Here is a 115,343-nt window from a genome sequence, read left to right on the forward strand (position 1 = left end):
TTTTGTTGCTGGCGGGCGGGTTTGGCATTCTGTTGCGTGGCGGCGGCGACTTGCGGATGTTCGGCAATGCCGCAGCGCTGATCGGGGCCGGGATGCTATGTGGCGGCGGCACAGTCGAGCTGGTGTCGAACCATCCGCAGATCGCGGGTCAGGTGCTGAGTGTTCTGGGCGGGCTGATCATGGCCGGGGCGACACTTGCCTTTGTCCGTGATTTGGTGCGCGCGCCGTTCGTCACCGGGGCGGTGGCACTGATGGGGCTGGCGATGCATGTCGGCGGGCTAGGGTATCTGATTGCCGACAACGGGGTGTCGGGCCTGCCGGTGAGCCTGTTCTATCTCTATACGGCGGGTTTGCTGGTGGCGGGCGGATGGCTGCTGGACGTGCGGCTGATCACGGCGCTGGCCATAGTTCCCTTTGCCCAGATGCTGGATACCGGCACCTTTTACTTCCACGCGGCCTATGTGTTCTATTCGCCGGAATCGACGCTTTCGATCCTGCAAATGGCGGTGTTGTTGGCGGCCTGTCTCTGGGTGGCAGGGCGATACAGTGAGCGCAGCGCGCGGCACGCGCGCATCCTGGCGGTGCTGGGCTTTGTCGTGGCCAACCTCTGTGCGCTGGTTGGCTCGCTCTGGGGCGATGTGGTGGGCGAGACGGTATGGGGTCCGGCAGAGCCGCAGGTCTGGACCGAAGGCGCCTGGGATGCCTATTCCAAGGCCCGCGATGCCTATCGCGAAACCGCCGTGGTCATTTCCGACGGCGTCTATTCGGTGCTCTGGGCGGCGGCGCTGGTGACGCTGCTGTTCTGGTCAGCGCATCGCGGCAACCGGGGGCTGTTCAACGCCTCGCTCGTGTTCGGGGTGATCCACGCCTATACTCAGATGTTCGAAAGTTTTGGTGACGAGCCGCTGGCCTATGTCATCGGCGGGCTGGCCCTGATCCCGATCGCCTGGGGCATGTGGCGGTTTGATCGCTGGATCAAGGCCCAGGCCGTCGGCCCGACCGCCTAGACCAGCAACACCCGGTCGGCAGGCCGGTCAATTGAACCGAAAAGTGTGCAACAGCTGGCGTCAAATCGCCCTGCGCCCGAAGCTCGGACAAAACCGGGCTTTCCTGCGTTCAGCGCTTACCTAGGCTGAAAGGGCCAGACTGGCGCGGCGGCCAAGGTCGCGCCAGCCGGTATTAAGGCCTATTTCGCTTCAACGCTGTGCCTCGGCCCGCAGCTTGTCCATCAGCGTCTGCAAAGTCTGGACATAGAGCGCGCCGGTCAGTTGCCCGTTCTCGTCGAACTGGTTGGAACTGTCGGCCAGATGCACCTCGGGGCCTGTCACAAGGCGCGGCTGGAACGGCACCATGAAGCCGCGCAAAACGGCCTGCGCGCGCTCGCCCCCGGCCCGGCCACCTGCCGCTGACATCACAGCAACCGGCTTGTCAGCCCAAGGCTTGCCGCTGGTCCGACTAACCCAGTCGAGCGCATTCTTCAGCGCGCCGGACGGCCCCTTGTTGTATTCCGGCGTCGAGATGATCACCGCATCCGCAGCAGCGATCTGATCGGCGAGGCGCTGCACAACCTCGGGAATGCCGTCGGCGGCTTCGTTGTCGCCATCGTAGAGAGGCAGGTTCAGATCGGCCTCGGTATAGGTCGCGGGTCCGAACAGACGCGCCGCTTCGCGCAGCAGCTTGCGGTTGGTAGAGGCGGCGCGCAAGGCGCCACTGAGGCCCAGCAGGGTGAGGTCGGTCATCGGGTTCTCCTGTTTCTGCGTCCCCTTTTACCTAGAGGGCAATCCCGCCGATCCAAACCCCTGACCCCGCGCAAGCGTTGTTCAAATATGCAGGGGTCCGTGGGCGCGATCGGCCTTGGCTCAGCCGACGATGATCACCTGCCCGGTCAATGCACCCTCGACGCTTTTGGCAAAGGCCCGACCCATCCGACCGGCGGCCGCCGGTTCATGGCCGGGAAACCACGAGCCATAGCGCGGGACAAAGACGCGACTCCAGATCAGGTGGCTTCTGCGGACTGGTGAAATCACCGGTGCAAACGCAAAACCCCGCGCCATGCAGGGCGCGGGGTCTGCCTACTCGGGCTGTTGCCCCGATCAGTTGCGCGGGATCACCACGATTTCGACGCGTCGGTTCTGGGCCTTGCCCTCGGGCGTCAGGTTCGAAGCGATCGGGCTGTTCTCGCCCATGCCCAGGGTCGAGATCCGGTCATAGGTCACACCGCCCGCCTGCAGGATGTCGGCCACAGCACCCGCGCGCCGCTCCGACAGGCCCTGGTTATAGGCGGCCTCGCCGTCGCTATCGGTATGGCCGATGACCTGCACCGTCGATTTCGGATAGCGGACCAGATGCGCCGCGACCTTTTGCAGATCCGACCGCAGAGCCGGACGCACTGTGGCGCTGTCGGTGTCAAAGGTAATGTCGTTCGGCACGCTCACAACCAAACGGTCGCCTGTATTGGTGATGGTGATGCCGTCATTGGCCAGTTCCTGCCGCAGTTCGGCGGCCTGCTTGTCCAGCTGGTTGCCGATCAGACCGCCGCCCGCGGCCCCGATGGCCGCACCGGCCAGTGCACCCAGGCCCGGATTGGAATCGTTGGCGATGGCACCGACGCCGGCCCCGAGAATGCCGCCGATCAACGCGCCTTGCTTGGCCTGCCGATTAGGGTCGGTATTGGTGCTGAGCGAGGCCGGGTCTGTGCAGGCGCCCAGCGCCAGAACGGCCACCAGTCCGGTGGCGAGTGTAAGCTTTGTCTTGGTCATGGGTTCACTTTCTGCTCCTGGTCCCGCTTTCCGCGAGATTTGTTGCTTTTGTCCAAGTATATCACTGGGCGGGGCACTACAAACAAGCAACAAAGCGGTGAAATCTGCGGTTCCTTGCGCATCGCCCTACCGCACGCTGGCCGTGGCGGCCTCGTCCCAGCCACTGTGTTCCTGCCAAAGCTGGCGCAGGGCCGTCGCCTGCGGGGCAAAGCTGTCGGGCAGAAGGTCGCAGGCCCAGATCCGGTCAGTACGGAAATGGCGAAACCCCTGCCGCAATTCGCACCAGCCTGCCACCATAGTGCAATCGAGGTGATAGATCAGCCCGACCGGGCGCAGCACACGCAGCGTCTGGGCACCCTCGCCGCTGCGATATTCGATCCTGATCTTGCGCGCCTCGCGCACCGCGCTGCGCAACAGCGCGATGGGGGTGCATCCCTGCCCGGGATCGTCGGCGGGCGCCCCCCAGGGCGCCACCCGCAACCAGTCAGCCGGATCGTGCAGCGCGTCGATCTTGGCGCAGACCCGCTGGGCGGCCTGTTGCAGGGCGCTGTCGCCGGTGCGCGCCAGCATCGACAGACCGACGCGCAGCGCCTCGACCTCTTCCTGATCGAAGTTGAGCGGTGGCAGGTCATAGCCACCGCGCATGACATAGCCCAGACCCGCCGCGCCCTCGATCGGGGTGCGCATGGCCTGAAGTGCGGCGATGTCGCGATAGACGGTGCGTGCCGAGACCTCGAGCCGCGCGGCCAGATTCTCGGCTGTGATGGGCACGGTGGCGGCCCGCAGGATCTGAATGATTTCGAACAAACGGGTGGAACGGCGCATGAGACCCTCTGACTTGCTGCTGACAGCCTAGCACATCCCCCTGACAACGGGGTGTCAGCAGGCTTCGCGTTCAATGATCTCCACACCGGCAGTTACAGGAGACCGACCATGCCAAGCCGCGACAACCACGTGCTGATGGCCCTTCGACCGGAGCGTTGGAGCAAGCCCAAAACGCTGCGCAATTGGGAGATCGAGAGAGAACTTGCCGCCCGCCGCGAGGCACCGCCAAGGCGGCTGCACCAGTTGCGCTGGATGGCGGCGCGCTGGCGCTAGGCCTCGCTGCGGGCCGCTTCCCAGGCCAGCATGGCGCGTTTCACCGGCAGGCCCCAGTGATAGCCGCCCAGGCCGCCGGATTTGCGCAGGGCGCGGTGGCAGGGGATCAGCCAACTGACCGGGTTGCGCCCCACCGCCGTGCCCACCGCGCGTACCGCGCGCGGTTGGCCGATGGACTGGGCCAGTTCGCCATAGGTGGTGACCTGCCCCGAGGGGATGCGCAAGAGGGCTTCCCAGACCTTGATCTGCAAGGGCGCGCCGATCAGGTAGAGCGGCACCGGCTCCAGCCGGTCGCTGGCGGCGCCAAAGGCGCTGAGTGCCCAGGGGCGCAGGCGCATCGGGTCTTCGACGAAGGTGGCCTGTGGCCAGCGCGACAACAGGTCCGCCATCGTGGCCTTGGCCCCCGCCTCGGCGGCAAAGCCGATGCCGCAGATGCCGCGCTCGGTTCCCATGACCAGTGCGGGGCCAAAGGGGCTTTCGAACCAGCCCCAGTAGATGGTCAGGTCCGCGCCCTTGCGGGCATAATCGCCGGGGCTCATCGCCTCCCACCGGACGAAGAGGTCGTGCAGCCGCCCGGTGCCCGAAAGCCCGACATTCTGGGCCGCCTCCAACAGGGTGAAACGTTCCTCGAGCAGCGCCTTGGCATGGCCCAGCGTCAGGTATTGCTGGTACTTCTTAGGCGAGACCCCGACCCAGCGGGAAAAGATGCGCTGGAAATGCGCGGGGCTCATGTTCATCCGGGCTGCAAGATCGTCCAGCGACATGGTCTCGCCGCCTGCGTCGATCAGCTCGATCGCGCGACGGATAACGCCATAGTGATAACCCTCGTCTGCGGTCTGAACGTTCATGTCGCACCTCTTTGTCTGATCGGAGAGTAGCGCGCGGGCGCCGTTGCCGCGACCCGGAACCTGCGCAAACATTTTTCAACTGAGTTGGCGACTTGCTGTATCTGGTCCGATGCTGTTGGCATGACACATGAACCCGATCAGCTTTTTCAGGCGGTACAGGCCACGCGGCCCCTGCTTCGCAACATCACGGCAGCAGTGGAGCGGGGGAGCTTGCGCGAGGGTCTAACGGCGGGGCAGCGTGCCATCCTCGATGGACTGTCGCCGGCCCCCAGCGACACGGCGCCACAACTGGGCACGGCGTTACAGATGAAGCGGCAATATATCTCGCGCATCCTGCAAGAGGTACAGCGCTTGGGCCTGATCGAACGGCGCGCAAATACTGACCACGCACGGTCCCCTCGCTATTGGCTGACACCGAGGGGTGACACCATCATCACCGCGACCCGGGCTGACGAGATGGCCCGGCTGGCCCGGCTTTCGCAAGACTTCTCCCCCGCCGAACTTGCCACCTATCACAAGGTGCAGCTTGCCCTGACACGGTTCTTTGCAGACTTGGCCAAGAAGGTCTGACATGCCCGTTCTCTGGACTATCGCTGTTGGGCTATCTCGATCGCAAGAACCACATCATCGTCGACGCCGGGGCGGAACTGAGCCTGCGAATCCAGGGAAAGCTCTGACGCGCCTTTCGAACCGGCCGCCGTCACCCTTTCGAGGAAGAGGGCGGTGGTTCGGTCATTGACGGTTTGAAGCGGGGAGAGAGGCTTTCTGCTCCGTCGGAGATATGCCCATGTTCGACCTTCCTTTCCAAACTCAGTCGGCAACGCAGACAACAGGTTTGCCGCCAAGCTTCCTGACCGTTTTCTGCAGATCAAGACTTGCCGTTTGCGCTCAAGACGGCTTGCAATGCGCCCGCGGCTCTCATGTCCGGGCAGGCACACCCCAAGGTACTGGCGCGGTTTTCCACGCTGGCCGAGGCCATGCAGGGGGCAATCGTTCACACCGAAGATATCACCCCTCATGACGCGCCGCGCATCCTGGCGATCCTCAATCGGGAGGGCCACCTCGTTCTGGCCGGAGCAACAAGTGATGGCGGGAGACCGAGCGGCGCATCGTGGCTTACTTCCGGAAACGTCGCATCGGCCGAAATCGGATCAACACCCGATACCGCCGTCGCGACGTCGGGCGTGCGTCTCTGCTCGCGTGTGCCGCCAGCGCCCCGTGTCCGGCGCATGCCCAGTACCGCGCCCCCCTAGGGGCGGCACTCTGGGAGCCGAGCCTGTCGGACAAGATCGGTTCCTGGCAACAGTGCTCGCGCATTGTTTGTATTGGAAATCTCGGCGCTGCTTTCCTGTCCCGGGCCTTCGTGACGTAGCTCTCAGGTTCTTCACGATCATCGTCGCTTCTCGCCATAGGTAATGGCGTTCGCCATAGAACCTCTACGTTCCACGCCTAGGCGGAAACCTGATGTGCACCAACGCCGCCATGCGGACGATTTCGGAGCTGTCCTTGTCGTTGCCAACTGCGGATGGTTTGATCGTGGCCCAGCGCCAAGAAATCGCCTTGCCCGCCCCAACCAAGTTTCCACTCACAGCGCCTACTCTGGCGATCCGGTAAAAGCGAGGTTCTCTGCCATCTGTTCGTCTAGTTCCAATAGATGACGGCGGGCGTTGGCGTGGGTGTGTTCGGCACGGCGCTGTGCGTCGGACAGCGCCGACAGTACGGCGCGCCCGCCGAAATGGGTTATGAAACGGCTGTAGCGCCCCCCGAATTCGGACAGCAACGAATCCTCGGCGGACAAGATCGCCTCGGTGCTGCCCGGGTCGCCCTGCCTGCCTGCGCGGCCCGAGAGCTGGCGGTCGATCCGACGGGAACTATGCTTCTCGGTCATGATGACATGCAGCCCGCCCGCCTTGCGCGCCTCGGCATCCAGAATGATGTCGGTACCGCGCCCGGCCATGTTGGTGGCGACGGTCACCGCGCCGGCCCGGCCCGCCTCGGCGACGATGGCCGCCTCGTCTGCGTCCTGCGCAGCGCTGAGGACCCTGTGCTCTACCCCGAGCGCGTGCAGCGCGGCACTTGCAGCCTCAGAGGCGGCGACGGTTCGGGTGCCGATCAGCACCGGGCGGCCTCGGGCCGATAGCTCTTTGGCGCGCTTGGCGACGCGTGCCCACTTGGTCGCGGCACGAGCCGAAACCAGGGTTTTCCAAGTCCGGCGGCGTGAACGCTTGTTCGTGGGGATCCGCACCACTGGCAGGTCATAAACCGACCAGAATTCGTCGGCCGCCTCGGTCGCGGTACCGGTCATGCCGCCAAGGTGGATGTAGCGGCGAAAGAAGCGCTGGAACGTGATCTGAGCGAGCGTGACGCGACGCGTGGTGATTTCCACGCCCTCCTTGGCCTCGACCGCCTGGTGCAGCCCCGCCGACCATGAGCGATCGGGCATGATGCGCCCGGTATATTCATCGACGATCTCGACCTTGCCGTCGCGCAGGATGTAATGTTCGTCACGCCTTCGCAGGTGAATGGCGCTGAGCGCGGTGCGCACCGCGTCCTCGCGGATCGGCGCTGGTTGCCATGCGGAGGGCATCCGACTGGCTTGATCCGCTAACCTGTCGCACCCCTTTCGGCCCAGTTCGACCGTATGGCGCAGCCGGTCGATGCGATAATCGCGCCCCTCTTTCATCTCGGCGGCAATGGCGTGGGCGGCACGGGCCGCTTCGGCCTCGGTCTCTGCATCCGCCGGGGGGACAGACAGGATCAGCGGCGTGCGCGCCTCATCGATCATCACGCTGTCGACCTCGTCCACGATGGCGAATTGCAAGCCGGGCAACAGCAGGCCGGTCCCCTCGAAATACGCGCGTGTGCGCAGGCCGATATCCCCTGACCGCCCGCCCATCGCGACACGGTCGCGCAGAAAGGTGAAAGCAACCTCCTTGCCTGAGGCATAAACGATGTCGGCGGCAAAGGCCGTGCGACGGTCATCTGGCGTACAGCCTGGCTCGATCGCAGCGCAGGTCAGGCCCAATCGGGTATAGAGGCGCTGCATGGTCTCGGCATCGCGACCCGCGAGGTAGTCGTTTGCGGTAATGACATGCACGCGCCGACCGGCCAATGCGGCAGCTCCCGCAGCAAGGGTGATCGCAAGTGTCTTGCCTTCACCGGTCTGCATCTCCGCCACGGCGCCGTTCAACACCGCGCGTGCGCCAAGGATCTGGGTCACATAGTGGCGCTGACCAAGTTCGCGCCCCGCACATTCGCGGATCAGCGCGAAACTTCGGGCCAACAGCGCCTCGCCCGGATGGGCGCGCGCCGCGCGCAGGTCGTGAGCCGCCCGGCGCACTTCGTCGTGGAGCTCACCATCGGACAATTCTGCAAACCTCTTACCGCGGCGCAGGACGCGCCAGGCGAAAAACCTTGTCGGCCGGGCGCGTCGGCGACGCCGTGGAAGGAGGGTGTATTTCTCGATCCAACGGTCGAGCTTGGACTTCGCCGGTTCGACGGGCGCGCGGGGATAAAAAGCGCCTGCTGCCTGTCCGGGGAAAGTATCAGACATTGAGGTCTCGCAAGAAAATCTGCCGCACCGCTCGCAGCATTTGTGCCCCCAAGGGCGCAGAACCATGGTCGAAGCGCACCGAAACCCGTTCACCGAGCGCTGTCAGCGGGCGCCCGTCCATTGGCTCGACGTCCATGACAAAGATGGTTCCGACAGGGGTCAAGGGCTTGTCAGCCGTCGGATCGACGGGGATCGGACCACCTGCCTCGGTCGCCAAAGCTGCACTTGGCAGGACCGGGACAGCAGCGGGGGTGCCGCGGGTCAGTACCGCTGGCACCGGGTCCATGGGCGCGCTGGTCAGGCGCATCTGCACCGCCTCGATGCTGCGACGCACCAGATCGATCTTGGCCTCGGGTATGACCACCCTGACAACACCCGTCTGAGATCCGATAACCCAAGCCAGTTCTTCGCCCTTGCGGACATAGCGCCCCACAAGATCGTCGCCCGCCGGCAGCAGCAGCGTACCGGCCACTGACGCGGTCACGATCTGCTCGCCCCGCCGCTCGACCGCCAGCGCATGCTCTTCTTCGGCAAGCGCCAGTTCCTGTGCAACCATGTCGGCCCGCACCCTGTCGCTGGCCAGCGCATTGAAACGGCGCAACCTCAGTTCCTCGATCCGGGCCTCCATCTGCCGCACGCGAGCGTCCAGCAGAGGGTCGCTCACGCGCAGGATCGGATCCCCTGTCTCTACCGGATCACCGGGGCGCGCCAACAGTTCCTCGACAAATCCTTCCGCGCCGCTCAATGCCCGCGCGGCCTCTGGCGCGCGGATCACGCCGCTGACGATAGTGGCTGAGGGCACGGGCTGAACAAAGAGCGCCCAGACCACCGCCAGCGCCAGCGCCGACGTGACCATTAGTGCGCGGAACCGGTGCCCCTGTAACCGCTGGCTGCCAAGGACAAAGCGGATACCCCGCACCGCGGGGACAATCAGCAGCAGGACACCCGCCCAGAATGCCAGAAGCAGCCCGATCTCGAAGAACATGCCCGCAACCAGCAGCATGATCGTCAGCATGATCATGTACCGATAGACCAGCGAAAGAATTCCGTAGACAGTGAACCAGGTCGCCTCTCCGCGCGCCATAGCGGGCGAAACGGCGTTCTTCATTCCGAAGAGATAGCGCTGTGTCAGGTATTGCAGATGTTGGGTCGAACGGGTGCCGAGGTTCGGGATCTCGATCAGGTCGGCAAGGACATAGTAGCCATCGAAACGCAGCAGCGGGTTGCCGTTGAAGAACACGGTTGAGAGCCCGGCCAACAGCATCACGTTCATCATGGCCGCCCGCAGCAGACCCGGCTCCATCTGCACCCAAAGCAGCGCCGCGCCGCCAGCCAGAAACAGCTCGACCAGGATCCCCGCCGCAGCGACTCCCGCACGCTGCCATTTCGACCGGAACGCCGAGGAGGCCGAGGCGTCCACGTAAGGCACCGGCATGAAGACCAGGAACATGACACCGATCTCGTGCACTTCGCCGCCCCAATGGCGGACTGCATAGGCGTGGCCCAACTCGTGCACCGCCTTGACCAGCGGATAGACCGCGAGGATCAGCAGCAGATTGCCTGCTGTCAGTGCCCGATCGGCAATGTTGGACTGCAGCGCGTCGAGGTTCTGGAGCCCGGCGAACAGGCCCCCACCGACCACCGCCAGCCATACAACCACGCCGAACCAGGAAAAGAACGGCCGCACCAGCCATCCCGTCGCGCGAACGAAATTGTCAGGGTCCAGCACCGGCACCCGGATGGCGAGCGGGTTGCGAAGACTGGCGAGGCGCTTCTTGCGGGTATCGGACCGGCCACGTTGAACGACCTGCTCCATGTCGGGAGGGATCGCGGCGTGCAGCACGTCGGATCGGTGCAGCCGGATCAATAGCTGGATCACCTCGTCCTGTGTTGGCAGGTCGTCACCCAGTGCCTCGGCGGCGGCACGCCAGATCTCTTCCATCGTGCGCCGACCGTTCATCAAGCCGACAAGGCGCCAGGCAGCTTCGGACAGGCGTAGATAGGCGCCGCTGGCGTGATCCTCGACGACGTACCAGACCTCGCCCCGGAACACGGCGCGATGTACCTCGGCATGGGTACGAAGGCGCGGCGTCAGGTCGGCGACGCGATACCAGATCTGGCTGTGTAGCGATCTGCTCATGGCAGCCAGCGCCAGACCGCCATCCGCGCCCAGTTCCGCAGACCATGCGTCCAGATCAAAAGCAGCGAGCGTTCATCCACTGTAACCTTGGCGATTCCCTCCATGCCGGGACGCAGCAGGTCTGTCTGTTCGGACAGTTGCGCATCGACCCGGAACACGTTTCGGCCATCCTCGACCCCGGCGACAGATGTGACACGACCGGTTTCCATTCCGAACGTCTGCCCCGGCAACGCGGTCAGAATAACCTCACCGGCCAGCCCCTGTCCCACCAACGCAAGGTCGCGCTCGTCGACCGACAATACGATACGATAAGCGTCCAGCGGCGCGATCTCGTAGAGCACCTGCCCGCGCGATACCGGCGCGCCAACGGACTGATCCAAATCGCCCGACAGAACCACCCCATCGAACGGAGCGCGCAGTTCGGTTCGGGCAAGACGTTCCTCGAGCAGAGCAATTTCGGCCTCGGCCTGGCTGATCTGGGTGGCGGCAATACCGATGGCGGCACGGTCGCGCTCTGCCAGCGCGGTCTCGTACTCGCGCTGACGCTGGGCACGGACGGTATTCCAGCGCGCGATTTCCAGCCTCAGGTCGCGGTCGTCCAGCGTCGCGAGGATGTCGCCCTCGGCCACGATGTCGCCGGGGATCGCAGCGGCAGACGCGATGTATCCCTCCAGCGGAGACGCGACTACGCGGCGGATCTCGCCCTCGACCCGCGCGCCCGCAGTGATGTGAAAGGGCGCTGCAGTTGTCCAGGCGAACCACAATGCAACGCCCGACAGCAGGATCACCGCCTTCAGCCCCAGCTTGCGGGGGCCGAGGACGGCGGCGCCAATGCGGCCAATCTCTGCCAGCACCTTGACCGGCAGGGCACGATCGTTCAGCCGCTTTTCCTCTAGCACCGGGCCAAGGATACCGGCCACCGCTTCGACAAGGTCGACTTCTTCGTCTCGAAACGGGTTGTTGCCGCCGCGTTCCAACACCATCGCCCCTGTCACTCGGCCATCGCGGCGCAGCAAAACGGTGAGCACAGCGCGGGGAACGCCGGACCGGATCAGCTCCTGATGTGCGGCTGTCAAGGTCAACGTGTCCTCGCCATCCTGCGGCATCCGGATCGCATCACCCTGGTCGATGGCCTCGTCCATCGAGTCGGCGATCCGCTGGACAAGTTCCGAGGACCGCTGGAAACCGCCGCTGTGAGACAACGAGACAACCTTGGACCGTCGGCGGCGACGGCGGCCAAGCGCCACACGGTCGCAGGCGAGCCGATCGCAGAAATCCGTGACTGCCGTGGCGGCAGCGACGGACCAGCGCGGCTCGTCCAGGGTACCCGCCAACAACTCGACGGCGGCGCGTGCCCTGGCCTGGCTCAACGCGCCTTCGTTCAGGTCACGGACCACGAGACGAAGCTCGATGGCCGGAAGCGCCCATTTCACCTCGTCCACCACGCGGCGCAGGTCCAGATCGGCGCGGACGGCAAGCTGGATCGCGACCACGCCGAAGAGCGCGCCGTCGCGCAGCACCGGAACGCCCACCGCACAACAGGTCGCGCCACGTTCCTGAAAACCGCTTTTCACAATCGGCTTGCGTTGCGCGATGGCGAGGTCCACGGCAGAAGCCAGCCCTTCGCCCGGTTCTGCGTCCCTCGGTGCGCGGGCCGCCAGCCGGAATGGCCCTGTGTCGCGCGGGCCAAGCGCCAGTACAACAATGTCGGCGCTCAGGCGCTTGCACAACTGGTCGGTCCAGGCGACCAAGGCCGTCTGCTCATCCGTCTGGGTCGGGGATACCTGCGCAGACTCTTCGGCGCCTTCCACCGGACCAGCCGTCATTTCCAGGTTAGATCGCGTTTCCAAGGCTGTCTCCTTCAGGAACGATCCCGATGTTATGACGCAAAGTCAACGTTTTATAGTCCTTTGTTATGGCTACCTGGGCCGTTAGCAGGAGACCTGCAAAAAGACATCGGGAAGGCGCAAGCCGATACGGATGAGAGGTAGTGCCCCATAGGGCTCCGCGGTGCGAAAGGCCCCCCGCAGCTAGCGGAGGGCCATTCGCAAGGCGGGTGGCAAATCCTGCAATCGCACTCAGAGCGCGAAGTGCTGCGCCCCACCTGATGGGGGCGCGACGAACGCACCGGTTTCATCGTCATAGACCAGATAGTCGGTCACATCCGGCGTGGAGCGGTCGTCGAGCAGCCACGGAACGTAGATTCCGGACTGTGCGACAATATCCAGGTAGCTCTGGCTGCGGCCATGCTGATCCAGATCGCCTCCCAACTCGTTCCAGCCGACGAATACGTTCTTCTGGCTGTTCAGCGTGGTCATGCTCCCGCTCAAGAGAGCCTCGTTTGTCCAGGCGATGACCTGCGGTGCAGAGGCCGGATAGCCGACCTGGGCACTGGTGGCGTTCAGCAATGCAGCGACGGCGTGGCGCATCAGGGCGTTCTCGCCCCCTCCGTTCAGGTCAAGCGCATCGACCAGCGTCACATCTGCCAGGTGAGCATAGCTGACTGGAATGTCGAACACCGTACCCAGTGTCTGCTGCGGATCGTAGATCAGCATGCCATCCGAGGTAGCGGGCCACGCAGAAGCGCCGTTCTGGGTGGCGTTGTTCTTCCAGAAACCTGGTGTCAAACCAGCGGCCTGCCCCTGCTGCACGCCATGATGATGGGCCAGGTCGGTGTCGGTGATTGACCGATCCTCGCCCGCGAAAACAGCGGCAGCATTTCCGTATGCACCGATCGAGGCCGATGCATTGACAGCACCGTCCGAGGTGAACAGCCATGTCTCCCCGACATCCAGCATCCCGTCATTGTCGGTATCCCCATCAACATATATGGCGGCAAAGTCGTCGCTGGTATCGTCCGGTGTACCCGCGTCGTCGATCACGCCGGTGAGTTTGTCGAGAACAATCTCGCCGGCCCCTTCGTTGGTGACAAGGTAGGTCCAGATCAGCGGCGTACCTTCGACGAACAACGGTCCGGGCGCATCGTTTGCGTCCTCGAGTTCCGTCGGGGCATAGACATTGACTGCATTGACCGCTTTGACCAGCTTCACCCGGTCCTCAACGCCGGTGAGACGCGCGTTGTCGGTCGCCGACACCTGCTCGTTCTGATCAGTTGCCGCAACGGCGATAGCGATGTTCTCGTAGTCGCCTTCCGGCGCAACGCCGACCGCAACGTAGAGCCAGGTCTCGCCGGGATCGAGCAGACCGTTGCCATCATCGCCTGACACGTAGGACGGCAAGAAGTCGTCGGAACCATCACCCGGCGTGCCCGCATCGTCGATCAGGTTAATGACGGCCAAGGTCTCTTCACCCGTGTTGGACAGAAGATAGGTCCAGGTGACGTCCTGACCGGCGCGGACCTTGACTGGGATCGTGTCGGCATCCTCTGCCTCGGTCGGGTTCAGCGGATCGACAGCATTCACCGCTTTTTCCAGGGTGATTTCCGCGGTGTCCGGCGGCGTAGAGCCTTGATAGCGGGCAAGATCACTGTCGGTGACCTGCCTGCCTTCGGCATCGGTCGCGGTGACGGTCGCCACATTGACATAGTCGCCCGGTGTCACGATGCCGACAGCGCGATAGAGCCATGTCTCGCCAAAGTCGAGCAACCCGTTGTTGTTGGCGTCACCCGCAACATAGTTCGGCGCGAAATCGTCGGAACTGTCGCCAGGCGTGCCCGCATCGTCGATCAGACTTCCGACGGCAAGCGCGCCACCGCCCGCATTGCCGACAAGGTAAGTCCAGACGACCGCGTCGCCCGAGTTAAGGTCCGGGCCGCTCAAAGTGTTGGCGTCTTCGGCAACCGTCGGGTTCCACGGATTGACCGCGTTGACCGCCTTGACAAGCGTGACTGCCGAGCCGCCAGGAATCATGGTGCCCGTGTGATGGTTCACGTCTGTATCTGTCGCTTTGCGGCCGTAGGCGTCGCTGACCGTCACCCTGACCTCGTTGACATAATCACCGTCGGCGGCGACTCCGTCCAAAGACGCCAGCCAGGTCTCTCCCGGGTCCAGAATGCCGTTGCCGTCGTCGCCGGAGACATAGACCGGCGCGCGGTCATCCGACCTGTTGTCCGGCGTACCGGCGTCATCCACGATGCTGTCCAGCGAGACCGAAACGGTGCCGTCATTGGTGATCAGGTAAGTCCACAATACGGCAGACCCCGTCTCCAGCACCGGACCCGGACCGGCATCGGCATCTTCGGCAGCCGTGGGATTGAGGGGATCCAAGGCATTGATCGCCTTTTCGATCGTCACGGACGGCGGTGGGTCGGTCACAAAGATGCCCACGTGATGGTTGGCGTCCGAAGCCGTCGGAGCCGCACCCCGCGATCCGCGCGCCGTTACGGTGGCAACATTTGAATAGGCCCCCGCCACGACGGTATGATCCCCAACGCCTTCGGAAGTGTACAGCCAAACCTCGCCCGGATCGAGACGCCGGTTACCGTTGGAATCGCCCGAGACGTAGGTCGGAGTGAACCGGTCGCCATCCGAATCTGTATCGCTGACCGACAGCCGATGAAGCGACTCGTCCCCGGTGTTCGACACGAGATAGGTCCAGATCACATCGGTCCCGATCGCGAGCTCGACGGCTTCGGCCGCAGTGTCCGCATCCTCGGCATCGGTGGGGAACCACGGATCTACGGCGTTGATCGCCTTTTCGATCTGGATACCCACCTCGATAGTGCCGGGCTCGGCCGGCCCGGAGGGGGTGGAACCGGCGGCCGTTTGCAGTGGCGCGCGAACGGTGTCGTTCTCGGGTCCGCCGGCGCTGTCAAAAGCGCCCCGGCCGTTTCCGGGCTGCGGATCACGCGGCGCACCGTGCTGGTCACCCCATTCGGGGTCCTGCGGCGTGACCATGGCAATCACGTCATAGGCCTCGGCCCGGCTGGTCGCGGCACCCGTGGCCTCGGCCAGATCCAAAAGGAACTCGACAGCGTGCGGCGATGGCAACCGGTTCACCGTGGGCGCGCCGAAACGCGAGAACGGAACGATGAAACTGTTGTATTCGCCGGTCCAGTCGAACATCCGGTCGGTGCCGGTGTTGGCGATCAGGACATCGCGACCGCCGCCGCCAAAGGCAAAGTCCGCCGCGCCACCGGTGGTTTGCGGGGTAACCGCACTGTCCGAAGTGTCGTTCCGGCCGCCGTTTGTACCCAAGTTATCGTCGAGCTGGAGATAATCATCTCCCCACCCGCCAAACATCCGGTCATGTCCCGTGCCGCCAAACACAACGTCGTTGCCGTCGCCGCCAAAGATCGCGTCCTTGCCGTCCTCGATCAGGTTGCCGTCGTCATCGAAGGTCCGGAAGTTCAGGAAGTAATTCTCGATGATCGGGCGCGGATCGTACGGGTCATAGAAGGTCTGGTAGCTGCCGGTCGTACGATCATAGAACTCTGACAGGATCCCGCTATCTGGTTCGTACAACATCGGCGTATTGGCGATGGGCCGGGTGTCGTTGTGGAAGATCGGCAGCGCCTCGGCGCCCGAAGCTGCATCATCCCCGGCTCCGGCATGGATGAAATCGTCACCCAGACCACCGTAGATGATGTCATTGCCACCCTCTTTGGGCAGGATCGCGTCGACGGTGATCTTCAGGTAACCTTCCAGATCCACCTCTGCGCCGATCCAGGGCCCGGGGATCGAAAGGGTCTGCTGCGACTCTGCCCCGATGCCGTTCAGAGGCTCGGCCAGACCATTGCGGCTGACCCGGATCACGCCATCGTCGCCAAGCAGACCGTCTTCGCCTGTCCCGCCAAAGATACGGTCGTCACCGGTGCCGCCGATGATCTGGTCGTCGTGGCCGTTGCCATAGCCCACGTCGTTACCCGTCATCAGGTAGATGATGTCATCGCCATCCTCGCCATAGACAAGGTCGCTGGCGCCGAGGCTGCCGACATCCGTGCCTGGCGTGTAGTCCAGCAGAACCACGGCACGCGGGATCAGGCGGATATCGCCGCGCAGGTGCGCTTGCGAGGGATCGGCCGTGTTGTTGCCGATGTCCGGGGTCCTGTCGTAGTTGTAGGCCAGCCAGACGTTGGGAGCATCGAGAAGGTCGAAGATGTTGCCATTGTCGCCGACGATCACATCTGCGTCACGACCATGTTCCGATCGCGCGCCCAGCGTACTGTCCGCATCAGTACCAAGGATATTGATGGCAATCTGCGTCCCGGCCCCGCCAAAGATAATGTCAGAGCCATCCGGGCGCTGCTCGGGTGTTACGAGCGTATACAACGAAGAACTACCACCGATCAGATCGTCCTGACCCAGGTTGCCAAAGATCAGGTCGTTGCCGCCGCCACCTTCGACATAGTCGTCGCCATCGGTTTCGGCCTCGAACGAGGGCACGTGCACAAGCATGCCGTCCGTGTCGCGTGTGGCCGACACCGGGAGGTCGAGGATCGCACCGTCGCCCTGGACGGAATCATCCCCGAGTTGCGCAAAGATCTTGTCGTGCGAGGCACCACCCGCGATGTCGTCATTGCCGAACTGACCATCATTGCGCGCCTGATAGGCAACGTCGTGATAGAGCTCGGTAATCTCGAAGGCGGTCCAAGGTGAGCCCGAGTGGCGCGGGTCGACGAACAGCGTTACGTTGTCCACATTTGCCGAGCCATCGCGGTTGTAGATGGTGGATCCGGTCAGGCGCACGATACGTGCATCCTGATCCTGGTGCGGTCCCTCCGCGCGCTGTACCAGCGTGACATTGTCGCCAAAGATCAGGTCCTGGTCGGTGCCACCGTCGATCCGGTCGCCGTTCGGCACACCCTGCACGACCCGGTTCGCGCCACCGATCAGGATATCGCGCCCGGCATCGCCAAAGATCAGGTCGTCACCGCCGTTGTCGATCTCTGAACTCGCGATCTCTACAATGTACTCATAGGCCGTGGTCCGAATCCGCAGCGGCGGTTCGGTCACGTCGATGCGGCCGTGGTCACCAAAGACGACGTCGTCGCCGATGCCGCCAAAGACGGAATCGTCCCCCACGATCATGGCATCGCCCGCCTCGGAGATCAGCGCGCCCGCAACCGGGATGGTCAGGACCGGCCCGGCCAGCTCGCGCTTTTCAGCGATGGTCAGCGTGTCGTCGTTATAGACCATCAAATCGCCGAACATGTCGACGTTAAAGCCGCTGTCGCCCCAAATCTGGTCCAGTCCCTGCTGGCCGAAGATTGCGTCGTTGCCGCCGCCGCCGGCCAGATGGTCGCCTTCGCGGCTGCCCATGATCAGGTCATCGTTGCCGCCGCCATAGGCGGTCACCTTGCCCGCGCCGCCGCCTGCGGTGACCCGCGCCTGACGTAGGCCGTCTGGCAGAACCGCGCCATCTTCCAACGTCAGGGTCAGGCCGTCTGTCGAGATCTCGGCGATGCGGTAGCTGGCAGTCAAGCCATTGGCCAGTTCGACCTCGACCGCGCGCCCTTGGCGGAAGCCCGCATCCAGCCAGCTCGAGGTCGCCTGGATGGTCAGGGCAGTGGCGTCGAAAGTCATCTCGCCGGCCAGTTCTGCAAAGACGAGGATCTGATCCTTGCCCGCGATCAGGAAAGGATCAGCCAGTGGCATCAAGAAGCTGGACCGGAGGTCGGCCAGCGCCTCGGTGGTAAACGGCGGGAAGGGTCGTTCGCCGAAGTTGTGGCCCTCGCTGTCGCTGCCAGAACCGGAATAGAACAGGCCGTCCTGCGAGGTGTCACCGTAGATCACCAAGAGCGATTCCGATCCGCCGCCACCGTCGACCATGATCAGGTCGCCGCCGTCCTCGGTCCGGTTGCCGCCGCCGTGGATCATCGTCAGGCCGCCATGGATCGCGGTCTCTCCGCCCTGCCCGGCTGTGGTCGGTTGGAGCGTGCCGTCAATCCGCAGGGCGTCGTCGCCCTTGCCCATCATGATGTTCAGCACCTCGATGCTGGACAGGAGAGAATCTGTGGTAAAGTTGCCGTTCACGTCGAGCACCTGGGTGCCCCAAGAGATGCCTCCGGGCACCGTGGTGGGCTCACCGAAATCTGTTTCCTCGAAGCTGAGTTCCGTGGCCATGCCGAAGCCGGTCAGCCCAGTGGGCGTCAACACGCCGGACTTATCCTCCTGCGAGGCGTCGTCAAAAATGTTAAGGACGTCGATTTGCGCAAACTCGTCGGGCTGCGGGCCTATGCCGACGGCCTCGCCCGGTGTCTCGCCCGGCAGGATGATTGCCGGGATCAAAGTGCGGTCGGCACCAGTCACTCCGCCCTCTACCGACAACGGACCCTGGATGTTGGTCAGGCGGTGCACGGAAGAGAACGACATCTTGTTCTGCAGGTAGACCGGCAGGGTATAATCATCGTTGGCCTCGACCGTGATCCGGACCTCGGTTGCCCAGTTGCTGTCGTCGAACTGAATTGCATCGGCAACGCGGACGACGCGGATATCGCCGGTGCCCGCGGTAAGATCGGCAGACGGTGTCAGGCGCAAGAACTCGCGATCCTGATTGTCGATTTCCAGCAGCGCGATCTGGTACAGTCCCGCATTCGGCCCGCTGCCGATGCGGATCTCGTGCCCCGGAAGGAAGCCGTCGGCGTACCAGCTGCCGCCGTCGGTACGCGTGATGGTGTCACCATCGACGGTGACGCCGTTTTCTGTGATGGTCTCGTTTCCGAAGATCACCTGCCCGTTGAACAGCATCGCGATAGACACTTCGCCCAGCGAGACGGTCGCATCGACCCCACCGGTGAAATTGGCGCCGGCAAGGGTGATCGTGGTGTCGGTGACAGCGGTGACCTCGTAATATTCCTCGGTACCGGTATCGTTCGCCGTGCTGCCGGAAATTGCAATGCGGGCGCCGACATATAGGTTGGCATCCAGGAAAGAGCCCAGGTCGGTGCGCGTTATCGTGTCCCCCGAGAAGCTGACAGGGCCATCGAAGAACTCGGCAACCTCGAATGTGCCTACATCGACATGCTCGATCAGACGGTCGCTGTTGTCGGACGTGTCGATGGCGCTGACGATGGACGCTTGCCCGTCCGTCAGAAGCGGGATCGTCACCACCTCGCCTGCGTTGGGCGCCGAGGTCAGCCGGATGGTGTAATCGTCGTCGGAAAGGGGCGTGACCAGAGTGTCACCGGCGCTTTCGGTGATGACCACACCGGGGGTGTCGTTATCCAGAACCTTGACGCCCAGGACCTGGTTGGCAGCATCATCAAAGGCGCCGCCGGTCGAGGTGACCGTCGCCTGGATCTGCAGACCACGCGGGTCTTCGGGGATGTCATCGTCTATGGCGGTCAGTGTGACATACTTGACGGTATCCCAATCCGAGGCGTCGAATGTGATCGTAGGCATGTCGAAGGCCAGTTGCGCCTCGGTTCCCGGCGCGAACAGTTCGGCCAGCGAGACGGTGACGGTCTCGCCCGGGTCAGGCGCCCGGGTAAGCGAGATGCCAACCCGGTCGGTAAAGCCATCGGGGCCTTCCAGAACACGCGTGTCAGTGCCCTCGTGCGTGAGGATCACGTCGGCCTGATCGTTGTCCAGAATCGTGACCTCGACGTTGCGCACGGCAAGGCCGTCGTACAGATCGACGGCGTCTTGATCGGCGCCGTTTTCATTGATCGCCTGAACGCTATGGCTGATGACGATCTTGCGCTCGCCCTCTTCCAGACTGTCATCCGAGGCGGCAATCCAGACGGTCTGCGCGTCGGACCAATTGGTCGAGTCGAAAACCAGAACGACATCGCGGGTCGGAACCTGTTCGTCGGTCCCGTTGACCGAAACCGTGTCGAAGTAATCGCCCTCGGAGGCGCCGATCAGGACCGAGTCGCCCTCGTCCGGCAGGCCATCGTTGTTGCGATCCAGCAGAATGCGAGGCGCCTCGGTCGGGTCCCAGGCATCCTCGTCGTCTGACGAGCGCGCTGCCGAAACGGTGATATAGACCCTGGTGCCGACTGCAATGGCCTCGTTGAGCGAAATCTCATAACGGTCGCCGAAATCGCCTTCGCGAACAACGGAATAACCGTCTTCGTCGCCGTTCTCGTCGACCTCGCGAATGCTGACAGGACCGCTGCCGTCACCCGCCACGGTCATCTCGACGCCTTCGATGGACAGGCCTTCGTAGCGGCCGTCGCTGAGGACATCGTGGTTGATGACAGAGCTCTGCCCTTCCAGTCCGGCGCTGCTGATCTGCTCGGTCACATCACCAGCGACATTGATCACATCGCTGCCGAGGTTGCCGATGATGCGCACGGCAACGCCGATGGGGGTGGAGAGGACGAAGAAGTCGTCGTCGCCCTCCAGGCCATCGACCTCAAGCACTTCAATGTTCTCGAAGTTGACGTTCAGGCCGCCGCCAAAGATGCCATCTTCGCGGATGACAAAAGCGTCCCCGAACTCGGTCCCAAGGACAATAACCTTATCATAGCCCGTGCCGCCGTCGATCGAGACCGGGGCGTTGAGATTGTAGGTCACCTGGTCTTCACCGGTACCGGTGTTGATGATGTTGCGGCCTTCGACCGAGTACCGGTCAATGATCGGGTCGAAATTCTCATCGGCCAGCGCAAAGGCGCGAACCACGAATATGTCGTTGCCCGCGTCGCCTTCCAGCCGGATCTCCGCCTTGTTGGAATAGACGATGAAGGTATCGCCACCATCGCCCCCCTTGGCCAACAGCGGCTGGGACGGACCCGCGGTGATGTAACCGCGGGTGGTGCGGATGACCTCTGTCGGCTCGTCGCCGGGCACCGCGTTCAGGTGGAATGCTGCCCCTTCGGGGTTTTCAGCATCCAGAACACCGTGGAACTGGCCAATCTGGAAGCGATCGGCCCCTGCCCCTGCATCCAGCGTGGTGATCGTGCTGTTGCCGTCGACGGCAAACATGTCGTCGCCCCCAAGGCCAAAGACGGTCAGCCGACCATTGACCGCGCGGTCGTAGTTGACCCTCTGTACGCTAGCTGGCCGCTCGGTGGAGGTCTGAGCCTGGTCGATGGCATTATCCAGCGAAGTGTCGGTGCCATTCGGATCCGCGTGCAGCAACGCGACGAAGCCAGGCCGGTCGGTGACGCGGTTCTCGATTGCGGTGATCTCGCGCAGCAGGAACAAGTCGGCGCCGTCCGAGCCAGTGATCGCCAGCGTATCGGCGCCATCGTCGGGTGCGCCGGTATCGAGAACGTTGATCACATAGTCGCGCTCGTCGCCGTAGGTGCCAGTCGTGTTGATGACGTAGACGTCTGTGTCTTCGGCCCCGTCAAGGTCAAGCGTGTCGCGGTTGCCGTTGTTGCGATACGTGTCCATCGTCATCAGCGCGTTGACGGTAATCTCGTCCTCGTCGCCTGCGGTGCGGATAAAGCCTTGGGTAATCAGCGTCAGCGAGTTGACGGTGATGATGTCCACGTCGTCGCCGGATTGAAGCACGAACTGATCACTGTTCTGGTCGCCGCGGGTCTGAATGGTTCCGGTCAGCTCGGCAGTGCTTCCATATCCGCTATCGGCGTCGGTGGTCGAACGCGACGAGCCGGTACGGGTGGTGTCGAGCTGCATCGTTACCGTCTGGCCGGCGATCACCAGGCTGTTGGCCTCCATCGAGAGATTGTCGCCGACCCAGAGGTCCACTGTGTTGAAGGCATCCACACGGGCGCTATCAAAGCTTTGCACCGCGTTCTGCACCACAAGGCGAGTGCCGTTTTCAAGCAGATACAGGTCCTCGGCCGGGGATGACACATCACGCGGCAGGATGCGCGGCACTTCGGCGTGGCTGTAAGGCGAGGTCGGCAGGGTCGGCGTGGCAGGCGTGTCCGGGATGGTCAGCCGCACCGCGCCGCCCGTGGACAGGGCGTAGAGCAGGTTCAACTCGTTCGCTGTCTCGGTCAGGTAGACGCCAGTGTCGCCATCGGCAGTCACCACACCGGACCAGTCGCCCAGAATGCCGGAATCGATATCAAAATCGTCCGAGGACAGACCGATGGAGCCGCCGTCGGCCAGCAGGTCAACATTCCGACCAGTGACGTTGTCGTCTTCATCCGCGCCAGAGTTGGAGTCGAGAATCGACCCTGCCCGGGTCGTCAGCGTGACGTCGCCCAACTCGGAATCCACCGTGTTAACGCGCATGTTGCCCGCTGTCTCGGTGATCCGGATGGTGCGTTCGGCGTCCGCAGTCAGGACACCGGTCTGCGATACGCTCAGGACGCTGTCGACCAGATTGGTTTCCAGGAAATCCGCGTCGGTGCCGATACCGCCGGTACGGGCGGTCATGGTGATGTTGACGCCGCCGACGTCCCAAGGATCGGGTGTGCCGTCGGTTGGATCGGAATCGAGAATGTCGCGCGGTGCTTCAAGAGTCACGTCACCAGCGGAGGAGTCGATCCGGCCGACACGCAGATCGTCGAGGTCGTCGCTCAGGACGGCGTCGATCTCGGTCAGGAAGATGTCGCCATTGGTGGCAGCGTCGATGTAATGCGCGCCAGTTCCGTCGGAGTCACCCTGCCGGATATTTGTATTCGCGACGATGCGGACGGTGTTGTCGCCCGGCGCACGTACGGTTGAACCATCAGGATCGGTTCCATCGACCGTGACCCGGCTGCCCGCCTCGATCAGGTCGAAGTCCCAAGTGGTGACAGTCAGTTCGGTCGGCGTGGCGGAATAACCCGCGCCGGGTCCGAGATCACGGTTCACGGTATCCGGATCATCATAGAAGAACTGATAGTAGGTGCCATTGTCTCCGGTATCGTTGGAGAGGGGTGGGCCGGGATCGCCAGTGACAAGGACACCCTGGCTCTGACCATCCACATCCTCGCGAACGGCAGACCGCAGGGCAAGTGACGCCTCGGTCGCGGCCGCCACGATGCCGACCGCCACGGTGGCTGTGGTCTGTGTGGTGTCGCCGGTACGGATGCGCAGGCCAAGGTCCATCCAGATGTTGTCGCCCGACGCTGCATACAAAGCTTCGTTCTCGCTGGCGACGCGGGTCAGATCCACCTTGATCGCCGTATTATCGGAGCCGATATCTCCCTTGGTCGCTTCTATCCCGTGGAACAGCGACACGATGCGCGTCGCGGTTCCGGCCGTAATTGAAGAGGCCCGGGTCAGTGTCAGCTTATCGCCATCGACATCGGCCACCTGGTGAACCTCGTCGCCGACGCGGATCAGGCCACGTTCCGCGATCGCCATGTCGGCCCAATCACCGCCATCGGTGCGCACCAACTCGACCGCGCCCGAAGCCCCGGTTTGTGCGGTGACTTCTAGTTCGGCCACCGCATAGGACATGAACTCTGTATCGCGGTAGCTGCGCGCCAGGTCGGCATCGCCCATCGTGTTGGTGCGGATGACCGCGCCCCCGGTCAGGATGTCACCACCGGTGTTCAGAATGCGGGTCTCGCCCAACGGGTTCTCAAGCGAGGCGCCGTTGACGTTGCTCCCGGCAAGAACGATGTTCCCTGTCCCAAGATTGCGGATATCGATCAGGGCGTTGCCGTAGCTTTCCTTGATCGAGAACTGCATTGCGCTTTCGAGAATATCCAGGTCGACCAGCAGCACGCGGGCCTGACCGGCCTCGGCGATCATGTCGATCCGGTTCACCACCAGATCGTAATTGGACAGGTTGGTCAGCCGCACTTCGCCAAACCCGCGCAACACGCGCAGTTCGGTCCAGTGTTTGCCATCGAAATTTCCGTTCTCCTGGCTGATGCTGCCAATCGGCGCATTGAATACAACCGACCCAAGGTTCGCGGCGATGATGTCATCGACTTCGATCTGGTCGCTACCATTGAAGTCGTTGAACGCATCCGAGCCGACCTCGGGCAATATGAATACGCCGCTGTCGTTCATCAGTTTGACGTTGTAGGCCCGTACAACATCACCGCTTGAATCAACCACCAGTTCCGGTGACGGGCCTGCGCTGATTTCGATATCGGAATCCCATTCGATCAGGTCACCGTTGACGCTCACGTAGACTGCAAGGTCATCGTAACCGGGATAGGTGTTCAGAGCGCTTGGCGGGACATCGTTGGCATGGACATTTACTCCGCCAATCAAACGCGGGGCAGCAAAGATGGTCGCACCGGCATCGCCATCGACAACCAGACGCGTGCTTGCCGAGCCATAGGTATCCCCGGTGCCAGCGCCAATCCCCCAGAACACCGCCCGATAGTCACTCGCGTAGGTATAGCTCGCCCGATTGACTTCAAAATCTACACCACGACGCCCCTGAATCAGGGTTCCATCGGTCAATTGGTCCTTGCCGACAGCCAGGCTACCTTCGATCAACACCGCGGAATCATAGTCGAAGTTACTGTCAGACTCGGCACGTGTGCCGCCGAACAGGCCCCCGGCCTCGGCACGGGCATAACTGTCTATGGTCAGATCGCCAGATAGCGAACTGGAGGTCGGGCTGGCGAGGATGCCCATGTTGGCACTGACATCAACGGTTTCGGCATCGATTGCGGCACCATCACCAATGACCGAATTCGAACGGGCAGTCAGATCATTTTCAACATAGGCACCAGCGCCGGCGATCAGCCCGCCGCCGTCTGCGATGACTTCGGCCGTATGGTTGAAATCAAGCTGTGAGTACTGGCGGAAATTGCCTGCGGCCTCGATCGTGACATCTTGCGCCTGTACTTCGGTCAGTTCTGTGATCGCGCTGTCGCTGCTCAGGATCGTGGCTGAAGTCCCACCCGTTGTGACCCCTGTGATGCTGGTCAGTTTGCCCACTGCGGTGGTCGAATAGCTGCTGGCAATCTGATCGCCATCCGAATCCTGAACGCTGAGAAGACCACCCGCGATGTTGCTGACCACAAGGTCGAGGTTGGTATCGGTCAGCGAGTAAAGGGTCACATCACCGCCCGCACGGACGAGGTCAGCGTTGATGTAGGCCTGCGCCATCACATCCGCGCCGGAATCGGCAGTGGGGAAGGTGAACGCGCCGAAACCACCGCCGCCACCGCGCGCCTCGGCCTTGGTCTGACCGTCGAACGCGACGAAAACAGCTTCGCGGATGTCGCGACCCTCGGGTGTTTCCAGGCCCATGCCCGTGGCATCCGTCGGATCGTCGGGAAGCGCATTCAGGTTGACACGGAACTCGTGCCGGCCTTCGACAGGCGCGCCCAGATTCACCTCGACCCGTTCCAGCCGGTTGGCGTTGGACAGGGCCTGAACAACCACGGAGCCGTTTGCCAGAATGACGTTCACGGTGCCCGCAAAGGACATCGTGTTGCCCGACCCGTCGCGCAGGACAAAGCCGTCGGCCAACGCGCCGCCATTGCTGGCCACGGTGTAGGTTGTCCCCTCATCCAGCCCGATGATAGGCAGGTCAGCAGCCTTGGTCAGCGACTGCACCGCCTCGTTGCTGGGCAAGCGTGCCAGCTCAACCGGAGTAATCTCGATGTTGTTGGAGGAGTCGTTGGGGTCGGTGTAACCTACCGCTTCATAATAGGTTTCCGCCAGTTGAATACGATAGGCGTCGACAACTATGACATAGTATCCACGGCCCGAGGTCAGCCCGCCGACGGGCGTTCCGCCATCCTCGACCTCGTACAAGACCAAGTCACCGTTGGCAAAACCGTGCCCCTCGTACACACCGTCGCGGTTGGCATCGGTGCCCAGGTAGATCGTGTTGTTGTCCGTGGTGAGAAGCTCGCCGCCGCTATTCGTGTCAGGCGTTTGGCCGCTGCCCTGGAGGTCGATGAACGACGCCTCGAAGCTCTTTGTCGACCCGGTGTTCGAGTAGGTCACCAGATCATTTGCCGCAAAGGGCATTGAGACCGGATCGATGACGCCGGACGAGATGTTTCCGCCCGAGAAAGTCAGCCGGTCGGTGCTGGCGTTGAAATCCGAGGTGGCCAGGCGAATGGTGAATTCGTCCACCACGCGCACCTGATAGGTCGCGTCTGCGATCAGCCCACTGATCGGCGCGCCGCTGGGCTTATAGACGACCTCCATGTCGTCTTCGAAGTTATGCGCATAGGCGAACCGGATGGTATCGCTGAGAGCATCCACCTGCGCCGCGCCCTCGGGCGCCGCCTGGTAAATCAGATGGGTACCGGTCGACGCGGTCAGGTTCACCGGCGTACCTGTGCCGTTCTCGGCATCGGACTGGTTCGTGTAAAGCTCGATCGCGTTCAGGTTCGCATCGACCACACGAACATAATACAGCTGCCCGGCGGGCGCCACGGCAGCTGCGCCGCCCGGATCGTAACCGACAAGCTGACCGGTATAGAGATCGGACGAAGCCCCGAGATAGATACGGTCAGCGGTGGCATCGACGCCCACCGGAGCCTCGACATCGAGAAGGCCGTTCTGCGACGAAGTGTCGATGGCCTGCGCCTCGGTCTCGTAAAGCTCGATCACGAAGTCATTGATCGCACGCACATAAGCCGTGCCGCCGGTGGCCGCATCGCTGGGCACGGTATCCCCGGTCGCAAGGCCGTGGGGCGAAGTGAAGGTGATCTGGTCGGTACCTGTGTCGATCCCGGAAATCGTGGCCGACACACCGATCACCGGCAGCTCGGCTGCCGTGGCGAGGAAGCTTTCAGAGGCATCGACCGTAAGCGCCGCACCGAAACGGAAATTGTCGGTCGGATCAGGCGAATTTCCGGCAATCTCCATCACCGTGTAGGTGCCGTTCGCCGCTCCAGCCCCGGTCAGGACGATGGAGTCACCCTCCTGCAACCCGTGCCGTTCAAAGTTGATGGTATCTTCGGTGCCGTCCATCGTCAGAGTGTTCGACGGAGGGGACGCATTTCCATCCTCGACCACCGCTCCAACGGTGACGTCATCCGCGATGACCACGCCATTGTCGCCCAGGAAAGCCTCGACGTCATTCCGCGCGTAGGCATCCGAAACAGAAGCCCCGACGAGGATCACGCCACCGCCATAGGCGCTGGCCTTGCCCTTGGCTTCGCCAACGATGTTCGACGCGGTAACGATAAGGTCACCGGTCAAATCCAGCGAGGCGCCATCGCCTGTGTAGGCGGCCGTGCGGGTGTAAGTGTGGGCGTTGGTTTGCGCGCCGCCCCCGGCAAGCAAGGCTCCGGTACCGACGAGCACATCAGAGAACGTGCCTGCCTGGCTGGTGGCCTCGACCGTGACATTGCGGCCGGTCACTTCGACGTTGTCGCCTATCCAGGCGAACGAGCCACTGCTCAGGTCGGAATCCGACAACAGGACCGAAATGGCCAGCCCGCCGCCCGATCCCACGTCGCCATCGACAGCGGCATAGTCGAACGAGGTGATGCTTTTCACCGTCAGGTCACCGGTCAGGTCAATGACCGCCCCGTCGCCGATCCAGGCATCGGCATTCGAGTATACCGAGTTGTCAGCAGACCCCACATAAGCGGTACCGGTGCTGCCAGCACCGCCGGCGATGCTGACGGCCACGACCAGAAGATCGACGGACGCCTTCCTTTGCTCTGCATTGGCAGTGACCGTCAGATTGTCGGCCCCGATATCGGTACCCGCGCCGACATAGGCTTCCATTGTCGTGGTGACATAGGCGGTGGGAATGAGTGCGGCGATGGCAATCGCCCCCCCCGATCCGCCATGGGTGTAGGCATAGCTGTCGCTGTTCTCGATCGCGGTGATCGTGACGTCGCCGCCATTGATCATCGTTGTGGCGGCGGCGTTACTTCCAGGCGTGGTGCCATCCCCGGGGCCGAAGCTGGCCGAGGTTTCCCCCATGATGGCACTGTCGGCCGAACCGCCGCTGCCGGTGATCGCGGCGACGCCCGCAGCAAGCACTTCGCTGTCGGCATCGCGGGAAGCGTCGGCGGTGACGGTCAAGGCGCCGCCGGTGATCTGGGTGCTTTGGCCAACATTGGCAATGACGTCGGTATCTATGGTCGTGCTGGCCAGCAGCGCTGTGATCGACAAGCCGCCGCCCGAACCGCCATCCGACAGGGTCTCGGCGATGGCTTCGGACTCGGCCCGCACATTGGTACCGCCGGCCCCGATTGTCAGAGCGGTGGGGACAGTCGACGACGCCCGGTCGCGATCGGCCCCCACGGTGGCGCGGGTGGTGCCGGTGATCGTCGCCACGGCATTCGAACCAGCGCCGGCCAGCAGGCCGACGGCGGCACCGGTGATCTCGGCATAGGCGTCCAGATAGCTGTCGGCATCGACGATCAGGGCACGGGCGTTGATGATCGCTCCCTCGTCCACGATGGCCAGGACATCGCCGGAAATGTCGACCCCAGACAGAGAAGCGCTGATCGCGCCGCCGCCAACGGTTACGGCCGTTGCATCTACGTTGGCGTAATGCGTGGCATCGGCATCGACCTCGACTTCACCCGAGCCTTCCTCGGTGCCGTTCGCGGTGACTGTCTGGCGCGCGCTCCCCTCGGGGAGACCGATCAGCGCCTCGACGCTGCGGCTGACCATCACGTTGCCACTCGCGCCCTCTTCCGCATCTGGCGCGGCGCCGATCCCGGCGCCGGTGAGCAGGCCGACACCCACGGATATCAGACTGCCGTCCGCGGTGGCGGTGCTTGTCGAATTCACGCGAACATTGCGGCCGGTGACAATGGATGTCCCGGTGATTCCGCCCCGCACAAGTCCGGTGACCTCTGCGCTTGCAAGCATGACAGAAATCGACACCGCGCCAAATGCACCACCCTGCGCTGTGGCATAAGCCAGCGAGTCGATCTGCGCGTCGACGACAACATCGCCTGCGGTCGCCGTGACGGTGGAGCCGTCGATCAACGCGGTAACGTCGCTGTATACCAGCGCCTCGGCGGAAACGCCCGCGCCCGAAATGGAGATCGGAACCACAGCGATGGATGCGGCGGTACCCGTGGATTTCAGCACGTTTTGCACAGCATCTGCATCGACCGTGACGTCATCGGCGGCGGTGACGGTGCTGGACTGTACAATCTGGGCGGTCACATCGCGGTCGATCTTGTTCTCGATCGCGACGCCTGCCCCGGCAAGGCCTGCGAGGCTGATCGAAACGGTCACGCCCACGGCCTCGCTATCGAGCGTTGTGGAATCCGAGGCGTCGACCGTCACATCCCCGGTGGCATTGACAGTACTGCCGTCGATCGATGCGGTGACAGACCCGAGCGCGTGGTTCTGCACGATAACCACTGCGGCGCTCACCGTGATAGAGATAAGCGAGATCGCCCCCGAAACCGAGACGGCGACGGTGGTGTCATCGAAGGTGACGTTGGAATCCGCCTGAACCCGGACATCCCCGGAAAGGTTATCGGTGATTTCGGTATCCTCGTCGGTGCCCGTTGCAGACACGGTCGAGTTGGTGATGTTGGCGTCCAGCGTCGAGTTGAGCGTGTTGTACACCCCTGCCCCGGCGCCCGAGACGGATACGGAAACGCCATCCTTCAGGTTCAGCGCGACGCTGAACGCGAGAGAGGCAGCGACCCCGATGCCATCCATGGTCGAGACATCCTCGGCATAGACGTCGACGGCGCCGCCAGAGACGCGCGGCACGCCGGTGCTGTCGGTGGAATCGACGATCTCGGCCGTGATCGTGTTGCCGATGGTATTGGCGACATAACCGCCCGCGCCGCTGATTGCGATGGCGGTTTGTTGGCCGATTGAAATCGAGGCGGCAGCGCCCACTGAAATCGACTCGATGGACGCCGTGCTCCTGGCGTGCACGCTGATCGTGTCGCGCGCCTGAACCGTGGAATCCGAGATCCGCGCGGTCACCACATTGTCGATATCGTTGACCGACACGAAGGCGGCCAGAGCGATCGAGATCGCCGGATCGCCGAAGGACAGGCTGATCGCGCCGCCGTCGGCGCTGGCAAAGATATTGGCCTGATCATAGGCCAGAACATCGACTTTGCCGACCTTGTCGCCGTCGTTCACCCCTGCAACGGTGCTGTCTGCGGTGATCTCGGCGACGATCGTGTTGTCGATGTCATTGAAGGCGAAACCGCCAGCAAGGCTCGCCGAGATCGAGGCGTCGCCAGGGCTGATGGCGACCGCGCCCGCCACACCGATGGCGATGGCGTTGATCGTTGCGTCCTCGGTCGCGTCATAATCAAACTCGGCAATTCCAGCGAGCTGATCCTGGGCGTTCTGCGAAGTGGTCGGCACCGTGCTGGCACTGACCGTCACGTCGCCGCTGGTCAGAATGTCCGAGTCTGAGACACTGGCCAAGATGCCGTTCTCTATCTCGTTGACCGAAACCGAAGCGGCGATACTTGCCGCAACCGCAGTGCCGCCGCCAGCCAGGGCCAGTGTGAAAGACCCGGCCAATGCGAAGGTATCGATGGTCGAGCCGTCCTGGGCCAGGATCGTCGCGTTGCCACCATCATTGCTGGTAAAGGAGGAATCCGTGAAAGATGCCTCGGTATCGTAACCGACCCGGCTGATGGCAATGCTGCCCGCTCCGGAAAAGCCGATGGCATTGCTGTCGGTGATACCGATATCGGCGGACACCGAGACACCCAGAACGAACGTATCGATATCGGCGCCCGAAATCGCGCCGATGGACAGAGCACCGTCATCCGTCTCCAATGTGGAACCGTTGACCGTCGCTCCAACGTCTGGGGTAGCGACGTCCTCGAGTCCCTCGATGTCGTTGACTGCCACGGCGATGCCGAGCGAGACCGAGGCCGTCGAGCTCAGACCCAGCGCGATCCCGACACCGCCTGCATCGGCCTTGATCTTCGAGTTTTCACCAAGACCGCCCTCGATACGTATGCCCTTGTCGCCGCCGGTGATCGTGGCACCGTCGACATCGGCCAGCGCGCGCAGCCGAATGCGGTTGCCCGACCCGGTCCCGGCCAAGGCAATCGCGGCATCCCCCTGCGAGGCGGTGCCCGCACCGGCGATTGTCAATGCGGTGATCTCTGTCGTCAGGTCGGCCTGAATGACAACGTCGTCGTCACCGGTATTGGACACGGTGCCCGCAGTAATTCTTGCTCCGTCCACGATGGCCATCGTGTCCGTGCTGAGGTTGTTGATCGCAATCGACAGGCCCAACCCACCTGCAAAGCCACCGCCGCCGCTGCCGGCCAGCGCCAGTGCCAGACCAAAACCGCCCGCGTCGGCGTCGATCGTGGCATTCTCCTTTGCAATGACCGACACCGCCCCTTTGGTCGCGGTCAGCTCTGTCTCGTCATTGTCCTCGGTCACTTCGGCATAGACGACCGTATGCAGGTTGTTGACGGATACGGACCCCACGCCGCTGAACGCATAGGAACTGCCACCAGAGCTATTCGAGATCGCCAGCGCTACACCATAGGTGTAATTCTCGATCTCAGACAGGTTGTCGGCCTTCACGGTGATGTCGCCTTCCGCGACGTCGATCTTGGAATCGTGCACTCGAGCAATGACCTCGAACGGGTCGTCCTCGGTGCCGATTTCGTTCACGCTGATCGCGATGCCGACTGCCGCAGCGGTGCTGCTGCCGCTGACGCCACCGGAATAAGAGAATGCCAGCGCGCCGGAAATCGACATGATGTCGGGCGCGGCAGTGGCCAGAATCTCGGACGAGCCCTTGTAGACGGTAGCGTCGGAATCCGAGACATAGGACCGCACTTTGCCAGACAGCAGGTTGACGCCGACCGAAATGGCGACGCCAGCCGAGATCGTGCTGTTGCTTTGCGATGTGGTAACCGCACCGCCCAGGCTGCCGGCAAGCGAGAAGATGTCGCCAACGCGGTAAGCGTCGACGATCATGCCGCCTGCGCCGGTTGCCTCAATGCTGCTGTCGTTGGGGTCCGGGTCCTCAGTGATCGAGAAATCGGTGCCCAGCACCAGCGCCTCTGTATTGCCTTCCACTGTGTTGACGCTGACCGCACCAGCAACGCCGACACCGGTCTGGGTGCCCGAATTGCCGGTCTGCCCACGTGAAACGGCGATGGCAAAAGAACCAGAGACCGAAACCACCTGCGTTTCGTTGTTCGACGTGACCTCCAAAGAGCCCGCGTTCACAGTGCCGGCGTCGGTGATCGCGGCGCGCGTGGTGTCGTCGACGAAGTTTAGCGCGACAGAGCCAGAAATCCCGACCCCGGTGGTGACCGGGTTCTCCACCGGGGTGTCGCCGAACAAAATGCCCAGTGAGACACCATCGAGCGGATCGTCAGATCTGTCGGGATGTTGTTCATTGGACTGAATGGCGCCCGCAATCGAGAAGCCCCAGATCGCACCGTCGTTGATCGCCCGGACCGACAGCTGGCCGTCGAGATCAAGGTAATTGGTACTACCCGCCGTGTAAGAGGCTTCGGCGTCCGGGGCCTCGGGCCCGATCACGGCGCGGGTGTTGCGGGTCACGTCGTTGACCGCGACCGACACGCCGACGCCGACGGATTCGCCCAGGAAAAGGCCGCCGGTGATACCGATATGAGTGTCCAGTGACCCCGCATAAAGGCGCGCGTCCTCGCCTGAAACATGGGCGCGATTACCCAGTTGCACCAACGTGTCACTGTCCTGCTTGATGACCGCGATGGTGCCGCCGACCGCAAATCCCGAATCCGAGGCCGCGCCGGACTGGGCGAAGCCCAGGTTGAACAGCGCCTCTTCGGCCTTCATGTTGAAGCCACCCGATCGGCCAGTGAAGATCCGCGCGTTGTCCTCGACGATGGCGTGGGTCGTGTTGTCCACGAGCTTGACATACAGCGTGGCACCAATGCCGCCCTTGCCGCCGCTGTTGCCGGCAACGCTGGGCGAGTTTGTGTCGAAGGGTGTGCCGCCGTCGAATGAAGCGCCACCGCTGGACACGTAGAGATCGTTCAGGCCCAGCGAGCCGAGCGACCAGCCAAAGATCCCGGCCATGTCGATCTGCTGCATGTAGGATGTTGCCTCGACCGAGACGACCTCCTGCCCGAAATACGGATCGGTTTCGTCCGCGTTGAACGAGGCGTCCTGATTGATCAGCGCGCCGTCCTTCACGGTCGCGATTGCCGTCGTGTCCTGGACCTGGAAATTGATAGAACCGGCAACGGAAACATTGTCGCCCTTGGAGGTCGAAGACGACCAGGTGTTCAGGAAGCTCGACAGACCGAAGGTATCATCGACATATTGCGTGATGGCGCCGTAGCCCTCGGTCTTGAACAGGTCGACCACCTCTCCGGCCGTGGTCGGCAGGAACTGATCGAGCGTCTGGGCGAAAGGATAGGTCACACCGGCAATCACGCGGGTGGCCCGTTTGGCGTTCATCTCGGCGCCGCTGTGAATCGTCGACTGGGCGTCGTTGTCGGTGATCGTCAGAATGACCGCGGCGCTCACGGTGTTCGGGGCGCTCTGCTCTCCTGTCGAGTTTTGTTCCTGCGGCTCGGTGCTCGATGACGCAAAGCCTTTGTTCAGGTGTTCGATCTCGGCCTTGACCTCCAGATCTTCACCCGAGGTTATCCGCGCCGTCGGGTGCACATTGGCCGACACATCGTGATCGTTGTAGGCAAAGGCCAGCGCGACCGCCGCGCTCAAGCTGTTGGGGCTGGCACCGGCGCTGTTCATGGCCGAGTTGGAGGAAGACTCGGTCGAGATGCGCCCCATCAGGCTGGAAAAGATGTTGCCCAGCAACGAATCGCTGAGATTGTAGCCATCGGGGGAATTCGATCCGTTGGAGGACGCCGAACTGAGGCCTGCGCCGGCCTCTGTAGTGGTCTCGACCTCGAGGTTGGCGCCGATACCGACGCCGGTGGCAAAGCCCGGGTCCAGAATATGCGCGGCCCGAAGCGTGAAATCGTCGCCGGTCACGTTTCCAAGCTCGATCGCGACGCCCGCGTAAGCCTCATTCTCGGTCTCGGCAAGCTGGATGGTCTGGCCGTCGGCCCCAACGAAAGAGCGGGCCCCGCCGTCCAGGTTGAACTGGTTGGTGCCGGTGATGACATAGTAGGTATTGCCGCTGACAAGACCCTCGATTTCGGAGCCCGCTGCCGCCTCGTAAATCACCGCCTGTCCCAGCGGGTAAGTCTGGTCGACAGTGGTGAAATCCGTCCCGGTCCCGGTAAAGGCGCCGTTCGGCAGACTGATCTCACCCGTCTCGGAATTAACATCGGCGCCAGTGAACGACTTGTTGTTGGTCGCCGGATATAGCGGGCTGCTGGCCGTGCCGTTGAATTCGACCAGGTCGATGGCGTCGCCACGAAAGACGCTGTCCTCGAACTTGGCAAGCTGGATATAGTTGGGATCGGCCGAATCCTTGAGCACGTAATAGGTGGCGCCATCAATCAGGCCGCCGATGTTCTGCCCGCGGCTGGAGGTATAGACCACCGTATCCTCGGTCGCCAGCGCGTTCGGGCCGACAAAAATCTTGTCGTTGACCAGATCGACATATCCGCGTTGGCCCGGCGCCGCTAGCGGGTCGAACTCCAGCTTGACCACTGCGCCCGGTTCGTTGCGGCTGATAACCGTGCCATAGATGTTTGTGTGAACATCGGCATTCGACAATTCGATCGACAGTGCCGCACCGGCCGCACCGGAAGAGAACAGGCCCGATGAGGCCGAGGCCTGGGAATCGACCTCTCCGCCGGCCAGCAGATTGGCCGTCAGACCCGCCTCGATCCTCGCCCCATCGGCTACCGTAAGCGTAGAAGACAGCGTTGACCGCGCCACCGCCAGCGACAGCGAGACCTGACTGCTGGACGACGTCGGAACCGTGCCAAGGCTCGTATTCGTCTCAGCCGACATGTTGGCGGTCGAAGAGGCGTCGGACGTGACGACGACGAAACCGTCGGAATAGATGTTGGCGTCGCCGATATCGACAGTGGCGTTGGCGGTTGAATCCGCCCAGCCGAGGCTGGCGATCGAGAACCCCGCAGAACCCGAGGCATTGGTGACCGAGTTGGCATAAATACCCACCGCGGAATGGCCGGTAATATTGGCGCCGTCCGCAACTGTTACCTGTGCGTCGGTCTTTTTGACCAGGATCTGGAAAGGCAATTGCAGGACCGAAGTGACCTGATCAAGCAGCGGGCCGACAAGATTAGTGTCCAACTCTTGCGAGATTTCCAGCTGTTCGGCATAGCCGCGTTCCTCGGCCTGGGCGATCAGGTAGACGCCGCCCGCCTCGATGCTGGCGTTCTCTCCAATATCGACGGAAGCGTATTTGGGGATACCCGGAAAGATCGGCGACAGGTTTTCCAACTCGGCCGTGCCCAGACGGCGGCTGCGGAATTCGATAAAGCCATCTTCGGAGGTATCACCGGTGATCGAGACGTTGTCGTTCACCGTGATCGTCTCGGCAATGACCTGCATCGACCCGCTACTGCCAAGGTCGATGCTGCCCGAGAAGGTCACGTCATCTTCGCCGCTGTCGCCCAGAAAGGTCTCTGCCCCCTCGTATTCGCCGTAGATGTACAGCGATGCGTCCCAGTTGGCCGAAAGACTCTCGACTGTCAGTGTATCTGACCCGGATTTCAGGTTGATGGTCAGCGAATTGGTCGGGTTGACGAAGGTGATGTTCTCGAATGTCGGGATGAGACCGCCGGTTGTGCCGATGTACATAGTGCCCGCATTGAAGGCGTTCAGCACTGCATCATCGTCAAAGTCCGTCAGGTCGATCACCAGATCGTCCGCAGCATTATTCTGTGTGATCGGCTCCAGCCCCTGGTAGACCAGCGCAGTGCCGTCCAGCAGGATCTGACCATCGTTGGCCGTCGCAGCCTGATAGGACACACTGGAATAGCTGCCATCCAGAACGAGGCTGTCAAAGTCGCCATCACCGCCATCGATGGTGATGCCTTTGCGCATCTCGCTGGCCGCGAGATAGAATGTGTCGTCGCCCTGGGTGCCCGATAGCACCTCGATGCCGTTGAACGCGATATCGAACGTCGCAACTTCTACGTCATTGCCGTTGCGCAGCGTGACCGACGCAACACCCGCAGCGCCCTCTTCGGTGACATCGTCGATGTGCCAGTCGGTATAGGTGCGCAATCCGTTCTCCAGATCGCCCCCGACGACTCGCAAAGTGTCGGCACCTTCTCCGCCCTCGACTTCAAAGAGCGGTAAATTCGATGATTGTTTCGAGATTTCGAACAATGAAAGGGCGTCTATCTCGATCCGGTCGTCTTTTTCCGTCGAAATAACCCGGATCTGAGAGGTGAGCGGAACCGCATCAGCCCCGCCAAACGCCTGCGCGATCTGCGCTCCGCTGGAATTGAGTGCCCTCAGGGCGGCGCCTGATTCTGACTGGAATCCTTCAAGTCTGAGCTCTGCCGTATCGGCCTGCATCGCGTCGGCCATCGAGACCGCGAAATCAGCTGCCAGCAACAGTCTAGGCTCGAGTTGCTCAACATGAACTTTCCGACCGCTAGTGCCTGATTTGCGAGCATAAAGCGACCTACTGTCGCTGCGCGAACGTGGAATCTTCAGGCCCCGAATGAATGGGAATGACATGGACAAAATCCCCCGGCGGCGACACTCTAAAAATGCAGACTCTTGGCGAAGCATCGTGCGGCAAAACGCTTACCAATGCTAAAAAGCTTAGACAAAACGGGGGCTTTTGGCTACAAATTAGTTTAGGGGCCCAATAGTTTCAGAAGAGAAAACAATGACATCTGAAGGGATAGATTGACCATGCCCGTGCAACAACTTTTCTACAAAACGGCCGTTCCGGTCAGCGCCAAGCGGCATGGCGACCTTTCCATCAGCAGTGGAAAAACCTACGCCTTCGCGCGTCATACGAATTCAATTCCGCTCACCGCGCTTGAATTCGGTCCCGCCGCCGGCACTCATCCGATCGTATTCGCTGGAAATGGCGATGACGTGGTGCCCGCCATCATCGTCGGCACCCGCGACGACGAAAACCTGGCCGTGGATGCCGACGGCAACTGGGTCGGCAGCTACATCCCGGCCTTCGCCCGGCGTTATCCATTCGTCTTCTCGCTAGACAAGGAAAAAAATCAGTTCACCCTTTTGGTGGACGAAGAGTTCGAGGGGGCAAACCGCGACGGTCGCGGCGAGCGGTTGTTCGATTCGGACGGCGAACAGACCGGCTATCTGAAATCGGTACTGAAATTCCTGCAGGACTATCAGGCCGGCTTTGCCCGCACTCAGGCCTTTTGCAAGCGGCTTAAAGAACTCGATCTTCTGGTTCCGATGCAGGCCGAGTTCTCACTGGGCGCTGGCCAGAAGCGGACGTTGGGCGGTTTTCAGGTCGTCGACCGCGAAAAACTGAAGGCGCTATCCGGCGATGTTCTGGCCGATCTCTGCCGCAAGGATGAACTGGAATGCATCTACTTGCACCTTTCGTCGATGCGCCATTTCCATCGTATGCTGGAGCGCGCCAATACCGGATCCACCGAGGCAGAGCAGCCGACTGACACGGATGACGCGCCCGAACCGATGGCAGAGGCCTGACGCTGTCGATGCGCGCGGCAATTGTTTTCGCTGCGGCTCTGGCGGCAACGCCCTGTGGTGCCGAGGTCTACGACTGCGTGATCGATCCCTCCGAGACTGTTGACGTCGCCGGCTCCTCCGGCGGCGTCGTGACGCGGGTTCATGTCGAACCGGGAGAACAGGTCGAAAAGGGGCAACTCCTCGCCGAACTCGACTCGACGATTCAGCGTGCCACGGTCGAGATGCTGCGCCTGCGTGCCGACGACACGTCGGAAATCGAAGCGCAGAAGTCCCAGCTTGCATTTCTTGAAGCGAGGCTTGCGCGGACACAGGAACTTTCGACGCGGGGCGTCGTAAGCCGCGAGGTTCTGGAGGAGATCCAGACGGCTGTTGAATCCGCCCGATCGGTTCTGGTCCGCGCGGAACTCGCCCGCCGCCTCGCGATGGAAGAACTGAAGCGCGCCGAGGCGGTGTTGTCTCTGCTTGAAATCCACAGCCCGATCGACGGGATCGTGCTGGAACGATACTTCGACGACGGCGAATACCTGCCTCAGGAAGGGCGCTTTGCGACAATCGTCGGACTTGACCCGCTGGATGTGATCACCTTCCTGCCAGTCGCAGAATACAACACGATACAGAATGGTGACGTGGCCCAAGTCCGCCCGGCCCTGCCCGTCGACGGAGTCTACCGGGCAGAGATATTTCGCATCGACCGGGTGTTCGACGTGGCCAGCGGCACATTCGGAGTGCATCTTCGCTTGGACAATCCGGAACTTGCCATTCCCGCCGGGCATCGTTGCAAGGTTGCCTTCGGCGGTGACGGCGAAGCGTCAGCATCGGATTGAGGATGCAGGCAAACAATGTCCAGCCAATCTCACCAGGCGCAGGCCCCCTGCTCTACGACCCCGCCAAATAACCCCTCCATCCGGCGAAAGCAGCGGTGCGGCTCAGCTTGAAATTCTGACGGCTGGTGAGGCTGCGCTTCGAATTGAGAGGCTTGCAGACCGAGGCGTGGGTGGAAGCGAATTCCTGCAAGCTTCGTCTTCGCCTAGCTCCGGTCCCCGATCAGCCAGTTCACGGTCGGCAGGCTGCAGAACAGCGCGCGCACCGATGTAATCGCTGACCTGCCCTGCGGAAACGAAGAAGTCGAGCGGGCGGCCTATGCTGTCGCAGATGGCATGCAGCTTGGTGTTCGTGCCGCCCTTGGTGCGGCCGATCAGGCGTCCACGCCCGCCCTTTTTCACGCCCAGGCTGGACGCGGTGCGATGTGCCTGTAGGTTGTTCAGTCAGGCATTTTGGGTCAACAACCCGAACAGTTCGCTTTGCGATGAAATGTTCAGTTTCTTGTAGATATTGCGCCGGTGCACCTTGACCGTGTTCCCCGAGATGCCGAGCTTGTAACCGATGGCCCGGCTGGAATGACCCTGAACGATGAGTGTTGCCACTTCGGCTTCGCGGTCCGAGATTTCATCCTCTCCGTCCTGGGAAATCAACCGAAAGCGATGTTCCAGCGAGGCAGGAGCGCCTATATCCCGTTTTGCCGGCTTACCCAGAACAGACAACAGGCTTGGCACCAGCACCGTCGACAGGGCCCGGAACCTGGCGATTTCGCTGGCCCGAAACCGGCGTTTTCCGGCGTGGCGGCCTATGGACATGTTCACCGAGGTGTCGTCATCGACCCGGGCGACGAAACCCATGTCGTCGACCAGTCCCATTGGTCCGAAATAGTTCGAGTAATATTCGCTTGTCTCGAAGCGGTCGGGTGCGATCTCGCGCAGTGGGCAGGCTACCCAGTCTTCGGTTTCCATGGCCAGTTTGTAAAACGGATCGAGCAGGTATCCGAACCGGGTATAGTCCCGGTCGAACATCGCTTCGAGGTGATCTTCCAGAACCCATTTGAACAGTGATTCCGGCGCGCTGCCGCGGTGAAAACGGATCGCCAGAACGCTTTGAACCGAAAAGACATCGCGACAGAACGGGACCACGACGCTTGCGAAATCCTCGATCGAGCGAGCGGCGCACAATTGGCCAAAGAACTCGTACTCTTTTGATTTTCCTTGAAGAATGGTCCTGTCCTCCGAGTTGATAATACCATATCAGTGAAAAAAATGCATATCAATACTACTCTGGTGGTATTGAACGTTTTCCTGCTTGGTGGAACCTAAAGGTGGGAGGACGTCATGTTTCACAAAAATACAACCTGCTCGCGCCGGACGGCCCTTGTCGCATCGGAGCTGTATTACTGGCATGACACCCAGAACTGGTGCGGCTCGATGGCGCCCAGCCTGACCATTCAGCCGGCGGAGCATTTCGAGAACCCCGAAACCAAACGCCGTCTTCAGAACCTTGTTCAGGCGACGGGGCTTTGGGACCACCTTTCTCTTCTTCGGCCCGAGCGGGCGATGGATGATGTGATCCGCATGGTTCATCCGCAAAGCCACATCGACCATCTGGCCGCGGTCTGCGAACAGGGTGGCGGCGATGTGGGCGAGCTGACCCCGGCAGGTCCTGCCAGCCTGGAGATCGCGCGTCTCGCCGTGGGCGGCGTCATCACGGCGATGGACGCCGTGATGACCGGCGCCGTGGATAATGCCTATGTGCTGTGCCGCCCGCCCGGGCATCACGCACTGCCTGATCTGGCGATGGGGTTCTGCCTGTTGGCCAATGCGGCCCTGGGCATCCGGCATGTCCAGAAAACCCACGGCCTTACGCGGATCGCCGTTGTGGACTGGGATGTGCATCACGGCAACGGAACCGAGGCCGTATTCCTGAACGATCCCGGAGTGCTGACGATATCGCTGCATCAGGACAACCTCTTTCCGCTGGATTCGGGCGGCATCGAGGTAAAGGGCGCGGGCAACAGCAATATCAACGTCCCGCTGCCGCCGGGTTCGGGTTCGGGCGCCTACCGCGAAGCATTCGAACAGATCGTCATTCCGGCGCTTGATGCGTTCGCGCCCGAACTGATCGTTTTACCTTGCGGCTACGATGCCTCGGCTGTCGATCCGCTGGGTGTCTGCATGCTGTCATCCGAGGATTTCCGCTGGATGACGCGCCAGGTGATGGCGTTGGCCGACAGGCATTGCCAGGGGCGTATCGTGATGACGCATGAAGGCGGGTATTCGCCTGTCTATGTTCCCTATTGCGGATTGGCGGTTCTCGAAGAACTGAGCGGCGCATCCGATTCGCTGCCCGATCCCTATGCCGACTTCATCGCGAATTATGGCGGTCAGGCCCTGAGCAACGATCAGGCCGCCGCAATCAAGCGCGCGAAAGACGCGCATTTCTCAAACTGACACATCCAGGGAGGTCCATATGACCAAAGACTTGAAACATACCCAAACCCGGCGCGGGTTTCTGAAAGGCGCCAGCATGGCCACGGGCTCGGCCGCGATGCTGGCCGGGCTAAACAGTGCGGCACAGGCGCAATCGTCCGATCCTGTGGTGATCGGCTGCCCGGCGCCTCTGACCGGGATCGTCGCCGCGGACGGGATCGAATTCCAGCGCGGCATCCAGATGGCGGCGGACGAGATCAACGCGGTTGGCGGCATTCTGGGCCGTCCGATCGAGTTGGTCTTTGCCGACACGCAAAGCAAGGGGGTCGATGTTGTCATCCAGTCCGCTCAGCGGCTGATCGACCGGGACAACGCCAGCGCCCTGATTGCGGGCTATAACTTGGAAAACGGCACCGCGCTGCATGATGTGGCCGCCGATGCCGGAATCATCGCGATGCATGCCAACACCGTGGCCGTGCATGACGAAATGGTCAAATCCGATCCCGACCGGTATTGGGGCACCTTCCAGTACGATCCGCCCGAGACGCTGTATGGCGGCGGCTTCCTCAAGTTCCTCAAGGATATCGAGGACAATGGCGAATTCAGCCGCCCGAACAACAAGATCGCGATCATCACCGGGCCGGGCATCTATTCGGTAAACATCGCCAATGCCATCCGCGATGGGGCCGGTGAATATGGTTATGATGTCTCGCTCTATGAAACGGTGGCCATTCCGGTATCCGACTGGGGGCCGACCCTGGCCAAGCTGCGCGCCGATCCCCCGGCGGTGATCGTCGTCACGCACTTCTATCCGCAGGATCAGGCGCTGTTCATGAACCAGTTCATGACCGACCCGACAAACAGCCTTGTCTATCTGCAATATGGCGCTTCGCTGGCCGCGTTCCGCGACATTGCCGGGGACAACTCGGTTGGTGTGACCTACGCAGTCGTGCTTGGCACCTTGCAGGACGAAATAGGCGATGCCTTTGCCAAGGCCTACAAGGAACGCTATGGCGATCTGTCATCGACGGCCTCCGGCGTCCAAACCTATTCGGCGCTATATGCCTACTCCATTGCCGCCGCCTTGGCCGGTGGGCCGGGTGCGCCCTATGACGATGTGCAGAACAAGGCGGTTGCCGACCGCCTGCGGTCGCTGATCTATCGCGGGCCGGTGGGGACGATGCGTTTCCATGCCGATACCCAATCGGCCTATAGCTATCCGACCGAAACCAACGACCCGAGCCTTGGGATGCCGCATATCTTCAGCCAGATTTTCGACAAGGCGGAAGATGGCGTGTTGATCGCCCCGGCGCCCTACAAAAAGGCCGGGTTCAAGACTCCGCCCTGGATGAAGGGCTGAGGCTTTGACGGCAGAAGGGGCACATGGCTTCCTCGAGCTCCGTGGCGTGACCAAGCGCTACGGAGCCCTTGCCGCGGTCGACGGGGTGGATTTCGCCGTCGACCGTGGCGAGGTTGTCGGCATCGGCGGCCCCAACGGTGCGGGCAAGACAACCTTTTTCGACCTGATCAGCGGGTTGACCCGCACCACCGAGGGCACAATTCGCTTTCGGGATCAGGACATTACCGGTCTTGCGCCGCATCGTCTGTGCCAGCTTGGCATGGCGCGGACATTCCAGCTGAATTCCGGGTTCGACAACATGACAGTGTTTGAGAACCTGTTGGCCGCGCGCGCCTTCGGGCGCCGCAGCGCCGGGGGATGGCTGCTGACGGCGCGGGCCGACAGCCAGGCAACACAGGCGCTTCTGGAAGAGGTCGGGCTGGCCGACATCGCGTCGGAACCGGTTGCGGGCATTCCCATCCTCGCGCGAAAGAAACTGATGATCGCCACGGCCCTGATCAGCGAGCCGGACATCCTGTTGCTGGACGAACCCGTTGGCGGCCTGACGCCGCCCGAGATTGACGAATTGATCGAACTGATGCTCACGCTCAAATCACGCGGCATGACGCTGGTGTTCATCGAACATGTCATGCGTTTCCTGACCGCGGTCGCGGACCGCGCCGTCATGATGCATCAGGGCCGCATCATCTATGACGGAACGCCCGGCGGGCTGGCCAATGACAAGACCGTTGCCGAGGTTTATCTGGGCAGCGCCGGGCTTGGAGGCGCGGCATGACCCAATTGTTATCGTGTGAAAATCTGGTGTCAGGCTACCTGAACCGGCCTGTGCTGCATGGCGTTTCAATCGAGATTCCGCAGCAAGGCGTGCTGGCGTTGATCGGCCCCAACGGGCACGGCAAGACAACACTGTTGCGGACATTGTCGGGGTTTCTTCCTCTTCGCCAAGGCAAGATCACATTCGACGGGCAGGACGCCAGCCGGATGTCGGTGCAAAAGCGCGTCGAGGCCGGTCTGATCCACGTCCCGCAAGGCGATCAGCTTTTCACCGAGATGACGGTGGAGGACAACCTGTTGATGGGCGCCTATCTGGCGTCGGACAAGGCCGAGATCGCCCAGCGTCTGGCCGATGTCTATCAGTTGTTCCCCAAGCTGAAGGATCGGCGTAACCAGATCACCAGTGGCCTGTCGGGGGGCGAAAGGCGCATGGTGGGGATCGGGCGCGGCCTGATGTCGGATGCGCGGCTGATCATGCTGGACGAGCCGTCGCTGGGTCTCGCTCCCTTGGTGATCGAACAGATCTACGAGGCGCTGGACCAGTTACGCGCCCGAGGCAAAGCGTTTCTGGTGGTCGAGGAAAATCCCAGCCGTCTCATGCATTTCGCGGATCGGATCTGCCTGATGGATGCCGGCCATATCGTCTGGCAGGGCAGCACCGCCGAGGCGCGGGACTCGGGCGACATTCTCAAGACATATCTTGGAGGGCATTGACCCATGGATGTGCTCATCCAGATTTTCTTTACAGGCGTGACCCTTGGCGCGATGTATGCGCTGGCCTCGGTCGGGCTGTCGCTGATCTTTGGCACGTTGGGCATGTTCAACATGGCCCATGGGCTGTTCATGACGCTGGGCGCCTATGTCGCCTATTCGGCGGCGAATGCGTTTCAACTGCCCTTGTTTCTGGGGTTTGTGGCCGCGATGGCCGCAGGCGCGGTGATCGGTGTGCTGACGCATCTTCTGATCGTGCGCTTCATGCTGGGCACGCCGGATTTCGGAATGAACGTCATGGTCGCGACCGCAGGGCTTGGGATCGTGTTGCAGGACATCGTGCTCAAGATCTATGGCGGCTACCCCTATCCGCAGGTCGTCCGGGTTGAGGGCCTTGCCCAGCTTGGCGGCGTGAGCATCACGCTTCAGGCGCTGACCAATGTTGGGGTGGCCTTGGCGTTGATCCTGGGGACGGCGTGGCTGTTGATGAAAACCCGCTTTGGCCGGACAATCCGGGCGACGGCGATGAACCGCGAAGCCGCGATGCTGATGGGGGTCAAGGCCGATACGGTGTTTTTGCAGGTCATGGCACTGGCGGGGATGCTGGCCGGGGTCGCGGGGCTGATGATCTCGACCCAGGCGACGCTGTCGCCGCAGATGGGGGGTGACCCGCTGCTGAAGGCCTTCGTGATCTGCGTGGTCGCCGGGCTGGGCAATGTCTGGGGCGCAGGGCTTTGCGCCTTCGGCCTCGCGCTTTTGGAGGCAGCGATCGGGTATTACTTCGGCGTGCGGTTCGGATTTCCGACCATGCTCATGCTGGTGATCCTGCTTTTGATCTGGCGACCACAGGGCCTCTTTGGCCGTGAAAGGGTGGTGCGCCTATGAACCAGTCACATTCCTTGAAACGGCATCTTCTGGTGTCGGTGCTGATCGTCGCGGGCTTTGCCGCGCTGCCCCTGATCATGACACAGCGATACCTGCTGGGCGAGGTTATCCTGTTCTTTCTCTGGGCCATGGTCGCGATGAACTGGAACCTGCTGATGGGGCATGCCGGTGTCTTTTCGCTGGCCCAGATGCTGTTCTTTGCCACCGGCGCCTATGCCGTCGCGATGAGCACGTCCTATCTTGGTATTTCCATCTGGGCGGCGCTGCCGCTGGCTGCCATCGTTTCGGCGATCCTGGCCTTTTTCATCGGGCTGGCCTGCCTGCGCCTTACGGGTGCCTATGTGGCCCTGCTGACCTTTGCCATCGTCGGGATGATTCATGTCCTGATCATCACCGAGACCGAGTGTTTCACGATGGTCCGCAACTCTTGCCAGCAAATGTTCGGCGGGGCGGCAGGTTTCTCTCAGTTCGAAGATTTCGGGTTCCGGAAACTGCTTCGGGGCAACTGGATCCTGGGGAACTACTATGTCGCCCTGCTGGCCTTTGCCGTGACGATCCTGGGCATTGTCGTGATCATTCACGGGCGGCTGGGCCTGGCGTTTCGCGCCATCCGCGACAATGTCGGCTATGCCAGCAGTCGCGGCATCGACCGCCGGAAATACCAGATCGCGGCCTTTGCCATATCGGCCTTTCTGACCGGAATGGCCGGGGCGATCTATGCCGGGCATTTCCGCGCCGCCGGGCCCAGCCTGTTCGATTTCTCGACGCTGCTGTTCGTGTTGTCGATGGTCGTCGTTGGCGGCGTGGGGTCGACCTGGGGGCCGATCATCGGGGCGGGCACGATGATGCTGATCATTGAGTTTTCCAAGGGTATGGGCGACGCGCGTGATCTCATCCTGGGCGTGGCGCTGATCGTCTTTGTCGTGGTGATGCCCAAGGGGCTGGCCGGGTCAGTGCGGCAGCTTCGCCAAATGCTGGGCCGAAAGGCTTCGAAAAACGAAGAAGGGTCGAAGCTATGACCAAGGCGGATGTCATCATCGAAAACGGCCGCGTGCTGACCATGAATGCAGCCGCGCCACGGGCCGAGGCCGTCGCTCTGCAGGGCGGGACGATCCTGGCGGTGGGTGCGCGCGACGAAATCGCCGCGTTCGCTGGCCCCAAAACACGCCGCTTCAACGCGCAGGGCAACACGGTGATGCCCGGCATGGTCGAGGCGCATTTGCACCTGTTTCTGGGGGCTGCTGGCCTGCGTATGCTGCATCTCGACAATGTGCGCGGGGCGACGGCGCTGCGGGACAAGTTGCATCCCTATGCGGCGGCCAACCCCGATGCGGCGCTGCTGATCTGCAAGGCGGCGGATTATTCCCTGTTTGGCGATGGTGTTGCCACCACACGGCACTTGCTGGATGACATATTGCGCGACCGCCCGTTCATCCTGATCGCGGGGGATCATCATACCGCCTGGGCCAATACGGCTGCGTTGCAGCGCGCGGGCGTATTGCATGGACGCGACCTGCCCACGGGCAACGAGATCGTCATGGCCCCCGACGGCACGGCCACTGGCGAATTACGCGAACAGGCGGCGATTGATCCGGTCTTGTCGCTACGCTCTTCCGGCGGGCGGGAAAACCTCGGGTTGATGGGGCTGGAACCCGGTGACGGGTTGACCCCGGCGCAGCGCGATGACGATCTGCGCGTGATAAAGGAAGGGCTGGCATATTGCGCCTCTTTCGGCTTCACCAGCCTGCACAACATGGACGGAAACCTTTATCAGCTGGCCCTGCTTCGCGATCTCGAAGAGCGGGGCGAATTGATCTGCCGCACCGAAGTACCGTTCCACCTGACCCCAGATAAGCAATTGAGTTCGCTGGAAGAGGCCAGTTGGATGCATGAAACCTATCGCTCTGACCGCCTACGGTCGGGGCGGATCAAGATGTTCATGGACGGAGTGATCGACAGCGGCACGGCGTTTCTGGTCGGAGACTATACCGACCGCGCCGGTTGGAGTGGCGAGGCCTTGCATTCGGCCGAACATTTCGCCGCTGCCGCGATCGAGGCCGACAGGCGCGGGCTGCAGATCAGTGTTCATGCCATCGGTGACGCTGCCGTCCGGCGCGTGTTGGATGGGTATGGGGCCGCACGCAGGGCCAATGGCGCACGCGACAGCCGCCACCGGATCGAACATATCGAGCTTTTGCATCCCGACGATGCCCATCGCCTGCGCGAACTGGGCGTCGTGGCCTCCATGCAGCCGCCGCATCCGCCGGGCGCCATGGATTTCCCGCTGGAGCCGTGGCGCAGCAAGGCTGGCAAGGGGCGCTGGCCGCAGGCCTTTCCGGTCCGCGCCCTGTTGAGCGACGGTGTCCCGCTTGCCTTTTCATCGGATTGGCCGGTGTCGGACATCGACCCGATGCGCGGCATCAAGGCCGCGATGGTTCGTGAACGGTGGAGCGAGAATTGCCCGGACAACAGGCTGTCTCTGACAGAGGCGCTACATGGCTATACGGCTGGTGGTGCCTACGCCGGTTTCGATGAAAACCGCCTTGGCCGTATCGCGCCGGGGATGCAGGCTGATATCGTCGTGATGGACCGGGATCTCGAGGCGCTTGACCCTGAAGAGATCGACACGGCCCGTGCCGCGCTGACGCTGTGCGGCGGCGAAACAACTTGGGAGGCTTAGGAGATGGCACAGCGAAACGAGGCTGCCGCATTGGCTGCGCGGGATGGTCTTTCCCATGTTCAGGGGGGTTGCCAGCCGGAACTGTCCGACGCGACGATCCCGCAATTGCTGCGCGAAACCGCCCGGCGCGGCGGGGCCAGTGATGCGCTGATCTTTGGGGATGCGCGGCTGAGCTATGACGCGTTTTCGCAAGCGGTAGATGACCTTGCCTGCGGGTTTCTGGCGCTTGGGCTGCAAAAGGGCGACCGTCTCGGCATCTGGTCGCCCAACCGGATCGAATGGGTTCTGACGCAATTCGCCACTGCAAGGATCGGCGTGATCCTGGTCAACATCAACCCGGCCTACCGCCTGAGCGAGCTGGAATACGCCCTGAACAAGGTGGGGTGCAAGGCGCTGGTGCTGGCGCCTGCGTTCAAGACCTCGGATTATGTTGAAATGATCCGTACCCTCGCTCCGGAACTGGCAAATTTCGAGAAGGGTAGGCTGCGGGCAGAAAAGCTCCCCGAACTGCGGTATGTGATCGTCATGGGCGATAATGCAGGCCAATCCGGTGAATGGGCATTTGGGGAAATTGCCCGCATGGGCACCGCCGAACACCGGGCCCGCCTGCCGGAAATCGACAAGACGTTGCGCGCGGACGATCCGATCAACATCCAGTTCACCTCGGGCACGACGGGCCAGCCCAAGGGGGCCACTCTGACGCATCGCAACATCGTCAACAACGCGCGGTTCGTGACCGACCGGATCAACCTGACGGAACGGGACAGGCTGGCGATCCCGGTTCCGCTCTATCACTGTTTCGGCATGGTGATGGGCGTGCTTGGGGCCGTCAGCAAGGGTGCGGCGATGGTGTTTCCGGGCGAAGCCTTTGACCCGGCCCAGACGCTGGACACGGTCGAGGCCGAACGCTGCACGGCGCTTTATGGTGTGCCGACGATGTTCGTGGCGATGTTGCAGGAACTGGCGTCGACGCCGCGCGATCTGTCGTCGCTGCGCACGGGAATTATGGCGGGGTCTCCCTGTCCGGTCGATGTGATGAAGCAGGTCAACGACCGGATGCACATGGGCGAGGTGACGATCTGCTACGGCATGACCGAAACCTCGCCCGTGTCTTTTCAGAGCTTTGTCGACGACAGCACCGAAAAGCGGTGCGAAACCGTGGGCCGGATCCACCCCCACCTGGAGGTCAGGATCGTCGATGACACCGGCCAGACCGTGCCCGTGGGCGTTCAGGGAGAGCTGTGTACGCGCGGCTATTCGGTGATGCAGGGCTATTGGGACGACCCGGAGCGCACCGCCGAGGCGATCCGCGATGGCTGGATGCATACCGGTGACCTGGCCGTTCTGGACGCAGACGGGTTCTGCACGGTCACCGGGCGGGTCAAGGACATGATCATCCGAGGCGGCGAGAACATCTATCCACGCGAGATCGAGGAATTCCTGTTCGGCCATCCCGACATCAAAGAGGTCCAGGTCTTTGGCATTCCCGACGCCCGAATGGGCGAAGAGGTCTGTGCCTGGGTCGTCGCCAAACCCGGGCGCGAGATCACCGCCGAAGACGTGCGCGCCCATTGCCAGGGGCAAATCGCCCATTTCAAGGTGCCCCGGCACGTCCGCATCGTGACAGAGCTGCCGATGACCATCACCGGCAAACCCCAGAAATTCATCATGCGCGACCGGATGGTCGAAATGCTGGGCCAGGCCCAGGCCTCGGACTAACGCCTTGCCACGACAAGTGTCGACCCAGAGACAGGAGAGATGAACATGAAGCTGAGCGAATACGCCTCTTATGACGCCACGGGGCTGGCTGAACTGGTTGCCCGCAAAGAGGTTTCGGAGGACGAGCTGACCGACGCGGCGCGGCGCGGCATTGCCGCCGTGAACCCGCAGCTGAATTTCATGGTGGATGCCATCGAGCCGCCCATTGCCGGTGACAGTTCCGGCGCTTTCGCCGGGGTGCCCTTTCTGATCAAGGATATCATGATGACGGCGGCGGGGGTGCCGCAGGGGATGGGCACGCGTTTGCTGGACAACGACGTGTATGTCGCGCCGCATGATGGTGAATTGATGCGGCGGTTCAAGGCGGCGGGACTGAACACCCTGGGGCGCACCACAACGCCGGAATACGGCTTCAACGCCACGACCGAGTCAGTTGCCACAGGGCCCAGCCGTAACCCGTGGGATCCGTCCCGCACCACCGGTGGCTCCAGCGGCGGTGCCTCAGCCGCCGTGGCCGCCGGGGTTGTGCCCATGGCGCATGCCAACGACGGCGGTGGGTCCATCCGTATCCCTGCGGCCTGTTGCGGGGTGATCGGGCTCAAACCCAGCCGGGGGCGCACACCGCTTGGCCCGGATGCGCAGCTTGCCATTCTGGGGCTCGGGCACGAATTCGCGGTCACCCGCACAACGCGAGATGCCGCAGCACTGCTCGATCTGGTTGCGGGCCCCGAGGCGGGTTCGTTCATCCCTCTCGCAAACCCGCAGACGCCCTATGGCGACTGCATCAAGCGCCCGATGCAGGGCCTCAGGATCGCCATCGCGCCAACCGGTTTTCAGGGCGCCGCCCCGACCGATGCAGGTATCTCGGCCGAGGTCGTTCGCGTCGGAAAACTTCTTGCCAACCTTGGCCACAACGTCGAGGAAATCGACCACATCCCACTGGACCAGGAACAGTTTCACAGGGCGAACTACCGGTTCTGGATGGCCACGCTGGCCGCCGCCTCTCAGACGCTCACGACGGCTTTTGGTATTCCGGCCAGCACGGACGTGTACGAAACCTGCACATTGAAGGGGATCGAGGATGGTCAGGCCATGTCCGCGGTCGACATGATGGAAGCGGTGCAGATCATGGGCATGACCGGTCACCAGATGGGCGCGTTCTTTGCAGGCTACGATGCCGTGATCCTGCCGCCCTTTGCCGCACCGCCCATTCCGCTGGGCGTGCTGGACCAGAACCATCCCGACTGGAGCGCGCGGCGGTTCTATGATGAGCTCTTCAGCCGCTTCAACGCGACCGCGCCTTTCAACGTGACAGGCCAACCCGCGATCACCGTGCCCACCGGCCTGGTCGAGGGGCTGCCGGCCGGTGTGCAGATCGCGACGTCGCTGGCACGAGAGGATATTCTGCTGAACCTGTCGGCCCAGTTAGAAGACGCGACAGACTGGTCCGCGCGCCGCCCGTCGGTTTCTGTCGCCAATCTCTGAAGACTGGGGAGGCCGGGCGTTGGCGCAAGCCATCGGGAGAGGTGAGTTGAGCGAGCCTTGACCCAATCGAAGATGCTCTTGGCGAGCGCCTTGTCATGGACATGCGCCCCTTTCGGGGCGTACGAGCCCTCGTAGTCGTCAGTTCGGCGAACCTGACGGCTAAAGAGCCATGCCACGCCAAAATTCAAGTTCAACCAGCGTTCGTTGTCGGCTGTCAGTCCTTAAAAAACGATAAGGCAAATGCCTTTGTCTGATCTCGAAATCGGGTCCAGTCCTCGTGGTCCATTTGATCTTTGTCGAGGAAGAAAGCCACTTCTGGACTGAAAGCGACATAGAAGTGCTGGGCGCTCCAGATTTGAAAGAGGAAGGCAAACGGATCGGTTCGCCGCATAACGCCTTCGTCCATGTACCCTTGAAGCAGCGCAATGGAGCGGGCCACGATCGATCGAGATCCCCGCCTCTCCATCGCTTCGATGCCAAAGGCACCACCCGATAGCATTTCGGAAATCAGCAACTTGCTTTGGTGGGGTTTGGTTTCGGCTTGTAGAAAAATATGCTCGATGTAGTCGGAAATTACAGCCTTCGGCGAACCCTCACGATCACTGGGGCTGAGGCTGCGCCACTCTCGGAAAATGCGGTCGATAACGTCTGTGTAAAGGCTCTCCTTGCTGTTGAAGAAATAGAGCACCTGCCGCTTCTGTAGCCCGGCACGGTCGGCAATGGACTGAACCGAAGTGCCACTCAGGCCGTTGCTGGCAAATTCGATCTCGGCGGCATCCATGATGCTTTGCATCCTTTTCGCCCGCACGTGGTTGACCCGTTGCGGCTTTGAAGCTGCTTCCGGAACCGTCGTCGATTGCGTAGCTGGAACCATGGATTGATCTGTCTTTCCGCGCTTGCCGTTCATCGAACTTCTTCCTTTTCACCGAGCCACCCCCGTACCTATTCGCGGGCGCCGGATCGGAAACGTGTAAACCGGCTCGTGCTGATCTCGCTGTCGGCTCCTGAGTTCCAGTATGCACGATAGGTTTTCGTTGACAAACTCATATCTGCACCAAATGGTGTAATTTTATCAAATGGTGCGGAAAGGCGGGTGACTGCCCATGAACATGTCCGAATTCATTGCCTCGATGCCCAAGGCCGAGTTGCACATACACATTGAAGGAACTGTGTCGGCGGCCAAGGTTCTGGAATTGGCGAACCGCAATGGTGTCGACATTCCCTATGCCACAGAGGCGCAACTCCTTGCGGCTCAGGACTATGGCACGCCCGCGCTGAAGAATTTTCTCGATTACCACTACATGTGCTCCAGCGTTCTGCGTACTGGACAGGACATCTTCGACATTACGCGGGAATTCCTGAACAGGTGTCAGGTAGAAAACATCCGTCACGTTGAGATGTTTTTTGACCCGCAGCAGCATATTGATCGTGGTGTCGGTTTCGACGAGATGATGGATGCACTGAAGACCGCGTGTCGCGCGTCGGAGGTCTCGACCGGGTTGATCATTTGCATGAACCGCGAGCGCTCGTTGGAAAGCGCGATGGAGATGCTGGACCTCGCGGAAATACAGCGGGACGATATCCTCGGGGTGGGGTTGGATTCCTACGAGGAAGGCAATCCTCCGATCAAGTTCCAGCACTTTTACGACCGTGCCCGTGAGGAAGGTTATCGTCTGACGGCGCATTGTGATTGCGATCAGAAAAACGCGGTCGAGCATGCAAACCAATGTGTGCACAAGCTGGGTCTGGAACGCATTGATCATGGGTTGCATGTACTGGATGACCCGGCGCTGATTGACGTTGTGCGGGACCGCAAGATCACTTTGACCATGTGCCCGACATGGCGTCCGTCAGACCCGGAACCGCGGCGTTTGGCGGCCTAGCGCAAGATGCTGGATCTGGGGCTGCGTGTGTGCCTTAACACCGACGATCCTGAGGAATTCGCAAGCCGGTATCTGACCAACACCATGCAACAGGTGCAACAGCACGGTGATTTCAGTGCCGAAGACATGACGCAGTTCATGCGAAACGCCTTTGATGGCGCTTGGATCAGCGCAAGGCACATTTGCAGGAACTCGAAGCCCACCTGAAGACGCACATCGCATAAAAACTGTTATATAATAAAATGTTACGCTACTCTTGGCGCGAGAGATCAGAGGAAGATCCAATCCGTTTCACGGAAATCTCAAGAAAAACTGAGATATGGGCAGATGACGGTTTGACCGCTCGTCTTCGACTTCGTTCTTCTCCCGCAGCGCCTATTCAAGGCCCCTTTCACCCATTTGGCTCACAGCATTCATTGCTGATCGTCGCAAGAACTGTTCAAGTCTCGCTACCCCTGGCTTAAAGCTTCCACCTTTGCGCATCACCATATGATACGTCCGGTGCAACACCGGATTGACCAGCGGCACAATCCTTAGCCGCGGGTTCTGATGCTCCTCGGCGACAATTCTGGGAAGCAAGGTTGCCAGACCGCGGTGCAAGACCAGCCCCATAAGTGTGCTGCGATAGCGGGCAGTGGCGGCCGGATGGTAATCCAGGCCAACGCTATGAAAAGCTGCTGCTAGTTCGGCGTGGGTTTCCGTCGCTTTCGCGAATGAAGTCATGCGCACGTGTTCGAGATCTCTCAATTCAATCGACTCCCGGTCAGCCAGCGCGTGTTCTTCTGAAACGACGAGAGCCAATTGATCGCGGAACAGTTTACTGATCCGAAAGCTTTCAGGTCTTCTGATTTCAGTAACGACCCCGATATCCGTATCGCCGACCTCAACCTCCTTATAGACATCCGTGTCGAGCCCGTCATAGATCGTAACCTGTATTCCGGGGTTTTCATGCTCGAACTGGTTCAGCAACCTCGGCAGGAAATTCGATGTCAGGCTTGTTACTGCCGAAATCTTCAGCTCCGCAAAAGGTTTCTGCAGGCCGTTGGTGAGGCCTCTGGAAATGTCGTCGAACTGGTTCAGCAACAACTCGACGACCGGAAAGATTTCTCTGCCCTTTGACGTCAGTTTCACCGAACGCCCAACCCGGTCAAAGAGCTTTGCGTTTATCGCCTCTTCCAGCAGGGAAACGCCGCGGGAGAGCGACGGCTGCGCTACACCGCAAAGCTTTGCGGCCTTAGTGAAATTCTCCACCTTCGCGGCAGCGTAGAAATAGGAGAGATGTCTCCGACTGATGCGCGGATCGTGGCGGTTGACTGCGAGTTTATCAATCAGGTGCTCCATAGGGGCATCCTGATTGATCTCACGCGCGATTGGCAATGGCCTTACGTCGGGGTCTTGGAGTCGAGACACTTGCCGTCCTGTCACGCATCGCGCAAGCCATGCTTCTTCACCGCTTGGTCGAACAGATCCAGGAACTGCTCGGTCATCGCGCGCCGCGTTGCGTCGTCAATCCAGGCACCGTCCAGACCGTTCAACATGAAGCTGCGCAGATCTTCGAGACCATAGTCAAAGGCCGCGTGCATCGTTTTCCAGACCGTGTTCGGAGAGGTGTTGTGGAAGGTGGGATCATCGGTGTTGGGATGGATTTTCAGGCCGGTCCGGCCCATCGCTCGGATCGGATGCTTTTCGGCCCATTCATCAGGTGACAACACGTTCAGGTAATGGGTGTTCGTCGGCGCCACCGTAAAGACGATTTCCTCGTCAATGCAGGGTTGCAGCAGGTCCGGATTGTCCAGAACCGTATAGCCATGGTCGATGCGATCGACCTTCAGAAGATCGAGACAGGTTTCGATATTGCGCCAATGGCTGCCGTTCTCGCCGGCATGTGCCGTCAGCTTCCATCCTGCCTCCTGCGCCATCCGATAGGCTTTCCAGAAACCTTCGGGCGGGAAACGTTCATCCTCCATATAGTCGATGCCGAGGCCGATCATCCTGGGATGCGGCGCGGCCAGCGCGCGTTCGATCATCACGACCGCGTCTTCGGGACTGGCTTCGCGGTCGATCGAATGGATGATCCGGGACACGATACCGAAATCGCGCTCCGCGTCCTCCATTGCCTGAATGACTGCGCCTTGCGCCGCGTCGAACGACAGGTCGGGGGCATGCAACAGTGTTCCGGTGGTGTTCCAGAACAGTTCCGCATAGCGCACGTTCTCAGCGCGCAGGTCTTCAAGGCATTCGCGCGTCACGCGGTAGAGGCGGTCTTCCGTGCCAAAGATATGCTTTTCCATAGACCGAAAAGCATGCAGGACACCACGCGGTTTTTCTCCTCGGACGTAGTATCCCGCCACGTCTTCCTCGGTCAGCGGTGCCGAGGTTTCGCGGACGAAGTCCTGCAAGGTTGCCTCGCGAATGGTGCCGTAAAGGTGGCAGTGGATATCCACCTTGGGGATATCGGCGAAGAACCCATCGGGGATTGGTCCATGTGCATGGCTCTGTTTCATTGGGCGCTCCTCCCTTTAGGCAAAAATCTTGAGACCGACCGTGCGGCTGGTGATGGCGAAAATGATGAGGGTAATCACCAACATGATGGTCGAGATCGCCGCCGGTGTCGGGTCAGCCGAATATTCGATATGGGCCATCATCTCGACCGGCAGCGTTGAGGCCCTTGGGCCAGTCAGAAAGATCGAAAGCGAGACGTCGTTGAACGACATCGTGAAAGCCAGGATGCCGCCCGAAACGATCCCCGGGCGGGCCATCGGCAAGACCACATTGCGGAAGGTCTCGAAGGGCGTGGCCCCAAGACCGAGGCTTGCCTCCTCAAGCGTGATGTCCGTGCCCGCCATCGCCGACCAGACGGAGCGCACGACAAATGGCACCGTGATCATGATGTGGCCGCCGATCAGATTGACAAAGTTGTTGCCTTCCAGCGCCAAGGTTACCAGCAGGTTGAACAGGCCGAAGCCCAAAACGACAATTGGCAGCAGCAATGGCGTGAGCACGACGAATTCGACGATTGCCTTGGCGCCGAATGTGCCGCGAGCAAGCGCCCGCGCCACGAGTATGCCGATCACCGCTGAAATCGCCGTGGCGATGATCGCGATCACAAAGCTCGTAACGATGGAGCGCGAGAACCACGACAGCGAAAAGACCTCGCAATACCAGCGCAGGGAAAACTCCGGTGGCGGGAATGTCAGGTAGGATGCCGAGGTGAAGGAGGAAATCACCACGATGACGATCGACCCCAACAAAAAGAGAAAGCCGGCCACCATCATGGCAACGGACAGTGTTTTTCCCGCCATCAAAAGGGCGTTTTCCGCACGAAAACTATTCATAGGATTTCATCACCTTTTGCCCGACCCAGCGCTGCAGCCAGACAAAAGCCAGGGCCAGAATGACGAGGACAAGTCCCACCGCTGCGGCTGCCGACCAGTCGAAGGGGGTGAAGGCATAGGTGTAGATCAGCGTTGTCAGCAGCGGCGCCCGGCCACCGCCCAGCAGAAGCGGGGTCGCAAACGCGGTCAATGCCAAAGCGAAGACCAGCAAGGTTCCGGTCAAGAGCCCCGGCACGCTAATCGGGATGACGATACGGAAAAAGGTCGTGACCGGGTTCGCACCGAGGCTCATCGAGGCTTCTTCCAGATTGCTGTCCGCCTTTTGCAGGCTCGCCATAAGGGACAGCACCATGTAGGGCAGCAGCAACTGGCTTTCGCCAAGAATGACGGCGGTTTCCGAATAAAGCAGGTCGACCGGGCTGGAGACGATCCCGAGGCCCAGAAGAACTTGGTTGAAGATGCCCGACGGGCTGAGAACCACGATCCAGCCATAGGCGCGCACCACCACCGAGACCATCAACGGGAACACAAGCATTGGCAGCAGGATTGACTGCATCCGCGGGCCAGCCCGCAGAAAACCGATGGCCAGCGGATACCCCAGGACAATCGTGATCAGGGTCACGATGATCGCCACGCGGATGGTGCGCCAGAACGCCTGAAACGCCAGTTTGCTGTTCCAGAGCTTTTCGAAGTTGGCCAGCGTGAAACCTTCGATATCTGGCGAGGTAAAGGCCGAGGTCAGCATCATCACGGCAGGAACGACCGCCAGAAGCCCGACGATGATGAAGGCCGGGAGCGACAGGGCCCAGTTTCTTTGGGTGGCGCTCAGCATGGGTCAGTCCCGCTCCAGGATCTTGATACGATCCGGCGGAAGCTTCAGGTTAGTATTCCCGCTCAGCCGTTGGCCTTTCCCGGTCTTGAGAATGATGGGCGCCTCCGACAAGTCGGTCTGCATCTGGTAGACATTGTAGTTGCCCGTATAGGCCTCGCCGACTACCTGTCCCGCGAATTGCCCGGTTTCGTCTCCCGCCAGTTCCAGATCACTGCTGCGAAACGCCGCCATGATATCGGTTCCCGAGACCGTATCGGACAGGGCGGCAAACTCGTGCCCCGCGATGCGAACCCCGTCCGATGTTCGCTCTGCTGGGAGGATATTCTCGATCCCAATGAAATCGGCCACGAATGCGCAGTTGGGGTTATCCCAGATCTCGCGCGGGCTGCCGACCTGTTTGACGACCGCGTTGTTCATCACGACGATCTGGTCCGACAGGGTAAACGCCTCTTCCTGATCATGCGTCACCAGCAAGGTGGTCACGCCCGATTGGCGCTGAATCCGTTTCAACTCGAACCGCATTTCGTCGCGCAGCTTGGCGTCAAGCGCCGATAGAGGTTCGTCAAGAAGCATGACAGCGGGTTCGATAACAAGTGCGCGCGCCAGCGCGACGCGCTGCCGCTGACCTCCACTGAGCTGGCGGGGGTATTTCAGATGGCTGTCAGGCAATCCGACGCGGTTCAGGGCGTCATCCGTCTTGCGGGCGATCTAATCCCTGTCCATCTTGCGCATCTTCAACCCGTAACCGACATTGTCGGCCACGGTCATGAAGGTAAACAACGCATAAGACTGAAAGACGATCCCGATGTTGCGTCGCCAAGGCGGGATGTCGTTGACCGGCCTGTCGTCCAGCAGGATATCGCCTGATGTCGCGGTCTCGAAGCCGGCAATGGCACGCAATGTCGTTGTCTTGCCGCATCCACTGGGACCGAGAATGCTGATCAGGCTGCCGGTTTCCGCCCGAAAACTCGCGTCCCGCACGGCGGTGAACTCGCCGTATTTCTTGACAAGATTTCTGACTTCAACCGAGGACATGGGCAACTCCGATTATTGTTGCGGGGCGTCTCAATCTGGTTGAAACGCCCCGCTCAGGGAGAGACTCAGTTCGCGATGACGGTTTCCTGCCAAAGCTGAACCCAATCCGCCTTGTTTGCGGCGATCGTCTTGATGTCCCAGAAATTGAGCTTTTCGAGATCATCGATCGACAGCGAATTCGAGGACGGTTCGACGACCGAGAAATCGACATTGGCCGATACCGGCGTTTCGCCCTGTTCGACCAAGAGCTTTGTCTGAACTTCGTCCGACATCATGTAGTTGATGAACTTTTCGGCCAGTTCGGCGTTGGGCGAGCCTTCGACGACGCACATGAGATTGAGGATGCCGATGCCGCCTTCTTCGGGCCAGGCGAAATCCATGGGGATGCCGTCTTCCTTGCGCACAAAGATGTTCAGTTCAGGCGCCATGGATACGTCACCGCGCACCACGCTCTCCAGGATCTGGGCGTTCTGATAGAACTGGATGCTGTCCTTTGCCGATTTGACGGCTTCGAGCCCCGGCGCGATGTTGTCGATGCCGCCGCCTTTGAGTTCGGCCATCTTCACAGCCAGCATGGTCGCATAGGAGATGCCGATATCTGGGTATCCCGCCTTGCCCTTCAGGTCAGAGCGCAGCAGGTCGGCCCAGGAAAACTCTGCCCCGTCACCGAACTCGTCGGTGTTATAGGCAAGGCCCGCGCCAAGCACGACAAAGGCCGGGCAGGCACCGTCACCCATCGGATCTTTGGCAAAGTCACGCAGGTTGGCGAGGTTGGGGGCGTTCTCCGGGTTCAAATTCGCGATCAGCCCGCGCTGATAGGCCTAGTACATCTGAAAATCCGACAGGAAGACAACGTCGGTGCCGCGCCCCTTCGTCGCGATCAGTTTGCTCAGCCGTTCCGACGAGCGTCCACGATCCACGACGATCTCGACATTGTTGGCCTCTTCGAACGGAACGATCAGGTTCTCGGTGAAATCCTCTGCATAGCCACCGCCCCAAAGAGAGATCGTCAAGTCAGCCGCGTATGCACCGCCAGCAGGAATGGAGGCGACCGCAAGGGCGGCGCCGAAGAGTGTTGCCTTGTTCTTGGTCATTCCGGTCTCCAAAACTGATAACTGATCCAACCCAGGCTATGCACCAGATTAAAAGCGATCCAATATTGGATGACTCTGATTCAATAGCGAGAAGCTATTGTTTTGAACGGTCGCAGGAATGCTTTGCTGATGGGAAAGGTTCCAGCGTTCAGGACAATAGGCGTTACCGCTGATTGGAGCCTAGGCGCTGTCTTTTCAATTGCGGGGGATTGCCGGGCAGGGCATTAAGGCTCGGATGGCAAAGCAACTTGATTACCATACGATCCGCGAGATCTTTACCCGATTCCAGGCCGCCGATCCCGAACCCAAGGGCGAGCTGGAGCATGTGAATGCCTATACGCTGGTGGTAGCGGTCGCGCTGAGCGCGCAGGCCACCGATGCGGGCGTGAACAAGGCCACCCGCGAACTATTCAAGATCGCCGACACGCCGGAAAAGATGTTGGCGCTGGGCGAAGAGGGCGTGACCGAGCATATCAAGACCATTGGCCTGTTCCGGCAGAAGGCCAAGAACGTCATCAAGTTGAGCCGCATCCTGGTCGAGGAATATGGCGGCGAGGTACCCAATTCGCGCGCCGCGCTGCAATCGCTGCCCGGTGTCGGTCGCAAGACCGCCAACGTGGTGCTGAACATGTGGTGGCACATGCCGGCGCAGGCGGTGGACACCCATATCTTTCGCGTCGGCAATCGCACCGGCATCTGTCCGGGCAAGGATGTGGACGCGGTCGAGCGCGCCATCGAAGACAATATCCCGGCCGACTTCCAGCAACATGCGCATCACTGGCTGATCCTGCACGGCCGTTACCATTGCAAAGCCAGAAAGCCGATGTGCGGCACCTGCCTCATCCGCGATCTGTGCCAATTCGAGGACAAGACCCTATGAAGACCTACGATGTCGTTGGCATCGGCAATGCCGTTGTCGATGTGATCTCGCAAGCCGATGACAGCTTTCTCGACCTGATGGGAATCGAGAAGGGCATCATGCAGCTGATCGAGCAGGAGCGCGGCGAGGTGCTCTATGCCTCGATGAAGGAGCGAGTGCAGACGCCGGGCGGCTCGGTCGCCAACACCATCGCGGGCGCGGGCGCGCTGGGTCTGGATACGGCGTTTATCGGGCGGGTGCGCGACGATGCGCTGGGTCATTTCTATGCCGACGCGATGAACGAGGGCGGTATCGACTTCGTCAATCCGCCCGTGGCGGGGGAACTGGCAACCTCGCGCTCGATGATCTTTGTCTCGCCCGATGGCGAGCGGTCGATGAACACCTATCTGGGCATCTCGACCACGCTAAGCTCGGCGGATGTGCCGGAGCAGGTGACGGGCAACGCGAAGCTGATGTTTCTCGAAGGATATCTGTTCGACCACGACGCCGGGAAATCGGCCTTTCGCGAGGCGGCACGGGCGACCCGCGCGGCGGGTGGCAAAGCGGGGATCGCGATTTCGGACCCGTTCTGTGTCGACCGGCACCGCGCCGATTTCCTGTCGCTGATCCAGCACGATCTGGATTTCGTGATCGGCAACGAGGCCGAGATCCAGTCGCTGTTCGAGACCGACCATCTGGACGATGCGCTGATGCTCACCTCGGGCATTTGCCCGCTGGTGGTCTGCACCCGCTCGGGCGACGGGGTGACGGTGATGGACGGCACGCTGCGCATCGACGTGCCGGTGGAAAAGGTGGTACCGGTGGATGCCACCGGCGCGGGTGATCAGTTCGCCGCGGGCTTTCTGTTTGGCATGGCCACTGGCCGCGATTACGAGACCTGCGCCCGGATCGGCAATGTCTGCGCCGGCGAGGTGATCGGCCATATCGGCCCGCGCCCCGAGACCAACATGGTCGAGCTGCTGAAGGAAAACGGGCTGCTCTGATCTCGGGCCCGGGAGGGGCGCTGCCCCTCTTGCCCTGCGGGCAATTCACCCCGGAGTATTTTGGACCAGAAAGAAGCACGGGCTGGGCGCTGCACCTTGCTGGTGATCCACGTGCTTAGGTCGAAACATCCGGCGCCTGATTGTCTGGCTACGCTTGGTCAGCACGCCCGTTTGCAGACTCGGCACTGTGTAGCGCCTTGGCCAGCAGGGTGGACAGCATGGTCTGTTCCTCTGCCGTCAGCCCCTTGAGGAGTTGCGCCTGCGTCGCCACATGGGCGGCCATCATCTCGTTGATCAGGGTCAGCCCCCTGGGGGTGAGCGCGATGATCACGCTGCGGCTGTCCTCAGGGTTCTTTCGGCGTTCGACCAGTCCGTCCTGTTCCAGCCGGTCGATCCGGTTGGTCATGGTGCCAGAGGCGACCATGGTCGCATCAAGCAGCGCGCCGGGGGACAGCGCATAAGGCGGGCCTGAGCGCAGGAGCGTAGCCAAAACGTCGAATTTGGCAGCGTTCAGCCCGTTGCGGGCGAAGTTTTCCTGCATCCCCTGTCCAAAAGCCATCGAAAGCCGCGCGACCCGGCCGATCACCGCCATAGCCCGTGTGTCGAGGTCGGGGCGCTCGGTCGCCCATTGCCGGATGATAAGGTCTACATGGTCCATGATCCGGGTTATTCCGATAATTTATCTTGACGTCAAGATAAATGATGTTATCTCGACGTCGAGATAACTCGGCGAGGCCCACCATGTCACGGACAACAGATATCGCTCTGACCGCAATCGCCCCGGCCATCTGGGGCAGCTCCTATATCGTCACCACCCAGTTCCTGCCCGCGCATTCGCCCTTTGTCGTGGCGCTGCTGAGGGCGCTGCCGGCCGGGCTGATCCTGCTGCTGCTGGTGCGTGAATTGCCGCCGCGCGACTGGATCGGACGGCTGCTGATCCTGGGCGCGCTGAACTTTGCGGTGTTCTGGTCGCTGCTTTTCGTCGCCGCCTATCGCCTGCCGGGCGGGGTGGCGGCGACAGTCGGCGCGGTGCAGCCGCTGATCGTTGTGTTCCTTTCGGCAGTGGCACTGGGCACGCAGATCCGGTTGGGCGCGATACTGTCGGCGTTGGGCGGACTCTTCGGCGTGGCGCTGTTGCTGCTCGGTCCCGAGGCGCGGCTGGATTGGATCGGCGTACTGGCCGGGCTGGGCGGCGCGCTGTCGATGGCGGTTGGCGTGGTGCTGACCCGCAAATGGCGACCCGATGTGCCGCTGGTTACCTTCACTGCCTGGCAGCTGACTGCCGGTGGCCTGTTGATGATCCCAGTGGCCTGGCTGGCCGCGCCCGACTGGCCGGGGCTGAGCCTGATCAATCTGGCGGCGCTGGCCTGGCTCAGCCTGATCGGCGGTGCGCTGACCTATATCCTGTGGTTTCGCGGTCTGGCCCGGATCGAACCAGCGGCGGTCTCGCTGCTCGGCATCCTCAGCCCGTTGACGGCGGTGATCCTGGGCTGGCTGGCGCTGGGCGAATCCCTGAGCCCGGTTCAGGGGTTGGGCGCGATCATCGTGCTAGGCGCGGTGTGGATCGGGCAGCGCCCGGCGCACGCGCCCCGGCGACTGCGCTTTGCTCAGCCCAGATGCGGGGCAAAGGCCGCAACGACACGCTCGTAGACGTCACGCTTGAACGGCACGATCTCGGCCACCAGCCGGCCGGGATCCTGCCATTTCCACCGGCTGAATTCGGGGTGTTCGGTTTTGATGTCGATCTGATCGTCGCGGCCGGTGAAGCGGAACAGGTACCATTTCTGCTCCTGCCCGCGATAGCGCCCCTTCCAGATCCGCGGCACAAGGTCATGCGGCAGGTCATAGGGCAGCCAGCCCTCGGTCTCGGCGACCATCTCGACCAGATCCGCTGTCACGCCGGTCTCTTCCCATAGCTCGCGCAGGGCAGCCTCGAAGGGGTCCTCGTCCTCGTCCACCCCGCCTTGGGGCATCTGCCAGGCATCGGTGTTCTGGTCCATGCGCTGGCCGACAAAGACGAACCCATCGCCATTCATCAGGACCACACCCACGCAGGGGCGATAGGGGAGCTCGGCAATCTCTTCGGGTGTCATCGGATATCTTTCCTTTGGGTTGGCCCTGTCTAGCAAGCGACGCTACGGCGGCAAAGGGGGTGACGTCGGGTTTCGCGTGACAGGGGCACGGGCTATGGTGATCCTGCCCGTCAAATCCGAGGGAGAGTAATTCCGATGACTGCGTACCCACACATGCTTGCGCCGCTTGATCTGGGCTTTACCACGTTGAAGAACCGCGTGTTGATGGGCTCGATGCATACCGGGCTGGAAGAGACCCGCGACTGGAACCGGGTGGCCGAATTCTATGCCGACCGCGCGCGGGGTGGCGTGGGGCTGATGGTGACCGGCGGCATCGGTCCGAACATGGAAGGGTCTGTCCTGCCTGGCGCCGCGATGATGACCAGCGACAAGGATGTCGCGAACCATTCCATCGTCACCGCGCGCGTGCATGAGGCGGGCGGCAAGATCGCGATGCAGATCCTGCATGCGGGGCGCTATGCCTATGGGCCGAAATGCGTGGCGCCCAGCCCGGTGAAATCGCCGATCTCTCCGTTCCCGCCGACCGAGTTGGACGAGGAAGGGATCGAAAAGCAGATTACCGATATCGTCAATGCCGCGGTGCTGGCGCAGCAGGCGGGCTATGACGGGGTCGAGATCATGGGGTCGGAGGGCTATTTCCTGAACCAGTTCCTGGTCACCCATACCAACAAGCGCACCGACCGCTGGGGCGGGTCATACGAGAACCGGATGCGCCTGCCAATCGAGGTGGTGCGCCGCACTCGCGAGGCTGTGGGCCGTGATTTCATCATCATCTATCGCCTGTCGATGATCGACCTTGTCCCCAATGGCTCGACCTTTGACGAGGTGGTGCAGCTGGCGAAAGAGATCGAAAAGGCCGGCGCCACCATCATCAATACCGGCATCGGCTGGCATGAGGCGCGGATTCCGACCATTGCCACCAGCGTGCCGCGCGCGGCCTTTGCCTGGGTCACGAAGAAACTCATGGGGCAGGTTTCGATCCCGGTGATCACCTCGAACCGGATCAACACGCCCGAAGTGGCCGAAGAGGTACTGGCAACTGGCTGCGCCGATATGGTGTCGATGGCCCGCCCGATGCTGGCGGATGCGGATTTCGTCAACAAGGCGGCGGCGGGACAGGGCGACCGCATCGCGCCCTGCATCGCCTGCAACCAGGCCTGTCTGGACCATACGTTTGGAGGCAAGCTGACCTCGTGCCTGGTGAACCCGCGCGCCTGCCATGAAACCGAACTGGTGGTGGAGAAGGCGGCGGCGCCCAAACAGGTGGCAATCGTGGGGGCCGGTCCTGCGGGCCTGTCGACAGCGATCACCGCCGCGCAGCGCGGCCATGCGGTGACGGTGTTCGACAAGTCGGACGAGATCGGCGGCCAGCTGAACATGGCCAAGCAGGTGCCGGGCAAGGAAGAATTCTGGGGCCTCGTGGATTGGTACCGGGTGATGCTGGCCGATCTGGGTGTGACCCTGAAACTGGGCCAGGCGGTTGGCGCCGGTGATCTGGCGGGCTTTGACGAGGTGGTGATCGCCACCGGGGTCAGCCCGCGCGATCCGGCAATTCCGGGGCAGGACCGCGCCAATGTGCTGAGCTATATCGACGTGTTGCGCCACAAGAAGCCGGTGGGCAAGCGGGTCGCGGTGATCGGCGCGGGCGGCATCGGGTTCGACGTGTCCGAGTTCCTGCTGGAAGAGGGCCACAGCCCGGCGACCGACCTGCCGCTGTGGATGAAGGAATGGGGCGTGAGCGACCCGGGCGAGCACCGCTCGGGCCTGGCGCCCGAGGGGCCGCAACCCGCCAAGCCCGAGCGCGAGGTGACGCTGTTGCAGCGCAAAGCCAAGGCGCATGGCAAGGATCTGGGCAAGACCACCGGCTGGATCCACCGCGCGACGCTGAAGATGAAGGGCGTCAATTTCGTGGGCGGCGTGAACTACGAGAAGATCGACGACGAGGGCCTGCATATCAGCTTTGGTGAGGCGCGGGAGAACCCCACCCTCATCGCCTGCGACACGGTGGTTCTGTGTGCAGGTCAGGTCTCGGACCGGTCGCTGGCGGATGCGCTGGGGGCCAAGGGCGTGCCTTGTCACGTGATCGGTGGGGCGGATGTGGCCGCCGAACTGGACGCCAAGAGGGCGATCAACCAGGGCACCCGGCTGGCGCTGTCGTTCTGATCCGGGCGGGAGAGATTTTTCGTCGAAAAATCTCTGCCTCCGGCGGGAGTATTTGTGGCGAAATGAAGGGCAAAGCGTTTGGGCCGCCGGCGGGTCTTGTGGTAGTGTTCAGCCATTGGTTGCAAGGATTGAACGCTCATGTCGGAAAAAGCGCTTTATGAACCTCTCTCTGCCGGTGACCCGCTGTTTTCGGGCTATCGGTTCCGCACCGGCGATCCCGGCGGCCCGCAGACCGAGGGTTTAGGGCTTGGCCTGGGCGGCGAGAACGGTCTGCAACCGGGTGATCCGGTTGCGCTCGATCAGCATTATGTGCGCGCGGTGGCGTTTACCCGCGAGGCAAGCGGCAAGGTCAGCTGGTTCAACAGCCTGTTCAGTGCGCAGGCCAGCGGCAAGTCGGTGGGCGTGTTGCAGGAGGCGAAATCGTTCATGGTGGGGACGGTCGATGGCCTGCAAGTGGAAATCGGCGTTGCGGTTCTGTTGAAGATCGAGGCCACCAGTTTCAAATCGGATGCGCAGGTTTCGGTGGCCAATATCGCCGCCGAGGCGCAGCTGGGCCTGTCGCGCGCCGAGATGGAGATCAGCGTTCGGGGCTATACCGGGGCGCTGGGCGATATGCTGCCCGCGCCGAGCGGGGTCGACCTGACCTCGTACACCAAATATCTCGAAGCGTTCGAGCGCATCCAGAAACATGTGTTCGGGCCGGGCGGCGCGGCGCAGTATTCGCCTGTCGTTCTGGGCAAATTGCGGAGCGGTGCCGGGGGCGATTGACCGCCACACGGATCGGACCGCGCCCCCTGTTGGTTGAAACGCCTGTTGCGATGGTTGTTCTAGCCGTGGCTTGCGCGGCTGTCGTCGGGCGCCTGATCGCGGTCGGTCATGCCATAGTCGCGGATCACGCCCGCCACGCGCAGGCGGTAATCGGCGAAAAGCGCGGCGCGCCCGCAGGTCTGGGCGCCGCGATGGGCGGCAAGCTGACGCCAGCGGGTGACGGCCTCTTCATCCTCCAAGAAGGAAAGCGACAAAAGCTTGCCGGGAGTGGTGAGGCTCTGGAACCGTTCGACCGAGATGAAGCCCGGCATATCGTCAAGCAGGGCGCGCATCCGGCCTGCGAGATCGAGATGGGCCTCCTGCTGCCCGTGGGCGGGTTCGACTTCGAAGATGACGGCGATCATGTCGGCTCTCCATGCGGGGTGGAGACCAGTTTGAGCCATGTGCGGTCCTCGCGCAAAATGAACTTCTCGAACTGGGCGAAGTCGTAATTCTGCCGCCCCAGCGGATCGGCGGCAAGGCGGGCGCGATAGGCCTCGTATTCGGCCAGGCTGGGGATGTTGTAGATGCCATAGGCGAGGGTCGATGAGCCCTCGTGCGGGGCGTAGTAACCGATCAGGTCGGCGCCGCAACGCGGGATCGCCTGGTTCCAGGTGCGGGCGTAGCGTTCGAACTGGGCCCGTTTGGTCGGGTCGATATGGTAACGGATGATGCAGGTCAGCATGGGGGCCCTTTCATCTGGACCCCTGTCTCAAGGCAAGGATCGCGGGCGAGGGTTCGCCCCCGGTCGAAGTTTCGGGCCTTACTTCACCTCTATCGTGATCACCTCTGACACGATCGGGGTGGTGTGCGGCACATGGGTATAGTCGCCCATCACCAGTTGCAGCGTATGTTTGCCCGGTCCGAGATCGAGCGTGACCTCGGTCTGGCCCTTTCCGAAATGGCGGTGGTGCTCATCGGCGGGAAGGGCGTAGGTGAGTTCTTCGGCCCCGTCTTCGCCCTGACCCATCGGCGGGCGGTCGACCAGAAGATGGTGATGACCCGTATTCTCGGCCTCTGTCCCGGCGGGGGCGACGCCCATGCCGCTGAGTCCGAAGATCACCGTGACCGGAGAGGCCACGGTATCGCCATCGGCGAGATTGGCGAAATAGACGCGGGCCTCGGGGTTGGCGGGGGTATCGCCGCCCGCCAGGGCTGCCGTCGCCAGAAGGCCGATACCAAATGCGGCAAGAAAGCTGTTCACAACCAGTTCCTCGTTGCTGAAACACTGGTGGCATCCTACGCGATCGCGGATCCGGAAGCGAACACGGATTACAGGCACGCGTACTTGTGTATTGACCGGCCGAGACGCAAGGTCTGGCGCAATGGCTGGGAAATGGAGCGGGCATGATCACGACAATCCTGATGGGGCTGGTGCCCAGCTTTCTGATGGTTGGTCTGGGCGGCGCGGTACGGGACCGGCTGACGCCTGCGGCCTGGCAGGGGTTGGACAAGCTGAATTTCGAGATCCTGTTTCCGGCCTTGCTGTTCTTTGCCGCCAGCAATCGGCCGATTGCGGTGCAGGATGTGATCCGCATCGGGCCGGCCGTTTGGACAGTGATGGGGCTTGCGTTGATGCTTGGCTATCTGGCCCGCCGAGTAGGCCCGGAGCGGTTTCTGGATTTTGCCGGGGCCTGGCAGACCACCTGGAGATTCAACAGCGCGATGGCCTTTGTCGCGGTGCCAACGCTGCATCTTGCCGATGTCGGCCAGATGGCGGTGGCCATCGGCATGGCCGTTCCGGTGGCCAATCTGCTGGCGGTCTCCGCCCTGTCGCGGGGCGGCAACCTGACCCTGCGGGCCACGGTGCAAAAAATCGCGCTCAACCCGTTCTTGCTGGCCTCGGTCGCCGGGGTGGGAGTAGGTCTGTCCGGGTACAAGATTCCGGATCCGATCCTTGCTCCGGCGCAGATGTTGGCCCACGCCGCCATTCCGATCGCCCTGCTCTCAATCGGCGCCACAATGGACTGGCGGGCCCTGACCCGGCTTGATGTGTTCAACGGCTATCTCTGTTCGGTGCGGTTGCTCCTCACCCCTGCAATAGCCTGGTTGCTGTGCCGCTTGCTGGGGACCAGTCCCGGTCTGGCGGCGGTGGTGATCCTGTTCGCGGCCCTGCCGACGGCATCGGCGGCGCATGTGCTGGCGTCGGGCTTTGGTGCCGACCGCAGGCTGGTCGCAACACTGATTGCCCAATCCACCCTTCTCAGCGCCGCGACCTTGCCATTTTGGATCTATATGATCGGCATCAGTTTCTGAAAACTGTAAGGGGTCTTCCCTATTGTTTCCCTGTTTCTCTGCCGCAAACGATCCGCGACAAAACCCCGATATTATCCCAGCTCTGCCCCGTTCTCGCCCAGATCTGCGCGGATAAGTGATCCTCAAGCAAGATCAATCAGCCGAGGAACCGGGCATGGACCGACTGACAGAAATGGAAGCTTTTGCCAATGTCGTGGACCAGGGCGGGTTCACCGACGCGGCCAAGAAGATGGGTATCTCGAAATCCGCGGTGTCTAAGCATGTTTCCAGTCTCGAAGCGCGCCTTGGCGCCCGGCTGTTGAACCGGACCACGCGCCGGGTGTCGCCGACCGAAATCGGGCTGGCCTATTACGACCGCGCCCGCCGGGTGCTGAACGACGCTGGAGAGGCGGACGCGCTGGTGACCTCGATGCAATCGGCACCGTCGGGGCTGCTGCGGATCTCGGTGGCAACCGATTTCGGCGTCAATCACCTGTCGCCCGTTCTGTCCGGGTTTCTGGCAGAGTTTCCCGATATCACCGTCAACATGGTCCTGAACAACCGCTATGTGGAACTGATTTCGGAAGGGTTCGACATGGCCGTCCGCATCGGTGAGCTGGAGGACAGCACCCTGCGTGCCCGCAAGCTGAGCGAAACCACCAAGCGGATGATCGCCAGCCCCAGCTATTTCGAGAAATACGGGCGCCCGCAAAAGATCGACGATCTGAACGAACACAAGCTGTTGCACTATTCCAGCCAGGCCTCGGGCAATGTCTGGAAGCTGACTGCGCCGTCGGGCGAGAAACGTCAGGTGCGCACCGCCGGCTGGCTGAGCGTGAACGACGGTCAGTCGCTGCTGAACGCTGCCATCTCGGGCCTGGGGATCGCGTATCTGCCCTGCTACCTGTTCGCCGATGCCATGGAACAGGGGCTGGTCGAAGATGCGATGCCGTCGCTGCCCGACGAAGTGCAGGGCATCTACGCGGTCTATCCGCCGGGCCGGTTCACCCAGCCCAAGGTGCGCGCCTTCATAGATTTCCTGGTCCATTCCTTTGCGGACAAGGGACCGATGAACTGGTAATTCTCCCCGCTTGCTTCCCTTGGCAAGAAAACTGCCCCGCGCCCGGCGCGGGGTTTTTTCTTGTGGAGCGGACCGGCAAAACCGCACCTCCTTGTCACCAGTGAAAACGTAGAGAAGGATTCAGGCAGTGGTGCAAACAGCCATGCCGAGGCGAGCAAAGGCCTGCTTCAAACAGAAGCGGGTTTGGATTTTCGGAAGAAATCTGGTGGAGCCTAGGGGAGTCGAACCCCTGACCTCTTGCATGCCATGCAAGCGCTCTCCCAACTGAGCTAAGGCCCCAGACCGGCCAGCGAACATGCGCGTCGCTGCGGTGAGCGGACGTTTATGAGAGCGGCCGGGGGAGTGCAAGCGAAAAAAACGGCGAAGTCACAGATTTTCCCGCAGTTGGAACCGGCAGGGCGGGCACGAAATAAGGGCGGGACAAAGCCCGCCCTGACTTGCGCACATGCGATCCGGTTCACTCGTCTTCCGAGGACATATCCTTGATGTCGTCCAGCGAAACGCTGTCCTCGTCATCATCGTCTTCGAGGATGTCATCATCCAGATCCATGTCGACCGAATCGTCATCGCTGTCGTCCAGCACGATTTCGTCGTCCTCCACGGTCTGGCGGGCTTTGCGGGTGGCGGCATCTTCGGCATCGGCAGCGATCATGCGGCCCTTGCCGAGATCGAGTTCGACAACCTCGCCCGTATAGGGGCTGACGATCGGATTCTTGTTCAGGTCATAAAACCGTTTGCCGGTGGTCGGGCAAACGCGCTTTACACCCCATTCTTCCTTGGGCATGTGAAATCCCCTTGATATCTGGTGAGTCGCAACGACGATTCCGGCCTCGTGCCACATGAGGTGCAGACTGTCAAAGCCTTTACGCCAGAGGGAGCGCGATATGGGGCAGCATCATCTACCGGGACAACCACCGGTGCCGCTGACGCTCAGACGCTCGGCGCGTGCACGGCGGATCAGCCTGCGCATTTCACAACTGGACGGGCGGGTCACGCTGACCCTGCCACCGGGTGTGCCCGAGCGCGAGGCCATCGACTTTGCCCACAGCAAGGCCGACTGGATTCGCGGACATCTGGCCCGGCATGCGCCCCGGTGGCAGCCCGGATATGGTGACACGATTCCGATCGAGGGGGTCCCCACCCGTATCGTTCCGGCGACGGGGCGGCGAATCCAGCTGCGCCCGGGTCAGGTCGAGGTGCCATCGCAGGGAATGGAGGCGCGGCTGCACCGGTTCCTACGCGAACTGGCACGCGACCGACTAGCAGCGGCCTGCGACTTCTATGCGGCCGAACTGGGCCAGACCTATAGCCGCATCACCCTGCGCGACACGCGTTCGCGCTGGGGGTCCTGCACCGCCGAGGGCGGGCTGATGTTCTCATGGCGGCTGATTCTCGCGCCACCCTCGATCCTGCGCTATGTCGCCGCCCACGAGGTGGCGCACTTGGTCGAGATGAACCATTCCTCGCGGTTCTGGGGCACGGTCACCCGCATCCACGGACCCTATGAGGAGCCGCGCCAGTGGTTGCGCGACAACGGCACCCAGCTTCACAGTTACCTCTTCTAAGCCTGTTGGTCCGAACAGGGTGAGTTGCTAAGGTGACCGGGGGGAATGAGGGGTCGGGGTGGCATGACCGGACAGGAACAGCGACGGTTGGCAGCCATCATGATGCTGGATGTCGCCGGCTTTACCCGCCTGATGGGCGAGGACGAGTCGGGCACGCTGGCGCTTGTCCTGGATGTACGCCGCACCCATGTCGAACCTGCGCTGACACGCCATGACGGGCGATTGGTCAAACTCCTCGGCGACGGGGCGCTGGCGGAATTCGCCAGCGTCACCAGCGCGCTTGATTGCGCACGCGAAATTCAGACCGCGATGCGGAACCATCCGCTGAAACTCAGGATCGGCATCAACCTCGGAGAGGTGATTGTCGATGAGGATGATATCTATGGCGACGGCGTAAACGTCGCCTCGCGGATTGAGGCCCTGGCTCAACCCGGTGGCATCGCGGTTTCCCGAAACGTGTATGAACAGGCCCGGAAACGAGGCGATCTTCACTTCGTTGATGGCGGCAAGCATATGGTCAAAAACGTGGCCGAGCCGGTCGCTGTGTTCCATCTCTCGGCAGAAGGCACCGGCGCCGATGCAGCCCGCGCGCCGGATCCACCCAGGCGCCGCCGCGCGCCTGCTCTTGCACTGGTCCTCCTTGTCATCGCCGCCGTCGGCCTGGGCTATGTCATGCTGGGTCGCAACGCTGGCAACGAAACGGCCAAGGTTGCCCCGATAGCGGTGCCGCCCACTCAGGATCGGCCCTCGCTCGTTGTACTGCCTTTCGCCAACCTGTCGGGCGATCCCGATCAGGCCTATTTCAGCGACGGGATGACCGACAACCTGATCAACGATCTCAGCCAGGTCGGCGGTCTGCTGGTCATTGCCCGCAATACCAGCTTTTCCTTTCGCGACCGGCAAGAGGCGATGGACGCCCAGACCGTCCACAAGGTTCTGGGCGTGCGGTATGTTGTCGAAGGCAGCGTGCAGCGCGCCGGCGATCACGTCCGCATCAATGCAAATCTGGTCGATGGCACGACCGGGTTCCAATTGTGGGCCGGACGGCTGGACCGCGAGTTCAGCGATCTCTTCGCATTACAGGATCAGGTCGCCTCGCAGATCATCGACGCGCTCAAGATCGAATTGACACAGGACCAGCGGCGGCGGTTGTCAAAGCGTCATACCGACAATCTGGAGGCCTACGATCTGTTCCTGCGCGCATGGGAGGAGATCTGGCGGTTCAACGATGAATCGCGCAAGGCGGCCCAGGCCTATTTGTGGTCCACGCTGGATCTGGATCCGGATTTCGCGCTGGCAAAGGCCATCCTTGCAACGACCTATACCAATCGAACCGGCGTCTCGCTGACCGCCAGCGCCGAATCGCTGGAAACCGCCTACCGGCTCGCCCGTCAGGCGGTGGCGATCGACCCCGAATTGCCCGCCGTCCATGCCTCGCTGGGACTGGTTCACATGTTTCGCCGGGAATACGACAAGGCCGATGCCTCTTTCGCACAGGCGGTGAAGCTTGACCCGAACTATGCCGATGGTTTCGGAATGCAGGCTTGGAACTGGCATTACGCTGGTGAGCCGGAGCGCGCCCTGGCCGGGTTCGAACATGCCATGCGCCTGAACCCGCGGGCGCCGTTTCCCTATCTGAATGCAATCGCCGAGGTGCATTTCAGCCTTGGCAACCTGGAAGCAGCGCTGGAGTGGAGTACCGAAGCGCTGGAAAGAAACCCCGAAGCACTGCGCCAACGTCTGCTGCAAGGCGCGATCCTGACCGAGATGGGCCAGACCGAGGATGCCGAATGGGAAGTGGTCGAGGCGCTCGCGCTTCAACCCGGCATCACGATTGCCAACCTGCCCGATATCTACCCCTATCGCGAAGGTAGTACGCTTGCGCGCCTGGAGCAGGCTTTGCGCACCGCCGGCCTGCCGGAATGATCCGGTCGGCTTGACGCTGCTCGCAGATGTGATCACAAGGAAACATGCAGAACCCGCGCCCGACCGACCAGACAGCCGCCGCCCATGACCGGGTCTATCGCACCCTGCGCACACGCATCATGCATGGCGAAATGTCACCGGGTCAGGCACTGACCCTGCGCGGCATTGGCAAGGAATTCGACGTTTCGATGACCCCCGCGCGCGAGGCGATCCGTCGTCTTGTCGCCGAAGGAGCGCTATTCCTTTCCAGCTCGGGCCGAGTTTCGACCCCAGAACTAAGCAGCGAGCGGATCGAGGAACTGGCCGCCCTTCGCGCCCTCTTGGAAGTGGAACTGGCCAGCCGCGCCCTGCCGCGTGCCCATATGGCACTGATCGACCGGTTGCAGACGATCAACGGCACCGTGGCCGAGATGGTGTCGAAACGCGATGCGGTGGGCTATATCCGCACCAATCTGGAATTTCACCGCACCCTTTACCTTCGGGCGCAGGCGCCGGCGATGCTGGCCATGGCGGAAACCGTCTGGCTGCAGTTGGGACCGACGATGCGCGCGCTCTATGGCCGACTGCGTCGCACCGACCCGCCGCAATATCACAAGCTGATCATCGCCGCGCTGAAGGCGGGCGATGAACCCGGATTGCGGCTGGCGGTGCGTTCCGACGTGACACAGGGCCTGCGGCTGTTGGTGACGTGATCAACAGCCCTCAGGACTTGATGGCGATCCGGCTCACATAGGACATGAAGCCAAAGAACTTGTCGGCCTCCAGACGTTGGCGTGCCTCGGATTTCAGGGCCGCCGCCGTTTCGGGGAACAGCAAGCCATTCTCCGCCATCTTGTCCGCACCGCAGTCGATGACGGTCAGGAAATACCCGGCCTCGCCCTCGGCCACGTATCCATGCCCCCGTTGACCACCCAATTCGAACCCTGCCTCGGTCAAAAGATCGCCGACTTGCCGCATGATCCAAAGGTTGGTGACATTCTGATTGATCATGAATCGCACAACCTGTTCCAGCGGATCGAAATCCCCGATCTGGGTCGTCGCGGTACTGTAATCCCCGTCACATATCGCCAGAAGCCCACCCGGCTTGAGGATGCGGAACGCCTCAGCAATCGCATCCTTAGGGCTGGGAACATGGCAAAGCAGCGTATGCATCAAGACCATGTCCACGGATGCATCCTGCAACCCCGTATCCCTGGCGTCACCGGTTTCGAAGCGCAAATTCGGCTCGGCGGCAAACTGCGCGCGGGCGCGTTCGACCATGACGGGTGATGGCTCAATCCCCAGCGCGCTTGAGGCGCCTGCAAGTCTGATCAGGTCCAGTGTGACATGGCCGGTTCCAGAGCCGAACTCGACGGCAAGAGCGCCCGGCTGCAACTCTAACCCACGCAGATATGCTTCGCGGATTGCGACTTGTGACGGGTCAAGGCAACGCAGTTCCATTGCATCCGCGATTGCGGTTTGAATGGCATGGTCCTGTGCCGCAAGGTTCGAATACGGATCTGACATGTCGGCCCCCTGAACTCGCAAGTTATCCGGTCAGTGTCCCATGAAACGGCCTAAGAACCAAATCGACGCCACCGAAACCCGTGATGGCTCGACGCTTGGCCAACAGGGCTTGGATGATTTCCAGAACTGCGACATTATCCAGTGAACAACAGGGGAGAGAAACCATGTCAAATTTCACCCGTCGCGGTACGCTTGGGTTGATCGGTGGCGCCGCCACGCTGCCGATGCTGGGAACGCCGGCTCTGGCCAACAGCAAGATGACGGTCGGCGCATTGCGCTTCACCAGCCATGCGGCGTCCTTCGTCGCCTTCGAGCGTGGCTACTTCGCCGAAGAGGGGCTGGACGTCGAATTCAAGTTCTTCGAGGCGGCCCAGCCGATGGCGGTGGCAATCGCAAGCGGTGATGCCGATTATGCGGTGACCGCGATCACCGGGGGCCTGATCAGCCTGGCCGAAAAAGGCGCGGCCAAGGTCATCGGCGGAGCGCTGAGCGAGGAAAAGGGCATCGACGGCCAGATGATCCTGGCCTCGAACGCGGCTTATGACGCGGGGTTGACCAGTGCTGCGGCACTCGACGGGCGCAGCTTTGCGGTCACGCAGCCGGGCTCGTCCTTCCACTATATGGGCGCCAAGATCGCGGCGGCCGAGGGCGCCTCGGTCAAGTTCACGCCGCTGCAAAAGGTGGGTGCGATCATCGGCGCGATGAAATCGGGACAGGTCGACGCCTGGACCATCGTGCCTCATATCGGCAAGGCGCTGTCGGGCGGTGGTGCGGTCAAGCACATCGGCATGGTTGCGGATTATCTGCCCGATTATCAGGTCACCACCGTGTTTACCTCGGCCGCCAATGCATCCGGAGAACGGGCGCAGACCGAGGCGTTCCTGCGCGCCTTCTCGCGCGGGGCGGCGGATTTCAACGCGGCGCTGGTGGACAAGACCGCCGGGGACGAGGCCGGGGTCGAAATGGTCAAGCTGGTGCACAAATATGTCTATGCAGACCAACCCTTCGAGAAGGCCGAGAAGTCCATCCGCAACGGCGCGATGCGCCTGAACAAGGATTCAGCCCTGAACATGGGTTCGGTCGAGGATCAGCTGGGCTGGTTCAAGTCCGAAGGTCTGGTCAAGGACAGCATCACGACCGAGGTGCTGGTCGACGGCTCTTATGCACCGATGATCTGACGGCACATGGAACTTGCGGTTCGCGGTCTGACCCATCGCTATGGCGACATGGTGGTGCTGGACGATGTCTCGCTGCATATCCCTGCGGGCGAAATCCTGTGCGTGGTCGGTCCGTCGGGCTGCGGCAAGTCCACGCTGCTCAGGATGCTGGGCGGGCTGGAACAACCCGATTGGGGCGAGGTGCTGCAAGGCGGCACCCCGCCCGAGGGCTGTCTGAACCCGCTGACCTATGTGTTCCAGGATTTCGCCCTGCTGCCCTGGCGCAGCGTGGCGGGCAATATCTCGTTGGTGCTCGAAGATCACCGTCTGCCGGGCGACCGGGTGCGCGCGATCATCGAGGATGTACTGGCCCGCACCCGGCTGTCGGATTTCCACGATGCATTGCCCCGGCAACTGTCAGGCGGCATGAAACAGCGGGTCGCCATTGCCCGGGCGCTGGCGGTCAACCCGGCGGTGATGCTGCTCGATGAGCCGCTTTCGGCGCTGGACGCGCAGACGCGCGAACTGTTGATGGAGGATCTGGTGGCCCTGTGGGAGCGGCAGCCCTTTACCGGCGTCTATGTCTCCCACAACCTGGCCGAGGCGGTGCGCCTGGGTCACCGCATCGCGGTGCTGTCGCGTCGCCCTGGCCGCGTGCGCGAGGTGATCGAGGTGCCGGGGACGCTGTCGGAACGGCATGCAGGGGACGCGGGGCTGGAGGCGATCCAGGCCCATCTCTGGGCACTGATGCGGGACGAGGCGGTGGCCGCCGATCTGGAGTTGCTGGATGCCTGAGATCAGGGTTCCCTTTCGTGGCGGCGGTTTCCGCCCCGAGGCGCGGCGCGGCACTGGCATCGCGGTGTTCGTGCTGCTGCTGTTCCTGATCGAATGGGGCACGCGGACGGGCTGGATTTCCAACCTGACCCTGCCGCGCCCTTCGGACGTGGCCGCCACGCTGGGTGATCTGGCCCGGTCCGGCGCGCTATGGACGCATCTGCTCCCGTCGCTCAGCCGGTTGGCGGTGGGCTCGGTGCTGGGCATCAGCGCGGGCATCGGTGTGGGAGTGCTGATCGGGCTCTTCTCGTATATCCGGGCCGGTCTGGTGCCGCTGGTGGCGGCGATCTTTCCGATCCCGAAGATTGCCTTGCTGCCGCTGTTCGTGATCTGGTTCGGCATCGACGAAGGGTCGAAATACGCCCTCATCGCGCTGGGCACCTTCACGCCCACGGTGGTGGCCACCTATGGCGCGGTCGACAATGTCGACCGAGGGCTTGTTCGTATGGGGCAGAGCTTTGGCCTGGGCTGGTGGTCGATCGTGCGCAAGATCGTGCTGCCCGGCGCGTTGCCGGGTATCCTGTCGGGACTGCGGGTGTCGCTGGCCATCGGCATCATCCTGCTGGTCGCGGCCGAGATGCTGGGCGCCGAACACGGGATCGGCGCCTATATCCTGCAAGCGGGCGCGCTCTATGATCTTGAGCGGCTTTTTGCCGGTGTGGTCATTCTGTCCTGCCTCGGCGTGCTGACCAGCTGGGCCATCGGCAAAATCGAGAAACGCTTGCTGGTCTGGCGCAGCTGATCGCGGTATCCTGCGGCAAAACAAACGAGCAGGATTCACCATGATTGATCGTCGGCTTTTTACTTTCGGCTTGGGCGCGCTCACGCTTTCGGCCTGTGGCGGGGCCACGACCGCCCCCACCGCGGCACCGGCGGAGAACTGGCCGACCGTTCCCAACGCAGGCTGGAGCGCCTGGGTCGCCTCCTTCAAGGGGCGGGCTTCGGCGCAGGGCATTTCCGCCTCAACCCTCGACAGCGCGTTTCGCGGGGCGGGCTATATCCCCAAGGTGATCGAGCGGGACCGCAACCAGACCGAGTTCAAACGCTCGCTGGAAGACTACCTGGCCATCGCGGCCTCAGACGAGCGGATCGCGACCGGCAAGCAGATGCTGGCCCGGCACGGCGCGCTCTTGGACCGGATCGAGCAACGTTATGGGGTCGACAAGGCAGTGGTGACCGCAATCTGGGGGCTGGAAAGCCGCTATGGTACCCGGCGCGGCGATGTGCCGATCGTGTCGGCCCTGTCGACGCTGGCCTATGATGGGCGGCGCGGCGCGTTTTTCGAAAAGCAGCTGATCGCGGCGATGAAGATCCTGCAAAACGGCGATACCTCGCCCCGCAACATGACCGGCAGCTGGGCCGGTGCGATGGGCCATACCCAGTTCATCCCGACCTCGTACCTGGCCTATGCGGTCGATTTCACCGGCGACGGGCGGCGCGATATCTGGTCCGAGGATCCGACCGACGCGCTGGCCTCGACCGCCGCCTATCTGGCCAATGCGGGCTGGGTGCGCGGCCAGCCCTGGGGCGGCGAGGTCGGCTCTGCTGCCGCCAGTTCGGGTACGCCACTGAATGTGCTGCAACCGCAGGTGCCGGGGCCGAAAATCGCGGTGTTCAAGAATTTCAACGTGATCAAGCGCTACAACAACTCCGACAGCTACGCCATCGGCGTGGGACACTTGTCAGACCGCCTCAAGGGCGGTGGGCCGTTCAAGGCATCGTTCGGACCCGATGAGACCGGTCTGACGCTGGAAGAGCGCAAGGAGTTACAGACCCGCCTGAGCGCGGCCGGATACGATACCGGCGGCGCGGACGGGGTGATCGGGTCGAAAAGCACAGCCGCGATCAGTGACTATCAGCGCGCGCGTGGGCTGGCAGTGACCGGCACGCCCTCGGTCGAGCTGCTGCGGATGCTGCGCTAGACGGAACGGGGCGGGGGCGCTGCCCCCGTCGCCCGATGGGCGACTCCCCCGGAGTATTTCAGGCGAAATGAAGGGGCGCGCGGCGCCCTTTCCTATGCGGCCAGCCCTTTGGATCCGATATCGAGGAATTTCTTGCGACGATCCTTGATCAGCGCCTCGGCGGATTTGCCCTCAAGCTCCTTGAGCATGGTGGCGATGGCGGTGCGTACCGCTTCCATCGCGGCGGGTTTGTCGCGATGGGCACCGCCGCGCGGCTCTGGGATAACCCGGTCCACCACGCCCAGTTTCAGCAGATCCTGCGCGGTCAGGCGCAGCGCTTCGGCCGCCTCGCGCATCTTTTCGGCATTCTTCCAGAGGATCGAGGCGCAGCCCTCGGGCGAGATCACCGAATAGATCGAGTGCTCCAGCATCGCCACTCGGTTGGCGGTGGCAAAGGCGACCGCGCCGCCGGAACCACCCTCGCCGATGATGACCGAGACCAGCGGCACACCGGCGCGCAGGCACATCTCCGTCGAACGGGCGATGGCCTCGGACTGGCCGCGTTCTTCGGCGCCCTTGCCGGGATAGGCGCCCGCGGTATCGACCAGGGTAACCACCGGCAGACCGAACCGGCCAGCCATCTCGATCAGGCGCACCGCCTTGCGGTAGCCTTCGGGCCGGGCCATGCCGAAGTTGTGGGCGATGCGCGATTTGGTGTCCGAGCCCTTCTCGTGGCCGATCACCATGACCGGGCGGTCATTGAACCGCGCCAGCCCGCCCATTACCGCCAGATCATCGGCAAAGTTCCGGTCGCCGGCCAGCGGCGTGTATTCGGTGAACAACGCATCGACATAGTCGCGGCAATGCGGGCGTTCGGGGTGCCGGGCCACCTGACATTTACGCCAGGGGGTCAGATCGCGATATAGCTCGTCCAGAAGCTTGGCCGCCTTGGCATCGAGCGCCGCGGCCTCTTCTGCCACGTCCATCTCTTCGTTGGCGCGGGCCAGAGCGCGCAGTTCCTCGGCCTTGCCTTCGATTTCGGCCAGCGGTTTCTCGAAATCCAGATACTGGGTCATGGTGCCCTCACGTCGCGGAGTTTCCCGCTATATGACCTCAGGGCGCGCAGGATGCAACTCGGCAAGATTTGTGGGACGCTTCGATGGCAGTCTGCCGGGGCAGAGGAAACAGGCATCAGGCAATGACAGATTACGAAGGGCGCATCCTGCGGGTGCTGAACTACATCCATGACAATCCGGGCGGCGACCTGTCGCTGGACCAGTTGGCGGATGTGGCGGCGATGTCGCGGTTTCACTGGCACCGCGTGTTCCGGGCGCTGACTGGCGAGACCTGTGCCCAGACGGTGCGGCGGATGCGGTTGCACCGGGCAGCTACCGCACTGGTGCAGACCCGGGCCCGGGTGGACGAGATCGCCGCCTCGGTCGGTTATCCCAACCCGGTCTCCTTCGCGCGCGTTTTTGCCGAGACCTATGGGCAAAGCCCGTCGGCCTTTCGCAGGGCCAATCGGTTGTTGCCGCCTCTGCCCCCCTTCAGAACAGGAGACTATCCAGTGCAACCCGTCGAGATCCGCACTGAGCCCGCCCGCCGCCTGGTGGGGGTCAACCATCGCGGCGCCTATTCCGCCATTGGCCGCAGCTTCGAGAGCTTTTCGGCTCTGTGCCAGTCCCGCAACCTGTGGCCGCAGATCGCGGAGTCGGTTGCGGTCTATCTCGACAGCCCCGACTGCGTGCCCGAGGCGGAACTGCGGTCCTTTGCAGGCGGAACATGGCGCGGCGAGGATATCCCGCAAGGGATGGAAGAGCACCACCTGCCGGGCGGCAGGACGGCGGTCATGACCTACAAGGGTCCCTATTCCGGGCTCGCTGCCGCCTATCATTCTCTGTTCGGCACTTGGTTGCCCGGTTCGGGCGAGGAGCCAGCGGACAGCCCTTGTTTCGAGATTTACCTCAACGATCCGCGCGCGGTTCCACCCGAAGAACTGCTGACCGAAATCTGCCTGCCCCTGAAGTGAGGCCTTGGTCGTGGCCGATGAAACCCTTCGCGTCTCACTCGACCATCTCGCGGGCTTCGATCTGCGCACCTTTCGCCATATCGGACCCTATGCGCAGAAGGCCGCGGGATTTTCGCAACTCCTCTCCTGCCTGCCGCCCGATTGGCGGGCACGCGGGTGGGGGCCCGTGGTCGGGCTCTACCTGTCCGACCCGGCCCGAACCCCGCTATCGCAACAGATCTATGTTGCCGGATGCGCGGTACCGCGGGACACAGGCGAGGTTGCGGGTCTGGAACCGTGGCGCCAGAGGCCCTGTCATTGTGCCGTGCATCGGCATGTGGGGCCTATGAGCAGATACCGGACAAGTTCCGCAGGCTCTACGAGCGCGAGTTGCAGCGGTTGCGGGTCTGGCCCGATCTTGTGCCGCCTTTCGAGATTTATCACGACGATCCCGAACACACGGCACCCGAGGCGCTGCGCACCGATCTGTGCATTCCCCTGCGACCCTAGCCGGGCCAGAGCACCGGGTAGAGCGACAAAACAAGCAACCCGGCCATGGTCCAGTTGAACACTGTCAAACGGCGCGGATTGGTCAGCAACCGCGCCATCTGCTGGCCCAGTACCGTCCAGGTGCTGACCGAGGGCAGGTTGACCGCTCCGAAAATCGCGGCAACCACCAGCACCGCCGTCAGCGTCTGTCCCGGCGCATAGGCCGATATCGCGGTCAGCGCCATCGCCCAGGCCTTGGGGTTGACCCATTGAAAGACCGCCGCCTGAAGGAATGTCATCGGGCGCCCCGCCGCTGCCCGCCGCTTGGCCGGGGCGGCATTGGCGATCTTCCAGGCGAGATAGAGCAGATAGACGACCGAGGCATATCTGAGCAGGATATAGCTGAACGGCCATGCATCAAAGACCTGCACCAGCCCGACGCCAACCATCACCACCATGAAGGTAAAGCCCAGCCCAATCCCCAGCATATGCGGAACCGAGCGGCGAAACCCGAAATTGGCGCCTGAGGCCATCAGCATCAGGTTGTTCGGCCCCGGCGTGATGGACGAGACAAAGGCAAAGAGCAGAAGGGCGATGAGCAGATCGTATGTCATGCGCAAACTCTTGCGCGGCTCATGGCAAATGAAATTGCGTTCTAGCGACCATTCACTGTAAATTCGCAATCAATGACGAAGATCGACGAAATAAACCGCAAGATATTGCAGGAATTGTCCCGCGACGGTCGGATCAGCAATCTCGACCTTGCGGCGCGGGTGGGATTGTCGCCCTCGGCATGTTTGCGCCGGGTTCAAGAGCTGGAACGCTCGGGTGTTATCAGCGGCTACCGTGCGGTACTGAATCCGGCGGCGCTGGGTATCGGCTTTGTCGCCTATATGGGTGTCGGCCTCGGTGAGCATACCAAGGCAGCGCAAGAGCGGTTCGAGCGCGCCGTCGCCCGCGCACCCGAAGTTGTGGAGTGCCACAACATCACCGGCACCATCGAATACCTGCTGCGGGTCGAATGCGCGGATCTGCCCAGCTACAAGACTTTTCACACCGATGTTCTGGGCACCCTTCCCCATGTGAATTCTATCACGACCTATGTCGTCATGGGTTCTCCCAAGGACCTGCGCGCCTGAGGGTGCGGGGAAAAAGTGATCGTATCGGCCCTTGCCGCACGAAAATTTGATGCCTAGGCTGATCACGAATGCGTTGCCCAACTCCGGCGCCAAGACCGGTAGCGACGCTGAAAACCGGGAGTGTAACAAATGAAAGCGATCTGGATCGGCGCGCTTGCAGGGCTTGCCATGATCTGTGCAGGAGCGTTGTCGGCAGGACCGGCCAAACTGCAACCCGCCAATCCGCAGCCCGGCGGGCTGAAGCGTGGCCTGTCTGTCAGCTATGGATACGCCAGGGAAGGCGAGCACATTCGTCAACTGGCCGAGGCGCGTAGCGTGCTCAAGGCGGGCGCGCAGCGCGGCAAGGCACTGCGCGGACTCGATTATCGTGACACCGCCAAAGGTGAGAACACGCTGACCTCGAAACGGGCGGAGAATGTGGCCGCCGCGATCCGGGGTTATATTCGTTTCGATTCTCCGGGTGTTTACGAGATCGACTTCTTCACCAATGACGGGATCGACGCACGCATCGGCGGCCAGAGGGTTGGCCATTTCGACGGGCGCCAGACATGCGACAGCACCATCGTCTCCGAGGTCGAGGTTCCGCAGGCCGGCTGGTACAAGGTCGACATCACCTATTTCAACCGCCTCAATACCTCATGCCTGATGATGCGCTGGGGGCAAAAGGGCAAAGGCATGAAATGGGTCCCGAACGACGTGTTCGGTTATTGAACTTGCGCTCTAGGGCACTCTGAACAACGGGGCCCAGCGGCCCCGTTTTCATGTTGCTGCTTGCTCAAGCGCGGCGCGCAGCGCCAGTTCCGGCGAGGCCAGCACCGGCACATCGGTCCGCACCCGCGCCTGTGCCCCAGCCATTGAAGCCTGGGCCAACACCACGGCGCTCAGTTCCGGATGAGAAGCCACTGCATGTTCCACGCGCCTCGCGATTGCGTCAGCAAAGGTGTCGCTGTCGCCGGCGGTGAACAAAGGCCAAAGGTCGGACAAATCCAGATGCTCGACCCGCGCCGGACGGCCCTCGGCGGCAAACGCCGCCTCCAGCAGCGCGGTCGAGGGCGCCTTGGTGCTCTCAAGGCAGCAGACCAGCAGGACCGGCCCACCGCTTCGCGCTGCGGCCTGCATCAGAGGAGCGTCGATGCGCAAGGCCCCTGCGCGCTCTGCCACACTGCCGATGGTTGTACAGGTGCAGAGCGCCACCGGCGCCTCGACCAGAGCGGCGGTGATCTCGGCCGCAAGATCGGCGTCGATCCCGTTTTGCGCGCGCGCCAGCCAATCGGGCCGCACCACATGGGTCAGTCGGGCCTCGGGCGCGATCCGTGCGGCCAGCGCATCGAAAGTGGCGCGATGCACCTCGGCGGTATGGAACAGGGTCAGGTCAGCCATATGGTCCTCTCCAAATGACAAAGGGCGCCCGATGGACGCCCTTTGCAACAGGTATCTTCGAGCGTCAGCCGTTTGCGGCGATCAGTTCCGCCTGGGCCACGATGACCTCGGCCTGCTTGATCGAGGCGATATCGACCAGACGGCCCTTGTAGACGGTGGCACCTTCGCCCTTGGCCTTGGCCGCTTCCATCGCGGCAAGGATTTCGCGCGCTTCGGTCACCGCCTCGTCCGAAGGGGTAAAGACCTGGTTGGCCAGCGCGATCTGCTTGGGATGGATGGCCCATTTGCCGACCATGCCCAGCGTCGCCGAACGCTTGGCCTGCGCGATATAGCCCTCGTCATCGCTGAAATCGCCAAACGGGCCGTCCACCGGCAGCACCCCATGAGTGCGGCAGGCGGCGACGATGGCGGCCTGGGCCCAATGCCAGGGGTCGGACCAGTGCTTGGCCCCTTCACGCAGCATGTAATAGTTCTCTTGCGTGCCACCGATGCCGGTGGTCTGCATGCCCATCGAGGCGGCGAAATCCGCCGCGCCCAGGCTCATCGCCTGCAAGCGGGGGCTGCTGGCCGCGATCTCTTCGACATGGGCAATGCCGGCGGCGGATTCGATGATCACCTCGAAACTGATCGGCTTGCTCCGACCCTTGGCGCGCTCGATTGCGGTGACCAGCGCGTCGACCGCATAGACATCCGCCGCGCAGCCGACCTTGGGGATCATGATCTGGTCCAGCCTGTCACCCGCCTGTTCCAGCACATCCACCACATCGCGATACCAATAGAGCGTATCCAGCCCGTTGATCCGCACCGACATGTATTTGTTGCCCCAGTCGATCGTATTCAGCGCCTCGATCACGTTCGCGCGCGCGCTGTCCTTGTCGCTGGGCGCCACCGAATCCTCGAGATCGAGGTTGATGACATCCGCTGCCGAGGCCGCCATTTTCACAAACAGCTTGGTGTTCGAGCCGGGCCCGAACAACTGGCAACGATTGGGGCGCGCAGGCGCGGCGGGCTGAATGCGGAAACTCATGGGCAGACCTTTCGCCAGGTAAGGAAATTGCGATTTTTCTTCGCCCCGAGGTATTAAATTGCGCGCGCCTACGCAAGCATCTTTATGCAGACGCAGCATCTCGTCGCTGCGGCTTTCGCGCTCGCAGCAAAGAAAGGTGATTAAAGAGTAATCGTTTTGAAAACTTCGAAGATTTTTGCGCCAGAGTCCAAATTCATGCAAAATTTGCCCAGCCTGAGGATTCAACGGTAAACACAACGCGAAACGCTCGTTTTTCAAGACCTTTAGTCTTGACCGGAATCAAAGGAGTGCACCGGGATGATCGAGACACCGTATCTGCTGTTTTTGGGCGATGCCCCCGACCAACTCGCGGCGAAGGTCGCCGTGGGGATCAAGGATTGGCGCCCGGAGAACGCCGTGGGCCAGTACCGCATGGACGGGTGCAAGGCCGATCTGGGACTGACCGACATGGATCTGGCCCAGGCGCGCGAGGCCGGTGCCAAGACACTGGTGATCGGCGTCGCCAACCGCGGCGGCGTGATCAGCCAGGACTGGAAGAAGGTTCTGGTGATGGCGCTGGAAGAAGGATTCGACCTCGCCTCTGGCCTGCACAACCTGCTGCGCGATGAACCCGACTTGGTGGCTGTGGCCGAGGCATGTGGCCGCAAGCTGCATGACGTGCGTATCCCCTCGGTCAAGTACCCGATCGCCAATGGTGTCAAACGCAAGGGCAAGCGATGCCTGGCCGTGGGCACCGACTGCTCGGTGGGCAAGATGTACACCGCGCTGGCCATGGATGCCGAGATGCGCGAGCGCGGCATGAAGTCGACCTTCCGCGCCACCGGTCAGACCGGCATCCTGATCACCGGCGACGGCGTTCCGCTGGATGCAGTCATTGCCGATTTCATGGCCGGCTCGGTGGAGTGGCTGACACCCGACAATGACGAGGACCACTGGGACCTGATCGAGGGCCAGGGCAGCCTGTTCCATGTCTCCTACTCCGGGGTGACGATGGCTCTGGTCCATGGCGGCCAGCCCGATGCGTTGATCCTGTGTCACGAACCGACCCGCGAACATATGCGCGGCTTGCCGGGGTACCAGTTGCCGACGCTGGAGGCCGTCCGCGACATGGCGCTGTCGCTGGCAAAAGTCGCGAATCCTGCGTGCCAGGTGGTCGGCGTTTCGATCAACACCCAGCACATGAGCGAAGAGGACGCCCGCGCCTATCTGGCCAGCGTCGAGGCCGAGATGGGCCTGCCCGCCACCGATCCGTTCCGCTTTGGCCCGGGTAAACTGGTGGATGCATTGGCGGCGATGTGATCTAACACCTCCGGCGGAGGCACGAGAGATTTTTCGACGAAAAATCTCGCCTCCGGCGGGAGTATTTGAGGCAAAGTGAAAGGAACGGGCGGCATGAAGATCGAGGTAGCACGCGACGTTTTCCGTTTGGCGCAGGTGTTCACGATCTCACGCGGCTCGCGGACCGAGGCCAAGGTTCTTACGGTGCGGGTCTCCGACGGTGTGCATCAGGGCTGGGGCGAATGCGTTCCCTACGCCCGCTACGATGAAACGCTCGAGTCGGTCGAGGCCGAGATCGCCGGCTTGCCGGACGAGATCACCCGAACTGCCCTGATGGACCTGCTGCCCGCGGGAGCCGCGCGCAACGCGGTCGATTGCGCCCTCTGGGATCTCGAGGCCAAGCGCGCCGGCAAACGGGTGTGGGAACTGGCTGGGCTGCCCGAGCCAAGGCCCGAGATCACGGCCTATACCCTTTCGCTCGACACCCCCGAGGCGATGCAGGCGCAGGCCGCGAAGAACGCGCATCGCCCCTTGCTCAAGATCAAGCTGGGGACTCCGGATGACATGCAGCGTCTTGAGGCGGTGCGCGCCGGGGCACCCGGCGCGAAAATCATTGTCGACGCAAACGAGGGTTGGTCTGCAGAGGTCTATGCCGACCTGGCGCCACATCTGGTGCGCCTGGGGGTGGCATTGGTCGAACAGCCCCTGCCCGCAGGTCAGGACGAAGCCCTGATCGGCATGGAGCGCCCGGTGGCTGTCTGTGCCGACGAAAGCTGTCATGACCGGAGCAGCCTTCCCAAGCTCAAGGGCAAGTATGACGTGGTCAACATCAAGCTCGACAAGACCGGCGGGCTGACCGAGGCGCTGGAACTGCGTCGCGCCGCGCTGGCCGAGGGCTATGACATCATGGTGGGCTGCATGGTTGGCTCGTCGCTCGCAATGGCACCGGCGACGCTGGTGGCGCAGGGCGCGCTGGTCACTGACCTCGACGGGCCCCTTCTGCTGGCCGAGGATCGCGAGACGCCGCTTCAATTCGATGCGGCTGGCGTGCATCCGCCCAGCGCCTCCCTCTGGGGCTGAGCGTCGGAGGCGGCGGGCGATGACTGCGTGGGTCTTCTTGACGGGCGCGTGCCTTCTCGGTCTGACTGCCCTGATGCTCTGGCGCTGGCGCGACCTGCGCGCCGACGTGGCAGAGGCGCGGCGCCTTGCCAGATTTCAGCCTGTCGAGCCGGATCGTTTCGACCCTCGGATGGTGACTGATCTTCCCGACCCAGCACGCCGATTTTTCCTCTGGGCCATCACGCCGGGCACCAAGCTGTTCACTGTCGCCGCGTTGGAGATGCAGGGCAAGTTCGGCATGGGAGACAAGGAACACCCGGGCTACATGCCGATGAGGGCCCGGCAGACCCTTGCCAGCCCGCATGGCTTTATCTGGTCAATGCGGGCCGGGCGGGGATTGCGTAAGCTGTCAGGGTCGGATTCTGGCAGTTGGACCCGGTTCTGGCTGTCCGGGCTGGTGCCGGTCGCCCGCTATGGGGGGACATCCGACCATCGCCGCTCGGCCTTTGGCCGCTATGCTGCCGAGGCGGTTATGTGGACTCCGGCGGCGGTCCTGCCGCGTCCAGGCGTTACCTGGGACTCTGTCGACGCGCAGACAGCGCGGGTGACAATCACCCGGGACGGCCTGGAACAGGCGGTCGAGTTGACGGTGGACGCTTCGGGCGCGCCGGTCCGGATCGCCTTTTCCCGCTGGAGCAATGCCAACCCGGAAAAGGCATGGAGGCTGCAGCCGTTCGGCGCCGTGTTATCCGATGGCCGTGTGTTCTCTGGGTTCCGCGTGCCGACCCATGTCGAGGCGGGCAACCATTTCGGAACCGAAGCCTATTTTCCGTTTTTCGTCGCCGATGTCACCGACCTGCGCTTTCCGCAGTTGGACCGGACTTGACGCAGACCCCTAATCGCCGCAAGACGCGGCATGAGCGAGAGGAATATCCCATGACCCGCACCGTTTACGTAAATGGCGAATACCTGCCCGAAACCGAAGCCAAGGTTTCCATCTTCGATCGTGGCTTCCTGATGGCGGATGCGGTTTACGAGGTGACAAGCGTTCTGGATGGCAAGCTGATCGATTTCGAAGGCCACGCGGTACGACTCAAGCGGTCGCTGGACGAGCTGGACATGGCCGAACCCTGTAGCAAAGACGAGCTGTTGGAGATCCACCGCAAGCTGGTCGACGTGAACGGGATTGAAGAGGGGCTGGTCTATCTTCAGGTTACACGCGGGTCGGACGGTGACCGCGATTTCATCTTCCCCTCGCCTGACACGCCGCCCTCGCTGGTTCTGTTCACCCAGTCCAAGCCCGGTCTGGCTGACAGCCCCGAATCGAAACGCGGCGCCAAGATCATCTCGATCGAGGATATCCGCTGGGGCCGCCGCGATATCAAGACGGTGCAACTGCTCTATCCCTCGATGGGGAAGATGATGGCCAAGAAGGCCGGCTGCGACGATGCCTGGATGGTCGAGGACGGGTATGTGACCGAGGGTACTTCGAACAATGCCTATTTCATCAAGAACGGCAAGATCGTGACCCGGCCGCTGTCCAATGACATTCTGCACGGCATCACCCGCAAGGCGGTGCTGCGACTGGCGCAAGAGGCACAGATGGAGATCGAGGAACGGCTTTTTACCATCGACGAGGCAAAGACCGCGGACGAGGCTTTTACCACCTCGGCCAGCGCCTTCGTGATGCCGGTGGTCGAGATCGATGGCGCCACATTGGGTGACGGAACGCCCGGACCGATCGCCCGCCGTCTGCGCGAGATCTACATTGATGAAGCACGTAAGACCGCGATCTGAAAGGGTTCCGGCCTGAAGCCTGCCAAAGCCACCCTGTCGGGTGGCTTTTTGCGTGTTCCGGGGTGACCACCCACCCGGAACACCGCTTCACCACTTGCGGTTCTGCGACCGCTGGGCAAGGCTGATCGGACAGCCGTTCGTCGCGAAGACGAAGGCACCCGGGAAAGGGCCGAAATGAGCGAGTTCCAACCACGTTTTGGCGGATTTGAACAAAAGGTGCGCGACAGTTTCGCGCGTCAACCGGTGATGGCGACACTGGGCGCCCGCATCGACGCTCTGTCTGCGGGCCGGATCGAGTTGAGCATGCCCTATGATCCGGCTTTTGCCCAACAGCACGGATTTCTGCACGCGGGCATCGTTTCGACGGTGCTGGACAGCGCCTGCGGCTATGCGGCATTTTCCCTGATGGAGAAAGAAGCGGCCGTTCTGACGGTGGAGTTCAAGGCCAACTTTCTGAATCCGGCCCAGGGCCAAAGGTTTGCGTTCCGGGCCGAGGTGGTAAAACCCGGCCGCACCCTGACCGTTGCCACGGCCACCGCCTATGCGAAGCAGGATGGTCAGGAGCGGGCGATTGCCACCATGACCGCAACCCTGATGGCCTTGGTCGGACGCAGCGGCGTCACCGGATGACGCGCGCGGTTCAGTCCCGGTCGGTCACATTTTCCTTGAACGCCACCTCGAAAGCGGCCTGTTTCTCGGCACTCGCCTCGGCCTGATACTTGGCTTTCCATTCGGCCATCGTCATACCGTAATAGATCTCGCGAGCCTCGTCCTTGCCCATCTCGATACCCTTTTCGTTGGCCGCCTCCTGGTACCAGCGCGCCAGACAGTTGCGGCAGAACCCGGCCATATTCATCAGGTCGATATTCTGCACATCGGTGCGGTCCTGCATCAGGTGTTTTTGCAGACGGCGAAAGGCGGCGGCCTGGATTTCGATTTCGGTTTGCTTGTCCATGTCGTGGCTCCAGAGGTTGAGGGCGACGGCGCGCGTTTCAATGTCTCGACAAATCTGAGGGTAGCGCCGTTTTCCGTCTCGGAAAACGGCCCGGAAAACGTATCGTTTTCCGGCCCCCGCACAAGGTCAGAGACCACTATCGACCAACGCACCCTGCAAGATCGGCACCAATCGTTCGGCCCAGGCGTGTTGCCCGGCATGATCTCCAATCAGGTCGTTACGCAGCTCGATCAGAGCGTTTGGCCGATCAAAAGCGGTACAGTGGGTGTCTATGGCATCACCCGGCAGCACACCGGTATAGGGCTGGTTCACACCGATGCAGAGGTCCCGTTCCGCTTGCAGGCGCGCAATCAGGGGATCGGAGAAACGCTGATCCGCTGTATGCAGCACACCCACATGCCAGGGCCGCGGCTCGCGGCCGCGCAGTTGACGGGTAAACGAATGCATCGAAACCAGCACCATTCCGGGCCGTGATGCCAACTGTGCCAGCGCGTTGTGATAGGGCCGGTAGCACATGTTCAGCCGGCGTTCGCGCTCTGCCGCGTCGGCGTGGCGGTTGCCGGGAATGATCGAACCGTCATAGAGCTTCATCAGCAACGTCGGATCGTCCTCGCCCCGATTGGGGTCGATCACCAGCCGCGAGAAGTTGGCAGCGATCACAGGTGCCTCAAGCATCTCGCCCAGCAGGCGCGACACCTCGTATGCGCCGACATCATAGGCGATATGGCGCTCCATGTCCTCGCGCGCCAAACCCAGGTCTCCGCCGCAGATATCAGGCGGTACCGTATTGGTCGCATGGTCGCAGGTGATCAGCCAGCGTGAACGCCGATCCTCGCCGTGGATAAAAAACGGGGTGTATGTCATGGGCCTGTCATCTAGTTTGCCGCAGGTGTAGGACAGTTGCCGACAAAAGGGAATTGCGCCATAACGAGCGCGATGGATGTTTGCGGTAACAATGCTTGAGCAAGGGAGCGGTCGGTCATGCGTCGCCTGAGAAAAGTGAAAATCGTGGCAACGCTGGGACCGGCGTCGGAAACCTATGAGACGATCCGTGCCTTGCACGAGGCCGGGGCCGACGTGTTCCGCCTGAACATGAGCCACGGCACCCATGACGAGATCCGCTCCAAGCACCAGATCATCCGGCAGGTAGAGAAGGATCTGGACAGTCCGATCGCCATTCTGGCCGATCTTCAGGGCCCCAAATTGCGGGTAGGAACCTTTGCCAACGACGCCGAGGACCTGTCTGAGGGCGCGGCGTTCCGGCTTGATCTGGACCCGACGCCGGGCGATGCCAAGCGTGTCTGCCTGCCGCACCCCGAGATTTTCCAGGCGCTGGAACCTGGCGCGCATCTGCTGGTCAACGATGGCAAGATCCGGCTGAAGGTAACCGATTGCGGCCCCGACTTCGCCGATTGCACCGTAATCACCGGCGGCACCATCTCGAACCGAAAGGGGGTCAACGTGCCCGACGTCGTGCTGCCCCTGGCGGCGCTGTCGGAGAAGGATCGCGGCGACCTTGAGTTTGCCTGCCAGCTGGGCGTTGACTGGCTGGCGCTCAGCTTTGTCCAGCGCGCACGTGATGTTTTCGAGGCGCGCAGCCTGGCCGACGGCCGCGCCGCGATCCTGTCCAAGATCGAGAAACCTGCCGCGGTCGAGGAATTCGATGCCATCCTTGATGCTTCGGACGGGATCATGGTGGCGCGCGGCGATCTGGGGGTGGAACTGCCGGTCGCGGCGGTACCGCCCATCCAGAAACGGTTGGTGCGCCGCTGCCGCGCCGCCGCAAAGCCGGTGATCGTGGCCACCCAGATGCTGGAAAGCATGATCGAAAGCCCGATGCCCACCCGGGCCGAGGTGTCGGACGTGGCCACCGCCATTTACGAGGGCACCGACGCCATCATGCTCAGCGCCGAGTCCGCGGCCGGTCAGTATCCGATCGAGGCGGTGCAGACCATGGACAAGGTCGCCATCGAGGTCGAGGCAGACCCCACCTATAGCCAGATCATCGCCGCCTCACGCACCGCCAAGGGCAGCACAATCGCCGACGGGATCGTCGCCGCCGCGCGCGAAATCGCGGAAAAAACCGATATCAAGGCGATCTGCTGTTTCACCCAGTCCGGCACCACCGCCCTGCTCACCGCGCGCGAACGCCCGGGGGTGCCGATCATCGCCATGACTTCGTTGTTGGCAACTGCACGGCGGCTTTGCCTCAGTTGGGGCTGTCACTGTGTGATTACCCCGGAACTGGAACGGTTCAAGGGCGCCGTCGTGAATGCCGCGCGCGCCGCGCGCGCAGGTGGTTTCGCCATGGAGACCGATCAAATCGTGGTGACCGCCGGCGTGCCCTTCAACGTACCGGGCACCACCAATATCCTTCGGGTCGCCCCCTGTGACGAACGTTTGATCTATAACACCGACCCGGGCTAAGCTTCGACCGCAAGGAGGAGGGCCCGACATGGACGCCGATCTGATCCTGGTGATAAGCATGGTCGTGGCCGCATTGTCGATTCCGGCCATGGTTTCGGCCTATAGCGAGGCCCGCCGCCCGATCGCCGCCTTTGTCACCCTGATCATTGCCGGGGGCATGGCGGTCCATGCCGTTCGGACCAAACCGGGCGGCTATTCCCTGGCCGAGATCCCAGAGGTGTTCTTTTCGGTTCTGGCCCGTTTCATCCCTTGAAACCCCGGAAAAACCGCTTGCCTCGGACGCGCTTTCTGCGTAAACGGCGCCTCTATTCGCGCGACCGGCCGGTGTGGCATGCCGAGTCGCGCGCAAACCGAACCCAAAAAGGAGACGGAAATGCCCAAGATGAAGACCAAGTCGAGCGCCAAGAAGCGCTTCAAGGTGACCGCAACGGGTAAGGTCAAGGCAGGTCAGGCCGGCAAGCGCCACGGCATGATCAAGCGCACGACCAAGTTCATCCGCGACGCCCGTGGCACCACCACCCTGTCCGCCCCCGACGCCAAGATCGTCAAGGGCTACATGCCCTACGACCGCTAAGAGGAGATTTGAGAGATGTCCCGCGTTAAAGGTGGAACCGTAACCCACGCCCGTCACAAGAAAGTCCTCAAGGCTGCCAAAGGTTACTATGGCCGCCGCAAGAGCTCGTTCAAGGTGGCGACCCAGGCCGTAGACAAGGCCAACCAGTATGCAACCCGTGACCGCAAGGCCCGCAAGCGGAACTTCCGCGCGCTGTGGATCCAGCGGATCAACGCTGCCGTGCGCAGCCACGACGAGGCGCTGACCTATTCGCGCTTCATCAACGGCCTGAACCTGGCCGGCATCGAAGTGGACCGCAAGGTCCTGGCCGACCTGGCCGTGCACGAGCCCGAAGCCTTCGGTGCCATCGTCGCCAAGGCACAGGCCGCGCTGGCCGCCTGATATCTCGCGTAAGACGAGAGACAGTGATGGAAAGGCCGCCCCTCGGGGCGGTCTTTTCGTTCTATGGAACAGACCAACACGGGCCTGCGGCATCGTCCCCTTCAATCGGCCGCCCTGATTTGGAAGCTGGACCACAAACCTCGTTGTTCCGGCAATTAATCTGTCGCCAGGATAGCTCCGGCCGCAGCCCGCCCCGACAGTATGGCGCCATGTGCCGTGCCGAAATAGCGAGCAGAGGTCGCTTCGCCCGCAAACCAGATTTTTTCATCCCAGTCCGATCCTGCCAGTTCCGTGCGCGTGGACGGCCCGGTGCCGACGGCGTTGTAGCTGTAGCTGCCTAACGCGTGCCCGTCCTGCCCCCACCTTGTGATCTGGGCTGCGAGTGGCGCCGGAAAACCCGAACCGAACATCGAACGGAGCGCCTCCTGAGCGGCCGCGACGGTTGCGCGGTCGCTCAGGCTTTCCACTTCGGTCGCCGCATCGGCAGCATTGAAACCCAACAGGACAGGTGCCCTCAGTGTCCGGGCAAGCGATACCCATTCGCCCCAAAGGCCGGGCGTGGGGCCAAGCCAACCGATCCAGTCGACATCGTCTGGCCAATGGATGCCATCGAAACGCAGCCAGCATTTGTTCAAAAGACCCATCCGCAGGCTGCGGGACGCGGCAACGCGATCCTGAGCCAGTGGTTCGGAAAACCGGATACGTCCGGATTGCAGAACGCCCAGCGGCAACGTGCAAACGATCACATCGGCGTCGATCCGGCTTCCATCCGCAAGGCGCACGTGTCCCGGAGCGATCCCGGTCACCTCGGTGGAAAGTCGAATATCGAGACCCCGCGCCAGATACGCAGCGATCTGGTCGAACCCGCTCGGAAACAGCGCATCCTGCCCCCCGAATTCGGCATCCTCTTGGCCATACCAGGCTGAAAGCTGTCTGGCGGGGGCGCCATATTCCTGCTCAAGCGTGCTATTGACAAGGTAGAGTACAAGCCTGCGCAACGCTGCATCCGCGTCCCGCCAGCCGGAGGAAACCTCCAGCGCGTCCAGGACAGACATGTCACGCGACTTCCGATCAGCCTCCGCCAGCGCCCCGCGCAGAATGTGCTCGGCGCCACGGAAGTCCGGGTCGATGTCGCGCCCGTTTGCATCCTTCAGGATGGCGGCATCGTAGCGGGTGGCCACGACCCGTGCCCCCGCCTCGCGCGCAAGGGCGGTCAGAGGATTGCCACGCTGGCCGTGAATCCAGCTTGCCCCAAGGTCCATCGGCAAATCCGGCCAGATGCGGGAGGTGTGAATACGACCGCCGATGCGCGATCGCGCCTCGATAACAGTGACGTTCCGCCCGGCATTGCGCAGGACGCGGGCCGCCGACAAGCCCGCCAGCCCGGCGCCGACAACCAGAATTCTGCCCCGCGGTTGGCCAAGCACACCCCGTGCCCCAAGGCCGAGCGCCCCCAATCCTCCGATGGCTGCGAGAACCTGACGTCTGGTCGATGCGGTCGTCATGGAGAGGCTGCCCATTTGTCACATTCGCAGGCACGGGCGGATCCGGCCTTCGGTCGATGCTAGCATCACTTGGGACGCGTGTCTTTGCTCCCCTCCAACTCTTGGTCTGCGCAGTCGCTCACCACATCCGCGACTTGGCGTATTCGGCATAGCCCGCGTCATAGTCCTCGGCGGCGAACCCGTCGTCCTGTTCACGCAGGAACTGTCCCGCCGTGGGGACCAGCCCGCTTTCGTCGCCCCGCGTCCAAAGGCCCGAGCGCATCAGCGCCTTGGCGCATTGGAAATACATCTCGCCCACCTGGATCACGATGACCGTTGCGGGCTGGCGCCCCTTGCGCTCGAAACTGGCGCGGGCCTGAGCGTCAGGGGTCAGAAAGGCGGTGCCGTTCACCCGCACCACATTCTGACAGCCGGGCACCATGAACATCAGGCTCACCCGGTTGTCGCGGACGATGTTGCGCAGGGAATCGATCCGGTTGTTGCCGCGCCAGTCTGGCAGCCAAAGAGTGCTGTCATCGACGATGCGTACCATCGGGCCATCATCGCCGCGCGGGCTGGCATCGGTGCCCTCGGGGCCGACCGTCGATAGCACGCAGAACCGTGCTGTCTCGATCCATTGACGGTAAAGCGGGCTCAGCCTTGTACGCACCTTGGTCAGCGAAGCGGGCACCGCCGCGTCGTAAAGGGTTTCAAGCTCGGTCATGTCGGTGATGGGGCGCATCGGCAGCTCCTTTCCAGATTGCCCCTGTCCTAGCTTGTCCTTTTTGAGAAATGTGGCCAAAGATTTTGCAAATGGGCCAATTTGACGATCAGTTCCAATTGCCGGGCTCCTCGGCGGATCGCGTGCAGTCCCTTCCACATGATGTGGTCGGCTATGCGCGCGACTATCGCGACGGCTATGTCTCGGTCCGGCATCGGCATCCCCGGCATCAGCTGATCTATGCGGTCTCGGGCCTGATGATGGCCGAGACGGAGGCCATGTCCTATGCCATCCCGCCCGGATATGGGTTGATCGTCCCGGCAGAGCAGCCGCACGAAATTCGCATGATCGGCGCTGTGCGCCTGCAATCGCTCTATGTCCGCGCAGGCCTGCCCGGTGCGGATGCGCTGGCCCGATGCCGGTTGGTCACGGTGTCGCCGCTGTTGGCGCAAATGATCGCGGCACTCTGCGAGATGGACAATCCCTGGCCGATGCCGCCCCGCGCCCTGCATCTGAGCCAGCTTATCCTGATCGAACTGCTGGCCGCCCCGGTCTCGCCCCTGGCACTGCCATACCCCGTCGATCCGCGTTTGCGCCGGGTCTGCGACGCGCTGATCGCCACACCCGCCAGCCCGCGCGACCTGGACGGCTGGGCCGCCGAGGCGGGGATGAGCCGCCGCACCTTCAGCCGACATTTCCAGATGGAAACCGGCGTGAGTTTCGGTAAATGGGCGCAACGGCTGCACTGTCAGGCGGCGCTGCGGGGCCTGGCCGAGGGCAGGCCCGCCTCCCGGGTCGCCCGCGATCTGGGCTATGCCAATGCCTATACCATGGCGGCGATGATGAGGCGCATGACCTGAGACAGGCGCGGCATCCGTGAAACAGCCGGGTCAAACCACCCAGCCCGTCTTGCAATCGCGCCCATTGGCCGATAGCAGGTTCTGGACCAAATTCAGGGGACCGTCATGGACGATCTTAAAGCCAAATATCTGGGCCAGATCGCAGAGGCCGCCGACGAGGCCGCGATCGAGGCGATCCGCCTTGCCGCCGTGGGCAAGAAGGGCGAGATCGCCCTGATGATGCGCGAACTGGGCAAGATGACGCCCGAGGAACGCCAGACCGCAGGCCCGGCGCTGAACGCGCTCAAGGACGAGATCAACTCTGCGCTGGCCGCCAAGAAGGCGGCGCTGGCCGATGCCGCGCTTGACGAGCGTCTGCGCAGCGAATGGCTGGACGTGACCCTGCCCGCGCGCAACCGCCGCCAGGGCACGCTGCATCCGATCAGCCAGGCCCGCGAGGAACTGACCGCGATCTTTGCCGAAATGGGCTTCTCGGTTGCCGAAGGGCCGCGCATAGACACCGACTGGTACAATTTCGACGCGCTCAACATCCCCGGCCACCACCCCGCGCGGGCCGAGATGGACACGTTCTACATGCACCGCGCCGAGGGCGACAATCGCCCGCCGCATGTGCTGCGCACCCATACCTCGCCGGTGCAGATCCGCTCGATGGAAAAAATCGGCGCGCCCCTGCGCGTGATCTGTCCGGGCGGCGTCTATCGCGCCGATTACGACCAGACCCATACGCCGATGTTCCACCAGGTCGAAGGCCTGGCGCTGGACCGCGGTATCTCGATGGCGAACCTGAAATGGACACTCGAGGAATTCGTAAAGGCGTTCTTCGAGGTGGACGATGTCGAACTGCGCTTCCGCGCCTCGCATTTCCCCTTCACCGAACCCTCGGCCGAAGTCGATATCCGCTGTTCCTGGGAAGGTGGTCAGCTGAAGATCGGCGAGGGTGACGACTGGCTGGAGATTCTGGGTTCCGGCATGGTGCACCCCAAGGTGATCGCCGCCGGCGGCATCGACCCGGATGTGTATCAGGGCTTTGCCTTCGGCATCGGTATCGACCGCCTGGCGATGCTGAAATACGGCATCCCCGATTTGCGCGCCTTCTTCGATTCAGACCTGCGCTGGCTAAGGCATTATGGGTTTGCCGCGCTGGACATGCCGAACCTGCATGGTGGGTTGAGTAGGTGATCCTGCGACTGCGCGGAATCAAGGCCGCAGGCCGCCGCGCAATCGCCAGACCGCCCGCAAGGGCTGGCGATATGCAGCCGCCAGCGCGCCCTTCGGCGGTTATCCGGACTTGGCTGGTATAAACTGCCCCGCTCAACCGTTGGTTCGCCATCCCGCGGTCTGGCGTTTGCGCAGTTTTCACCCCTTCAGATAGTCCTTGTAGGGCCGTGCCTTGCGGCCGCGATACTTCACGGTCAGCTCCAGCGGCGTCTCGTTCTCGTCATAGATGCCCAGCACGATCCCGCGTTTGCGGGATTTGGTGCGCATGGCGATCAGCTGTTCCTCGCTGCGAGTGGTGCGTTGCGACTGGCGGCGGGTCCATCGGAACAGTTTGTCATACATCCCGGCTATCACATCGGCATGGGCCGGGTCGCCGCCCAGATCGACCAGTTCCTGCGGGTCGTTCTTCAGATCGAACAGCATCGGGCGCGGGTCGGCCTCGAAATGGATCAGTTTCCAGTTCTTGTCCGCCACCATGAACATCACCGCCTGTCGCACCGAGATGTCGTTCAGATGCGCAATCGGCGAAGCCGAGAAATCGTACTCGCAGATCACGTGATCGCGCAGCGTATGGTCGCGCGCGCCATGCAGGATCGGGATCAGGCTTTCCCCTTCGAGGATATGCATCGCCGGTTTACCGCCCGCCGCCTCGACGAATGTCGGCGCCAGGTCGATGCTTTCGACCAGCGCGTCACAGACGCTGCCCCGGGTCGCGTCGGCCTCGGGGCGCGGGTCATAGACGATCAGCGGAACCCGGGTCGCGGCATCGTGGAAGAAGGTCTTTTCCCCCATCCAGTGATCGCCCAGGAAATCGCCATGATCCGAGGTCAGGACAATCATCGTGTCCTGCATGCGCCCGGTCTCCTCGAGCCATTTGAACAGCCGCCCCATCTGGTCGTCGGCCTGTTTGATCAGCCCCATATAGGCGGGGATCACCGCATCGCGCACCTCTTGCCGGGAAAACGCCTCGCCCACCTTGGTCTCCATGAAGGCCTTGAACAGCGGATGGGCGTTTTGCCGTTCGCTGTCGCTGCGCACCACGTCCTGCACATGTTCGGGGCCATACATGCTGGCATAGGGTTCGGGCACGATATAGGGCCAATGCGGCTTGATATAGCTCAGGTGACAGCACCAGGGGCCGGTCTGCTGTTCGATGAACTCCATCGCGCGGGTGGTCAGATAGGGGGTCTCGCTGTCCTCTTCGGCGATATTGGCGGGGCGGGTCGCGTTCTTGAGGAACCAGCCCGATTGCACATTGCCCTCGTCGTCCAGCCCGGAATTGGCAAAGTCGTGCCAGGGGTTGTCGCTCTCATAGCCCTTGGCGCGCAGGTACTTGTTGTATTCCTTGGCGCCATCGGGATCGTAATACCCGTCCGGCCCCTCGGGCAGCATGCCATCGTCGCGTTCGAACACGTCGAAACCGCATTCCGCCACTCGCGCCCCGATCAGCGAATCCGGCTCAAGCCCCAGCCGCGCCATGCCCTCCTCGTCCGCGCGCATATGTGTCTTGCCCACCAGCCAGCAGCCCATGCCGGTGGCCCGCAGGTGGTCACCCATGGTCATCTCGCCCACCTTGAGCGGAATGCCGTTCCAGCTGGCTCCGTGTGAGTGCACATAGCGCCCGGTATAGGTGCTCATCCGGGACGAGCCACAGATCGGAGATTGGATATAGGCGCGGTCGAAGCGCACCCCTTGCGCCGCCAGACGGTCGATATGGGGTGTGTTCAGGGTCTCGTGGCCATAACAGCTCAGGTAATCCCAGCGCAACTGGTCGAACATGATGAACAGGATATTCACGGTGTGTCACGCCTCTGCCGTCTAAATTGGTCATCCGTCCAGCCCGGATTCGAATTCCGACAGTGTAGCCACGCTACCTTGGAACGAAAAGCGACTGTTTTCGTGGGATTTTTGCGCCTTAATCTTGTCCACCAATCCCTTCGCAGCCTGGCTTAGGATAGGCGACTGGATATCCGCTTCGTGCCGAGACCGTGTGACAACTGCCTCAAACTGTGTCGTCATGCTCGGTTCCGCGAAACTGTATCAACAGCGCGGAAGTGCACGAGAGAGAGCAACAACAGATCCCGTTTGGCTGCGCAAGGCCTGCGCGCGCCGATTGGCCGAGGCTGGGGCCACCGCGCACGAGATCGTCACGGTCACATGCCACAAAACACTGGCCCTCGTGCAGCGCCACACCAGGGCCGCTGGCCGCGAAGGTATGGCCGATTCCGCGATTGAAAAACTGATCGCCCGCCCGAATGGCGAGCGCGACTTGCCGAACCTTCCCAAGAGGTTTGTCTAATCCGACACCAACCCCAAGCAGGGAAAGGATAATTTATGAGAAGTGGTGAGCCGTGCAGGATTCGAACCTGCGACCCACTGATTAAAAGTCAGTTGCTCTACCAACTGAGCTAACGGCCCACTCTCTGTCCAGTCTTTCGACCCGTGGCGCTCTCTAAGCCAATTCACCGATCAGGTTCAAGGGCTTATTTGCACCTCGTGTCGCTTTCGTTTCCGGCGTGTCCAGCGACCCGATAGGCGGCCTAATTAGGCAGGTGGCAGAGGGGGGTCAACCCCCTTTTTTGCCTAATCCACGCAGCAGGCTGGAATAAGTTCCTTGGCAGCGTTATATGCCCGCCATGACACAGCAGACCACCGGTATGACCTTCATGAAGATGCACGGGCTGGGCAACGATTTCGTCGTTGTCGATGCGCGGGCGCATCCGGTCGACGTCACAGTTGCATTGGCCCGGGGTATCGCGCATCGCCATCTCGGAGTGGGATTCGACCAGTTGGCGCTGATCGAGCAGGGAAAGGGCGACGCGCATCTCGTGTTTCTGAACGCCGACGGTTCGACCTCGGCCGCCTGCGGCAATGCCACCCGCTGTATTGCGCGCTACCTGATGGACGAGACCGGTAAGACCGACCTGCACCTGACCACCGACCGTGGCGACCTATATGCGCGCGACGCGGGCAACGGGCTGACGTCGGTCAACATGGGCGCGCCGCAACTTTTGTGGCACGAGATCCCGCTGGCCGAAGAGATGGACACGCTGGAACTGCCCATCGAGGGCAGCCCGACTGCCACCGGCATGGGCAACCCGCATTGCACCTTCTTCGTGGCCGATGCCGAAGCGATCCCCTTGGCCGAGTTCGGCGCGCGCTACGAGCATCATCCGCTCTACCCGCAGCGCACCAATGTGCAGGTGGCGCAAGTTACCGGCCCCGACCGTATCCGCATGCGGGTGTGGGAGCGCGGCGTCGGCATCACCCTGGCCTCCGGCTCCTCCTCCTGCGCCACTACCGTGGCGGCCGCGCGCAGGGGCCTGACGGGCCGCAAGGTGCAGATCGATCTTGACGGCGGCACGCTCTGGATCGACTGGCGCGAAGATGGCGTCTGGATGACCGGTCCCACCATGCATGTCTTCAGCGCTACGCTGACGCCTGAATTCCTGGCCAGCCTGAGATGAGCGCGCCCAAGTTCACCACGCTGGGTTGTCGTCTCAACGCCTATGAGACCGAGGCGATGAAGGAACTATCCGCCCAGGCCGGGCTGGATAATGCCGTCATCGTCAACACCTGCGCCGTCACTGCCGAGGCGGTGCGTAAGGCCCGTCAGGAGATCCGCCGCCTGCGCCGCGAGAACCCCACCGCGCGCCTGATCGTCACCGGCTGCGCCGCCCAGACCGAACCCGAGACATTCACCGCCATGGCAGAGGTCGACGCGGTGATCGGCAATACCGAAAAGATGCGGCCCGAGACCTGGAAGAGCATGGCCGCCGATTTCATCGGCGACACCGAAGCGGTGCAGGTCGATGACATCATGAGCGTGACCGAAACTGCCGGCCACCTGATCGACGGCTTCGGCACTCGCAGCCGCGCCTATGTTCAGGTGCAGAACGGCTGCGATCACCGCTGTACCTTCTGCATCATCCCTTATGGCCGCGGGAACTCGCGCAGCGTTCCGACGGGCGTCGTAGTGGACCAGATCAAGCGGCTGGTGGATCGTGGCTATAACGAGGTGGTGCTGACCGGGGTCGATCTCACCTCCTGGGGCGCCGACCTGCCCGCAGAGCCCAAACTGGGCGATCTGGTGATGCGCATCCTGCGGCTGGTGCCCGACCTGCCGCGCCTCAGGATCAGCTCCATCGATTCGATCGAGGTGGACGAGAACCTGATGCAGGCCATCGCCACCGAACCGCGGCTTATGCCGCATCTGCATCTCAGCCTGCAACATGGCGACGACCTGATCCTGAAACGGATGAAACGCCGCCACCTGCGCGACGACGCCATCCGCTTTGCCGAAGAGGCCCGCCGCCTGCGCCCCGATATGACCTTCGGCGCCGACATCATTGCCGGGTTCCCGACCGAGTCAGAGGCGCATTTCGAGAACTCGCTGAAGCTGGTCGATGACTGCCACCTGACCTGGTTGCACGTCTTCCCCTATTCCCGGCGCGAGGGCACGCCTGCGGCCAGGATCCCCAGCCAGGTGAACGGCAAGACCATCAAGGACCGCGCAGCCCGCCTGCGCGACGCAGGCGATAGGCGTGTGGCGCTGCACCTTGCCGAACAGGTCGGCCGCAGCCACCGCATCCTGATGGAAAGCCCCCATATGGGCCGCACCGAGCAATTCACCGAGGTCAACTTCAAGACCCCGCAACCCGAAGGCCAGATCGTCACCGCCACGATAACCGGCACCTCGGGCAACGCGCTGACAGCGTGACAGCGCCCTCGCGCTTCTTTCTGGTTGGAAATACTCCGGGGTGAATTGCCCGCAGGGCAAGAGGGGCAGCGCCCCTCCCCTAATCTGGATCAGCCAGCAGCTCTTCCATGAACAGGCTCAGGAACTGGGTCCGCCCATCAACCCCCGCCTTGGCATAGATCGCCGCCGATTGCGCCCGCACCGTCCCCGCCGCCCGACCCCGGAGCGTGGCGATACTGTCATTGTCCAGCCCCTTGAGGATCATGAGTGCCACATCGCGCTCCGCGGGTGTCAGACCCCAGTCGGCAAAGAAACCTTCGATCACTTCGGCCATCTCACCGCGTGCTGCACGCAGACCCGTGGTGACCCGCTCCATCCTCAAGAGCAATTGGCGCAACTCGTACATCAGTACACCCAGCCCGATACACAGAACCAGCGCTACACCTCCTTCCAGCCACAGATGCGTGGGGCCGTCGTTGTCCCCCGCCCTCAGGTCGGCCAGAACGTCGCCAATGAAAAACAGGGCACAGAGGGCCTGCAATACGATCATCCAGGCCAGGATTGCAGCCCGGCGCTCATCCGCGTCGCCGGGCCGCATCAGGGGACGGAGCCATGCGGTCATCCGTCCAGCCGTTCCGCTTGTATCCGCTTGCGTCCTGTCACCATGGCGCGTGCTAGCGGCACGCCGGTGCGCCATTGGTCGAACAGCACACCGCCCACATGCAGTGCCACCGAGAACATCAGCCAGCCAAAGGCCGCCTCGTGCACCTCCTCGACCCAGTCGACGCCAAAGAACGTGACCGTGCCCATCATGAGGCCCGTGGCGCTCAGCGCCAGCAATGTCAGCCACAGGTTATAGACCATCAGTGCCCCCAGGGGATTATGCGACAGGTGAATCCTACGCTCTCCCCGCAGCATCGCCCATAGGTGCCCCAGAGCGGCAGCGGGGTTGGGCGGGAAGGCGGTGAAGCGCGCCGGTTTCGGCCCAACGATACACCACAAGAGCCGCAGCACAACCAGCGCCAGCACGCCATAGCCGACCTGCTCGTGCAGCGCACCATCGGGATCGGTCAGCGCACTGTTGACCAGCACGCCCAGCGCCACACCCCAATGCGTCAGCCGCACCAGCGGATCCCAGACGCGGATCTCGCGGGCGTTTTCACGCCCGCCAGGTGTCCCGACCATCCGTCGTCACTCCATCTCGATCTTGCTGACCTTGCCGGTCTTGGGATCGACATAGACCTCGGCCATCTTGCTGTCCTTGACCACATAGGCCTCGATCTTACCGTCCTCGTCCTCGATCTTGCGAACGTCGTAGCCCAGGTCTTTCAGGCTGGCGCGGATCTCGTCCGGGGTGCTGCCCAACTGGGTGTCGGTGGTCAGATCAAAGGCCAGAACCGGGCTGGCGGCCAGAGCAAGCGCGGCAATCAGAGCAAGGGGTTTCATGGGACATCTCCTGATTTTGAGACAGGCGGACCATCCGCCGTCTGTCCCGAAACTGGCCTTGCCCCGGCATTCTCGCCATCGAACAGGGGCTTATTTTGCTGAAATAAGCCCCTGCTGATGGGTCTGAACGCTCGCAGTGATGGCAATCACGTCCAAAGAAAGCCAAAAAGCCCCCGCACCGGGGTGCGGGGGCTCTCGAAACCAAAGTGCAAAAGCTGCTTAGTGCTTCTTGCCCTTGTGCGGCGCCCACAGACGCTTGTTGGTCAGGTACAGCATGCTGGCCAGGATGGTCAGAAAGATCACGCCCACCAGACCGGCCTGCTTGCGGGCCATCATCTTGGGTTCGGCCGCCCACATCAGGAAGGCCGACACGTCAGCCGACATGTGGTGCAGGTCGTTGGCATGGCCATCGGCAAATTCCACCTGCTCGTCGCTCAGCGGCGGCGCCATCGATATCCAGCCACCCGGAAAGGCGGTGTTCTCATACAGGATCGAACCCGCTTCTTCCTTTTCCTCACCGGTGTAACCGGTCAGCAGCGAGGCGATGTATTCCGCGCCGCCGATCCCCTTGAACAGCTGGTTGATGCCCAGACCGTAGGGTCCGTGGAAGCCCGCGCGTGCCTTGGCCATCATGCTGAGGTCAGGGGCGCCAGCGGCGGTGTTGGCCGGGAAGTGATCGGTCGGAATCGCCGGACGATCGTCTTCCAATTCCGGATCATAGACCGAGAAGGTCTCGGAGGCATAGGCGCGGACCTGATCGTCGGTCCAGCCGATGCCACCCTCGTCGCCCAGCGTGCGCAGCGGCACGTATTTCAGGCCGTGGCAGGCCGCACAGACCTCGGTATAGACCTGAAGGCCGCGTTGCAGCTGGTTCTGGTCATAGGTGCCAAAGGGGCCTTCGAACGAGAACTGGAAATCCTCGATATGCTGCTCGCCGCCGCCTGCCGCAAAAGATGCGACAGGAGCAAGCGCCAGGGCAAAAGCGGCACCGATTGCAAGTTTCTTGAACATGAGTTCCGGTCCCTCTTCTTACTCGGCCGGAGTGGCGTCAGACGCCGTGCCGTAGTGCGCGTTGAAGTCTTCCTCGATCGTGGCCGGCTGCGGCAGCGGCTTCTCGATCACGCCCAGGATGGGCAGGATCACGAAGAAGTAGCCGAACCAATAGGCCGAAGCGATCAGCGAGAAGGATGCATAGGGCTCTTCCGCCGGCATCGCGCCCAGCCACATCAGGGCAAAGAAGTCGATGATCAGCAGGTAGAACCACCATTTGAACATCGGACGGTACTTGCCCGAACGCACCGACGAAGTGTCGAGCCAGGGCGCCAGCGCCATCGCCAGGATCGCGCCGAACATTGCCAGCACGCCAAAGAACTTGGCGTCGATGATGCCGCCGGTCACAAAGCTGGCGATCTGCACCACCCAGACCTCGGAGGTGAAGGCACGCAGGATGGCGTAGAACGGCAGGAAGTACCATTCGGGCACGATATGCGCGGGCGTCACCAGCGCGTTGGCCTCGATATAGTTATCGGGGTGGCCCAGATAGTTCGGCATGAAACCGACGATCGCCCAGAAGATCACCAGCACGATGGCCAGGCCCACCAGGTCCTTGATCACGAAGTAGGGCCAGAACGGCAACGTGTCCTTCTCGGCCTCGGCTTTCGATCCGCGACGAACCTCAACACCCGTGGGGTTGTTGTTGCCGGTGGTGTGGAAGGCCCAGATATGCACGATGACCAGCGCCGCGATGACGAAGGGCAGCAGATAGTGCAGCGAGAAGAAGCGGTTCAACGTCGCATTGTCCACGGCGGGCCCGCCCAGCAGCCAGGTCTGGATCGCCTCGCCCACAAAGGGGATGGCGCCGAACAGGCCGGTGATCACGGTTGCGCCCCAGAACGACATCTGTCCCCACGGCAGCACATAGCCCATGAAGGCAGTGCCCATCATGCAGAGATAGATCAGCATGCCGACGATCCAGGTGATCTCGCGCGGGGCCTTGTACGAGCCGTAGAACAGGCCACGGAAGATGTGGATATAGACGGCGACAAAGAACAGCGATGCGCCGTTTGCATGCAGATACCGCAGCATATAGCCGCCGTTCACGTTGCGCATGATGTGCTCGACACTGGCAAATGCCATGTCGACATGCGGGGTGTAGTGCATCACCAGCACGATGCCGGTGACGATTTGCAGCGCCAGGCAGAAGGCCAGGACGATGCCCCAGATCCACCACCAGTTCAGGTTCTTGGGGGTGGGGATCATGATGGTGTCATAGATCAGGCCGACGATGGGCAAGCGGCTGTTCAGCCACTTTTCGGCGCCCGTCTTCGGTTCGTAATGGTCGTGCGGAATACCGGCCATGAGCGCGCTTCCTTATCCCAGCTTGATGGTGTTTTCGTCGACGAACTCTGCAACCGGAATGTGCAGGTTCTCGGGCGCGGGGCCTTTGCGGATCCGGCCGGAGGTATCGTAGTGCGAGCCGTGGCAGGGGCAGAACCAGCCGTGGAAATCGCCGGCGCCATCACCCAGAGGCACACAGCCCAGGTGGGTGCAGACACCCATCATCACCAGCCATTCGCCGTTTTCGTCCAGCGAACGGTTCTCGTCACCGCCATCACCGCCACCACTCAGGTTGGGGTTGCGGGAGTCGTTGTCGATCAGATCGGACAGATTGACCGCGCGGGCTTCGTCGATCTCGGCCTGGGTGCGGCGGCGGATGAACACCGGCTTGCCCAAAAACTTGACGCTGATCTGGGTGCCGACCTCGACACCGCTGATGTCAACGCGAATCGACGACAGCGCCTGAACATCCGCCGACGGGTTCATCTGGTTGACCAGCGGCCAGACAGCGGCCCCGGTGGTTACGACACCTGCGCCAGCCGTGGCGTAGTAGAGGAAATCTCTGCGGGTGCCTTCGTGATCTTCTGCGTGGGACACGAGGTTTTCTCCGATTCCAGCGCCCGGGTCCGGGCAAACATGCATGTGCACCGCAATAAAATGCGGTGACTCAACGCGGGTATCTATCCGGGAGAAATCGGTTCGTCCAGCGGTCATAGGCGCGCAGGACGCCGCAGTTTGCCTTTCATGTCGCGGCAGAGCCACACAATTTCAAGCTCGACCCGGAGTTTTTGCCCCCCTCAGGCCGCAGGCGGGCGCGTCTCGACCATCGAGGCGCGCGATTCGAAATCGGCAAACCATGCGGCCAACGCCGGGTTCCCGTTGCGCCAACCACGCGCGTCATGCCGGAAATCGACATAGGCCAGCGCACAGGCCACCGCGATCTGCCCCATGTCCACCGGCCCGGCCAGATGTGCCATCCAGCGGTTCTCCAGCGCGACGCAGGCGCGGGCGATCTTGTTCCACTGCCCTTCGGTCCACGCGTCCCAGCGCATGTCTTCGGGCCGCAGCCGCCCCTCATAGGTCATCAACAGCGCTGCGTCGGTGATACCGTCGCCCAGCGCCTCCAGCGTCATCGTGTTCCAGCGCCCGTCGCCCTCGGGGTACAGCCCACCCTTGTAACGCGAATCCAGATAGGCGGTGATCACCCGGCTGTCGAACAGGGTCGGCCCCTCGGGCCGTTCCAGCGCCGGCACCTTGGTCAGCGGGTTCTTGGCCAAGAGCGCCTCGGCCGGAACCAGCGGCGTGCCGCTGGCGGTCACCAGCTCGACATCGCCCAGCTTGCCGGTTTCATGCAGCAGCACCATGACCTTGCGCACATAGGGCGAGGTCGGGCTGTAATAGAGCTTCATCATGATGGTCTCCCTTTTTGCCTGTCAGCGCGGACCAATCCGCGTCCGTTACTAGTGGTATGCCGCGCGGTGCCGGGATCAAGCCCCCCGCATCAGAGCCGCCAACGCATCCAGCTCCGCACCGATACCTGCGGTCGCGATGCCTTCGGCCGCGCCATACCGTGCCATCTCGGGCTTGTTCTGACCAAGCTTCCACGTACCTTGCACATCTGACACGCGCATCCGGCAGGGCACGATCATGCGCAACATCCGCTCAAGCGCGCCGGGTGACATCTTGGCGCTGGTCCAGGCAGGCTTGGGTAAAAGCCGAGCCTCGAAATAGGCCGAAAGACGGTCCAGCAAGCCCGGCAACTCTTCCTGCGGACACAACTCCAACTCACCGGTCAGATGCACGGCAACATAGTTCCAGGTCGGCACCTGATCCGCGACGCCGTACCAGTCAGGCGAGACATAGCTGTCCGGTCCGCTGACCGCCAACCGCACCGCCACCGGTTCGGACAAGAGCCGCACGATCGGGTTCGACCGCACCAGATGCAGCTCGGCCATGTCCCCGTCGGGGTTCAGCAAAAACGGCACATGACTGATCAGCGGCGCGCCCTCGACCGCCACCGCCAAGATGCCAAACCCGCGCGCCCGGGCAAACTCCAGATTGCGCGCGGTACTTTCGCCACGAAACGCCGGGTTGGGATGCATCTCGTTTCTCCTCTCCTGTCGATTCCGTCTTGCAGCGGCGTCCGCGTCTTGGCAAGGTCCCCGCGTTCTCAGGGCGGGGCGGAATTCCCCACCGGCGGTATGCGGGCCAGACCCGCGAGCCCGCGAGCGGCTTTTCCCGCGTCCACGATCCGAAAAGTGGGAACCGGTTTTCGGATCGTGGAGCCAGCAGAAGAGTGTCAGCAGATCTGGTGAGAGGCCAGAGCCGACGGTCACAGTCCGGATGAAAGAGAACGCACGGCCAGGCCACGCTCCCGCGTGCGCCCATCCGTTCGTGATCGCCTTGGGTGACGTGTCTAACCAATGGAGATCATGATGACACACACCCGCTATGCCTTCATCAAGGCCAACTGGCATGCCGATATCGTCGACCGCGCGCTCGACGGCTTCCTCGAGCTCATTCCGGCGGAACAGGTCGACATCTACGACGTCCCCGGCGCGTTCGAGATGCCGCTTCTCACCCGCGACCTCGCCCAGACCGGCCGCTATGCCGCCGTGGCCTGCGCCGCCTTCGTGGTCGACGGCGGCATCTACCGGCACGATTTCGTGGCTCAGGCAGTGGTCGACGGGCTGATGCGCGCGGGCCTCGACACTGGCGTTCCGGTCCTGTCGGTCTCGCTCACGCCGCATCAGTACCAGGAAACCGATCACCACAACGCCATCTTCCGCACCCATTTCGTGGACAAGGGGCGCGAGGCCGCCCGCGCCGCGCTCCAGATCACCGCGACCCGCGCAAAACTGACGCAAGTGGCTTGATCTTCATTCCGCTACAAATACTCCGGGGGGAGCCTACAAAATTCGACGAATTTTGTAGGCGGGGGGCAGCGTCCCCTTTCCCCCCTTCACTCAGCAAACCCCTTGAGGCCGGGGACGCGCCCCGCTAAGCACATCGCGCAAAGGAGCGCCCCCATGTCGATGAACAGTTTTGGCCATCTCTTCCGCGTCACCACCTGGGGTGAAAGCCACGGACCCGCGCTTGGCGCCACCGTCGATGGCTGCCCGCCCGGCGTGCCGATCGACGAGGCGATGATTCAACACTGGCTAGACCGTCGCAAACCCGGCCAGAACAAATACACCACCCAACGACGTGAGGCCGACGAGGTAAAGATCCTCTCGGGCGTGTTCGAGGGGCAGACCACCGGCACCCCGGTGCAGCTGATGATCGAGAACACCGACCAGCGGTCCAAGGACTACGGGGATATCAAGGACAAGTTCCGCCCCGGCCATGCCGATATCACCTATTTCCAGAAATACGGTATCCGCGACTATCGCGGCGGCGGCCGCAGTTCGGCCCGTGAAACCGCCGCGCGGGTGGCAGCGGGCGGCCTCGCGCGCGAGGTGATCCGCGCCCTTGCCCCCAATGTCCAGATCACCGGTTACATGGTGCAGATGGGACCGCACCGGATCGACCGCGCCCGCTTCGACTGGGCGCAGATCGAACAGAACCCGTTCTGGGTGCCCGATGCCCAGGCCGCCACCGACTGGGCCGATTATCTCGACGGGCTGCGCAAGTCCGGCAGCTCGGTCGGCGCGGTGATCGAGGTCGTTGCGCGCGGCGTGCCCGCAGGCCTCGGCGCGCCGGTCTATGGCAAGCTCGACACCGATCTGGCCGCCGCGATGATGTCGATCAACGCCGTCAAGGGCGTCGAGATCGGCGAGGGCATGGCCGCCGCCGAACTGACCGGCGAGGCCAATGCCGACGAGATCTTCATGGGCCAGAACGGCCCGCAATACAGCTCGAACCACGCGGGCGGTATCTTGGGCGGCATCTCGACCGGGCAGGATATCGTGGTGCGTTTTGCGGCCAAACCCACCTCGTCGATCCTGACCACCCGCAAGACCATCACCAAGTCCGGCGAAGAGACCGAGATCATCACCAAGGGTCGCCACGACCCCTGCGTCGGCATCCGCGCCGTGCCGGTGGGCGAGGCGATGATGGCCTGTGTGATCCTCGACCACCTGCTGCTGCACCGGGGCCAGATCGGGGCCAATCGTGGCCATATCGGCTGATCTGCATCAGGCGCTGCGCGGGATCGTCGCCCAGCGTATGGCGACCGACCCGGCGCATGACCTCGCTCATCTAGACCGGGTCTGGGTCAATGTGCAGGCCATTGCCGGCCCCGATGCCGACAGGGATGTGTTGCTGGCCGCCAGCTATCTGCACGATCTGGTGAACCTGCCCAAGAACGCGCCCGACCGGCACACCGCCTCGCGCCGTTCGGCCGAGGCGGCGGCACCGATCCTGCACGACCTTGGCTTTGACGACACGCAGATCGCGGCCACCGGCCACGCCATCGCCGCGCACAGCTTTTCGGCCGGGATCCCGCCGGAGACCGAAGAGGCGCGCATCCTGCGCGACGCCGACCGGCTCGATGCGCTGGGCGCCATCGGCATCGCCCGCAACTTCTCGGTGTCGGGCTCGCTAGGCCGGGCGCTTTATGATCCCGCCGATCCCTTCTGCGAACACCGCGCGCCCGACGATGCGCTCTATTCGCTCGACCACTGGCGGGTGAAACTGCTGTCCCTGCCGCAGGGCATGTTGACCGAAAAAGGTCGCGCCCTCGCCCAGGCCCGCATCGCGCTGATGCTGCGCTTCCTCGACGATTTCGCGGCTGAGATCGGCGCGCCTCTGCCTGCCGAATGGACCGCGGCATGAGCCAGATCCTGACTATCACCTTTCCGATCTACGCAGCACTCGCCATCGGGTTTCTGGTGGTCCGGCAAGGCTGGTCCAGCACCGCTGACATGCGGGTTCTGGGCCGCTACGTGATGGACATCGCCCTGCCCGCGCTCCTCTTCAACGCGGTGGCCAGCCGCAACGTGGCCGAGGTGTTCCACCCCGGCTACATGCTCGCCTTTGCCGTCGCCGGGCTCGGCACCGTGGCACTCAGCTACCTGTGGTTCACCCTGTCGGGCACTGACGCCACCCGCCGTGCGGTAGCAGTGATGGGCAGCTCCTGCCCCAATTCCGGCTTTGTCGGCTATCCGGTGATGCTGCTCACCTTTCCCGATCTGGCGGGCGTGATTCTGGCGCTGAACATGCTGGTCGAAAACGTGCTGATCATCCCCACCTGCCTGATCCTGATGGACATGGCGCGCGGGCGTGCGCAGGGCGGCATCGGTCGGCGCATCGCCGGCATCTTCTGGGGTGTGCTGAAACGCCCGATGGTGATCGGCCTGCTGCTGGGCCTCGCGGTCAGCCTTGCCGGCGTGCCGGTGCCGCAAACCGTGACAAGGCTGATGCAGATGCTGGCCGCCTCTGCCTCGGCGCTGGCGCTGGTGGTGATCGGCGGCTCGCTCGCGGGCCTCAGCTGGCGCGGCAGCCGCTGGCACGCGGTGCAGATCTCTGCGCTGAAACTGCTGCTGCACCCGGCGCTGGCCCTGCTGGCGGTGATGCTGGTCGCCGCCGTCGGTCTGCCGATGGATGCCGACATGCGCACCGCGCTGATCCTGTCGGCGGCGATGCCGATGTTCGGCATCTACGCCGTTCTGGCGCAGGAGGCGGGGCACGAGGGCATGGCCTCGATCGCGCTGCTCACGACAACAACGCTGGCCTTCTTCACCCTCTCCGGCCTGCTCTGGTGGCTGACCTGATCAGCGCCAGGCGGCAGGTGAAGATCCCAGATCACAAGCCGCACTGTCCCAACGCATCGGCGCCCCCTCGACACTCAGCGCCGGTTTCAGCCGCCGCGCCGGTCCCCAGGGCGTCCGCTCCTCCCAGTCCGACAGGTCACCGGGAGTGGAGCCGGTAATCGCCGGACCCTCCTCTGCCTTTTCCATGGAACACAGCAGCTCCGCCGTGCGCGCCAGCGACAACCGGGCCGAGGACACGCCCTCTCCCCGCGCCGCCCGCGCCAGCGCCGACAGGACCGAAGCCGCCATCAGATACCCCGTCGCATGGTCCAGCGCCTGCACCGGCAACGGATGCGGTTTTTCGGCCCCGGCCCAGCCCATGCCCGCCTCGGCAATGCCACAGCTCATCTGCACCAGCGAATCGAAGCCGCGTCGCCCGGCCCATGGCCCGGTCCAGCCATAGGCGCAGAGGCTCACCTCGATCAGGTTCGGCGCCAGTTCCAAACGCCGCTCGGGCGAAACCATCGCATCCAGCGCGCCGGGACGATAGCCATGCACCAGAACATCCGCCCCTGCCAGCAACGCCTCGAAGCTCTCCCGGTCGGCGGCCTGTTTCAGATCCAGATGGGCACAGGTCTTGCCCAGTGTCACATCCGGCACCACCCCCGGTTCCGACCAGCTTGGCGGGTCGATGCGCAGGACCTCGGCCCCGTATCCGGCCAGCGTTCGCGTCGCCATCGGCCCCGCCAGCACCCGTGTCAGATCAAGCACCCTCAGCCCCGCCAGCGGCCGCGCCCGCGTGCCGCGAAAATCGCGCAAGGCACCCGCGCGCTGCGCCCAATGCACCAACGGCTCCGCCGCCACCGCCGCCCCCTGCGGATGCGCCAGCCAGGCCGCGCGGTCGCGCATCGCCGCCGCTGCCCCGCCCGCGCCGACAACTGCCGTTTCCAGCGCGTCGATCTGCCAGCCTCGCAGCGCCTCGGCAACCGCCGACCGCTCCGCCGGACACCCAAGTACCGAAAGCGCCGCATCCCGGTGATGCGGCGCATTGGTATGCAGCCTGATCCAGCCATCCGCCGCCGCATAATCCCCCGCAATCGGGTCCCAGGCGCCGGGCATCTGCCAGCCCTGCGGATGGATCGACCAGGAATACCACAGCGAGGCCAGCCGCCGATCCACCGTCACCGCCGGGCGCGGCCCAAGACCCGTGGCCTCGATTACCTCGCCCAGCGCCGCGCCCACCGCGCCAAAGCATCGGGTTGCCAGATCGGTCACCGCGAACCGGGATCGCCACGCGCCCACGCCCTGAACATCAAACGCCTGCGGCCCAAACGCGGCTGCTAGCTGATCCATACCCTGTGCTCCCACTGTCTTTCTGCACCTGCACAATGACTGTTACCGATAGCAGAAATCAAGCGATTGATCTTTGCCCGCCAAAGGCGCAGGGTCGCGCCATGGCAAACCCCTTAACATCGCATCGACCGGTCCTGGCCATCACGCTGAAGCTCAGCGCGCTGGTGCTGTTCACCGTGATGTCGGCCATGATCAAGGCGCTGTCGGCCGATTTCCCGCCCGGCGAGATGGTGTTCTTCCGCTCGCTCTTTGCCATCCCCGTCATCCTTGTCTACCTGATCGCGCGCGGCCAGTTGCGGCAGGGTCTGATCGTCAAGAAACCCATGGGCCATTTCTGGCGCGGCCTCCTGGGCACCAGCGCCATGGGGCTGACCTTTACCGGCCTCGGCCTGCTTCCCCTGCCCGAGGTGACGGCCATCGGCTATGCCACCCCGATCTTTACCCTGATCCTCGCGGCACTGATGCTGGGAGAGACCATCCGCCTGGTGCGCATCGGCGCGGTCGCTCTGGGCCTTTTGGGCGTGATCGTCATGCTCTGGCCGCGCTTGGGCACCGGCGCCTCGCTGGATCAGGCGGCCACCATCGGCGCGCTCTGCGTGCTGGGCGCGACCGTGGCGCGCGCCTTTGTCCAGATCCATATCCGGCAACTGGTACAGGTCGATCACGCCGCCGCCATCGTCTTCTACTTCTCGCTCACCGCGACCCTCCTGTCCGCGCTGACGGCGTTTTTCGGCTGGACCATGCCGACTGTGGAACAGGCCGCGATCCTGATCCTGACCGGGTTGATCGGCGGGGTGGCGCAGATCCTCGTCACCTCCTCCTACCGCTTTGGCCAGGCCTCCATGCTGGCGCCCTATGACTATGCCTCGATGCTGTTCGCCATCATCATCGGCTATGTCTGGTTCGACGAATTGCCGACCCTGGTGATGCTGGCCGGCGCCCTACTGGTGATCGCCGGCAACGTGGTGGTGATCTGGCGCGAGCGGCAGCTGGGCCTCGACAATGTGAAGACGCGCCCGCTCAATCCAAAGGCGTGACCTTTACCTTTCCGCGCCACGCCCTAGGGTAGCGCGCAACCGGGAAAGGAACACAAATGACCGACGCGCAGGACCACAAGGAAAAGATGAAGGCTGTGCAGGCCGAGCACCGCAAGAAAGTCTCCGAGGCGGTCGACCCCGGCCGCGGGCTGGTGCTGATCAACACCGGCAAGGGCAAGGGCAAATCCTCGGCCGCCTTCGGCGTGGTGATCCGGGCGCTGGGCTGGGGACAGAAGGTGGCCGTGGTCCAGTTCATCAAGGGCAAGTGGAAGACCGGCGAGCGGCGTTTCTTCGAGGAGCATAACCTGGTGACCTGGCACACGATGGGCGAGGGCTTCACCTGGGACACCCAGGATCGCGACCGCGACATCGCCGCCGCCACCGCCGCCTTTGGCAAGGCGCGCGAACTGATGGAAAGCGGCGACTATGACCTGGTGGTGCTGGACGAGATCAATATCGCGCTGCGCTATGAATACCTCTCGGTCGATACGGTACTCGACGGGCTTCAGGCTCGTTCGGACCGCACCAGCGTGTTCCTGACGGGGCGCGATGCGCCGCAGGCGCTGCGCGACTATGCCGATCTGGTGACCGAAATGACGGTCGAAAAGCATCCGTTCGAGGCCGGGATCAAGGCGCAGCGCGGCGTGGATTTCTGACACCCATGAGCCGTCAGGCCGAGAACCTCAGCGGCAGCCTCTATATGGTGGCCGCCATGGGTGCCTTTGCGCTCGAGGATATGTTCGTCAAATCCGCCACCGCTGTCCTGCCCGTCGGGCAGGTGCTGATCCTCTTCGGGCTGGGCGGCATGGGCATCTTTGCCCTGCTGGCCCACAGGCGGGGTGAGGCCGCGTTTGTCCGCCCCGACCGGACGCTCGCGATCCGCTCGGGCTTCGAGGTGATGGGGCGCATCTGCTATACGCTGGCGCTGGCGCTGACCCCTCTCACCAGCACCTCCGCCATCCTTCAGGCGACACCGCTGGTGGTAGCGATGGGGGCAGCGCTGTTTCTGGGCGAAACGGTGGGCTGGCGGCGCTGGGTGGCGATCCTGATCGGGCTGGCGGGCGTGCTGCTGATCCTGCGCCCGGGGATGCAGGGCTTCGTGCCCGCCTCGATCTTTGCCGTCCTCGGCATGATCGGCTTTGCCGGGCGCGACCTGGCCACCCGCGCCGCGCGGCCCCGGCTGAGCAACGCGCAACTGGGCGTCTACGGCTTTGGCGCGCTGGTGGTCTCGGGCGTGCTGGCGCTCGGCTGGACCGGTGGCGCAACCCTGCCGGATTGGGGCACTGCGCGGCACCTGGGTGCCGCGATCCTGCTCGGCGTACTCGCATACGAATGCCTGACCCGCGCGATGCGGCGCGGCGAGATCTCGGTCATCGCGCCGTTCCGCTATACGCGGCTGGTCTTTGCCATGATCCTCGGTATCGTCGTTTTCGGCGAAAGCCCCGACACAGCTACCTGGATCGGCAGCGCCATCATCGTCGCGGGCGGCATCTACACCATCCTGCGCGAAGGCCGCTCCAGACGCTGACTGGCCCCATCGGGGCCAGCCGCAGAATTTCACAGAAATTCTGTCACCAGAAAATTTTCAATTTTCTGGCCCGTGGCAAACGTCAGATTGCCGACAGAACCGGGTCGAGCGTGACCGACCACAGCTCGGTATTGCCGCGATCCATCAGGCGGACCTTCATCTGCTGGCTGGCGCCGTCGATGTCCACGAGACCGAAGAATTGCAGACCCATGCTGGGCGGCAGGTTCGCACCCTGCTCCGGTGTCGGCGCCTTGACGAACTTCACCTCGGGGCCAAAGGTCCCGTCCAGCTCGTTCGGTCCGAAGGTCCCTGCATGCAGCGGACCCGAGACAAATTCCCAGAACGGCTCGAAATCCTGGAACTGCGCCCTCTCCGGACTGTAGTGATGCGCGGCGGTGTAATGCACATCGGCCGTGAACCAGACCGTGTTGCGCACGCCCGCGCTCTTGATGAAGCGCAGGAGATCGGCGATCTCCAGCTCGCGCCCCCGCGCCGGGCCGTGGTCACCATTTGCCACCGCCTCGGCGCCTGCCTTTTCCTTCCAGTTATCCCAGACAATCAGGCCCAGCGGCATGTCGGATGCGATCACCTTCCACGTTGCGGTCGAGGCCGCCAGTTCCCGCTTGATCCAGGCCAGCTGTTCGGCGCCCAGGATACGGCTCTGA

The 115,343-nt window shown here is 62.6% G+C and carries 96 protein-coding genes, 2 tRNA genes, 3 pseudogenes and 1 riboswitch (1 of these 102 running past the window's edge); of the genes and pseudogenes, 54 read left to right on the forward strand and 47 right to left on the reverse strand.

Annotated elements, in window-relative coordinates; genetic code table 11:
• A partial coding sequence (locus AC2FL1_RS03770) for a hypothetical protein (protein ID WP_496876025.1) occupies positions 1-1,007 on the forward strand: 1,007 nt, incomplete at its 5' end.
• Between the two features lie 189 nt (positions 1,008-1,196).
• On the opposite strand, the gene AC2FL1_RS03775 is transcribed toward AC2FL1_RS03770, so the two are convergent.
• The 4 genes from AC2FL1_RS03775 to AC2FL1_RS03790 all read right to left on the reverse strand — a co-directional run bounded on the left by AC2FL1_RS03775 (position 1,197) and on the right by AC2FL1_RS03790 (position 3,584).
• Entirely contained in the window at positions 1,197-1,739 is a 543-nt protein-coding gene (locus AC2FL1_RS03775) for an NADPH-dependent FMN reductase (protein WP_496876026.1), read from the reverse strand.
• Between the two features lie 120 nt (positions 1,740-1,859).
• Complete coding sequence (locus AC2FL1_RS03780; RefSeq protein WP_496876027.1) at positions 1,860-2,054, reverse strand: hypothetical protein; 195 nt, start codon at positions 2,052-2,054, stop codon at positions 1,860-1,862.
• Positions 2,055-2,093: 39 nt separating this feature from the next.
• A complete protein-coding gene (locus tag AC2FL1_RS03785; RefSeq protein WP_496825105.1) occupies positions 2,094-2,759 on the reverse strand; it encodes a YiaD family glycine zipper/OmpA-like lipoprotein in 666 nt (221 codons plus the stop codon).
• 126 nt (positions 2,760-2,885) lie between these two features.
• Positions 2,886-3,584: a helix-turn-helix transcriptional regulator gene (locus tag AC2FL1_RS03790; protein ID WP_496876028.1), complete on the reverse strand. Its 699-nt coding sequence runs from the start codon at positions 3,582-3,584 to the stop codon at positions 2,886-2,888.
• 108 nt (positions 3,585-3,692) lie between these two features.
• Between AC2FL1_RS03790 and AC2FL1_RS03795 the strand changes: the two genes are divergently transcribed.
• Entirely contained in the window at positions 3,693-3,857 is a 165-nt protein-coding gene (locus AC2FL1_RS03795) for a hypothetical protein (RefSeq protein WP_496825107.1), read from the forward strand.
• Here the strand turns inward: AC2FL1_RS03795 and AC2FL1_RS03800 are convergent.
• On the reverse strand, positions 3,854-4,705 hold the full coding sequence (locus AC2FL1_RS03800; RefSeq protein WP_496825108.1) for a methylated-DNA--[protein]-cysteine S-methyltransferase: 852 nt from the start codon (positions 4,703-4,705) through the stop codon (positions 3,854-3,856). The genes AC2FL1_RS03795 and AC2FL1_RS03800 overlap by 4 nt on opposite strands.
• Positions 4,706-4,825: 120 nt before the next feature.
• Between AC2FL1_RS03800 and AC2FL1_RS03805 the strand changes: the two genes are divergently transcribed.
• Positions 4,826-5,275: a MarR family winged helix-turn-helix transcriptional regulator gene (locus AC2FL1_RS03805; protein WP_496825109.1), complete on the forward strand. Its 450-nt coding sequence runs from the start codon at positions 4,826-4,828 to the stop codon at positions 5,273-5,275.
• A gap of 1,024 nt (positions 5,276-6,299) precedes the next feature.
• Here AC2FL1_RS03805 and AC2FL1_RS03810 read toward each other — a convergent pair.
• The 4 genes from AC2FL1_RS03810 to AC2FL1_RS03825 form a co-directional block, all read right to left on the reverse strand.
• Entirely contained in the window at positions 6,300-8,258 is a 1,959-nt protein-coding gene (locus tag AC2FL1_RS03810; RefSeq protein ID WP_496876029.1) for a preprotein translocase subunit SecA, read from the reverse strand.
• Positions 8,251-10,398 carry a peptidase M50 gene (locus AC2FL1_RS03815; protein WP_496876030.1) on the reverse strand — a complete coding sequence of 716 codons (2,148 nt, stop codon included), beginning with the start codon at positions 10,396-10,398 and terminating at the stop codon, positions 8,251-8,253. The genes AC2FL1_RS03810 and AC2FL1_RS03815 overlap by 8 nt, the downstream gene beginning before the upstream one ends.
• Positions 10,395-12,248, reverse strand: a complete 1,854-nt coding sequence (locus AC2FL1_RS03820; protein ID WP_496876031.1) for a GAF domain-containing protein — start codon at positions 12,246-12,248, stop codon at positions 10,395-10,397. The genes AC2FL1_RS03815 and AC2FL1_RS03820 overlap by 4 nt, the downstream gene beginning before the upstream one ends.
• Positions 12,249-12,476: 228 nt before the next feature.
• Entirely contained in the window at positions 12,477-36,521 is a 24,045-nt protein-coding gene (locus AC2FL1_RS03825) for a calcium-binding protein (RefSeq protein WP_496876032.1), read from the reverse strand.
• A gap of 306 nt (positions 36,522-36,827) precedes the next feature.
• Between AC2FL1_RS03825 and AC2FL1_RS03830 the strand changes: the two genes are divergently transcribed.
• Positions 36,828-37,610, forward strand: coding sequence for a SapC family protein (locus AC2FL1_RS03830; protein ID WP_496876116.1), 783 nt, complete (start codon positions 36,828-36,830; stop codon positions 37,608-37,610).
• 8 nt (positions 37,611-37,618) lie between these two features.
• Positions 37,619-38,434 carry an efflux RND transporter periplasmic adaptor subunit gene (locus AC2FL1_RS03835; protein ID WP_496876033.1) on the forward strand — a complete coding sequence of 272 codons (816 nt, stop codon included), beginning with the start codon at positions 37,619-37,621 and terminating at the stop codon, positions 38,432-38,434.
• Positions 38,435-38,643: 209 nt separating this feature from the next.
• On the opposite strand, the pseudogene AC2FL1_RS03840 reads toward AC2FL1_RS03835, so the two are convergent.
• A pseudogene (locus AC2FL1_RS03840) lies at positions 38,644-38,866 on the reverse strand (IS5/IS1182 family transposase); the annotation flags it as partial.
• A 9-nt stretch (positions 38,867-38,875) separates the two neighbouring features.
• Entirely contained in the window at positions 38,876-39,613 is a 738-nt protein-coding gene (locus tag AC2FL1_RS03845) for a helix-turn-helix transcriptional regulator (RefSeq protein WP_496876034.1), read from the reverse strand.
• 156 nt (positions 39,614-39,769) lie between these two features.
• Here AC2FL1_RS03845 and AC2FL1_RS03850 point away from each other — a divergent pair, with 156 nt between their 5' ends.
• Genes AC2FL1_RS03850 through AC2FL1_RS03890 form a run of 9 tightly spaced genes read left to right on the forward strand, consistent with a single transcriptional unit; the run spans position 39,770 to position 50,478 of the window.
• Complete coding sequence (locus AC2FL1_RS03850) at positions 39,770-40,885, forward strand: class II histone deacetylase (protein WP_496876035.1); 1,116 nt, start codon at positions 39,770-39,772, stop codon at positions 40,883-40,885.
• A gap of 19 nt (positions 40,886-40,904) precedes the next feature.
• Positions 40,905-42,224, forward strand: coding sequence for an ABC transporter substrate-binding protein (locus AC2FL1_RS03855; RefSeq protein WP_496876036.1), 1,320 nt, complete (start codon positions 40,905-40,907; stop codon positions 42,222-42,224).
• A gap of 46 nt (positions 42,225-42,270) precedes the next feature.
• A complete protein-coding gene (locus AC2FL1_RS03860) occupies positions 42,271-42,999 on the forward strand; it encodes an ABC transporter ATP-binding protein (protein WP_496825118.1) in 729 nt (242 codons plus the stop codon).
• The gene (locus AC2FL1_RS03865) at positions 42,996-43,712 is read left to right on the forward strand and encodes an ABC transporter ATP-binding protein (RefSeq protein WP_496876037.1); all 717 of its coding nucleotides are present in this window, start codon (positions 42,996-42,998) and stop codon (positions 43,710-43,712) included. The genes AC2FL1_RS03860 and AC2FL1_RS03865 overlap by 4 nt, the downstream gene beginning before the upstream one ends.
• A 3-nt stretch (positions 43,713-43,715) precedes the next feature.
• Positions 43,716-44,594 (forward strand): branched-chain amino acid ABC transporter permease, encoded by an 879-nt coding sequence (locus AC2FL1_RS03870; RefSeq protein WP_496876038.1) that lies wholly within the window; start codon positions 43,716-43,718, stop codon positions 44,592-44,594.
• A 14-nt stretch (positions 44,595-44,608) separates the two neighbouring features.
• Positions 44,609-45,613, forward strand: coding sequence for a branched-chain amino acid ABC transporter permease (locus tag AC2FL1_RS03875; protein ID WP_496825121.1), 1,005 nt, complete (start codon positions 44,609-44,611; stop codon positions 45,611-45,613).
• On the forward strand, positions 45,610-47,274 hold the full coding sequence (locus tag AC2FL1_RS03880; protein WP_496876039.1) for an amidohydrolase: 1,665 nt from the start codon (positions 45,610-45,612) through the stop codon (positions 47,272-47,274). Before AC2FL1_RS03875 ends, AC2FL1_RS03880 begins: the two co-directional genes overlap by 4 nt.
• A 3-nt stretch (positions 47,275-47,277) precedes the next feature.
• Positions 47,278-48,993 (forward strand): AMP-binding protein, encoded by a 1,716-nt coding sequence (locus tag AC2FL1_RS03885; RefSeq protein WP_496876040.1) that lies wholly within the window; start codon positions 47,278-47,280, stop codon positions 48,991-48,993.
• Between the two features lie 39 nt (positions 48,994-49,032).
• Positions 49,033-50,478 carry an amidase gene (locus tag AC2FL1_RS03890; protein WP_496876041.1) on the forward strand — a complete coding sequence of 482 codons (1,446 nt, stop codon included), beginning with the start codon at positions 49,033-49,035 and terminating at the stop codon, positions 50,476-50,478.
• 214 nt (positions 50,479-50,692) lie between these two features.
• Here the strand turns inward: AC2FL1_RS03890 and AC2FL1_RS03895 are convergent, their stop codons facing one another.
• The gene (locus AC2FL1_RS03895; protein ID WP_496876042.1) at positions 50,693-51,385 is read right to left on the reverse strand and encodes a TetR family transcriptional regulator C-terminal domain-containing protein; all 693 of its coding nucleotides are present in this window, start codon (positions 51,383-51,385) and stop codon (positions 50,693-50,695) included.
• Positions 51,386-51,608: 223 nt separating this feature from the next.
• Here AC2FL1_RS03895 and add point away from each other — a divergent pair.
• Positions 51,609-52,568 (forward strand): annotated as a pseudogene (add, locus tag AC2FL1_RS03900) (adenosine deaminase).
• 168 nt (positions 52,569-52,736) lie between these two features.
• Here add and AC2FL1_RS03905 read toward each other — a convergent pair.
• From AC2FL1_RS03905 to AC2FL1_RS03935, 7 genes and pseudogenes are all read right to left on the reverse strand, one after another.
• Positions 52,737-53,702, reverse strand: coding sequence for a LysR family transcriptional regulator (locus AC2FL1_RS03905; RefSeq protein ID WP_496825126.1), 966 nt, complete (start codon positions 53,700-53,702; stop codon positions 52,737-52,739).
• Between the two features lie 80 nt (positions 53,703-53,782).
• Positions 53,783-54,865: an adenosine deaminase family protein gene (locus AC2FL1_RS03910; RefSeq protein ID WP_496876043.1), complete on the reverse strand. Its 1,083-nt coding sequence runs from the start codon at positions 54,863-54,865 to the stop codon at positions 53,783-53,785.
• Between the two features lie 15 nt (positions 54,866-54,880).
• Complete coding sequence (locus AC2FL1_RS03915; RefSeq protein WP_496876044.1) at positions 54,881-55,636, reverse strand: ABC transporter permease; 756 nt, start codon at positions 55,634-55,636, stop codon at positions 54,881-54,883.
• Positions 55,637-55,688: 52 nt separating this feature from the next.
• On the reverse strand, positions 55,689-56,528 hold the full coding sequence (locus AC2FL1_RS03920; RefSeq protein WP_496876045.1) for an ABC transporter permease: 840 nt from the start codon (positions 56,526-56,528) through the stop codon (positions 55,689-55,691).
• A gap of 3 nt (positions 56,529-56,531) precedes the next feature.
• A pseudogene (locus AC2FL1_RS03925) lies at positions 56,532-57,563 on the reverse strand (ABC transporter ATP-binding protein).
• Between the two features lie 65 nt (positions 57,564-57,628).
• Positions 57,629-58,369 (reverse strand): extracellular solute-binding protein, encoded by a 741-nt coding sequence (locus AC2FL1_RS03930; protein ID WP_496876117.1) that lies wholly within the window; start codon positions 58,367-58,369, stop codon positions 57,629-57,631.
• A 15-nt stretch (positions 58,370-58,384) separates the two neighbouring features.
• Positions 58,385-58,657 carry a hypothetical protein gene (locus AC2FL1_RS03935; RefSeq protein ID WP_496876046.1) on the reverse strand — a complete coding sequence of 91 codons (273 nt, stop codon included), beginning with the start codon at positions 58,655-58,657 and terminating at the stop codon, positions 58,385-58,387.
• A gap of 235 nt (positions 58,658-58,892) precedes the next feature.
• Here AC2FL1_RS03935 and nth point away from each other — a divergent pair, with 235 nt between their 5' ends.
• Positions 58,893-59,537 carry an endonuclease III gene (gene nth, locus AC2FL1_RS03940; RefSeq protein ID WP_496825132.1) on the forward strand — a complete coding sequence of 215 codons (645 nt, stop codon included), beginning with the start codon at positions 58,893-58,895 and terminating at the stop codon, positions 59,535-59,537.
• Positions 59,534-60,520, forward strand: coding sequence for an adenosine kinase (locus AC2FL1_RS03945; protein ID WP_496825133.1), 987 nt, complete (start codon positions 59,534-59,536; stop codon positions 60,518-60,520). The genes nth and AC2FL1_RS03945 overlap by 4 nt, the downstream gene beginning before the upstream one ends.
• A gap of 148 nt (positions 60,521-60,668) precedes the next feature.
• Here the strand turns inward: AC2FL1_RS03945 and AC2FL1_RS03950 are convergent, their stop codons facing one another.
• The gene (locus AC2FL1_RS03950) at positions 60,669-61,178 is read right to left on the reverse strand and encodes a MarR family winged helix-turn-helix transcriptional regulator (RefSeq protein ID WP_496876047.1); all 510 of its coding nucleotides are present in this window, start codon (positions 61,176-61,178) and stop codon (positions 60,669-60,671) included.
• Between the two features lie 83 nt (positions 61,179-61,261).
• On the opposite strand from AC2FL1_RS03950, the gene AC2FL1_RS03955 reads away from it, so the two are divergent.
• A complete protein-coding gene (locus AC2FL1_RS03955) occupies positions 61,262-62,170 on the forward strand; it encodes an EamA family transporter (protein WP_496876048.1) in 909 nt (302 codons plus the stop codon).
• On the opposite strand, the gene AC2FL1_RS03960 is transcribed toward AC2FL1_RS03955, so the two are convergent.
• Entirely contained in the window at positions 62,128-62,613 is a 486-nt protein-coding gene (locus AC2FL1_RS03960) for an RNA pyrophosphohydrolase (RefSeq protein WP_496825136.1), read from the reverse strand. The genes AC2FL1_RS03955 and AC2FL1_RS03960 overlap by 43 nt on opposite strands.
• A 135-nt stretch (positions 62,614-62,748) precedes the next feature.
• On the opposite strand from AC2FL1_RS03960, the gene AC2FL1_RS03965 reads away from it, so the two are divergent.
• Both AC2FL1_RS03965 and AC2FL1_RS03970 read left to right on the forward strand, forming a co-directional pair.
• A complete protein-coding gene (locus tag AC2FL1_RS03965; protein ID WP_496876049.1) occupies positions 62,749-64,776 on the forward strand; it encodes an FAD-dependent oxidoreductase in 2,028 nt (675 codons plus the stop codon).
• A gap of 138 nt (positions 64,777-64,914) precedes the next feature.
• Positions 64,915-65,544 carry a hypothetical protein gene (locus tag AC2FL1_RS03970; protein WP_496876050.1) on the forward strand — a complete coding sequence of 210 codons (630 nt, stop codon included), beginning with the start codon at positions 64,915-64,917 and terminating at the stop codon, positions 65,542-65,544.
• A 59-nt stretch (positions 65,545-65,603) separates the two neighbouring features.
• Here the strand turns inward: AC2FL1_RS03970 and AC2FL1_RS03975 are convergent, their stop codons facing one another.
• From AC2FL1_RS03975 to AC2FL1_RS03985, 3 genes are all read right to left on the reverse strand, one after another.
• Positions 65,604-65,948 (reverse strand): antibiotic biosynthesis monooxygenase family protein, encoded by a 345-nt coding sequence (locus AC2FL1_RS03975; RefSeq protein WP_496876051.1) that lies wholly within the window; start codon positions 65,946-65,948, stop codon positions 65,604-65,606.
• The gene (locus AC2FL1_RS03980) at positions 65,945-66,268 is read right to left on the reverse strand and encodes an NIPSNAP family protein (protein ID WP_496876052.1); all 324 of its coding nucleotides are present in this window, start codon (positions 66,266-66,268) and stop codon (positions 65,945-65,947) included. The genes AC2FL1_RS03975 and AC2FL1_RS03980 overlap by 4 nt, the downstream gene beginning before the upstream one ends.
• Before the next feature lie 78 nt (positions 66,269-66,346).
• On the reverse strand, positions 66,347-66,787 hold the full coding sequence (locus AC2FL1_RS03985; protein ID WP_496876053.1) for a DUF4399 domain-containing protein: 441 nt from the start codon (positions 66,785-66,787) through the stop codon (positions 66,347-66,349).
• A gap of 143 nt (positions 66,788-66,930) precedes the next feature.
• Here AC2FL1_RS03985 and AC2FL1_RS03990 point away from each other — a divergent pair, with 143 nt between their 5' ends.
• The gene (locus AC2FL1_RS03990; protein ID WP_496876054.1) at positions 66,931-67,839 is read left to right on the forward strand and encodes an AEC family transporter; all 909 of its coding nucleotides are present in this window, start codon (positions 66,931-66,933) and stop codon (positions 67,837-67,839) included.
• 154 nt (positions 67,840-67,993) lie between these two features.
• Entirely contained in the window at positions 67,994-68,899 is a 906-nt protein-coding gene (locus AC2FL1_RS03995) for a LysR family transcriptional regulator (RefSeq protein WP_234137133.1), read from the forward strand.
• 203 nt (positions 68,900-69,102) lie between these two features.
• Here the strand turns inward: AC2FL1_RS03995 and AC2FL1_RS04000 are convergent.
• Positions 69,103-69,178: transfer RNA gene (locus tag AC2FL1_RS04000), tRNA-Ala, on the reverse strand.
• A 178-nt stretch (positions 69,179-69,356) separates the two neighbouring features.
• On the reverse strand, positions 69,357-69,683 hold the full coding sequence (locus AC2FL1_RS04005; protein ID WP_234144547.1) for a TIGR02300 family protein: 327 nt from the start codon (positions 69,681-69,683) through the stop codon (positions 69,357-69,359).
• A 100-nt stretch (positions 69,684-69,783) separates the two neighbouring features.
• On the opposite strand from AC2FL1_RS04005, the gene AC2FL1_RS04010 reads away from it, so the two are divergent.
• The 3 genes from AC2FL1_RS04010 (at position 69,784) to AC2FL1_RS04020 (ending at position 73,082) form a co-directional block, all read left to right on the forward strand.
• Positions 69,784-70,464 carry a M48 family metallopeptidase gene (locus AC2FL1_RS04010; RefSeq protein WP_496825143.1) on the forward strand — a complete coding sequence of 227 codons (681 nt, stop codon included), beginning with the start codon at positions 69,784-69,786 and terminating at the stop codon, positions 70,462-70,464.
• A gap of 63 nt (positions 70,465-70,527) precedes the next feature.
• Positions 70,528-72,390: an adenylate/guanylate cyclase domain-containing protein gene (locus AC2FL1_RS04015; RefSeq protein ID WP_496876055.1), complete on the forward strand. Its 1,863-nt coding sequence runs from the start codon at positions 70,528-70,530 to the stop codon at positions 72,388-72,390.
• Between the two features lie 44 nt (positions 72,391-72,434).
• Positions 72,435-73,082: a GntR family transcriptional regulator gene (locus AC2FL1_RS04020; RefSeq protein WP_496825145.1), complete on the forward strand. Its 648-nt coding sequence runs from the start codon at positions 72,435-72,437 to the stop codon at positions 73,080-73,082.
• Positions 73,083-73,092: 10 nt separating this feature from the next.
• Here the strand turns inward: AC2FL1_RS04020 and AC2FL1_RS04025 are convergent, their stop codons facing one another.
• Positions 73,093-73,896, reverse strand: coding sequence for a methyltransferase domain-containing protein (locus AC2FL1_RS04025; RefSeq protein WP_496876056.1), 804 nt, complete (start codon positions 73,894-73,896; stop codon positions 73,093-73,095).
• Between the two features lie 164 nt (positions 73,897-74,060).
• On the opposite strand from AC2FL1_RS04025, the gene AC2FL1_RS04030 reads away from it, so the two are divergent.
• Genes AC2FL1_RS04030 through AC2FL1_RS04045 form a run of 4 tightly spaced genes read left to right on the forward strand, consistent with a single transcriptional unit; the run spans position 74,061 to position 77,809 of the window.
• The gene (locus AC2FL1_RS04030) at positions 74,061-75,074 is read left to right on the forward strand and encodes an ABC transporter substrate-binding protein (protein WP_496876057.1); all 1,014 of its coding nucleotides are present in this window, start codon (positions 74,061-74,063) and stop codon (positions 75,072-75,074) included.
• 6 nt (positions 75,075-75,080) lie between these two features.
• A complete protein-coding gene (locus tag AC2FL1_RS04035; protein WP_496876058.1) occupies positions 75,081-75,848 on the forward strand; it encodes an ABC transporter ATP-binding protein in 768 nt (255 codons plus the stop codon).
• Positions 75,841-76,629 (forward strand): ABC transporter permease, encoded by a 789-nt coding sequence (locus AC2FL1_RS04040; RefSeq protein WP_496825148.1) that lies wholly within the window; start codon positions 75,841-75,843, stop codon positions 76,627-76,629. Before AC2FL1_RS04035 ends, AC2FL1_RS04040 begins: the two co-directional genes overlap by 8 nt.
• 40 nt (positions 76,630-76,669) lie before the next feature.
• On the forward strand, positions 76,670-77,809 hold the full coding sequence (locus AC2FL1_RS04045; RefSeq protein ID WP_496876059.1) for a lytic murein transglycosylase: 1,140 nt from the start codon (positions 76,670-76,672) through the stop codon (positions 77,807-77,809).
• Positions 77,810-77,901: 92 nt separating this feature from the next.
• Here the strand turns inward: AC2FL1_RS04045 and AC2FL1_RS04050 are convergent, their stop codons facing one another.
• Complete coding sequence (locus tag AC2FL1_RS04050; RefSeq protein ID WP_496825150.1) at positions 77,902-78,864, reverse strand: acetyl-CoA carboxylase carboxyltransferase subunit alpha; 963 nt, start codon at positions 78,862-78,864, stop codon at positions 77,902-77,904.
• A 122-nt stretch (positions 78,865-78,986) separates the two neighbouring features.
• On the opposite strand from AC2FL1_RS04050, the gene AC2FL1_RS04055 reads away from it, so the two are divergent.
• Complete coding sequence (locus tag AC2FL1_RS04055) at positions 78,987-79,817, forward strand: AraC family transcriptional regulator (protein WP_496876060.1); 831 nt, start codon at positions 78,987-78,989, stop codon at positions 79,815-79,817.
• A 297-nt stretch (positions 79,818-80,114) separates the two neighbouring features.
• A complete protein-coding gene (locus AC2FL1_RS04060) occupies positions 80,115-80,306 on the forward strand; it encodes a GyrI-like domain-containing protein (protein ID WP_496876061.1) in 192 nt (63 codons plus the stop codon).
• Here AC2FL1_RS04060 and AC2FL1_RS04065 read toward each other — a convergent pair.
• The gene (locus tag AC2FL1_RS04065) at positions 80,303-80,899 is read right to left on the reverse strand and encodes a LysE family translocator (RefSeq protein WP_496876062.1); all 597 of its coding nucleotides are present in this window, start codon (positions 80,897-80,899) and stop codon (positions 80,303-80,305) included. The genes AC2FL1_RS04060 and AC2FL1_RS04065 overlap by 4 nt on opposite strands.
• 72 nt (positions 80,900-80,971) lie before the next feature.
• Here AC2FL1_RS04065 and AC2FL1_RS04070 point away from each other — a divergent pair, with 72 nt between their 5' ends.
• Positions 80,972-81,424 (forward strand): Lrp/AsnC family transcriptional regulator, encoded by a 453-nt coding sequence (locus tag AC2FL1_RS04070; protein ID WP_496876063.1) that lies wholly within the window; start codon positions 80,972-80,974, stop codon positions 81,422-81,424.
• A 129-nt stretch (positions 81,425-81,553) separates the two neighbouring features.
• Positions 81,554-82,135, forward strand: coding sequence for a PA14 domain-containing protein (locus tag AC2FL1_RS04075; RefSeq protein ID WP_234138747.1), 582 nt, complete (start codon positions 81,554-81,556; stop codon positions 82,133-82,135).
• Between the two features lie 48 nt (positions 82,136-82,183).
• On the opposite strand, the gene AC2FL1_RS04080 is transcribed toward AC2FL1_RS04075, so the two are convergent.
• Positions 82,184-82,804 (reverse strand): hypothetical protein, encoded by a 621-nt coding sequence (locus tag AC2FL1_RS04080; RefSeq protein ID WP_496876064.1) that lies wholly within the window; start codon positions 82,802-82,804, stop codon positions 82,184-82,186.
• 64 nt (positions 82,805-82,868) lie between these two features.
• Positions 82,869-83,831: an L-malyl-CoA/beta-methylmalyl-CoA lyase gene (locus AC2FL1_RS04085; protein WP_496876065.1), complete on the reverse strand. Its 963-nt coding sequence runs from the start codon at positions 83,829-83,831 to the stop codon at positions 82,869-82,871.
• Between the two features lie 297 nt (positions 83,832-84,128).
• On the opposite strand from AC2FL1_RS04085, the gene dgcN reads away from it, so the two are divergent.
• The 5 genes from dgcN (at position 84,129) to AC2FL1_RS04110 (ending at position 88,595) form a co-directional block, all read left to right on the forward strand.
• Complete coding sequence (dgcN, locus tag AC2FL1_RS04090; RefSeq protein ID WP_496825157.1) at positions 84,129-85,130, forward strand: N-acetyltransferase DgcN; 1,002 nt, start codon at positions 84,129-84,131, stop codon at positions 85,128-85,130.
• A 93-nt stretch (positions 85,131-85,223) separates the two neighbouring features.
• Entirely contained in the window at positions 85,224-86,189 is a 966-nt protein-coding gene (gene dgcA, locus AC2FL1_RS04095) for an N-acetyl-D-Glu racemase DgcA (protein WP_496825158.1), read from the forward strand.
• A 73-nt stretch (positions 86,190-86,262) separates the two neighbouring features.
• Complete coding sequence (locus tag AC2FL1_RS04100; RefSeq protein ID WP_496876066.1) at positions 86,263-87,054, forward strand: DUF6544 family protein; 792 nt, start codon at positions 86,263-86,265, stop codon at positions 87,052-87,054.
• A 50-nt stretch (positions 87,055-87,104) separates the two neighbouring features.
• A complete protein-coding gene (locus tag AC2FL1_RS04105; protein ID WP_234144562.1) occupies positions 87,105-87,965 on the forward strand; it encodes a D-amino-acid transaminase in 861 nt (286 codons plus the stop codon).
• Between the two features lie 174 nt (positions 87,966-88,139).
• On the forward strand, positions 88,140-88,595 hold the full coding sequence (locus AC2FL1_RS04110) for a PaaI family thioesterase (RefSeq protein ID WP_234138755.1): 456 nt from the start codon (positions 88,140-88,142) through the stop codon (positions 88,593-88,595).
• Positions 88,596-88,605: 10 nt separating this feature from the next.
• On the opposite strand, the gene AC2FL1_RS04115 is transcribed toward AC2FL1_RS04110, so the two are convergent.
• Together AC2FL1_RS04115 and AC2FL1_RS04120 are read right to left on the reverse strand one after the other, a co-directional pair.
• The gene (locus tag AC2FL1_RS04115) at positions 88,606-88,920 is read right to left on the reverse strand and encodes a DUF1244 domain-containing protein (RefSeq protein ID WP_496876067.1); all 315 of its coding nucleotides are present in this window, start codon (positions 88,918-88,920) and stop codon (positions 88,606-88,608) included.
• A 126-nt stretch (positions 88,921-89,046) separates the two neighbouring features.
• Positions 89,047-89,784: an N-formylglutamate amidohydrolase gene (locus AC2FL1_RS04120; protein ID WP_496825162.1), complete on the reverse strand. Its 738-nt coding sequence runs from the start codon at positions 89,782-89,784 to the stop codon at positions 89,047-89,049.
• A gap of 117 nt (positions 89,785-89,901) precedes the next feature.
• Here AC2FL1_RS04120 and pyk point away from each other — a divergent pair, with 117 nt between their 5' ends.
• The 4 genes from pyk (at position 89,902) to rplT (ending at position 92,302) form a co-directional block, all read left to right on the forward strand.
• Positions 89,902-91,347: a pyruvate kinase gene (gene pyk, locus AC2FL1_RS04125; protein WP_496876068.1), complete on the forward strand. Its 1,446-nt coding sequence runs from the start codon at positions 89,902-89,904 to the stop codon at positions 91,345-91,347.
• A gap of 28 nt (positions 91,348-91,375) precedes the next feature.
• A complete protein-coding gene (locus AC2FL1_RS04130) occupies positions 91,376-91,600 on the forward strand; it encodes a hypothetical protein (RefSeq protein WP_496825164.1) in 225 nt (74 codons plus the stop codon).
• Between the two features lie 120 nt (positions 91,601-91,720).
• Complete coding sequence (gene rpmI / locus AC2FL1_RS04135) at positions 91,721-91,921, forward strand: 50S ribosomal protein L35 (RefSeq protein ID WP_234138760.1); 201 nt, start codon at positions 91,721-91,723, stop codon at positions 91,919-91,921.
• Between the two features lie 15 nt (positions 91,922-91,936).
• Positions 91,937-92,302: a 50S ribosomal protein L20 gene (gene rplT / locus AC2FL1_RS04140; protein WP_093034506.1), complete on the forward strand. Its 366-nt coding sequence runs from the start codon at positions 91,937-91,939 to the stop codon at positions 92,300-92,302.
• Positions 92,303-92,457: 155 nt separating this feature from the next.
• On the opposite strand, the gene AC2FL1_RS04145 is transcribed toward rplT, so the two are convergent.
• Both AC2FL1_RS04145 and AC2FL1_RS04150 read right to left on the reverse strand, forming a co-directional pair.
• A complete protein-coding gene (locus AC2FL1_RS04145) occupies positions 92,458-93,807 on the reverse strand; it encodes a flavin monoamine oxidase family protein (protein WP_496876069.1) in 1,350 nt (449 codons plus the stop codon).
• Between the two features lie 118 nt (positions 93,808-93,925).
• Positions 93,926-94,528: a pyridoxamine 5'-phosphate oxidase family protein gene (locus AC2FL1_RS04150; RefSeq protein WP_496876070.1), complete on the reverse strand. Its 603-nt coding sequence runs from the start codon at positions 94,526-94,528 to the stop codon at positions 93,926-93,928.
• A gap of 71 nt (positions 94,529-94,599) precedes the next feature.
• Here AC2FL1_RS04150 and AC2FL1_RS04155 point away from each other — a divergent pair, with 71 nt between their 5' ends.
• On the forward strand, positions 94,600-95,367 hold the full coding sequence (locus tag AC2FL1_RS04155) for an AraC family transcriptional regulator (RefSeq protein WP_496876071.1): 768 nt from the start codon (positions 94,600-94,602) through the stop codon (positions 95,365-95,367).
• Between the two features lie 105 nt (positions 95,368-95,472).
• Positions 95,473-96,546 (forward strand): phenylalanine--tRNA ligase subunit alpha, encoded by a 1,074-nt coding sequence (gene pheS / locus AC2FL1_RS04160; protein WP_496876072.1) that lies wholly within the window; start codon positions 95,473-95,475, stop codon positions 96,544-96,546.
• Between the two features lie 177 nt (positions 96,547-96,723).
• On the opposite strand, the gene AC2FL1_RS04165 is transcribed toward pheS, so the two are convergent.
• A complete protein-coding gene (locus AC2FL1_RS04165) occupies positions 96,724-98,364 on the reverse strand; it encodes a sulfatase-like hydrolase/transferase (RefSeq protein ID WP_496876118.1) in 1,641 nt (546 codons plus the stop codon).
• Between the two features lie 238 nt (positions 98,365-98,602).
• Between AC2FL1_RS04165 and AC2FL1_RS04170 the strand changes: the two genes are divergently transcribed.
• Positions 98,603-98,884: a hypothetical protein gene (locus tag AC2FL1_RS04170; RefSeq protein ID WP_496876073.1), complete on the forward strand. Its 282-nt coding sequence runs from the start codon at positions 98,603-98,605 to the stop codon at positions 98,882-98,884.
• Between the two features lie 43 nt (positions 98,885-98,927).
• Here the strand turns inward: AC2FL1_RS04170 and AC2FL1_RS04175 are convergent.
• Positions 98,928-99,003: transfer RNA gene (locus tag AC2FL1_RS04175), tRNA-Lys, on the reverse strand.
• A gap of 209 nt (positions 99,004-99,212) precedes the next feature.
• Here AC2FL1_RS04175 and dapF point away from each other — a divergent pair.
• The gene (gene dapF, locus AC2FL1_RS04180; protein ID WP_496876074.1) at positions 99,213-100,052 is read left to right on the forward strand and encodes a diaminopimelate epimerase; all 840 of its coding nucleotides are present in this window, start codon (positions 99,213-99,215) and stop codon (positions 100,050-100,052) included.
• Complete coding sequence (gene mtaB / locus AC2FL1_RS04185; RefSeq protein ID WP_496876075.1) at positions 100,049-101,305, forward strand: tRNA (N(6)-L-threonylcarbamoyladenosine(37)-C(2))-methylthiotransferase MtaB; 1,257 nt, start codon at positions 100,049-100,051, stop codon at positions 101,303-101,305. The genes dapF and mtaB overlap by 4 nt, the downstream gene beginning before the upstream one ends.
• Before the next feature lie 79 nt (positions 101,306-101,384).
• Here the strand turns inward: mtaB and AC2FL1_RS04190 are convergent, their stop codons facing one another.
• The 8 genes from AC2FL1_RS04190 to AC2FL1_RS04225 form a co-directional block, all read right to left on the reverse strand.
• Complete coding sequence (locus AC2FL1_RS04190) at positions 101,385-101,906, reverse strand: helix-turn-helix transcriptional regulator (RefSeq protein ID WP_496825172.1); 522 nt, start codon at positions 101,904-101,906, stop codon at positions 101,385-101,387.
• Positions 101,903-102,469, reverse strand: coding sequence for a cytochrome b/b6 domain-containing protein (locus tag AC2FL1_RS04195; RefSeq protein ID WP_496876076.1), 567 nt, complete (start codon positions 102,467-102,469; stop codon positions 101,903-101,905). Before AC2FL1_RS04195 ends, AC2FL1_RS04190 begins: the two co-directional genes overlap by 4 nt.
• Before the next feature lie 6 nt (positions 102,470-102,475).
• Complete coding sequence (locus AC2FL1_RS04200) at positions 102,476-102,730, reverse strand: PepSY domain-containing protein (RefSeq protein ID WP_496825174.1); 255 nt, start codon at positions 102,728-102,730, stop codon at positions 102,476-102,478.
• 219 nt (positions 102,731-102,949) lie between these two features.
• Positions 102,950-103,741, reverse strand: a complete 792-nt coding sequence (locus AC2FL1_RS04205; protein WP_496825175.1) for a cytochrome c1 — start codon at positions 103,739-103,741, stop codon at positions 102,950-102,952.
• Between the two features lie 18 nt (positions 103,742-103,759).
• Positions 103,760-105,088, reverse strand: coding sequence for a cytochrome b (petB, locus tag AC2FL1_RS04210; protein WP_011046034.1), 1,329 nt, complete (start codon positions 105,086-105,088; stop codon positions 103,760-103,762).
• A 12-nt stretch (positions 105,089-105,100) separates the two neighbouring features.
• Positions 105,101-105,664: a ubiquinol-cytochrome c reductase iron-sulfur subunit gene (gene petA, locus AC2FL1_RS04215; protein WP_496825176.1), complete on the reverse strand. Its 564-nt coding sequence runs from the start codon at positions 105,662-105,664 to the stop codon at positions 105,101-105,103.
• Between the two features lie 200 nt (positions 105,665-105,864).
• Entirely contained in the window at positions 105,865-106,476 is a 612-nt protein-coding gene (locus AC2FL1_RS04220; protein WP_496876119.1) for a glutathione S-transferase, read from the reverse strand.
• Between the two features lie 78 nt (positions 106,477-106,554).
• On the reverse strand, positions 106,555-107,169 hold the full coding sequence (locus AC2FL1_RS04225; protein ID WP_496876077.1) for an FMN-binding negative transcriptional regulator: 615 nt from the start codon (positions 107,167-107,169) through the stop codon (positions 106,555-106,557).
• Positions 107,170-107,229: 60 nt separating this feature from the next.
• Positions 107,230-107,426: riboswitch (FMN riboswitch) on the forward strand.
• Between the two features lie 76 nt (positions 107,427-107,502).
• Between AC2FL1_RS04225 and AC2FL1_RS04230 the strand changes: the two genes are divergently transcribed.
• The 4 genes from AC2FL1_RS04230 (at position 107,503) to AC2FL1_RS04245 (ending at position 110,781) form a co-directional block, all read left to right on the forward strand.
• On the forward strand, positions 107,503-107,943 hold the full coding sequence (locus AC2FL1_RS04230) for a 6,7-dimethyl-8-ribityllumazine synthase (RefSeq protein WP_496876078.1): 441 nt from the start codon (positions 107,503-107,505) through the stop codon (positions 107,941-107,943).
• Between the two features lie 153 nt (positions 107,944-108,096).
• Positions 108,097-109,197 carry a chorismate synthase gene (gene aroC, locus AC2FL1_RS04235; protein ID WP_496876079.1) on the forward strand — a complete coding sequence of 367 codons (1,101 nt, stop codon included), beginning with the start codon at positions 108,097-108,099 and terminating at the stop codon, positions 109,195-109,197.
• Positions 109,181-109,843 carry an HD domain-containing protein gene (locus AC2FL1_RS04240; protein WP_496876080.1) on the forward strand — a complete coding sequence of 221 codons (663 nt, stop codon included), beginning with the start codon at positions 109,181-109,183 and terminating at the stop codon, positions 109,841-109,843. Before aroC ends, AC2FL1_RS04240 begins: the two co-directional genes overlap by 17 nt.
• A complete protein-coding gene (locus AC2FL1_RS04245; protein WP_496876081.1) occupies positions 109,840-110,781 on the forward strand; it encodes an AEC family transporter in 942 nt (313 codons plus the stop codon). Before AC2FL1_RS04240 ends, AC2FL1_RS04245 begins: the two co-directional genes overlap by 4 nt.
• Here AC2FL1_RS04245 and AC2FL1_RS04250 read toward each other — a convergent pair whose 3' ends face one another.
• A complete protein-coding gene (locus AC2FL1_RS04250; protein WP_496876082.1) occupies positions 110,782-112,113 on the reverse strand; it encodes a CoA transferase in 1,332 nt (443 codons plus the stop codon).
• Between the two features lie 101 nt (positions 112,114-112,214).
• Between AC2FL1_RS04250 and AC2FL1_RS04255 the strand changes: the two genes are divergently transcribed.
• From AC2FL1_RS04255 to AC2FL1_RS04265, 3 genes are read left to right on the forward strand one after another with little or no spacing between them, the layout of a single operon-like run.
• The gene (locus AC2FL1_RS04255; protein WP_496876083.1) at positions 112,215-113,150 is read left to right on the forward strand and encodes a DMT family transporter; all 936 of its coding nucleotides are present in this window, start codon (positions 112,215-112,217) and stop codon (positions 113,148-113,150) included.
• 56 nt (positions 113,151-113,206) lie between these two features.
• Positions 113,207-113,806, forward strand: coding sequence for a cob(I)yrinic acid a,c-diamide adenosyltransferase (gene cobO, locus AC2FL1_RS04260; RefSeq protein ID WP_011046024.1), 600 nt, complete (start codon positions 113,207-113,209; stop codon positions 113,804-113,806).
• Between the two features lie 5 nt (positions 113,807-113,811).
• Entirely contained in the window at positions 113,812-114,678 is an 867-nt protein-coding gene (locus AC2FL1_RS04265) for a DMT family transporter (protein WP_496876084.1), read from the forward strand.
• Positions 114,679-114,760: 82 nt separating this feature from the next.
• On the opposite strand, the gene AC2FL1_RS04270 is transcribed toward AC2FL1_RS04265, so the two are convergent.
• Positions 114,761-115,343, reverse strand: partial view of an alkaline phosphatase D family protein gene (locus tag AC2FL1_RS04270; protein WP_496876085.1) — the 3' portion only. Its footprint extends 986 nt past the window's final position; 583 of the gene's 1,569 nt are visible here — the last part of the coding sequence; the start codon falls outside the window, past its right edge; it ends in the stop codon at positions 114,761-114,763.

The sequence above is a fragment of the Ruegeria sp. YKSF070 genome (assembly GCF_059612725.1).

Bases quoted from the DNA above. Each gene is read 5' to 3' on its own strand.
- AC2FL1_RS03775 (WP_496876026.1), bottom strand. From the start codon at position 1,739: ATGACCGACCTCACCCTGCTGGGCCTCAGTGGCGCCTTGCGCGCCGCC.
- AC2FL1_RS03780 (WP_496876027.1), bottom strand. From the start codon at position 2,054: ATGGCGCGGGGTTTTGCGTTTGCACCGGTGATTTCACCAGTCCGCAGA.
- AC2FL1_RS03785 (WP_496825105.1), bottom strand. From the start codon at position 2,759: ATGACCAAGACAAAGCTTACACTCGCCACCGGACTGGTGGCCGTTCTG.
- AC2FL1_RS03790 (WP_496876028.1), bottom strand. From the start codon at position 3,584: ATGCGCCGTTCCACCCGTTTGTTCGAAATCATTCAGATCCTGCGGGCC.
- AC2FL1_RS03795 (WP_496825107.1), top strand. From the start codon at position 3,693: ATGCCAAGCCGCGACAACCACGTGCTGATGGCCCTTCGACCGGAGCGT.
- AC2FL1_RS03800 (WP_496825108.1), bottom strand. From the start codon at position 4,705: ATGAACGTTCAGACCGCAGACGAGGGTTATCACTATGGCGTTATCCGT.
- AC2FL1_RS03805 (WP_496825109.1), top strand. From the start codon at position 4,826: ATGACACATGAACCCGATCAGCTTTTTCAGGCGGTACAGGCCACGCGG.
- AC2FL1_RS03810 (WP_496876029.1), bottom strand. From the start codon at position 8,258: ATGTCTGATACTTTCCCCGGACAGGCAGCAGGCGCTTTTTATCCCCGC.
- AC2FL1_RS03815 (WP_496876030.1), bottom strand. From the start codon at position 10,398: ATGAGCAGATCGCTACACAGCCAGATCTGGTATCGCGTCGCCGACCTG.
- AC2FL1_RS03830 (WP_496876116.1), top strand. From the start codon at position 36,828: ATGCCCGTGCAACAACTTTTCTACAAAACGGCCGTTCCGGTCAGCGCC.
- AC2FL1_RS03835 (WP_496876033.1), top strand. From the start codon at position 37,619: ATGCGCGCGGCAATTGTTTTCGCTGCGGCTCTGGCGGCAACGCCCTGT.
- AC2FL1_RS03850 (WP_496876035.1), top strand. From the start codon at position 39,770: ATGTTTCACAAAAATACAACCTGCTCGCGCCGGACGGCCCTTGTCGCA.
- AC2FL1_RS03855 (WP_496876036.1), top strand. From the start codon at position 40,905: ATGACCAAAGACTTGAAACATACCCAAACCCGGCGCGGGTTTCTGAAA.
- AC2FL1_RS03865 (WP_496876037.1), top strand. From the start codon at position 42,996: ATGACCCAATTGTTATCGTGTGAAAATCTGGTGTCAGGCTACCTGAAC.
- AC2FL1_RS03870 (WP_496876038.1), top strand. From the start codon at position 43,716: ATGGATGTGCTCATCCAGATTTTCTTTACAGGCGTGACCCTTGGCGCG.
- AC2FL1_RS03880 (WP_496876039.1), top strand. From the start codon at position 45,610: ATGACCAAGGCGGATGTCATCATCGAAAACGGCCGCGTGCTGACCATG.
- AC2FL1_RS03885 (WP_496876040.1), top strand. From the start codon at position 47,278: ATGGCACAGCGAAACGAGGCTGCCGCATTGGCTGCGCGGGATGGTCTT.
- AC2FL1_RS03890 (WP_496876041.1), top strand. From the start codon at position 49,033: ATGAACATGAAGCTGAGCGAATACGCCTCTTATGACGCCACGGGGCTG.
- AC2FL1_RS03895 (WP_496876042.1), bottom strand. From the start codon at position 51,385: ATGAACGGCAAGCGCGGAAAGACAGATCAATCCATGGTTCCAGCTACG.
- AC2FL1_RS03905 (WP_496825126.1), bottom strand. From the start codon at position 53,702: ATGGAGCACCTGATTGATAAACTCGCAGTCAACCGCCACGATCCGCGC.
- AC2FL1_RS03910 (WP_496876043.1), bottom strand. From the start codon at position 54,865: ATGAAACAGAGCCATGCACATGGACCAATCCCCGATGGGTTCTTCGCC.
- AC2FL1_RS03915 (WP_496876044.1), bottom strand. From the start codon at position 55,636: ATGATGGTGGCCGGCTTTCTCTTTTTGTTGGGGTCGATCGTCATCGTG.
- AC2FL1_RS03920 (WP_496876045.1), bottom strand. From the start codon at position 56,528: ATGCTGAGCGCCACCCAAAGAAACTGGGCCCTGTCGCTCCCGGCCTTC.
- AC2FL1_RS03935 (WP_496876046.1), bottom strand. From the start codon at position 58,657: ATGACCAAGAACAAGGCAACACTCTTCGGCGCCGCCCTTGCGGTCGCC.
- nth (WP_496825132.1), top strand. From the start codon at position 58,893: ATGGCAAAGCAACTTGATTACCATACGATCCGCGAGATCTTTACCCGA.
- AC2FL1_RS03945 (WP_496825133.1), top strand. From the start codon at position 59,534: ATGAAGACCTACGATGTCGTTGGCATCGGCAATGCCGTTGTCGATGTG.
- AC2FL1_RS03950 (WP_496876047.1), bottom strand. From the start codon at position 61,178: ATGGACCATGTAGACCTTATCATCCGGCAATGGGCGACCGAGCGCCCC.
- AC2FL1_RS03955 (WP_496876048.1), top strand. From the start codon at position 61,262: ATGTCACGGACAACAGATATCGCTCTGACCGCAATCGCCCCGGCCATC.
- AC2FL1_RS03960 (WP_496825136.1), bottom strand. From the start codon at position 62,613: ATGACACCCGAAGAGATTGCCGAGCTCCCCTATCGCCCCTGCGTGGGT.
- AC2FL1_RS03965 (WP_496876049.1), top strand. From the start codon at position 62,749: ATGACTGCGTACCCACACATGCTTGCGCCGCTTGATCTGGGCTTTACC.
- AC2FL1_RS03970 (WP_496876050.1), top strand. From the start codon at position 64,915: ATGTCGGAAAAAGCGCTTTATGAACCTCTCTCTGCCGGTGACCCGCTG.
- AC2FL1_RS03975 (WP_496876051.1), bottom strand. From the start codon at position 65,948: ATGATCGCCGTCATCTTCGAAGTCGAACCCGCCCACGGGCAGCAGGAG.
- AC2FL1_RS03980 (WP_496876052.1), bottom strand. From the start codon at position 66,268: ATGCTGACCTGCATCATCCGTTACCATATCGACCCGACCAAACGGGCC.
- AC2FL1_RS03990 (WP_496876054.1), top strand. From the start codon at position 66,931: ATGATCACGACAATCCTGATGGGGCTGGTGCCCAGCTTTCTGATGGTT.
- AC2FL1_RS03995 (WP_234137133.1), top strand. From the start codon at position 67,994: ATGGACCGACTGACAGAAATGGAAGCTTTTGCCAATGTCGTGGACCAG.
- AC2FL1_RS04005 (WP_234144547.1), bottom strand. From the start codon at position 69,683: ATGCCCAAGGAAGAATGGGGTGTAAAGCGCGTTTGCCCGACCACCGGC.
- AC2FL1_RS04010 (WP_496825143.1), top strand. From the start codon at position 69,784: ATGGGGCAGCATCATCTACCGGGACAACCACCGGTGCCGCTGACGCTC.
- AC2FL1_RS04015 (WP_496876055.1), top strand. From the start codon at position 70,528: ATGACCGGACAGGAACAGCGACGGTTGGCAGCCATCATGATGCTGGAT.
- AC2FL1_RS04020 (WP_496825145.1), top strand. From the start codon at position 72,435: ATGCAGAACCCGCGCCCGACCGACCAGACAGCCGCCGCCCATGACCGG.
- AC2FL1_RS04025 (WP_496876056.1), bottom strand. From the start codon at position 73,896: ATGTCAGATCCGTATTCGAACCTTGCGGCACAGGACCATGCCATTCAA.
- AC2FL1_RS04030 (WP_496876057.1), top strand. From the start codon at position 74,061: ATGTCAAATTTCACCCGTCGCGGTACGCTTGGGTTGATCGGTGGCGCC.
- AC2FL1_RS04035 (WP_496876058.1), top strand. From the start codon at position 75,081: ATGGAACTTGCGGTTCGCGGTCTGACCCATCGCTATGGCGACATGGTG.
- AC2FL1_RS04040 (WP_496825148.1), top strand. From the start codon at position 75,841: ATGCCTGAGATCAGGGTTCCCTTTCGTGGCGGCGGTTTCCGCCCCGAG.
- AC2FL1_RS04045 (WP_496876059.1), top strand. From the start codon at position 76,670: ATGATTGATCGTCGGCTTTTTACTTTCGGCTTGGGCGCGCTCACGCTT.
- AC2FL1_RS04050 (WP_496825150.1), bottom strand. From the start codon at position 78,864: ATGACCCAGTATCTGGATTTCGAGAAACCGCTGGCCGAAATCGAAGGC.
- AC2FL1_RS04055 (WP_496876060.1), top strand. From the start codon at position 78,987: ATGACAGATTACGAAGGGCGCATCCTGCGGGTGCTGAACTACATCCAT.
- AC2FL1_RS04065 (WP_496876062.1), bottom strand. From the start codon at position 80,899: ATGACATACGATCTGCTCATCGCCCTTCTGCTCTTTGCCTTTGTCTCG.
- AC2FL1_RS04070 (WP_496876063.1), top strand. From the start codon at position 80,972: ATGACGAAGATCGACGAAATAAACCGCAAGATATTGCAGGAATTGTCC.
- AC2FL1_RS04075 (WP_234138747.1), top strand. From the start codon at position 81,554: ATGAAAGCGATCTGGATCGGCGCGCTTGCAGGGCTTGCCATGATCTGT.
- AC2FL1_RS04080 (WP_496876064.1), bottom strand. From the start codon at position 82,804: ATGGCTGACCTGACCCTGTTCCATACCGCCGAGGTGCATCGCGCCACT.
- AC2FL1_RS04085 (WP_496876065.1), bottom strand. From the start codon at position 83,831: ATGAGTTTCCGCATTCAGCCCGCCGCGCCTGCGCGCCCCAATCGTTGC.
- dgcN (WP_496825157.1), top strand. From the start codon at position 84,129: ATGATCGAGACACCGTATCTGCTGTTTTTGGGCGATGCCCCCGACCAA.
- dgcA (WP_496825158.1), top strand. From the start codon at position 85,224: ATGAAGATCGAGGTAGCACGCGACGTTTTCCGTTTGGCGCAGGTGTTC.
- AC2FL1_RS04100 (WP_496876066.1), top strand. From the start codon at position 86,263: ATGCTCTGGCGCTGGCGCGACCTGCGCGCCGACGTGGCAGAGGCGCGG.
- AC2FL1_RS04105 (WP_234144562.1), top strand. From the start codon at position 87,105: ATGACCCGCACCGTTTACGTAAATGGCGAATACCTGCCCGAAACCGAA.
- AC2FL1_RS04110 (WP_234138755.1), top strand. From the start codon at position 88,140: ATGAGCGAGTTCCAACCACGTTTTGGCGGATTTGAACAAAAGGTGCGC.
- AC2FL1_RS04115 (WP_496876067.1), bottom strand. From the start codon at position 88,920: ATGGACAAGCAAACCGAAATCGAAATCCAGGCCGCCGCCTTTCGCCGT.
- AC2FL1_RS04120 (WP_496825162.1), bottom strand. From the start codon at position 89,784: ATGACATACACCCCGTTTTTTATCCACGGCGAGGATCGGCGTTCACGC.
- pyk (WP_496876068.1), top strand. From the start codon at position 89,902: ATGCGTCGCCTGAGAAAAGTGAAAATCGTGGCAACGCTGGGACCGGCG.
- AC2FL1_RS04130 (WP_496825164.1), top strand. From the start codon at position 91,376: ATGGACGCCGATCTGATCCTGGTGATAAGCATGGTCGTGGCCGCATTG.
- rpmI (WP_234138760.1), top strand. From the start codon at position 91,721: ATGCCCAAGATGAAGACCAAGTCGAGCGCCAAGAAGCGCTTCAAGGTG.
- rplT (WP_093034506.1), top strand. From the start codon at position 91,937: ATGTCCCGCGTTAAAGGTGGAACCGTAACCCACGCCCGTCACAAGAAA.
- AC2FL1_RS04145 (WP_496876069.1), bottom strand. From the start codon at position 93,807: ATGACGACCGCATCGACCAGACGTCAGGTTCTCGCAGCCATCGGAGGA.
- AC2FL1_RS04150 (WP_496876070.1), bottom strand. From the start codon at position 94,528: ATGCGCCCCATCACCGACATGACCGAGCTTGAAACCCTTTACGACGCG.
- AC2FL1_RS04155 (WP_496876071.1), top strand. From the start codon at position 94,600: ATGGGCCAATTTGACGATCAGTTCCAATTGCCGGGCTCCTCGGCGGAT.
- pheS (WP_496876072.1), top strand. From the start codon at position 95,473: ATGGACGATCTTAAAGCCAAATATCTGGGCCAGATCGCAGAGGCCGCC.
- AC2FL1_RS04165 (WP_496876118.1), bottom strand. From the start codon at position 98,364: ATGTTCGACCAGTTGCGCTGGGATTACCTGAGCTGTTATGGCCACGAG.
- AC2FL1_RS04170 (WP_496876073.1), top strand. From the start codon at position 98,603: ATGCTCGGTTCCGCGAAACTGTATCAACAGCGCGGAAGTGCACGAGAG.
- dapF (WP_496876074.1), top strand. From the start codon at position 99,213: ATGCCCGCCATGACACAGCAGACCACCGGTATGACCTTCATGAAGATG.
- mtaB (WP_496876075.1), top strand. From the start codon at position 100,049: ATGAGCGCGCCCAAGTTCACCACGCTGGGTTGTCGTCTCAACGCCTAT.
- AC2FL1_RS04190 (WP_496825172.1), bottom strand. From the start codon at position 101,906: ATGACCGCATGGCTCCGTCCCCTGATGCGGCCCGGCGACGCGGATGAG.
- AC2FL1_RS04195 (WP_496876076.1), bottom strand. From the start codon at position 102,469: ATGGTCGGGACACCTGGCGGGCGTGAAAACGCCCGCGAGATCCGCGTC.
- AC2FL1_RS04200 (WP_496825174.1), bottom strand. From the start codon at position 102,730: ATGAAACCCCTTGCTCTGATTGCCGCGCTTGCTCTGGCCGCCAGCCCG.
- AC2FL1_RS04205 (WP_496825175.1), bottom strand. From the start codon at position 103,741: ATGTTCAAGAAACTTGCAATCGGTGCCGCTTTTGCCCTGGCGCTTGCT.
- petB (WP_011046034.1), bottom strand. From the start codon at position 105,088: ATGGCCGGTATTCCGCACGACCATTACGAACCGAAGACGGGCGCCGAA.
- AC2FL1_RS04220 (WP_496876119.1), bottom strand. From the start codon at position 106,476: ATGAAGCTCTATTACAGCCCGACCTCGCCCTATGTGCGCAAGGTCATG.
- AC2FL1_RS04225 (WP_496876077.1), bottom strand. From the start codon at position 107,169: ATGCATCCCAACCCGGCGTTTCGTGGCGAAAGTACCGCGCGCAATCTG.
- AC2FL1_RS04230 (WP_496876078.1), top strand. From the start codon at position 107,503: ATGACACACACCCGCTATGCCTTCATCAAGGCCAACTGGCATGCCGAT.
- aroC (WP_496876079.1), top strand. From the start codon at position 108,097: ATGTCGATGAACAGTTTTGGCCATCTCTTCCGCGTCACCACCTGGGGT.
- AC2FL1_RS04245 (WP_496876081.1), top strand. From the start codon at position 109,840: ATGAGCCAGATCCTGACTATCACCTTTCCGATCTACGCAGCACTCGCC.
- AC2FL1_RS04250 (WP_496876082.1), bottom strand. From the start codon at position 112,113: ATGGATCAGCTAGCAGCCGCGTTTGGGCCGCAGGCGTTTGATGTTCAG.
- AC2FL1_RS04255 (WP_496876083.1), top strand. From the start codon at position 112,215: ATGGCAAACCCCTTAACATCGCATCGACCGGTCCTGGCCATCACGCTG.
- cobO (WP_011046024.1), top strand. From the start codon at position 113,207: ATGACCGACGCGCAGGACCACAAGGAAAAGATGAAGGCTGTGCAGGCC.
- AC2FL1_RS04265 (WP_496876084.1), top strand. From the start codon at position 113,812: ATGAGCCGTCAGGCCGAGAACCTCAGCGGCAGCCTCTATATGGTGGCC.